Source organism: Pseudomonas sp. Au-Pse12, assembly GCF_021341665.1.
In the GTDB taxonomy this organism is placed as follows: domain Bacteria; phylum Pseudomonadota; class Gammaproteobacteria; order Pseudomonadales; family Pseudomonadaceae; genus Aquipseudomonas.
The window spans coordinates 562,610-654,634 of record NZ_JAJTTH010000004.1 but is presented as its reverse complement, the minus strand read 5'-3'; the positions used below and the strand labels follow the sequence as shown (position 1 = coordinate 654,634).

Below are 92,025 nucleotides of genomic sequence, written 5' to 3'. Positions count from 1 at the left end.
AGCCGCTGCCGCAGGCTGCGAACGACGGGGAACCCGGCGCAAGGGCCTGCCAGGCTCACCGGGTTGCATGACGGGCAATAAAAAACGCCCCCGATTTGTGGTCGGGGGCGTTTCTTTGCCTTGGCGCAGGTTGCGATCAGTCCAGTAAGGGCTGTGCGGGTGAGATCGCGAAGGCCCTGCGGGCCTTGTCGCAGCCTACGGCAGCGGCTACAGGCGAAGCATTACTTCGCTTTCACACCTTCGAAGCTGATGTACAGGTCGACGTTGTTGGACGCCGGACCCAGGTCCATCATCTTGCCGAAATCCTGGCGATTGATGCTGGTGGTGCCTTCGAAGCCGGCACGGTAGCCGCCCCATGGATCCTTGCCTTCACCCAGGAAAGTGGCCTTGACCACCACCGGCTTGGTCACGCCGTGCAGGGTCAGATCACCCGCCACGTCGGCGGTCAGCTTGCCATCGGCATTCTTGCCGGTCGGCTTGACGCTGGTGGAGACGAACTTGGCATCGGCAAACTTGCTGGACTCCAGGAAGTCCTTGCTGGTGATGTGCTTGTCACGTTCGGCGTGGTTGGTGAACACGCTGGCGGTGCGCACGTTGACTTCGATCTTGGCGTCTTCAGGCTTGGCCGCGTCGAAGCTGAACTTGCCGTCCAGGTCCTTGAAGGTACCGGTGATGAAGCTGTAGCCCAGGTGGCTGATCTTGAAGTCGACGAAGGCGTGCTGGCCTTCCTTGTCGATCACGTAGTCCGCTGCCATCACTTGACCGGCCGCCAATACAGCAGAACCGATGGCCAATGCGGCGAGAGTCTTTTTCAACATGCTTTCTATTCCTTTGAGTCAAGGTTGAACATCAGGCTTTGCGGCCCAGCATACGGGTAAGGGTCGCATCACGATCGATAAAGTGGTGCTTCAGCGCAGCCAGGCCATGGACACCGGCAAAGATCACCAGCCCCCAGGCCAGGTACAGATGCACCACGCCTGCTACATCTGCCTGGTCCGGTAGCCCGGAGATCAGGGCAGGCACTTCAAACAAGCCGAACACCGGGATACCCACGCCATCTGCGGTGGAAATCAGGTAGCCGGCAATCATTACCGCAAACAAGCCCAGGTAAAGGAGCGCGTGCCCCAACTTGGCCCCCAGACGGGTCAGGGGTCCATGGTTGGCCGGCGCCGCTGGTGGCGGGCTGACAAGCCGCCACAGCACCCGCAGCAGCATGATCGCAAGCAGTGTCAGGCCGATGCTCTTGTGCAAGTCCGGCGCGTCTTTGCGCCAGGTGCTGTAGTAGTCGAGGCCGACCATCCACAAACCCAGGGCGAACAGACCGAACACCACAAGGGCCACACCCCAGTGCAGAACAATGCTTAACCAGCCATAGCGAGAAGAAGAATTACGTAACTGCATCAGTTGCATCCTGTAAGAAACGCAGATCAAGACTAGCGATTTACCTATCGAATTAAAGCGGAATTTTTTGCTTTGAAATATCGAGAAATACGATCGATAGTCTGGACTCAAGGCGTTAAGAAAAGATTAAGGGCTTTTTCAGACGCATCAGATATACCCCTGGCCGGTGCCCTGATAGCGCTCGGACACGTCTTTGCACCCAGGGCGACTGAGTCTGCGCCAACCGCCCTCACATTAGGTTGTCCCGCGGCCATGCATTGCATAGGCTTGCTCGATTGTCCGCCCGCGCTGTCAGCGAAGCGCCTCCAGGAGACTGTACATGGGCCTGAATAACCAGTGGATGCAACGCGATCTTGCGGTGTTGTGGCATCCCTGCACCCAGATGAAAGACCACGAACAACTGCCGTTGATCCCGATCAAGCGCGGTGAAGGCGTCTGGCTGGAAGACTTCGAAGGCAAACGCTACCTGGATGCGGTGAGCTCCTGGTGGGTCAACGTCTTCGGTCACGCCAACCCACGCATCAACCAACGCATCAAAGACCAGGTGGACCAGCTGGAACACGTGATCCTCGCCGGTTTCAGCCACCAGCCGGTGATCGAGCTGTCCGAGCGCCTGGTGCAGATCACCCCTGAAGGCCTGACCCGCTGCTTCTACGCCGACAACGGTTCGTCGTGCATCGAAGTGGCGATGAAGATGAGCTTTCACTACTGGATCAACCGCGGCCAACCGAACAAGAAGCGCTTCGTCACCCTGAGCAACAGCTACCACGGTGAAACCATCGCCGCGATGTCGGTGGGCGACGTGCCGCTGTTCACCGAGACCTACAAGGCCTTGCTGCTGGACACCCTCAAGGTGCCGAGCCCGGACTGCTACCTGCGCCCCGAGGGCATGAGCTGGGAAGAACACTCGCGGAACATGTTCGCCGCCATGGAACAGACCCTGGCCGAGCACCACGACAGCGTCGCCGCGGTCATCGTCGAGCCGCTGATCCAGGGCGCCGGCGGCATGCGCATGTACCACCCGGTGTACCTCAAGCTGCTGCGCGAAGCCTGCGACCGCTACGGCGTGCACCTGATCCACGACGAGATCGCCGTCGGCTTCGGCCGCACCGGCACGATGTTCGCCTGCGAACAGGCCGGCATCCGCCCGGATTTCCTGTGCCTGTCCAAGGCCCTGACCGGCGGCTACCTGCCCCTGGCCGCGTGCATGACCACCGATGACGTCTACAGCGCCTTCTACGACGACTACCCGACCCTGCGCGCCTTCCTCCACTCCCACAGCTACACCGGCAACCCGCTGGCCTGTGCGGCGGCCCTGGCGACCCTGGACATCTTCGAGCAGGACAACGTCATCGCCAGCAACCGCGCCCTGTCCCAACGCATGGCCAGCGCCACCGCGCACCTGGTGGACCACCCCCACGTCGCCGAAGTGCGCCAGACCGGCATGGTCCTGGCCATCGAGATGGTCCAGGACAAGGCCAGCAAGACCGCCTACCCCTGGCAGGAACGACGCGGCCTGAAGGTGTTCCAGCACGCCCTGGAGCGCGGCGCGCTGCTGCGCCCCCTGGGCAGCGTGGTGTACTTCCTGCCGCCCTACGTAATCACCCCGGAGCAGATCGACTTCCTCGCCGAAGTCGCCAGCGAAGGCATCGACATCGCCACCCGCGACAGCGTCAGCGTGGCCGTGCCCAAGGACTTCCACCCGGGCTTTCGCGATCCGGGCTAGAGCAGGCCATCCATTGTGGCGAGGGAGCGTGCTCCCGCTGGACCGCGCAGCGCTCCCAAAACCAGGCTGAGCACCCCGGCGGATTCAACGACGGCTTCACCGCCGAGCGGGAACCGGCTCCCTCGCCACAGCATGCTTTCCACCGATGCACATTCAACAGAGAACCCAGATGAGATTGTCCCGTTTCTTTATCGACGCCCCCCTGAGCCTCGGCGAGCATGAACTGCCGGAAGCCCAGGCCCACTACATCGGGCGCGTGCTGCGCATGGCCGAAGGCGATGCGCTGCAAGTGTTCGACGGCTCGGGAACGGAGTTTCGCGGCACCCTGGTGGAAGTGGGCAAGAAGCGGGTTCGCGTGCAGCTGGATGAAAGCTTCGCCGGCCAGCCAGAGTCGCCCCTGCGGATTCACCTCGGCCAGGGCCTGTCCCGCGGCGAACGCATGGACTGGGCGATTCAGAAAGCCACGGAGCTGGGGGTCAGCGAGATCACCCCGATCTTCAGCGAACGCTGCGAAGTGCGGCTCAAGGACGAACGCGCCGACAAGCGCCTGCTGCACTGGCGCCAGGTGGCCATCAGCGCCTGCGAGCAATGCGGGCGCTCGCGAGTCCCGGTGATTCATCCGCCCGTGCTGCTGGCGGACTGGATCAAGCAGACCGAGGCCGACCTGAAGCTGGTACTGCACCCGGTGGCCCAGCCCCTGGAAAGCCACGCCAAACCGCAGACCCTGGCCTTCCTGATAGGCCCGGAGGGCGGCCTGTCCGATGCCGAAGTGGAGCAGGCCCACGGCGCCGGCTTCCTGCCCGCCCGCCTCGGCCCTCGCGTGCTGCGCACCGAAACCGCCCCGGTGGTCGCCCTGGCCGTGGCCCAACAACTGTGGGGCGATTTCTAACGCAAAACGATGCAGGGGCTGGCATGCCAGCCCCTACAACAACCGGTTACTCCACCGGATCGCTGGTGGGCCGGGCGATGATGGCTTTCAGCTCAGCGGTCATGGGGAATTCCAGATTCAGGCCCTTGGGCGGAATCGGCTGCTGGAACCAGCGCTGGTAGATGCCGTTGATTTCCCCGGAGCGGTACAGATCCGCCAGCGTGCCGTTGACCAGCGCCAGGAACTGCGGGTCGTCCTTGCGCACCATGCAGCTGTAGATCTCCCGCGACTGCTCCTCCCCCACCACCACCCAATTGTGCGGATCGCGGGCCTTGGCCCGTTCGCCGTAGAGCAGCGCGTCATCCATGTAGAACGCCGCTGCGCGCCCGGTCTGGAGCATCTGGAAAGCTTCGCCGTGATCCTTGGCGCTGATCACGAACATGTCGATCTTGTGCTCGACGTTGTAGTTCTTGAGAAAACGCTCATTGGTGGTGCCCGCCGTGGTCACCACGTTCTTGCCCCGCAAGTCGGCGAAGCGCTTGATCCCACTGTCCTTGGCGGTCAGCAGCTGACCTTTGACGTAGATGAAGCCGTAGGAAAACGCCACCTGCTTCTGCCGCTCGGCGGTCACCCCGGTGGAGCCGCATTCCAGGTCCACGGTGCCGTTCTGCACCAGGGGAATGCGCGTCTGCGAGGTCACCAGGTTGTACTTCACATTCAGCTTGGGCAGGTGCAACTGCTGCTGGATGCGCTCCACCACCTTGCTCGCCAGCTCCACCGAATAGCCCATGGGCTTGCCGCTGTTGTCGCCCACGTAGGAAAAGGGCACCGAAGCATCGCGATAACCCAAGGTAATACTGGCGCTGTTGGCGATCTTGGCCAGGGTGCCGTCCAGAGGCGCGTCATTGGCCTGGGAAATGGCGCTGAACAACAGCCCCAGGGTGCAGCCGAGCAACGTGATCTTATGCATTGTTATTCTCCGTTGTGGGTTAAGGCGGCTCAGCGGCGAACCGCGATGACGCTGATTTCGACGAGGATCTGCGGGCGCGCCAGGGCCGCCTGCAAGGTGGTGCGCGCCGGCGCCTGGCCGGGAGACAGCCAGGCCGACCAGACTTCGTTCATCACCGCGAAGTCGGCCTGGATGTCCTTGAGGTAGATCGTCGCGCTCAAGAGATGGTCCTTGTCGCTGCCGGCCTCGGCCAGAAAGGCGTCGATCTTCTCCAGCACCTCGCGGGTCTGGCCGCCGATGTCGCTGCTGGCCCCCGGCACCTGGCCGGAGAGAAACACCAGTTCGGCAAAGGTCACCGCGCCACTCAGGCGCTCATTGCTGTGGATACGCTGGATACTCATCTGAAGACTCCTTTGAACGTTCAGGCGACGCGGGGCGTCAGGCCCTGCATGTCGATGCTGGTAGAACGCTGGCCGATCAGTTCGCCCAGCAACTGGCCGCTGCCACAGGCCAGGGTGAAACCCAGCGCGCCGTGGCCGAGGTTGAGCCACAGGTTGCGGTAGGCGGTGGCGCCGATCAGCGGCACGCCGCTGGGGGTGGCCGGACGCATGCCGGCCCATTCCACCGCGGCATCGTAGTCACCGGCAGCGGCGAAGGTCTGGGCCGCCTGACGGCGCATCAGGGCCAAGCGGCCTGGGTCCGGCGCGGGGTCGAAACCGACGATGTCGACCATTGCCGCCACCCGCAGCTGCTGGCCGATGCGCGCGTAGACGATCTTGCGGTTGTAGTCGGTGATGCTGATCTCCGGCGCCCGGTGCTGCGGGCCGATGGGCACGCTGAGGCTGTAGCCCTTGAGGGGATACAGCGGCAGCTTGAGCCCCGGCAGGCGCAACTCGGGGCTGCGGTGACCGGCCGCCAGCACCAGATGCTGCACCGGCAACTGGCGCTCGCCCAGGTCGATGGCCTGGACCCGGTCGCCCGCGTGGTGGATGGCCCGGACCCGCTGGCCAAGAAGGATTTCGCAGCGCCCGGAGGCCCGCAGCCACGTCGCCAGCTGCTGGCAGAACGCGTGGCAGTCGGCCACTTCTTCATCCGGGGTATAGATGCCACCGACGAAGGGCGTGTCCCCCAGGGTCGGCTCCAGGGCGGTGCATTCGGCAGCCGACAACACCTGCTGCTGGCGGCTGTCCGCCAGGTTGTGCCGGGCATGCTCGAAGCTGCCGGGCTCGCGAAAGGTCACCAGCTTGCCATTGCGCCGCCAGTCGAAGCCCTGCAGGCCATCCTCTTCGCGCCAGCGTTGCAGGGTGCTCTGGCTGAGCAGCGCCAGGCGCAACAGGTGCGCGCCATTGCGCTGGTTCACCGAGTGCCGGCAAGCCCCCAGGAAACCCGCCAGCCAGCGCCACTGCGCCGGGTCCAGGCGCGGGCGCAGCTTGAGCGGCGAGTCGCCCTTGAGCATCCAGCCCAGGGCCTGCCAGGGCACACCGGCATCGGCCAAAGGCGCCACATAGCGATAGGACAACTGCCCGCCGTTGGCGAAGCTGGTCTGGCTGCCCAGGGACTCCTGGGCCTCCACCAGGGTCACCTCGAAGCCCTGGCGGACCAGGGCGTAGGCACTGGCCAAGCCGATGACGCCCCCACCGATGATGCAAACCTGCTGACTCATGACTGCCCCTAGCCCGTTGTTCGATGACCCGTTGTTCGACGGCACGTTGTTCGACGGCACGTTGTTCGATGGCACGTTGTTCGATGGCCCAAGGTTAGGGGCAGGTGACAGGCGCCGGACAATGAATAAAGATGCACCTCCCATAAACAAAGGTTATGGACTGCCCCATGCGCCTGCGTCATATCGAAATTTTCCAGGCCATCCGCCAGGCCGGTTCCATCAGCGGCGCCGCGCAGTTGCTGCACGTCTCGCAACCGGCGGTGACCAAGGTCCTGCAGCACGCCGAACTGCAGCTGGGTTTCCCGCTGTTCCTGCGGGTGCGGGGCAAGTTGCAGCCGACTCCGGAAGCCCTGGAGCTGGAGCGCGAAGTGGACAAGGTCAGCGAAAGCCTGCAAGGCGTGCGGCGCCTGGCCCAGAACCTGCGCCGGGCGCCGGGCCACAGCCTGCGCATCGGCGCCACCCCGGCCCTGGCCCTGGCGTTGCTGCCGCCGGCCATCCGTGAATGGACCCGCCTCTACCCCGACAGCCTGTGCGAACTGTCCAGCGCCCACAGTCGCGAGCTGGTGCAGAACCTGCTGATGCGGGAAATCGACGTGGCCCTGACCCTGCAACGCCCCGATCACCCCGGGCTCTGCGCACAGCCCCTGGCCGAGGGCGTGCTGGTGGCCCTGGCGCCGCTGGACTACTGGCCGCCCACCGTGCGCGGCCAACCGCTGGCCCTGATGGAACTGGCGGATGCACCGCTGATTGGCCTGAGCAGCAGCGACCCGCTGTCGGCGCGCCTGGACAGCTACCTCAAGGCCGTGGAGCCGCCGCCGCGGATCAGTATTGCCGTACAGACCTACTCCCTGGCCCGGGCCATGGTCGAGTCCGGCGCCGGGTTGGCGCTGATCGACCCGTTCACCGCCCTGGGCGCATCAACCGCCAGCACCGTCATCCGGCCCCTGAGCCCGCCGCTGCCGATCACCCTGTACGCGGTGATCCGCGCCGCCGAACCGCCGCCCCACACCCTGGCCAGCCTGCTGGAGATCTTCGCCCGCCAGGCCCAGGCCCAACTCGACCATCCTCTGTAGACGCTGGCTGGCCAGCGAAAACGTTCGCCAGCACGGGGCAAATCCAGAGGGCCTCTTCGCCGACAAGCCGGCGTCTACAGGACGTAGAAGAGGATGGCGACGAAATGCAGCAGGCTGCCGGCGATCACGAACAGGTGCCAGATGCCGTGGGCATGGCGCAGGCGGCTGTCCAGGGCGAAGAAGATGATGCCCACGGTGTACAGCACCCCGCCCGCCGCCAGCCAGGTAAACCCGGCGGTTCCCAGGGCCGCCAGCAGCGGCTTGACCGCCACCAGGACGATCCAGCCCATCACCGCGTAGATCACGATGGAGAGGATCCGCGCTTCGGAACGCGGCTTGATCTCCTGGAGAATGCCGATCAGCGCCAGCCCCCAGACAATCCCGAACAGGGTCCAGCCCCAGGGCCCGCGCAGGGTCACCAGGCAGAACGGCGTGTAGCTGCCGGCAATCAGCAGGTAGATCGAAAAGTGATCGACCTTCTGCATGATGTTCTTCGCCCGGCCGCGCACGCTGTGATAGACCGTGGACACGCTGTAGAGCACCAGCAAGGTGAAGGCGTAGATCGCCACGCTGACGATCTTCCACGGGCTGCCATCGAGGCTGGCCAACACCACCAGCCAGATGCCGCCGACAAACGCCGCGATCGCCCCCAGCAAGTGGGTCCAGGCGTTGAATCTTTCTCCGTGATACATCGGTCACTCACCCTTGAAACATGAAAAAACACGCAAGGCTCAGGCCTGCAGTTTGAAAGCGCAATAGCTCAATGGGGGCTCGGCGGATAAAAAACCAGCGGCCACTTTCGGACTCATCGGGCATCATCAGCCCCTCATCAGCCGAGGCCAGACCATGCTCATCGACGAAGAGTTGACCCTGAAAAAGCTCGAAGTGTTTCTGGCCTTCATGCGCACCGGCAACCTGGCCCGCGCCGCCGCCGAGTTGCAGACCAGCAATGTCAGCGTGCACCGGGCCATCCATTCCCTGGAAAACGCCCTGCGCTGCCCGCTGTTCAAGCACGAAGGGCGCAACCTGACGCCGCTGGAAAGCGCCTTCGTGCTGGAAGAACGCGCGCAGAAGCTGGTGCAAGACGTGGTCGAGAGCGTGCGCCTGACCCGTGAAGCGGCGGGCTTCTCTGCAGAACGCTTCAAGCTCGGCGCGCTTTACTCGCTGACGGTGAAAACCGTGCCGCAACTGATCATGGGCCTGAAGCTGCGCCGCAGCGAGCTGAATATCGACCTGATCCTGGGCTCCAACATCGACCTGCTGTACAAGCTCAAGAACATGGAAGTGGACGCCATCCTGATTTCCCTGGACGACAGCGTCAACGACCCGGACTGCGAGCAATTGCCGCTGTTTTCCGACGATATCTTCCTCGCCACCCCGGCCGATTCACCCTTCGCCCAGCAGCGCGAAGTCGACCTGGCCGACGTGCGCGACGCCACCTTCATCACCCTGACCCAGGGGTTCGCCACCCATCAGGACGGGGTGCGGGTGTTCAAGCAGGCGGGGTTCGAACCGAAGGTGGCGATGCAGGTCAACGACATCTTCACCCTGCTGAGCATGGTCAGTTCCGGGGTCGGTTATGCGTTGCTGCCAGGAAGGATCGCAGCGGTGTATGAAAACCGCGTGAAACTGATACCGCTGCAGGCGCGCTACCGCCTGCAGCAACATATCGGCGTGGTGTTTCTCAAGGCCAAGGAGCGCGACCCGAACCTCCTGGCGCTGCTGGCCGAGTGCCGGATGTACGCCAACCGCCAGGGCGCGTCCTGAGCCCCCGCGTAGGAGCTGGCTTGCCAGCGTAGGCATCCGAGAAGGGGCTCTTCGCCGGCAAGCCGCCTCCTGCCGGGGGTTAGCCCACCAGGCCGCGGACGATGAAAAACAGCAGCGACGGCCCCAGCAGGCAGCCCAGGCCGGTGTGGAAGGTGGCGGTCAGGGCGCCGTAAGGCACCAGCCGCCGGTCGGTGGCTGCCAGGCCCGCCGTCACGCCGCTCACCGTTCCGGCCAGACCACCGAAAACCATCGCCGAGCGCGGGTTGTCCAGGCCCATCCAGCGCGCCGCCATGGGCGTGCCCACCATCACCAGGATCGCCTTGATCAGCCCCGTGGCAATTGACAGGGCCACCACGTCGGAACTGGCACCAATGGCCGCCCCGGTCACCGGGCCGACGATGTAGGTCACCGCACCGGCGCCAATGGTGGTCATGCTCACCGCATCGCGATAGCCAAAGGCCCAGGCAATGCTCGCGCCGACAATGAACGGCAGTACCGTGCCCAGCAGCAGCGCCACCGCGCCGATCATCCCGGCCTTGCGGGCCTCGGTGGCCTGCACTTCAAAGGCCGTGGCGACGATGGCGAAGTCCCGCAGCATGGCCCCTCCCATCAGGCCGATGCCGGAAAACAGCGCCAGGTCCGCCAGGCCCTTCTGCCCACCGGTCAAGGTGCCGCCGACCCAGGCCAGCACCAGGCCGATGACAATGGCGATCGCCGAACCGTGAATGCGGCCAAACGTCAGGCGCTTGGACAGCAGCACTGAAATCCACATGATCACCCCGACGAAAGCGAAGGCAGTCACCAGACCGTTGTGTTCCAGGCCTTTCTCGATCAAATCCCACATCTCAGCGCCCTCCTGCCGGTGCGGCGTTCACACCCGGCTCCAGCGGCTCGGCGGGCAAGGGCTCGCCCTTGTGAGTCCGGCTGATCAGGGCAATGGTGCACCCGCAAAGCACCACCGAACCTATGGCCGCCAGCACCGCCACCGGGCCGCCATGCAACGCGGTCACCACGTTCTGCTGGGCAGCCATGGCCACCACCACCGGAATGTACATGGCGCCCCAGAAGCCGACGCCCATCTCGCAATCCTTGGTCATGCCGCCGTGCCTGTGCATCCACAAACGGGCGCAGATCAGCAGGATCATGGCGATGCCGACCCCGCCGACATTGGACTTCACACCCAGCAACGCGCCAAGCATGTCGCCGACAATCACCCCTGCCAGGGTACAGATCGCCAGCAGTGCCACACCGTAGATAATCATTGTTGTTGTCCTCAAAGTGCATCGTCGAAGTTGTTGTTCTTGTGCTTCGTCAGCCTGAGTCGGTGCTCTATCGGTCGCGGCTTCCCTCCTCACTCAACAGGGCTTGCAGGGTGTCCAGGCGCGCGCCGTCGAAAGCGATCACCGTCCCTTGGGCAAACACCCGGCGGGCCAGCCCGGTCAGTACCGCGCCGGGAGGCAATTCGATCTGCAGGCGTACCCCGCGCTCGTAGGCGCTTTGCACGGTGCCGCGCCAGTCCACCACCCGGCACATGTTGAACGCCAGGTCGTCGCGCAGCTGCTCCAGCGTGCGCAGCGGCCGCGCCCGGCTGCCACTGAGGTAACCCAGCACGGGCATCTGCAAGGGCACCTCGGCAAAGGCCGCGGCCAGGGTCTGGGCCGGTTGCTCCAGCAGTGGGCAATGGGACGGCACGCTGACCGCCAGACGCTTGGCCACGCCGACTCCGCAACCCCGAGCCAGCTCGGCCACCGCCTGCATCGCCGCATCGCTGCCGGCGATCACCACCTGGCTGTCGGCGTTGATATTGGCCAGGTACACCGGCGTCTGCGGGCTGTGAACCTGAGCCAGCAGCCCTTCCACCGTCGCCAGGTCCAGGCCGATCAGGGCGGTCATGCCATAGCCCTGTGGATACGCCTGCTGCATCAGCTCGCCGCGCAGGCTCACCAGGCGCAAGGCATCGGCAAAGCCCAGGGCCCCGGCCACCACCGCCGCCGGATAGGCACCGATGGACAGGCCCGCCACATAGTCCGCCCGGAGCGGCGCTTGCAGCAGGGTCCGGGCACTGGCCACGCCGGCGATCAGCAGGCACAGCTGCACCGCCCGGGTGCTGGCCAGGGCCTGGGGCGAATCCAGCCTCAGTACGTCTTCCCCCAGGACCTCGCTGGCTTCCTGCAGGCAGGCCCGGGTTTCCGGGCTTGGCGACAGACGCTGGAGCATCCCCGGCTGCTGCGCGCCCTGGCCCGGAAACACCAACAGGCTGCTCATGCCACCTGCTCCAGAGGGCACCAAGGGTCGCTGACCAAGCGCGCGCCCTCGGCACTCTTGAGCAGCACCCGAGGCGCCGCTCCCGCCCATTCACGCAGCGCCACGGCCCCGGCCGGAACCTGCAGTTGCAGGTCCACCGGGCACTCGGCGTGCTCCAGCAGGGCCAGCAGTTCCCGGGCCTGAGCCCGGGAAAAGGGTTCCGGCGTGCGCAGGATCAGGTCCAGGTCACTGTGCTGATGCAGCGCAGCCACCCCAGAGGCCAGCTCGAAACCGGCACTGCCGCTGACGCCCCAGACCAGGCCCAGGGCATCCAGCTCGCCGCGCAGTTGCTGCAACGCCTGAAGCGCCGGCAATGAGCGCGAGCCGCGCACATGACACAACGCTTCGGGACGCACCCCACGCTGCACCGACTCCAGCGCCAGCAACGCCGGATAGCGTTGCTCGCGCCTGCTACCGCGCAGGCCGACCGCGATCTGCCCCGGCGCCGTCAGCGCCCGCCGCACCACCACCGGTTGCCCCGCCTCCAGCACGGCAAAGGCCCAATCCGGCGCGTCGGCGGCCAACTGCGCCGGGGTCATGCCCCACAGCAGGTCGTGGGGCAGCCAGGGGCCGAGGCCGTTCACCATTGTTCCCGCAGCAATTGGCGGACCCGGCTCGACGCCGCCCGGTTCGCCGCCCCCAGCCGGCCGATCAGGTCGACGCTCGTGGCCCGTACATCGGCGATGGCCGCCAGCAGGCATTCCTCGACCGCGACCCGATCCTCGGCCGTGGGCTGTTCGACCTGCCGCACCGACAGGGTTTCCCAGAGCAGGCCCAGGCCGGCGTAGCTGTCGATGTCATAGGCCATGGGCGGCACGCTGGCGGCCAAGGCTTCCAGCTCCTCGACGCTGCGCAGGGTGACCCGCGCCGCCGAGGCCTTGCCCATGGCGTGCACCATCACCCCCGGGTCGCGCAGGGCGATCAGGCGGTTGGCCTGATACCCGTGGGCCAGAAAGGCCCCGGACATGGCCTTGCCCACCAGCAGGGCAATCACCGGGTGCCCGGCCAGGCGCGCCCGGGCATAGCTGTCGGCGGCGGCGGCCAGGGCCTGATGAATGCCCAGGGCCTCTTCACGCCGGCCATAGGCCTGGCTCGGCACATCGACAATGGCGACCAGCGCCCGCTTGTGGGGCTGGTCGCGGTCAGTGTCGATCAACTCATCCACGGCCTTGGCCAGGCCCCAGCCTTCCAGCAGGCCGACTTCACCCTGGCGGGCACGGGGAAAACGATTCTCCGGGTCAGCCACCACGGCGATAAAACGCACTGGCTGCCCCGCCAGTTCGCCATCGGCCACCCGCAGCGACGGCGGCAGGCCGGCCACCGGCGTGGCACCTTCACTCAGGGCGTTGAACCAGTTCAGGCCCCGCAACGAACAAGCACTCATGAGCGGTCTCCTTGATACAGATCGCGAACCGTCGCGGCATCGATTTGTGGCGTGGTGTCCAGACGGGCCAGACGTTGCAGGTAGTGTTCGGCCTCGCGGCTGCGTTGCCGTTGCGGCAAGCCGAGGGCCAGCAGCTCGCGGACCTGGGCCTGGATCTGCGCCACGTTGTCGGCCACATAACGGTCCACCAGGCCGCTGGCGAAACGCTGCTCGCCGCCGGTCAGGCTCCAGATGAACGGTCGGTCCCGCGAGTCGTATTCCTCAAGCCCGGCTTCCTGTTCGATCACCTGCGGGCCGTTGAGCCCCAGGCGCGCTTCCTGGGTGACCAGCAGATAACTGCACAACCCGGCGGCAATCGACATGCCGCCAAAGCAGCCGACGCTGCCGGCCACCACGCCGATCACCGGCTGGTACTGGCGCAGGTCGACAATCGCCGCATGAATGTCGGCAATCGCCGCCAGCCCGAGGTTGGCTTCCTGCAAGCGCACGCCACCGGTTTCCAGCAGCAGCACGGCCCGGGTCGGGATGCCGTTGCGGTTGTCCTCGGCGGCCAGTTCCAGGGCACCGGCGATCTTCGCCCCGCCCACTTCACCCAGGCTGCCGCCCTGGAAGGCGCCTTCGATGACGGCCACCACCACCGGCCGGCCGTCGATGCTGCCCTTGGCGATCACCACCCCATCATCGGCCTGGGGCACCACGCCCTGGCGCGCCAGCCAGGGCGACATGACCCGTTGGAACGGGTCCAGCAGCTCGCGAAAACTGCCGGCGTCCAGCAAGGCCCGAGCGCGCTGCCGGGCGCCCAGTTCAACGAAGCTGTGCTTGTTCAACAGATGTGCGCTGTCAGTCATGGCCGATCTCCTCGAAGCCCTGTTCCAGGCGCAAGCGCACCACCCCGGGGGTGGCACCGAAATCATGGATGTCGATCAGCAGCGCCGGCGGTGTCTGGCCGTCGAACATGCGCTCGAACAGGTGCTGCCAGCGCGAGGCGCTGCCATTCACCGAGGTCTGCACCTGGATCGTCAGCTTGCCGGGCTGCCCCGGCTCCAGCAGCACTTCCAGGTCGCCGGAGCCGACACAGCCCACCAGGGCGCGGCCACGGCCGGGCTGGCCGGCGGGGAATTCAAAGGACAAGGTTTCCATCAGTTCGCTCCCTGGTGAAAGGCATCGGCGGATTCGATCCGGTCCAGCAGCAGGCTGGCCGCCAGCAAGTCGGCGGCGCCGCCGGGCGAGGCATTCAAGGTCAGTAGTTGCAGGTCCAGTTCGTGCAGCCGGCGGCGCCCGGCGAGGCTGGCGCTGCCACCGGCATCGAGCACCGCCCGGGCGCCCTGCTGCATGGCGTGCAGGCCCTGTTCACCGGCGCGGTAGAGCACGCAGGTGTCGGCCAGTTGGCTCATGATCGCCAGCAAGGCATCGAGCCGGGCGTTCTGTTCGCCATGGCCCTGGGCGCGGCTGCGCTTGAGCTGCGGCAGCCCCCGTTGCAACACGGCGGGAAAGCCTTGCTGGGCTTCTTCGCGGGCGCCGTGCACGCCGTAGCGCAGGGCTACCTGGGCGCCATGGCTCAGGGGCCGTGGGGCATAACGATCCTCCAGCAGGGCCAGGCGCGCGGCCCGCAGCGCGACACTGCCGGCCGCTGTGGCTTGAGGCTCCAGCGCGGCCGCGGCCACCAGCAGGCCCAGGGCCCAGATCGCCCCGCGATGGGTATTCACCCCGCCGGTGGTGGCGAGCATGGCCTGCTCGCCTTCGCGGCCGATGCGCCCCAGGGCTTCGCGCAGGGGCAGGCCGACGGCGCCGAACGCCAGCGCCGCCTCGGCCATTTCCTTGAACGCCGGCCACAGGGCCAGGGCCGAAGCGTGCATCAGGCCCAGGTGCAGGTCGCTGTGGGCGCCATTGCCTCGGCGGTCCACCAGGGCCGGCTTGGGCGACAGGTCGGCCTCGTCGATCAGCGCGTCCACCGCCAGGTCCGCCAGGCGCTCGGCCAGGCTCAGGGGGTGTGATTGCAGGTTGAGTGCGTGCATTACCAGCTCCTGAACTTGGCGGGTGGGTTGTACAAGCCACCGGACCACTCCACCAGATCGGCGACGCTTTTCGCCGCCAGCAGCTCGCGGCTGGCGTCGGTGCGGCGGATGCCCAGGTCTTCGGGCAAGGCGATCAGGCCTTCACGGCGCATGCGCGCGGTGTCCTTGGGGTTGTGCCGCAGGCCGATGACGGTGACTCCGGCCACGGCGGCGATCATCGCCTGGCGTTCTTCCAGGGAACGGGCCTTGTACAGGTAGGCGATGCCCTCCTCGGTCAGCAGGTGGGTGACGTCGTCGCCGTAGATCATGATCGGCGCCAGGGGCATGCCGCTCTTGCGCGCCACGTCCACCGCGTCCAGGGTCTCGACGAAGGTCGGTTTGCCGCCTTCCTGGAAGGTTTCCACCATCTGCACCACCAGCTTCTTGCCGCGCTCCAACATGGCCTGAGGGGCATCGCTCGGGTCTACGCGCATGTCCAGCCAGGCCGGGGTGCCGTGGCGCCGCCCGCGCGGGTCGTGGCCCATGTTCGGCGCACCGCCGAAACCGGCCAGGCGGCCGCGAGTCACGGTGGAGGAATGCCCATCGCCATCCACCTGCAAGGTGGCGCCGATAAACAGGTCCACCGCGTACTGCCCGGCCAGCTGGCAGAACATCCGGTTGGAACGCAGCGAGCCGTCGCGGCCGGTGAAGAACACGTCCGGGCGCGCGGCGATGTAGTTCTCCATGCCCAGTTCGGTGCCGAAGCAATGCACGCTGTCCACCCAGCCGCTTTCGATGGCTGGGATCAGGGTCGGGTGGGGATTGAGGGTCCAGTTGCGGCAGATCTTGCCCTTGAGCCCCAGGGATTCGCCGTAGGTGGGCAGGATCAGCTCGATGGCCGCGGTGTTGAAACCGATGCCGTGGTTCAGCGACTGCACGTTGTGTTTTTCGTAGATGCCGCGAATCGCCATCATCGCCATCAGCACGTGCACCGGCTTGATGTGGCGCGGGTCACGGGTGAACAGCGGCTCGATGTAGAACGGCTTGTCGGCCACCACCACGAAATCCACCCAGGACGCGGGAATGTCGACCCGGGGCAGCTCGCTGACGTCGTCCACCAACTGGTTGACCTGGACGATCACGATGCCGTCGCTGAAAGCCGCCGGCTCGATCAGCGCCGGGGTGTCCTCGGTACTGGGGCCGGTGTAGATGTTGCCGGCGCGGTCGGCCATGAAGCCGGCGGACAGCACCACATTGGGGATCAGGTCCACCACCAGCCGCGCATAGAGCTCGATGTAGGTGTGGATGGCGCCGATTTCCAGCAGCCCGTCTTCCAGCAACTGGCTGATGCGCAGGCTCTGGGTACCGGCGAAGGAGAAGTCCAGCTTGCGGGCGATGCCGCGCTCGAACAGGTCCAGGTGCTCGGAGCGGCCGACGCTGGGCATGATCATGTGCAGGTCATGCAGCTTGGCCGGGTCGGCCTTGGCCAGGGAGCGGGAGAGAAAGTCCGCCTGCTTCTGGTTGTTGCCCTCCAGCACCACCCGGTCGCCGGACAGGATCAGCGCCTCCAGCGCCGCGACAATCTTGTCGGTCGGCAACACCACGCCATCGGCGAGGGCCCGCACCTGCTCGAGGCGGCGCTGCTTTTCGCTGCGCCGCCGCGACCAGCGCGCGTCGGGGGAAATTATTGTTGTCATGCTCACTCCACGGGTTCGCTGTCGTGGCAACAACCTTAGGAGTGAAAACGGGGGGCATCAATCAAGCGCGGCGTTGGATCGTTACGCTGAGGGTAATGATCGAGTCGAAGGCCGGCTGTAGGTAATGGCAACACATTGGCGGTTGTTGCAGCGCAGGGGGAACCGCATAGTTGCCCGGTCGCCGATGCATCGGCGGCCGATCTTAGCCGGTCGAGCCTGTTCACGGACGCACAAGCGCTTGCCTATAATGCCGGCGCTTTTTGCTGCCTGGCATTTTGCTATGGCGGCTGTGCGCGGGACACCTTCGGGTGTGCCGGAGGTTCCGTGAATTCCTCTGGTCGGCTAACCCGCGTGCAGCTGCCACCCTCTTTGTTTAGCCGCAAAAGGTAGTAGCTCCTCAAAAAACACGGAGGTGCGCTATGTCTGATTTCATCCCGCTACACAGCAATCTCACCCCTACCCCAGTGTTCCACCTCGACCGCGACGCCCCGGCAGCGGACTTGCACGGCGGCGCGGTGCAACGCATCAAGGCCTCGCGCGACCTGCTGCACAGCCTCAACTGCCTGAGCCTCAAAGGCGTCGACGAACGCGACCTGAACCACTTCGTCAACGCCGCCCACCTGCTGCAAGACGGCTGCGATGCCCTGGACGCCTTGCAGTGGCGGCTGGAGGCGTAAAGGCCTCGGTCAAACCTGCCCGGTTGGCCTCCTTGGGGGTCAACCGGCGGTCTTGTCTTGCTCCTGCGCGGGCTCCGACGAAGGGCCCATCCAGGTGCCATACAGCTTCTTGGTATTGATATAGGCAAACAGCCCTACACCGAGGGCGAGCACCAGGAATCCCCAATAAGCCTTGTCACTCCATTGAAAAGCCACCCACGCCTTGTACAGAAAAAACCCGACAGCACCGGCTCCCGCAAGACCGAGCACCGAGATGAAAAACCAATAAATCAAACGTTCTGCCATGTTGAAACGTCCTTGCCTCATTAATTAAAAGTACCCAGTTATTGCTGCCTGCCAGGGTGAATCAACTACTCGCTTCGCCTCCCTCCAGAGCACTGGTTTCAGTCACGGTATTCCACATGCCGGGCCATCAGATTGGGCCGGCTGAAGGTGTCGATAGCATCAATCTTCCCCAGCATCTCCTTGACCTTGGCCTTGAAAGTTTCATCGTCCATATCGATCCAGTAACGCGGTGGGCGTTGGTGTTGACGGTCGTATTCGGCGGTGACCGGGTCCAAATGGCGAAAGGGCTCGTACTTGGGAATATCGGGCAGGGGACGGCTGACATCCATGAAGTTCTGGAAGAAGTCCCATAAGGCGCAGGGTCTTTGCAGAGAGTTGTCGGGAGCGATCAGATTGTTGAAGTTGATACGAATATCGCGGTAACGATGAATCAGGAACAGACCATTCATGGGCGAGCCCTGACGATCCGGGCTGGTGACGATATAGGCATCGAACTCGTAGAACGGAGCAGTGACCTCATCAATAACGCCTTCTTTTTTAAAGCGTTTGTAGTCGAAGAATGTGACTAGACCCGTACGACGATTGAGTTCCCAGAGAGGGCCCTTAGGGGGGCGAAACCAGATATACGGAAAATAATTAACTACAATGTGCCCTACAAGCCAACACAGAAGAGGAATACCCAGTATCCAAGAGAAAAACCCTTTTAATGCCTCTATAGCTAATTCAATCGAATCTCCTTCAATCGAGAGCATCCCAGAAAAAAAAGACAGAAGAGAAATAGGCAGCAAAACTATAAAAGCCAACATACCAGCACTATTCATCAGCAACCAAAACTGAGAGCGAAATGGTAACTGAGCATACCTAAACTTTTCTTGATCATACCTCTGATGAAGTTCAACGCCTTCTAAAGGCGGCGACACATAAGTACCATTAGATTTTTTTATGATTTTTTCTTTTTCAGCCTTTTCCCAAAAGCGCATGCTTTCAGGTTTTGGATCTTGCATGATACGGCTCGGCGCTACTTCCTGAGTATTTCCCCAAGGTAAACGTTGGCCTGAAAACTTAAGTAGCCAGCTTCGCTCTGTGGATTCGGATTGATCTGGGACATGTCCTGGACTGTACGCCATCCGCCCGTAATAAGTTTGTGATGCAACTAACTCACTCATTGTATTGCACATGGTTTGCCATCAAGTTTGGGCGATTAAACGTATCGATAGCATCAATTTTCCCGAGCATTTCCTTGACCTTGGCCTTGAAGGTTTCATCGTCCATATCGATCCAGTAACGCGGTGGGCGTTGGTGTTGACGGTCGTATTCGGCGGTGACCGGGTCCAAATGGCGAAAGGGCTCGTACTTGGGAATATCGGGCAGGGGACGGCTGACATCCATGAAGTTCTGGAAGAAGTCCCATAAGGCGCAGGGTCTTTGCAGAGTGTTGTCAGGTGCAATCAAGTTGTTGAAGTTAATGCGAATATCGCGATAGCGATGGATCAGGAACAGGCCATTCATAGGCAGGCCCTGACGATCCGGGCTACTGACGATATAGGCGTCGAACTCGTAGAACGGCGCTACTACCTCATCGATAACGCCTTCTTTTTTGAAGCGTTTGTAATCGAAGACGGTGACAAGGCCGGTGCGACGATTGAGCTCCCAGAGAGGGCCTTTAGGGGGGCGAAACCAAATATTCGGAAAATAATTTACGACAAGACTACCTATCCCCCAACACACAAGGGGAACACCTAATACCCATGAGTAGAGATCAACAAACATATCAACCGTAAACTGCCACGGAGTTTTTTGTGATGCAGGCATAATAGTAAAGTGGGCTAAAGCCATGAACACTAATAGAATTACAAAAACCCATTTACACCCCCCCCACATAAACAACCAAAACTGCGAGCGAAATGGAAGCTGAGCATACCTAAACCTTTCTTGATCATACCTCTGATGAAGCTCAACACCCTCTAAAGGTGGAGAAACATAAGTGCCATTATTTATTTTTATTATTTTTTCTTTTTCAGCCTTTTCCCAAAATCGCATGCTTTCAGGTTTTGGATCTTGCATGATACGGATTGGCACTACCTCCTGAGTACTCCCCCAAGGTAAACGCACTCCTGTAAACTTAATTAGCCAGCTTCGCTCTGCCGATTCAGATTGACCTGAAATATTGTCAGGACTGTATGCTTCTTGTCCGTAGTATTGCACCGGCTCTAATAAATCATTCATTACTTGACACCTTATGGGCTTTTTCATCGGCCCAAAATGGGAGTTCAGTCTTATTAAAGTTGGCCTTAGCATGAGCTGGCCCATAAAGTGTTGGATCCTTAACTCCCGGAGCAGGAAAATGGCGGCTTTCTCCACTGCCCTTCAATATAAGTTGTGCGCGAACCGCCCAGTACCAGTTACGGGTTTTGAAGGGAGATGGATCTGTATTGGCAGGAGGGGTAGAAAAATAGAGTTCAAGACTGTCGTTGAACAGCCGCTGAGCCTTGGGTATCGAACACATGATGGGTGTTTGAATATCAGTACGGTAGGGCGAGCCTTTGATGCTGTAGTAAGTAACTGTTTCGCAAAGTCGACAATCAGCCTCAATATCAACGCTCCCCAAGCTGCCAAGTAAACCTGGAAGGCGGCTTTCTATACGAATCAAGGTATCGGCACTACGTACTGAGTGGGGCACTTCCTCCCGAGCGTCCAATTTGGCATTGGGCTCGAAGAGCGGGTTGCGCCCAACGGTAATGCTGATGCCCGCGAGCACACCAAGCAGGCGGTAAAAGGCCTCTTGCGGATCTTGCAGGTGTTGGTTTGAGGAACCGTCTCGGCTTCCAAAAGGCCCGACATTTAACCAATCTTCCAGTGGGGTGCTGCTCAACCAGAGCACAAGACCAGAGCCGATGCCGATTAATAGCAAAGCCACCCAATTCAATGGGTGCATGCCAAGTACCGGGGCCATGCCGCTGAGCCAGCCGGCGGCGACACTTGAAAGTGCACCGCCGGCCATTAGCAGATAGCCATACATGGCCTGATCGTTCCATTGCCAGGCATACCAGGCGTCATAGATACTTACCCCGGCAAAGATCAGACCTCCGATCGATTGAATAATCAACCGGGCAGACAAATCTTTTGTTATAACTTCTCCTAATGTACTACCTAGTCGCTTATTTAGTGCTTCACCGGAAACTGTATAAAACGCTCTTCTTGTAAAAATTTCTGTTGATTGACTGCCTGTAAACTTTATAGTCAAAGCTTCCATCGCAACAACTAAGTCAATGTAAGCTCCAGCTGTACTTCCTACGGCCCTTAGCTCGCCTTTTTCCCTAATATTTTTTTCTTTGCTTTGCACCTCCGCCCTTACATTCCACATCTCCAACATCAACACCGCCGCCGCAAAAGGCCGGCTGTTCAACACTCGCCAAGTATGAATTTTCTCCCGCTGCTGACTTATATGCTCACGAGCATCGTTCAAGGCGCTTCTGGCGCGGGTGCTGTTTGCCGCGTCAGCCGCGGCGACGGCGTCTGCCTGTTGGGCGGCGTTGATCTGTTGGTTCATCTCTCTGATCAACTGAGTGACGGGCGCACTGACCGGGATAGCCAGCACCAGATGGTTGGCGCTGGTCACGCCCGTTGCCGGCATGCGCGTGCGGTTGGTGCTGCCCAGCACCTCGCCCGTTGGGCTGAGAAACTCACCGTGGACGGTGATCGCTCTTGCCTGACGAGTGGGCAGGTCCTGCAGGCCGAACAGGTAGAGATCCTGGGTTACCGCTGCGCGCCGTACAAAGTGAGCAAGCGCAAAGGTGTCGGGCAACATGCTGCGTAGTTGCTGCACGCCACGACTATGCAAGGCAATGTTGACCGGCCTCGCCTCCGCTCCCAGGCGCTGGCGCATTTGATTCAACCGTTCATTGGCCAAATGGCTGGCGGCTCTGCTGCCGGCAGCGGCTTTCTCGGCCTGTTTGGCAGCATTGCCGAGAGTAGTGGTCGCGGCCAGTGCGGTGTCCACGGCGCCTTGCAGGTTTTCGAAAAAAACGATCAGTGCGGCGCTGGTATTTTTGCCGTTGGCCGTGAGAAAGGTGTCCAGGCGACCTTCGACCAGCAGTTTGGCTAGCAGGCCGCTATCCAGCAGTGTCTGTTGCGCGGGGGAAGGTGGCGTCTGGTTTTCATGCTTGGCCAACTCGGTCGGACGAAAGCAGCCATCGCCTAGGTTTCGGTCATTCTGGGTCGGGACCTTGTAGGGCACGCAGACCGTTTCCACGTCGCTGGCCGGCCACAGCATCTGGTGCCAGGGCGAGGCCGTGTCTTCGGCAATACTGCTGAGCAATTTCTGCGCACGGCTGGCCTTGGGGCTGTACAGGCTGACGCCGGTCACGGCATCCACCACGTCGCCAGTGGGCGACAACGGGTCGAGGCGCCCCGGCGGCAGGGCGATGCTAGCCATGGCCTGGCTCAGGGTGAACAGCGCGGCCAGGTAGTCGAAGCCCTCCAGGCTCAGGTGGTCGGCGAAGGTTTGTTGGGTAACGCCCTGCTCCAGGCATTCGCTCAGCAGGTCCTGGGCGCTGTTCATGTGCTGCCAGACCATGGCCCGCTCGACGGTGGCGGTGCAGCGGTTGATGGCCTGCTTGCCTGTGTCGTTGAGTTTTTCCATGCCGGCATGCAACGCATTGGCCTGCCCCGCGAGCTGGCGTGGCACCACCAGTTGCTGCACCAGCAGCGCGCTGCCGTGGTTAGGCTCCTGGGCGGCTCGGCGGGCGCAGAGCATCAGCAGCTGGTGATGAGTGTTGAGGCGCCTGTGCAGGTGGCGCACGCGGTAGCGTGGGTCTTCCAGCAAGACGCCGCAGAGTTGGCGTTGCCGGGCCGATTCGAGGACGTCGGCCACGCTGTCCTGTGCCTGCCATAAATCGGCTTTTTCGCCCTCCGCTTCCGGCTTGCTGCCGGGCTTGGGTTCAGGCGCCGGCAAGGAGGCTTGCAGGGCATCGGCGATGGCGGTCAGCTCCAGTGAAACCGCATGGGGCTGTTCAGCGCTGCCTGCAATGCAGGCGTCGAGGAAGGCCTTGGCCTGGGTGCTGGCCTCGATGGGGAATTGTCCGGACAGGTCGCACAGGTAGCTCCCCGGGTGTTCGAGCATCCATTCGTAGCCCGGCTCCCGGGGGCGTTGCGGCGCGGTCACGCTGACCGGGAAGGCGCTCGACTGAAGGTTGAGCCAGGTGGTCCTGGCCTGGGCCACGGCGCTCTGGTTGGCGGCGTTGTGCACATCAAAACTGGCAAAGGCCTGCAACATCGCCGCGCCGTCCGGCAGGTTCTTGTACAACCGCTTGAAGCGCTGATCGGCGCTGCGCAGGTCGGGGCTCCGGCAGCGAAGGCCACGCAGCTTGGCGTCCTGTTCCAGGCGCCGCAGGCGGGGCGCGCTGAGCTGAACTTCCGAGAAGCACAGCTGCAAGCCATCCACTGGCCGGTTGTTCCAACTGGCCGGCAGCCAGATGTCGTCCAGGGCCTGGCCGCTGGCCTTGCGTTCACCCGGCTTGAAGCCTTCACCCTGACGATATTGAGTGACATAGATGTCGTGGTAAGTGGTCTTGCCGCCCTCGATACGCACTTCGAGCTCACGCCACAGCTGTTTTTCATGAAACACATAGACGTAGCCGTCACGCGCCAGTACCGGCGTGCCGAGGTCGTAGGCGCTTTTGCTGCCGGGCAAGGCAACAAAGGGCAGCACCGGCACCACCTGGTTCCACTGGGCATCGCTCTGGCGGGGCGTGGGGCGCAGGTTGTCGAGCAATGGCAGGCGAATGGGCGCGCCCTGGGTGGTGGCGATTTCCAGGCACAGTTGGCCCTTGGCCAGGCCGGCACTGTCCCAGACATGCAACACACTGCTGCAGCATTCCTTTTCCAGGGTTTCCTGCTCGCCCTTGAGCGGGCTCCGGGCTTGATCCAGCAACACCAGCCTCTGGCTCTCGGGATGGTTCTTGCCGATGACCTGGACAATCAGCTTGCCAGCCTCACAGGCCGGGCCCGAACTCAGGCTGTTAATGGGGGCGCTCATGTCAGGGACTCCTTGTCGTGCAGATAGCGTTGCAGCAGCTCCAGGCGTTCCTCGTTGCTGACGCTTGGCGTAAGAGGAGGCAGCTCATGGTGGGGATAGCCTGACCGCAAGGCCAGGAATGTGTGCAACTCCCCGGCCTGGACAAAGCCGTTGTCGAGGCCTTGGTCCAGGTACTGGCACGCCTGGGCAAAGGCCATATCGCCCTGGTTTTTCCACCACTGGTAAACGAAGTGCTCTTTGCGTTGGCGCTGCAACGCTTGTTCCTCGCGCGGGCCGAGGCGTGCCGGAACCTGTCCGCGAATGGCTTTCCAGTGTTCGGCATCAGGGTTGTCCACGCTGAACCAGCGCTGCTCGCCCCGAGCCTGATCCGCCCAGGTGCCGCCATACCAGCGCACGTGCGAAATAGGCCCCAGCCACGTGGCGCGGCTTTGGGCATCGTCGAGAGTGAAGAGGTAACTGGCCGTGGTCGGGTTGGAGTAGCGCAACACCCCCTTGCGATCCTCGCCAAAACGCACCAACAGGATGTGTCGCAGGTGGCTCAGCAGGGTCTGCGTGGACGCAGCGCTGTCGATGATCAGCCCCGGCCACAACCCTGGCTCCTGGCTCACGCATTCAAGGAGCCGGGGGTTGTGCGCAGTGTCCAGCCAGAGAGGACTCTGTTCGCGGCACTCCGCCAGTTCGGTGGAGTCGAACAGCAGCGTGGGCGAAGGATCATCTGCCCCCTGGTAGATCTTTTCCAACACCTGCTCGGTGCGCTCCAGCAGCAATGAAAACGTCATGCCGAGGCCCCGGCCAGCAGGGCTTTCCTGCAGGGGCAATCCTGCAACGGGCATTGCATGGGCGTACCGCCCTTGGGCTTCTGGCACAGCTCCACCAGTGGCAGCTCTTCCTTGAGGCGCTGTTGCAGCAAGGCCCCCGGCTTATCCCCATCCGCCTGCCGCAACGGCCCCGGCAACAACGGCGCCGCACCACTGCCGCTACCCGGGCTGCCACCGCCGTTGAACTTGACCTGGGCGCCGCCGAAGACCACGCCGCCGGCGTCGATCTTGATCCAGCTGCCGCCGCCCTTGAGGGTCAGTTCGCTGCCGGCTTCGAGCACCACTTTCAGGCCGCTGGCCAGGTGGATTTCCTGGCCGGCCTCGACGAACAGGCCACTGCCGATCTTCAGGTGCTGGCTGCCGGTGATGCTCAGGTGATCGCTGGTGCGCGCTTCGACTTTGCGATCGGCGTGCACGGTGTGGTGTTCTTCAGCCTTGAACTCGCTGTAGCTGTTGGCTTCCACCGTGTCGTGGCGTTGGTGGCCGACGCGGATTTTCTGGTCGTGCTCGATGTGTTGATCCCAGTCGCGCTGGGCGTGGATGAATATCTGCTCCGCGCCTTTTTTGTCTTCGATGCGCAGTTCGTTGAAACCGCCACCCCCTGGAGAACTCAAGGTCTTGAAGGTGCTGCGGGTCTTGTGTTGCGGCAGCGGGTAGGGAACCACGTTTTCCTTGTGGTACAGGCAACCGGTGATCAGCGGCTGGTCGGGGTCGCCTTCGAGGAAGGTCACCAGCACTTCCATGCCCACCCGGGGGATGGCGATACCGCCGTACCAGGCGCCGGCCCAGGCCGAGGACACCCGCAGCCAGCAGCTGCTCTTGTCGTTGCCCTGGCCGTCGCGGTCCCAATGGAACTGCACCTTGACCCGGCCGTAGGCGTCGGTGTGGATGTCCTCGTCTGGGGGGCCGGTGACCTTGGCGGTCTGACTGCCGAGAATCCTCGGCTTGGGGTGTTCCAAGGGCGGGCGATAAGGCACGTCCCAGGGCATGACGGTGAAGCGGTTGCGGTAGCCCTGGTGAAAGCCGTCCCGCGGCGGCGTGTCGCTGGTGATGGACTCTTCCAGCACCTGTGGCTGACAGCCTTCATGGGTGATTTCAGTCAACAGCCAGAGGTCGTTCCAGGCCGGATGGGGGTGCCCGGTCAGGGCCAGGAAATGGCCGCTGAGCAGGTTGGACTGGTCGCTGCGGCCGCAGGCCAGGCGGTAGTCGCTGCGGTGGCGCTCCAGGGCCCGCCGGGCCAGGTGCTTGCCGCGCTCGCGGTCGGTGAAGCGACCCGGGTAGTCGTAGTCTTCGAGGTCAGGCTCGCGGCTCTTGCCTTCGGGTTTGCAGGCCGCTTGCATGTGCAGGCGCGGTTTTTCGAAGTCGTAATCGCGGCGGGTAACGCGATGGGGGCGGGTTTCGAAACGCAGTTCGAAAGCCTTGATCACCGGGTCGCTGGCCACCAGCCCGGAGTCTTGCCGGTACGCCACCGGCGCCCGTTTCGGGAACACCGTCTGGTCGTCGCCGAACACCAGCAGGTGCCCGTCGCGGCTGTGCTGGAAGTGGTAATGGATGCCTTCTTCCTCGCACAGGCGCTGGATGAAATGCAGGTCCGACTCGTCGTACTGCACGCAGTACAGGCGTTCGGGGTACGCGGTGCCCAGGTGGAACTGCTGGCTGTCGCCGAGAATGCCGTGCTCTTGCAGCACCTGGGCGATGATCTGCGGCACGCTCAAGTGCTGGAAGATCCGTTGGTTGATGCGCTGCTCCAGGTAGGCCAGGCGCGGGCGCAGGCTGACCTGATAGTGAGTCAGGCGCCGGCCGCTGTCTCCTTGGGCGATGCGCTGGATCTGCCCGTGGATGCCGCCGCCGTCACTGGCCAGCTGCAGGAAGGCCGGGGTGTGGAGCAAGGCGTCGAGGTCCAGGTTGGCCCGCTCGCAGACCAGTTCCAGCTCAAAGACGAAGGGTTGGCTGATGCGTTCCCGGCCCTGCAGGGCCAGCACCTGGAACCCCGGGTCCGGGCCTTCCAGGGTCAGGCTGAAATGCGTCTGGTCGGCGGCTGCGAACATTCCCTGTTCCTCGAGGCGGGAGGCTGAAAAAGGCCCCGGCCAGCAGAGCTGGCCAGGGCGGTGTAGCGGTCGAGCGGCCTTCCTTAGCCGGCGACCGGAGTACGCCAGTCGTCGGAGCCGGAAGTGCCGGAGACTTCGTGGGTCCAGGTGATCTTGCGGTAGGTGAAGTGCACGTCTTCCAGGTGGGTGAAGTGGGAATTGCCCGGGTCCTGGCAGTTGTGCATGTAGTCCTTGATGTCGACGATGATCGCGTCCTCAAGGGTGGTGGTGTAGTAGTGCTCCTGGGTGCCGGCGGCGGAGGTGCGATACCACTGGATGACGATTTCGGTCAGGCGCTCGCCGGAGGTCAGGGCCGCCAGCAGCAGCGGCGAAGCCTTGTCGAAGACCTTGGTGATGATCACCGGTTTGTGCACGCGCTGGCCGGTGGGCTGGCCGGACTGCGGGTCGCGAGGAATGATCACTTCGTGCTGGAAGCCCTGGACCATGACCTGGTCTTCGTGACCTTCCTGATAGGTGTTGCCGACGGAGTCGGCGGTAAAGGCCCCGGCGGTGATCAGCCCCTGTTTGGTGCCGGTGACGGACATATACGCTGGCGTTGCCATGAATGCTCTCCTTGCGAGTCACTGAAAAATGCCCCCGGCGAAATCGCCAGTGGGTACAGGAGTGAGTACAAGGTCTGTGCCAGCCATGGATTAGTGCTTGTGAATCAATTGGTTAGGTGTTTTTCTGGGTATTTCCAGAGGATTTTCCGCGCGAATACCCTGGAAAGTGGGCAACATGTTGCGCAGTGCCGCGCAAGATCTTGCGCAGCCGATTGCAGGCCTTGCCAGGCTAGCCTCAGAGAGGCTTATGCACAGGGTTATCCACAGATGTGAGCGCAACATGTTGCGCACTTCGCCTGCTCTTCGGCGTCCGGCTCCTGGCCCCTGCCCGGTCTTTCACAACAGCACGTCACGCGGATTGGCGTCCTGCCGGGCGGCGGTACACAATGCGCGCCGGACCGGCCAAAGAATGGCCTGGACAGACAATGATGAGAGTCAGCATGGACACACCGATTCGCTCGAACCAGGCACTGCTGGAGCAGATCAAGCAGGGCCTCAAACCCGACTACCTGATGTTCTGGGGGCACCAGCCGACCCGCGACGGGCGCATCTCCCCGAGTTGCTTCAGCCAGTGGTTCGCCACCGGTTTCGAGCTCGAGGGCATTCACTACCCCAGCGCCGAGCACTTCATGATGGCCGGCAAGGCCCTGCTGTTCGACGACCAGGAAACCCACGGGCGCATCCTCAAGGCGACCACCCCGGCGGACGTCAAACAGTTGGGTCGCGAAGTGCGCCGCTTCGATGACACGCAATGGCAGGCCGCGCGCTTCGACATCGTGGTGCGCGGCAACCTGGCCAAGTTCAGCCAGCATCAAGCCCTGGGTGAATACCTGCTGTCCACGCGGGACCAAGTGCTGGTGGAAGCCAGCCCGGTGGATCGGATCTGGGGCATTGGCCTCGCAGCGGACGATGCCAAGGCCAGCCGGCCAGAGCAGTGGCGCGGCCTGAACCTGCTGGGGTATGCGTTGATGGAAGTGCGGGACAGGTTGCGTGCTGCCTGAGGCGAAGACGCCTTAAAGGCTCCCCACCAGCAACTCCTCCAGGGCCAGCAGGTCCGGCACCTTGACCACCTGCTCGGCTACTTGCACCGCGGCCTTCTCCAGCGCTGCCAGGGGCACATCGACATAGCTCAACTGGCTGTCGAGCTTGCAGGAACGGGGAATGCCCTGCACCAGCAAGGCCATGAACTTCAGCTCCGGGCGCCCGCCCAGGGCATTGAGCACGACGATCCGCGCGCGCTCGCCAATCACCGTCTTGGCGCCGCAGGCCGACTCGAAACTGATCAACGCAATCCACCGCTCGCGCCACAGCACCCGGCCCAGGTACCAGGGCGGCGAATCCAGGTCGAAGGCCCCCTGCTGATAGTCGATCAACTCGGCCACGGCCACGTTGGGCAGGATCAGGGTACGGTCGGCCAGGGGCAGCAGCAGCCCGGTCAGGGTGCTCGCGCGGTGATCAAGCATGGGTCTTGCTCCACAGGGCGATGCTTTCCAGCAGCACCGACTCTTGATAGGGCTTGCCGAGGTAGTCGTTGACGCCGATGGCCATGGCCCGGTCGCGGTGTTTCTGCCCGGTGCGGGAGGTGATCATGATGATCGGCAGGTGCTGCAGGCGCGGGTCGTTGCGTACCTGGATCGCCACCTCGAAGCCGTCCATGCGCGGCATCTCGATATCCAGCAGCATCAGGTCCGGGGTGTGCTCGGCCAGCAGCGCCATGGCGTCGACCCCGTCCTTGGCGGTGAGCACGTTCATGCCGTGGCGCTCCAGCAGACGGCTGGTGACCTTGCGCACCGTGACCGAGTCGTCCACCACCAGCACCAGCATCGGTCGGGCCGGCGCCACTTCGCCGGCCGGCTCGTCGCCCGCCAGGCGCGGCTGCGGCGCCTGGGCCTGCAAGGCGCGGATAGGCGCCAGCAAATCGAGAATCAGCACCACCCGGCCGTCACCGAGGATGGTCGCCCCGGACAGCCCCTGAACCGCGGCAAACTGTGGCCCCAGGCTCTTGACCACGATCTCCCGGGTGCCGGCCGTGGCATCCACCTGCACGGCAATGCGCTGCTCGTTGCAGTGCACCAGCAGCACCGGCAACGGCAGCACCTGGCCCAGCAGTTTCGGCCGCGGCACGGTGTGCAGCAGCTCCCCCAGGTAGCACAGGTCATACACTTGGCCGGCGTATTGATAGCGCGGCGGGTCGAGCTGGTAATAGCCGTCCAGCTCGCCGGGCAGGACCCGGACGATGCCTTCCACGGTGTTCAGCGGAATCGCGTACTGCTCATCGGCGCACTGCACCATCAGCGCCCGGTTGACCGAGACGGTGAACGGCAAGCGAATGCGAAAGTGCACGCCCTGGCCGGCAATCGAGTCGATGCTCATGCTGCCGCCCAACTGCCGCACCTCTTCATGGACCACGTCCATGCCCACCCCGCGCCCGGAGATCTGGGTGATTTTCTCGGCGGTGGAAAAACCCGGCTGCATGATGAATTGCAGCACCTCGCGGTCGCTGAGCTGCGCCTGGGGGTCCAGCAGGCCGCGCTTGATGGCCTTGTTGCGCACCGCTTCCAGGGGCACCCCGGCGCCATCGTCGCGCATGTCGAAAATGATATCGCCGCCCTCGCGGGACAGGTCGAGGCTGATCCGCCCCTGCTCCGGCTTGCCCGCCGCGCGCCGCGCCTCGGCCGCCTCCAGGCCATGGTCGACGGCGTTGCGCAGCATGTGTTCCAGGGGGGCGACCATGCGTTCGAGCACGTTGCGGTCCATTTCCCCTTCGGCGTTGCCGACCACGAATTCCACGTCCTTGCCCAACTCTTCGGCCACCTGACGGACGATGCGCTTGAGCCTCGGCACCATGCGCTCGAACGGCACCATGCGCGTGCGCATCAGGCCTTCCTGCAACTCGGTGTTGATCCGCCCCTGCTGCTGCAGCAGGTTCTCGGCGTCGTGGTTGCGCCGGTCGAGGGTTTCCTTGAGGTCCAGCAGGTCCGAGGCCGACTCGAACAGGGCCCGGGACAGTTGCTGCAGTTGCGAGTGGCGGTCCATTTCCAACGGGTCGAACTCTTCATAACCCAGGCGCTCAGCCTCCACCTGCTGGCGGCTGAGAATCCGCCCCTGGGTCTCGGTGTCCAGGCGGCGCAACTGGTCGCGCATGCGTTCGATGGTGGTTTCCATCTCGCCCAGGGTCGTGCGCGCATCGTTGACCTGCTGCTCGATACGGCCGCGAAAGATCGAGGTTTCGCCAGCCAGGTTGACCAGGTCGTCGAGCAATTCCGCCGAGACCTTGACCATGTCCCCCGCCACTGCGGCTTCCGCCGTGGGCGCAGCCAGCTCGGGCTTGGCACTGGGCAACGGCGTTTCCGCAGCGGCGTTGGCCGCCACTCGCGGGTGGCTCAGGTCGTGGATCGCCTCGATGAGCTTCTGCGCCGGTTCGATGGGCTGGCCGGCGCGGGCGGCATCGAGCATCTGCGCCAGGCGGTCGTGGCTCTTCTGCAGCAGGGTGAACAGCGCCGGGCTGGGTTGCAGCAAACCGGCGGACAGGCCTTCGAACAAAAATTCCAGCTCATGGGCCAGATCGCCGATGGGGGCGATCTCCACCATCCGCGCACCGCCCTTGAGGGTGTGCAGGTCGCGCAACAGGGTTTCCACCTCCTGGCGGGCCTGGGGGTCGGCCTGCCAGCGGGCCAGGGCCGCGGCGGAACTGTCGATGATGTCGAAACCTTCTTCGAGGAAGATCTCCAGCAGCTCCGGGTCCTGGGCCGCGCTGTCTTCCTCGACGGCGCTTGGCGCCACCTCGGTGGCGCTGGCGGCCTGCTGGCGGTAAGCCCGCACGGCCTCGATCTGCGCCCGGGATTCGTCCAGCGGATGCTGCCCCTGCAACTGCTCCAGCAGCAGCGCCAACTGCTGGTGGCTGCTGCGCAACAGCAGGCCCAGGTGCTGGCTGTGGCTGTAGCGGCGGTCCACCAGCCCCTCGTACAACGACTCCAGCTCCTGGGCCAGCTCCGCCACCGGGGCCACTTCGGCCATGCGCGCGCCGCCCTTGAGGGTGTGCATGTCCCGTTGCAGGGACGACAGCGGCGCACCGTTGTCTGCATCGGCCAACCAGCGCTGCAAGGCGTGGTCGGCGCTGTCGAGGATGTCCACGGCCTCTTCAAGGAAGATTTCGACAATCTCGTCGTCCGCCTGCGCAGGAACCGTGGCCTGCTCCAGGCGGGCGGTGGCCGCGCCCAGCTCACTGATGCTCAGCGCACGGCTGCCATCGCTCTTGATCAAGCCGGTCGCGGACGGGTCCAGGCCTTCATCCAGCAGTTCGCGCAGGGCCTGCAGGCGTTCCGGACGCGGGCTGACTTCCTGGCCCGCCGCCAGTTCGTCGAGCATGTTGATCAAGGCTTCATGGGCGCTTTCGGCCTCATGGAAAAAGCGCTCGCTGACCGCCAGGCTGCTCTCCTCCACCGCCCCATAGAGATCGAGCAAGGCTTCGCACAGCTCGTCCACCGGGTGCAGGTCGGCCAGGTGCGCGCCCTCGCCCAGGGTGGTCAGTTCATCCAGCAGGGCACTGAGTTCCTGGCGCTCGCCGGGATGCTGCTGCCAGCCGCGCAACAGGCTTTCGGCGTCCAGCAGGATGTCCATGCCCTGGGCCAGGAAGTCATTGATCAATTGCGGGTCGCGCTTGGCCCGGAGCGCGGTGTCCGGGGCATTGAGCAGGGTTTCCAGGCGTTCTCCGAGCAGCGCCAGGACGCGCCCCACCAGCGACCGGGCCCCGTCGATGGGCGCCAGCGGATCGCTGTCCAGCTGCCGCAACCCACGGCGCAGCAGGCCTTCGGCCTCCAGCAGCAGCTCCACTTCGTCCAGGTCCAGGGGGATCAGGTGCGCCCGGTACTCCCGGGCCAACTGGTCGAAGGGGCCGGCCAGCTCGGCCATTGGCAACACCCCGGCCATCGAGGCGCTGCCCTTGAGGGTGTGCAGGGCCCGTTGCAGTTCGTCGCTGACCTGCAGCGGTACCTGCTCGGCGGCCTGATCGAGAAAGCGGTTGATGCTGTCCAGGTGGGTCTGGGCCTCGGTGCGGAAGATTTCCAGCAACTGCGGGTCCAGGGCCTCGTCCTGAACCGCCGTCGGCAACGGGCCTTGCGCGCCGTTGGCCAGGGCATGGGCGCGGGCGGCCAGGCGGTCGACATCGTCGCGCTGGCGCTGAGCCTGCCCGGCGAATTCGGCGATCAACTCCGGCAGCAGTTGCAGGGTGTCGGCCACCAGTTGCTGGACCTCGACACCGGGTGCCACGCTGCGCTCCAGTACCCGGTTGAGCAGGTTTTCCACGGCCCAGGCCAGTTCGGCCAGCACCAGCGCACGCACCATGCGCCCGCTGCCCTTGAGGGTGTGAAAGGCCCGGCGCAGCTCGCTCAGGGCGGATTTCCCCTGCGGGTCCGCAGTCCAGCGCGGCAGGTATTCGCGGAGCATCTCCAGCACTTCCTCGGTTTCTTCGAGGAAGACTTCTCGCAGTTCGTCATCCACCGGCTCTTCATCCCGAGGCGGCGGCAGCAGGCTGCCCGGGGTGATCAGCGCCGGCGGGTTGAGGGCCGAGACCGGCACCGCCAGGACATCCGCCAGCGACTGCGCCACCTTGGGCTCGCCCAGCTCTTGCGGGGCCTCCAGCCCCGGGGCTTCGTCGGGGCTCAGGGGCTGGTCCGGCAACGGCAGTTGCTCCACCGGCACATAGCCGAGGGCGAGCAGGCCCTGCTGGGCCACATCGAGGATCTTCTCCCCCGGCGCCTCGTGGTCCTCGCTCAGGCGTTCCAGGTAGTACTCCAGGCTGGTCAGCACATCCGCCAGATGGTCCAGTTGCTGCCAATCGGGCCGGGCACGAGTCGCCAGCAGTTGCTCGACGATGAACTGGTGGCAAGCCTGCATCAGGCTCGCCGCGCGCGGCAGCGGAATCATCGCCAGTGCACCGCGCACCTGGGTCAGCAACTCGGGCAGCGCCAGCAGGTGCTCCAGGTCCCAGTCAGCCTCGATGCACTCGGCGATCAGGTCCTTGGCCTGTTGCAGGCAGACCCGCGCCTCCTGGATCACCAACTGGTGGATCTGGGTCAGGTCGGTGGTGGGCAGGCGGCTTTCCTCGCGGCTCTCCGGCTCCACGGTGCCGGCCATCCCGGCCAGGGTCGCCTCTACATACAGCAGGGCCCCGGCCACATCCATCAGCACCGCATCGTCCGGCGCACGCTGGCCCTGGGCCAGGCTCTGCACCACGGCCAGCTGGTCGATGATCACCTTGCGCGGCTGGCCGAAGCCCAGCACCGCCAGGGTGTCGGCGATCTGCCGCAGGGGCGAGAGCAGGCCTTCCAAGTCGGCAGCGTGCTGGCGATCGCTGCGCACGAACAGGTCGAGGCGCTCCTTGACCCGCACCAGGCCATCGCACACGGCGGTCAACACCGAGCGCATGGCATCGCGGTCGGGCCCGGCCAGGCGCGCCCGTTCCTCATTCACCACCGCGCTGTCGGGCAAGGCGTCATCCAGTCCGTAACGTTCTTTCATGGTCAGCATCAATGGCGTGGGATGGCGCGCCTTGGCGATATAGAACAACAGGCTCTTGAGCAATTCGTCGGGGGCCGCTTGGTTGATCCCGGGCATCCCCTGTTCCAGCAGGCGCTTGAGCTCCCGGTCGGCATCCTTGAGCAGGCTGCGCACTGCCGGGCTGTTGGCGATTTCGCCGTGGCGCATGCCTTCCACCAAGGCCGAGGCGATATGCCACAAGGGCGCCAGCGGCGCGTCCTGGCACAAGGCTTCCAGGCGCTCGAAGACCTTGGCCATGTAGCCCAGGCTCTGTTCGTCGTCCTGCTCGCGCAGCAGGTCCACCAGGGCGGTCTGCAACATGTGCCGCAGCTTGCGCAACTGGTTGGCCAGCTCCAGCGGCTCCAGGGCGGCCAGGGCCTTGTCGCTCAAGGGCGGCAGGCTGGGCAGTTGCGGGCTGAACAGGCTGGTTTCCGAGAGCAGGCTTTCGCCGCGTGCGCTGCGCAGGTCGTTGAGCAACGGCAGCACCACCAGTGGCAGGTCGCGCCGCGCGCTCTGCACCCGGTCCAGGTACTGCGGCAACTGGCCGATGGCCTGGCGCAGCAGGCGCAGGGCTTCGTCACGCTGGGGCACACGTTCGTCTCGCAGGGCCAGGGCGAGTTTTTCCATTTCCTCGGCCAGCAGCGCGGCGCCGTAGAACTCCACCATCTGCAGGCTGCCATGGACCAGGTGGATGCCTTCCAGGCACTGGTCCATGGCTTCCAGGGCCTGGGGATCGTCCGCCAGATGTTCCAACGCCTGATGTGCCTGCTTGAGGGTCTCGGCAATTTCGCCCTTGACCCACTCCAGGGCTACATAGTCATGCCGATCAACCATCACCATTCCAGTCAAAGCCTTGTGTCAGCGGTTGTCATTCGGGGCCGGGCCCCGGGTGGCCGGCAAGGTGAAGCCGGACACCGAGCGGCGCAACTGGCTGGCCATTTTCGCCAGGTTGCCGATGCTCTCGGCGGTGGCGGTGGAGCCGGACGAAGTCTGCGAGGTGATCTGCTGGATCACGTTCATGGTCAGGGAAATCTGCCCGGCCGACGAGGTCTGCTGCTGGGCCGCGTTGGAAATGCTCTGGATCAGCGCCGCCAGGGTCTTGGACACGCCTTCGATCTCTTCCAGGGCCACGCCCGCGTCCTGGGCCAGGCGCGCGCCACGCACCACTTCGGTGGTGGTCTGCTCCATGGAAATCACCGCCTCGTTGGTGTCGGTCTGGATCGCCCGCACCAGGGTCTCGATCTGCCGCGTGGCCGCCGAGGAACGTTCCGCCAGCCGCTGCACTTCGTCGGCCACCACGGCAAAGCCGCGCCCGGCGTCACCGGCCATGGAGGCCTGGATCGCCGCGTTGAGGGCAAGGATGTTGGTCTGGTCGGCAATGTCGTCGATCAGGCTGACGATGTCGCCGATTTCCTGGGACGACTCGCCCAGGCGCTTGATGCGCTTGGCGGTGTCCTGGATCTGCTCGCGGATGTTATCCATGCCGTGGATGGTGTTGTGCACCACCTCGTTGCCCTTGTTGGCGATTTCCACCGAGCGCTCGGCCACCGCCGAGGACTCGGCGGCGTTGGCCGACACCTGATCGATGGACTGGGCCATTTCGTTGATCGCCGTGGAGGCTTCGGAAATCTGCTGGGCCTGGTGCTCCGAGGCTTCAGCCAGCTGCATGGCGGTGGCCTGGGTTTCCTGCACCGCGCCGGCCACCTGACCCGCCGTGAGGTTGATGGTGGCCACCAGGTCGCGTAGCTGGTCGACGGAATAGTTGATGGAGTCGGCGATGGTCCCGGTGAAATCCTCGGTGACCGAGGCGGTCACTGTCAGGTCACCGTCGGCCAGGTCCTCGATCTCGTCGAGCAGGCGCATGATCGCGTTCTGGTTGCGCTCGTTCTTCTCGGCGGTTTCCTGCAGCTGGCGGTTGGTCTCGCGGACCATCACCAGGCCGATGAGGATGATCGACGCCAGCGCCAGCAGGCCCAGGACATAGCCGCCGATGGTGTCCAGCTTGCGGCTGCCGGCCAGGTTCTCGAAGCCGGTGGCCAGCAGCGAGGCTTCGTCCAGCAGGGTCTGCGACAGGCTGAAGATGTTGCTCGCCGATTCGCGGACCTGGAACAGCTCGGGGGAGGTTTCGAGGATCTCGTCCACGGAGCCGGAGACGAACTCGAACAATTCGGAAATTTCCGCCAGCCGGGCCCGGGCATCCGGGTCCTCGACCTGGCTGATCTTCAACCCCGGGTTGCCTTGCAGCATGCCGTTGAGCACCTGGCCGAAACGCGCCGCATCACGGCCAAAGGCGTCGGCGGCCTGCACCGCGTTTTCGTCGCCGGCCAGCACCGTGTTGACGGCGCCGAGAATCCGCTCGGCCAGCAGCGACTGGCGCTGGGCCATGGCCACCTGGGCCGCCGGAGCGCCGCGCTGGAGCAGGATCTCGACGACCTTTTCATATTCCACCTGCAACTGCGGCACGGTTTCCGCCAGGGTCGCGGCCACCTGATGCAGCGACAGCACGGTCTGCTCGCTGGCGAGGATCGCATCGGTGTTCTTCAGCAGCTTTTCCCAATCCAGCTGCACCGCGCGCATTTCCTGGCGCAATGCCACTGGCGCCCCGGGCAGGCCGGTGTCCGGGTCGCCTTTCTTCAGGTAGCCCCAGCGCCGGGCAAAATCGTTGCGCGCATCCCCCAGCAGCTTGAACGCCGCGGCCTTGCCCGCCGCCGCCTCGGTGGCGTTCTTGGCAATGCGCTGGGACAGCACCCGCAGCTCGCCGGCATGGCCGATGTACTGCTTGTCGTAGGTGGCCTGGGTATTGAGGTAAGCGAAGTTGGCGAACAGCAGCATGATGAACACGATCAGTGCGATGAACAGCACGATGATCTGCGAGCGACTGCGGGAGCCTTCCAGGGGCTTGCCGGTTTTGGCTTTGGTCATCGATCAGGCCTGTGGCGAGCGGGCGGTCCCGCATTCAGGTGCCCAGGGCGTGCGCAGCGCCGGGGCAGCATGGGTTGATCCAGGGAAACACGCGTTTCCCGTGGCACTGCAAACGGCGGATGCAGACGCCGGCGCACCGATCACGCCGCCACCTCCAGGAAGCCCGGCGAGCGGGCCAGGGCGAACGGGCTGAACACCTGCCAGACCTGATCGCGACGGAACTGCCCCTGCAAGTAGGGATTGACCGCGGCGTCGGCGAAGTCGGTGATGCCGGGCTCCAGGCTGTCCTGGGCGAAATGCTGCAACCCGGCCACTTCGTCCACCAGCAGGCCGGCAAACAGCTCCTTGTACTCCACCACCAGCACCCGCCGCTGCTTGCGCAGGGGCGACAGCTCACGGCCAAAGAAGCCGCACAGGTCCATGATCGGCAGCAGCCGTCCGCGCAGGTTGGCCACGCCCTTGACCCAGGGTTTGACCCCCGGCAGCAAGGTGTAGCGCGGTTCGTGCAGCACCTCGCTGATCTCGCCCATGGCGGCCACGTACCAATGCTCGCCCAGGCGAAAACCGATGCCGCTCCAACGGTGCTGGCGGGTTTCCTGGGACGGCAGGTCGGCGGCCAGCAGGCGGCAGCGCTGGTCGATCTCCAGCAGCAGCTCGAAGGCGGTCTGGGATTCGCTCATGGCCCGGCAGTCAGCCGGCCAGGACGTTGTTCAGGGTCTTGATCAGGGTTTCTTCATCCACCGGCTTGGTCAGGTAGTCCTTGGCGCCCTGGCGGGTGCCCCAGACCTTGTCGGTTTCCTGATCCTTGGTGGTGATGATGATCACCGGGATATGGCTGGTCTCGGCGTCCTTGGTCAACTGGCGGGTAGCCTGGAAGCCGTTGAGGCCGGGCATGACGATGTCCATCAGCACCGCGTCGGGCTTTTCCTCACGGGCCAGGGCCACGCCATCGGCGCCGTTCTCGGCCTTGAGCACTTCATGGCCGTGCTTTTCCAGCATGCCGGTGAGTTTGTACATTTCAGTCGGCGAGTCATCGACGATCAGAATACGAGCCATGGTCTTCCCCATACGGTATAGGCGCGCGGCCTGCTGGCCGGGCGTCGCTGTGCGTGTCTACTGTGGCGCAAGCGCAACAAAGTCCGGGACATGGGCCTTGATCGCGCTCAGCAGTTCTTCCTTGCTGAAGGGTTTGGTCAAAAACTGATCGGAGCCGACGATGCGCCCCTTGGCCTTGTCGAACAGGCCATCCTTGGAGGACAGCATGATCACCGGGATGGACTTGAACGCGCTGTTGTTCTTCACCAACGCGCAGGTCTGATAACCGTCGAGCCGCGGCATCATGATGTCGACGAAAATGATGCCGGGGTGGTGGTCGACGATCTTCGACAGGGCCTCGAAGCCGTCCACTGCAGTGATGACTTCACAACCGACGTTCTTCAGCAGCATTTCGGCCGTGCGGCGAATCGTCTTCGAATCGTCGATCACCATCACCTTCAAGGCGTTGGAATGCTGTTCCATATCTGCTCTGCCATCGCCCCAGCGAATGATTTGATCCGGTACCACGGGCCAATGCCCCAAACCCTTGAACTTCAAGGCCTCGGCCGGGCATGCGAGCCTTTTTAGCACACTCTCCCCTCTGCAATCTATGGACCACGCCAGGCAGTGGTTTTTCCTTGACCCAGGCCCCTGTCAGCGCCACTCTGACGCCACTTTTTTTGCCTCGCTTCCACTCATTTTCTTAAAGGAATCCACCCATGAGCGTTCGCGTCGGGATTGTCATGGACCCTATCGCCAGCATCTCCTACAAGAAGGACAGCTCGCTGGCCATGCTGCTGGCCGCCCAGGAGCGCGGCTGGACCCTCTTCTATATGGAACAGCGCGACCTGTACCAGGGCGCCGGCGTGGCGCGGGCGCGCATGCGTCCGTTGCAGGTCTTCGCCAACCCGGAAAAATGGTTCGAGCTGGACGCCGAGATCGACTGCCCGCTGAGCGATCTGGACGTGATCCTGATGCGCAAGGACCCGCCGTTCGACATGGAGTTCGTCTACTCCACCTACCTGCTGGAACAGGCCGAAAGCGCCGGCGTGCTGGTGGTCAACAAGCCCCAGAGCCTGCGCGACTGCAATGAAAAGCTGTTCGCCACGCTGTTCCCGCAGTGCACCCCGCCTACCGTGGTCAGCCGTCGCGCCGATGTATTGCGTGAATTCGCCGCCGAGCATGGCGACGTGATCCTCAAGCCTCTGGACGGCATGGGCGGTACCTCGATCTTCCGTCACCGCGCCGGCGACCCGAACCTCTCGGTGATCCTCGAAACCCTGACCGTGCTCGGCAGCCAGCAGATCATGGCCCAGGCCTACCTGCCGGCGATCAAGGACGGCGACAAGCGCATCCTGATGATCGACGGCGAACCGGTGGATTACTGCCTGGCGCGCATCCCGGCGGCCGGCGAAACCCGTGGCAACCTGGCCGCCGGCGGTCGTGGCGAAGCCCGCCCACTGAGCGACAAGGACCGTTGGATCGCCGCCCAGGTCGGCCCGACCCTGCGGGCCAAGGGCTTGCTGTTCGTCGGCCTCGACGTGATTGGCGAGCACCTGACGGAAATCAACGTCACCAGCCCGACCTGCATCCGTGAAATCGACAATGCCTTCGGCACCCAGATCGGCGCGCTGCTGATGGATGCCATCGAACGCAAGCTGCAAGCCGCCAGCAACAAGCCGCAAGCTTGATCTGCGTCACCTGCAGCTTGTCGCTTGAAGCTTGGCACTCGAGGCTTGAAACCAACATTGCGTTATCATGCGCCGCCTGTGAAACCGTGATGTTGGTTGTGTGATGCCTCCTGTGATGTCGAACCGCCGATGAGCCTCCCGTACGATCTGCCCCCCGAGCTGGCCCATGGCGGCGTGCGCGCGGCCGATCGCCTGGGATTTACCCTGTTCCTGGCGGCGCTCCTGCACCTGGCCCTGATCCTCGGCCTGGGCTTTTCCTTCGCCGAACCCAAGGCCATCAGCAAGACCCTGGAAATCACCCTGGCCACCTTCAAGAGCGAGACCAAGCCGAAGAAGGCCGACTTTCTCGCCCAGGACCACCAGGAAGGCAGTGGCACCCTGGACAAGAAGGCCATTCCGAAAACCACCGAAATCGCGCCGTTCCAGGACAACGCGGTAAAGAAGGTGGTGCCACCACCTTCGGTCAAGCCTGAAGTCAAGGAAGCCGCGCCCAAGGCGGCCGTGGCCACCACCGCGCCGAAACCGAAAAAGACCGTGACCCAGCGTGAAGAGGTCAGGAAAGACCCCACGCCCAAAGCCGCCACCCCGACGTTCGACAGCTCGCAGCTGTCCAGCGAGATTTCCAGCCTGGAAGCCGAGCTGGCCAACGAACAGCAGCTGTATGCCAAGCGACCGCGCATCCACCGCCTGAGCGCCGCCTCCACCATGCGCGACAAGGGCGCCTGGTATAAGGACGAATGGCGCAAGAAGGTCGAGCGCATCGGCAACCTCAACTACCCCGAAGAAGCGCGACGCAAGCAGATCTACGGCAATTTGCGGCTGATGGTCTCGATCAACCGCGATGGCTCGCTGTACGAGGTGCTGGTGCTGGAATCCTCCGGCCAGCCGCTGCTGGACCAGGCCGCCCAGCGCATCGTGCGCCTGGCCGCGCCGTTCGCGCCCTTTACCGGTGATCTGTCGGACATCGACCGCCTGGAAATCATCCGCACCTGGCGCTTCGCCCGGGGCGACAAGCTGTCCAGCAACTGATCCCGCCCCTTCCCGCAGAAGCCCGCAAGACCGATGCAACCTTCACGCTGGCAAGCCAGCGCCTGCAAAAGGCTGGCGCTTGTCAGCCGGCCCCGCCACCGCCACACTAGCGCTCATGAAAAATGTCAGCCCAAGCTATCTCAAGCATCACTTCCTGATCGCCATGCCCCATATGGCCGACCCGAACTTTGCGCAGACCTTGACCTACATCGTCGAGCACAACGCCAGTGGCGCCATGGGCCTGGTGATCAACCGGCCCCAGGACCTGAACCTGGCCGATATCCTCGAACAACTGCGCCCCGATGAAGAGCCGTCGCTGCTGTGCCAGCACGTGCCGATCTTCAGCGGCGGCCCGGTGCAGACCGATCGCGGCTTCGTCCTGCACCCCAGCGGCCCGGTCTACCAGGCCACGGTGGAGCTCGAAGGGCTGTCCCTGTCCACCTCTCAGGATGTGCTGTTCGCCATCGCCGACGGCGTCGGCCCGGCCAAGAGCCTGATCGCCCTGGGCTACGCCGGCTGGGAAGCCGGGCAACTGGAAGCCGAGCTGGCGGACAACGCCTGGCTGACCTGCCCCTTCGACGCCGACATCCTGTTCAACACCAGCAGCGAATTACGCCTGGAAGCCGCCGCCCGGCACCTGGGGGTCAACCTCAGCCTGCTCACCAGCCAGGCGGGCCACGCCTGATGGCCTTGCGACTGATCCTCGGCTTCGACTACGGCACCAAGCAGATCGGCGTCGCCGTGGGCCAGGCCATCACCGGTCAGGCCCGCGAACTGTGCACCCTCAAGGCGCAGAACGGCGTGCCGGACTGGAATCAGGTGGAAGCCCTGATCAAGGAATGGAAACCCGATGCCGTGGTGGTAGGCCTGCCGCTGAACATGGACGGCAGCCCCAGCGACATGTGTGCGCGCGCCGAAAAATTCGCCCGACGCCTGAACGGCCGCTTCAATGTGCCCTTCTATACCCACGATGAACGCCTGACCACCTTCGAGGCCAAGGGCGAACGCCTGGCCCGGGGCGGGCAGAAAGGCAGCTACCGCGACAACCCGGTGGACGCCATCGCCGCGGCCCTGCTGCTGCAGGGCTGGCTCGATGAAAACGCCGGCCTGCTGAACACCTGAGACCCGAACCCTGAAGATGCACGGCTCCCGGGCTGCGCGTCTCCTGGCCCGACACCAGCCGTAAGTCCCACGCGCCTCGCTGCCCGGCAACCCGGCGCGAGCCCACGAAGGAGCCACCATGAGCCTGCCCAATCCCGCCGCCCTGATCAGCCAGATGGCCACTGATCTCAACGCCCACCTGGCCCAGCGCGCCATCAGCGAGCCACGCTTCATCGGTATCCGTACCGGCGGCGTCTGGGTGGCCCAGGCCCTGCTGGAAGCCCTGGGCAGCGACGCGCCCCTGGGCACTCTGGACGTGTCCTTCTACCGTGACGACTTCAGCCAGAACGGCCTGCACCCGCAAGTGCGTCCTTCGGAGCTGCCGTTCGAGATCGAAGGCCAGCACCTGGTGCTGATCGACGACGTGCTGATGAGCGGCCGGACCATTCGCGCCGCCCTCAATGAACTGTTCGACTACGGCCGCCCGGCCAGCGTGACCCTGGTCTGCCTGCTGGACCTGAACGCCGCCGAGCTGCCAATTCGTCCGAATGTGGTGGGCGCGACCCTGTCGCTGGCCGCCCACGAGCGGGTAAAATTGTCCGGTCCTGCGCCGCTTCAACTCGAGCTCCAAGACCTCGCCCTCTAACTCGCCCTTTTAAGAGTCCATTGCGATGACGCCTCTAGACGCCAAGCGCCCGCTGCAGCTCAACGATCAGGGCCAGCTGCGCCATTTCCTGTCCCTCGACGGCCTGAACCGCGAGCTGCTGACAGAAATCCTCGACACCGCCGACTCGTTCCTCGAAGTCGGCGCCCGGGCGGTGAAGAAAGTCCCGCTGCTGCGCGGCAAGACCGTGTGCAACGTGTTCTTCGAAAACTCCACCCGAACCCGCACCACCTTCGAACTGGCGGCCCAGCGCCTGTCGGCGGACGTGATCACCCTGAATGTCTCGACCTCCTCGGCGAGCAAGGGTGAAACCCTGCTGGACACCCTGCGCAACCTGGAAGCCATGGCCGCCGACATGTTCGTGGTGCGCCACGGCGACTCCGGCGCCGCGCACTTCATTGCCGAACACGTGTGCCCGCAGGTGGCGATCATCAACGGCGGTGACGGCCGTCACGCCCACCCGACCCAGGGCATGCTCGACATGCTGACCATCCGCCGGCACAAAGGTGGCTTCGAGAACCTTTCGGTGGCCATCGTCGGCGACATCCTGCACTCGCGGGTGGCACGCTCCAACATGCTGGCGCTGAAAACCCTCGGCTGCCCGGACATCCGCGTGATCGCGCCGAAGACCCTGCTGCCCATCGGCATCGAGCAGTACGGGGTCAAGGTCTACACCGACATGACCGAAGGCCTGAAGGACGTGGACGTGGTGATCATGCTGCGCCTGCAACGTGAGCGCATGCAGGGCGGCCTGCTGCCCAGCGAAGGCGAGTTCTACCGCCTGTTCGGCCTGACCACCGCGCGCCTGGCCGGGGCCAAGCCCGACGCCATCGTCATGCACCCGGGCCCGATCAACCGCGGCGTGGAGATCGAATCGGCGGTGGCCGACGGCCCGCACTCGGTGATCCTCAACCAGGTGACCTACGGCATTGCAGTGCGCATGGCGGTACTGTCCATGGCCATGAGCGGGCAGACCGCCCAGCGACAATTCGAGCAGGAGAACGCCCAGTGAAGCTCAGCATTCTCGGCGCCCGCGTCATCGATCCAAGCAGCGGCCTGGATCAAACCACTGATCTGCACCTGGAAGCCGGCAAGGTCGTCTCCATCGGCGCCGCCCCCAATGGTTTCAACGCTGTCACCACCCTCGATGCCAAGGGCCTGGTGGCCGCGCCCGGCCTGGTGGACCTGAGCGTCGCCCTGCGCGAGCCGGGCTACAGCCGCAAGGGCAGCATCGCCAGCGAAACCCGCGCCGCCGCGGCCGGTGGCGTCACCAGCCTGTGCTGCCCACCGCGTACCAAGCCGGTCCTGGACACCTCGGCGGTGGCCGAACTGATCCTCGACCGTGCCCGCGAAGCCGGCAACAGCAAGGTGTTCCCCATCGGCGCCTTGAGCAAGGGCCTAGAAGGCGAACAGCTGGCCGAACTGATAGCCCTGCGTGACGCCGGTTGCGTGGCCTTCGGCAATGGCCTGGACGGTTTCCGCAGCACCCGCACCCTGTGCCGCGCCCTGGAATACGCCGCCACCTTCGACCTGACGGTGATCTTCCACTCCCAGGACCGCGACCTGGCCGAAGGCGGCCTGGCTCACGAAGGCGCCACCGCCAGCTTCCTCGGTTTGCCGGGTATCCCGGAAAGCGCGGAAACCGTGGCCCTGGCCCGGGACCTGCTGCTGGTGGAGCAGAGCGGCGTGCGCGCCCACTTCAGCCAGCTGACCAGCGCCCGCGGCGTGGAACTGATTGCCCAGGCCCAGGCCCGCGGCCTGCCAGTGACCGCTGATGTGGCGCTGTATCAGCTGATCCTCACCGACGAGGCGCTGATCGACTTCTCCAGCCTGTATCACGTGCAGCCGCCGCTACGCTCGCGGGCCGACCGTGACGCCCTGCGTGCAGCGGTGAAGTCCGGGGTGGTGCAAGCCATCTCCAGCCATCACCAGCCCCATGAGCGCGACGCCAAGCTGGCACCGTTCGGCGCCACCGAGCCGGGCATCAGCAGCGTCGAACTGTTGCTGCCCCTGGCCCTGACCCTGGTGCAGGACGGTCTGCTGGACCTGCCGACCCTGCTGGCGCGCCTAAGTGCGGGCCCGGCCGAGGCGCTGCGCCTGCCGGCAGGCAAGCTGGCAGCCGGCAGCGCGGCGGACCTGGTGCTGTTCGACCCGGCCAGCTCCACCGTGGCTGGCGAGCGCTGGCTGTCCAAGGGCGAGAACTGCCCGTTCCTCGGCCATAGCCTGCCGGGCGCGGTGCGCTACACCCTGGTGGACGGGCACATCAGCTATCAAGGCTGATTCCCTGTAGCCGCTGCCGCAGGCTGCGAACGGCTCCGAAAGGGCCGTCGCGCCTGATGGCAGCAGCGACAAAAGCCGTCCTCAGCGACGCTTGGCGTTTTCCAGCGAGACCTGATCGTTCAGGGTCCAGAAGTCGTACAGCACCCCCAGGAAGAACAGGCCGCCGGTGAACAGGTAGATCACCCCGCTCAGCCATTTGCCCTGGTACATGCGGTGCACGCCGAAGACCCCGAGGAAGGTCAGCAGAATCCAGGCCACGCTGTACTCCAGCGGACCTGCGGTAAAGCGAAGGTCCGCTTCCCGGTCCATGGACGGGATCAGGAACAAGTCGATCAGCCAACCAATGCCCAGCAGACCGAAGGTGAAAAACCAGAGAGTCCCGGTCACCGGCTTGCCGTAATAGAAGCGGTGGGCCCCGGTAAAACCGAAAATCCACAACAGGTAACCGATCACCTTGCTGTGGGTGTCATGGGTGGATGCATCCTGACGATAGGTGTTCATTAAGTGCCTCTTTGCAGGTGATAGATAAATATTCTTAAAAACTTTGTGACTTTTTTACAGGCATTCGACGTGCGGCCAATGTTACCTTCTGTTCCGTCAAAGCCTTGTACTGCCTGACTTCTGACGGTTTTCTGCGTCAAGTTGCCACCTCTTTGCCGAAGTTGACCCCAAGGTTGAATCGACAAACGGCCTCGGAAGTGACCTGAAAGCTGTTATAAAGTTGCGCGCTAACCAATAAGAGCCTTGCCTAATGCGTCCATTTTTCAAGACATGGCTAACCATTTGCCTATTAATGCCACTGGCCGCCCACGCCACCAACCGTGAGCAACGACTTCCCAACGTTAATGGCTACACCCCGAAACCTCACGTTTCGACGGTCACCGCCAAGAACAAGACCTCGATCAAGCACCCTACCCGCCTGAGCAAGGCCGACAACAAGCTGGTGGCCAACACTGCCGGCCGGCCGAGCACCACGGTCCTCAGCCGCGCGGTCAACGTTCTCGGTACGCCGTATCGTTGGGGCGGCAGCAGCCCAAGTAAAGGCTTCGATTGCAGCGGCCTGGTGCGTTACGCCTTCAACGACGTTGCCGCCGTGGACCTGCCGCGCACTTCCAACGCCATGGCCAGCGGCCACGGGCAGAAAGTCGAGCGCAAGGACCTGAAGCCGGGCGACCTGCTGTTCTTCAACATCAAGAGCCGCAAGGTCAACCACGTCGCCATCTACCTGGGCGAAGACCGCTTCATCCACGCCCCGCGGCGCGGCAAGGCGGTGACCATCGACACCCTGAAGAAACCCTACTGGCAGAGCCACTATGTGGTTGCCAAGCGGGTCCTGCCCAAGGAGCACGCGCCCCTGCGGGTCGTGCAGCGCTAACACCCCCATTCGCCGGCTTGCCGGCGAATGCATTTCCAGCCCCGTCAAAAACTCTCCGGCATCCGCGCCTTCTCCCGCGCCTGCTCACGGCTGATCAGGCCCTGCCCAAGCAACGCCTTCAGGCTCATGTCCAGGGTACGCATGCCCTGAGCGCCGCCCGTCTGGATCGCCGAATACATCTGCGCCACCTTGTCCTCGCGGATCAGGTTGCGGATCGCCGGGCTGGCCAGCATGATCTCGTGCGCCGCCACCCGGCCACCACCGACCTTCTTCAGCAGCACCTGGGCGACCACCGCCTGCAGCGACTCGGCCAGCATCGAGCGCACCAGGGCCTTCTCCTCCCCCGGGAACACATCCACCAGCCGATCGATGGTCTTGGCCGCCGATGAGGTATGCAGGGTGGCCAGCACCAGGTGCCCGGTCTCTGCGGCGGTCAGCGCCAGGCGGATGGTTTCCAGGTCCCGCAGCTCTCCCAACAGGATCACGTCCGGGTCTTCACGCAGCGCGGCGCGCAAGGCCGTGGCGAAGCTCTGGGTGTCGCGCTGCACCTCGCGCTGGTGCACCAGGCAGCTTTTCTGCGGATGCACGAACTCGATGGGGTCCTCAATCGTGAGGATGTGCTGCTGCCGGTGCTGGTTCAGGTGATCGATCATCGCCGCCAGCGTGGTGGACTTGCCGCTGCCGGTGGGCCCGGTCACCAGCACCAGCCCCCGGGGCGCCTCGGCAATCTGCCGAAACACTTCCCCCAGCCCCAACGCTTCCAGGCTCTGCACCCGCGAAGGAATCAGGCGCAACACCGCGCCGGCACCACGGGCATGCTGGAAGGCATTGACCCGGAACCGCGCCACGCCCGGCAGTTCGTAGGCGAAGTCCAGGTCCTGGGTGGCGGCGAAGGCTTGGCGCTGTGCTTCGCTCATCAGGCTGTGGATCAGGTCCAGCGCCCGAGGTGCATCCAGGGCCGGCCCGTCGAGCGGGCGGATATCGCCATCGATGCGCAGCAACGGTGCCAGCCCGGCGGACAGATGCAGGTCCGAAGCGCCCCGGGAAGCGCTCAAGCGCAAGAGTTCGGTGATGTCCATAGAGCCCCCCAATTCCAGTAGAATGCCGCGAGCTTCAGACCCGCTCGCGCCCGGCAGATTCGCTGGCCCGGCTGCGAACAGTGTCCGGCACGGCCCTTGAGCATGGCTCGGGCCGGTCGACAATCGAGGTCTGGTGGATTCACGCGGCAGCCGGTGGTCAAGGCCGCCGGTACTTTTGAGACGAAATCGAATGTCCACGATAGCAGACAACATTGCCCAGGTAGCCGAGCGCATCCGCAGCGCCTGCCAGGCTGTACAACGCGACCCGCACAGCGTCCAGCTGCTGGCCGTGAGCAAGACCAAGCCCGCCGCCGCCCTGCGCGAAGCCTACGCCGCCGGCCTGCGGGATTTCGGCGAGAACTACCTGCAAGAAGCCCTGGGCAAGCAACAGGAACTGGCCGACCTGCCCTTGAGTTGGCACTTCATCGGCCCCATTCAGTCGAACAAGACCCGTGCCATCGCCGAGCATTTTGCCTGGGTGCACTCCGTGGATCGCTTGAAAATCGCCCAACGACTGTCCGAGCAACGCCCGGCCGAGCTGCCGCCGCTGAACATCTGCATCCAGGTGAACGTCAGCGGCGAAGCCAGCAAGTCCGGCTGCAGCCCGGCCGAACTGCCAGCCCTGGCCAGCGCCATCAGCGCCTTGCCACGCCTGCAACTGCGCGGGCTGATGGCGATTCCCGAGCCCACCGAGGATCGCGCCGCCCAGGAAGCCGCCTTCGCTGCGGTGCAGCACTTGAACAACCAACTGCGAGACAGCCTCAAGCTGCCCCTGGACAGCCTTTCCATGGGCATGAGCCACGACCTCGAAGCGGCCATTGCCCAAGGCGCCAGCTGGGTGCGGATCGGCACCGCGCTGTTTGGTGCACGCGACTACAGTCAGTCCTGATGCGACTGACCCTGACCTCTCATAAGGACCTGTCATGAACACGACTCGTATCGCTTTTATCGGTGCCGGCAACATGGCCGCCAGCCTCATCGGCGGCCTGCGGGCCAAAGGCCTGGAGGCGGCGCAGATCCGCGCCAGCGACCCCGGCGCCGAAACCCGCGCCAAGGTGGCGGCCGAGCACGGCATCCAGGTGTTTGCCGATAACGCCGAAGCCATCGACGGCGTCGACGTGATCGTCCTGGCGGTCAAGCCCCAGGCTATGAAAGCCGTGTGCCAGGCCCTGCGCCCGAGCCTTCAGCCGCAGCAACTGGTGGTGTCCATCGCCGCCGGCATCACCTGTTCGAGCATGAACAACTGGCTCGGTGCCCAGCCCATCGTGCGCTGCATGCCCAATACCCCGGCGCTGCTGCGCCAGGGCGTCAGCGGCCTGTACGCCACCGCCCAGGTCAGCGCCCAGCAGCGCCAGCAGGCCGAGGAACTGCTGTCCGCCGTGGGCATTGCCCTGTGGCTGGACCAGGAGCAGCAACTGGACGCGGTGACCGCCGTCTCCGGCAGCGGCCCGGCGTATTTCTTCCTGCTGATCGAAGCCATGACCGCCGCTGGCGAGAAACTCGGCCTGCCCCGGGAAACCGCCGCCCAACTGACCCTGCAGACCGCCCTGGGCGCCGCCCACATGGCTGTTTCCAGTGACGTCGACGCCGCCGAACTGCGCCGCCGCGTGACCTCGCCGGCCGGGACCACGGAAGCGGCCATCAAGTCGTTCCAGGCCGGTGGCTTTGAAGCCCTGGTGGAAAAAGCATTGGGTGCCGCCGCGCACCGCTCGGCCGAAATGGCCGAACAACTGGGCCAATAAGGAGCCAATGATGATTGGATTGAACACCGCCGCGGTGTATGTGCTGCAAACCCTGGGCAGCCTGTACCTGCTGATCGTGCTGATGCGTTTCGTCCTGCAACTGGTCCGCGCCAACTTCTACAACCCGCTGTGCCAGTTCATCGTGAGGGCCACCCAGCCGCTGCTCAAACCGATGCGCCGGATCATTCCCAGCCTTGGCGGCCTGGACATGTCCTCGCTGTTGCTGGCGATCCTGGTGCAACTGGCGCTGATGGCCCTGACCCTGCTGCTGACCTACGGCACCACCGGCAACCCGCTGCAACTGCTGATCTGGTCGATCATCGGCGTGACCGCGCTGTTCCTGAAGATCTTCTTCTTCGCCCTGATCATCAGCGTGATCCTGTCCTGGGTCGCGCCGGGCAGCCACAACCCCGGCGCCGAGCTGGTGAACCAGATCTGCGAACCGGCCCTGGCGCCGTTCCGCCGCATCCTGCCGAGCATGGGCGGCCTGGACATCTCGCCGATCCTGGCCTTCATGGTGCTCAAGCTGCTAGACATGCTGGTGATCAACAACCTGGCGGCCATGACCATGATGCCGGACATCCTGCGTCTGCTGATCTGACCCAGGCGGCCCGCATGAGTTATTTCCGCTGGGACGGTGACGATCTGATCCTCGATTGCCACCTGCAACCCAAGGCCAGCAGCGACGAGTTCGCTGGCCTGCACGGCGAGCGGTTGAAGATCCGCCTCACCGCGCCCCCCGTGGAAGGCAAGGCCAACGCGCACCTGATGGCCTTCCTGGCCAAGGCCTTCGGCATCCCCAAGAGCCACGTCAGCCTGGTCAGCGGCGAGTTGAACCGGCAGAAGCGGGTACGCCTGCAAGCGCCGAAGAAACTCCCGGACCTGCCAGGGCTGGCGCGCCCCGCCTGACTCACCGACACGCCGGCTCCTCGCCCTCGCATCCGCCGTGGGAGCCGGCTTGCCGGCGAACCTCCCACCGCCATTTCCCCCGACGCAACACAGCCCCGGGCTTTGCTTGCCGCTGGGGGCAGCGGTCTTTAGACTTACGCCTCATTTAAATGAGAGCAGGGTCGATGCCAACTGCCTTCCCCCCCGATTCTGTTGGTCTGGTCACACCGCAAATAGCGCACTTCAGCGACCCCCTGGCCCTGGCCTGCGGGCGCGCGCTGCCGGCCTACGACCTGATCTATGAAACCTACGGTCAGCTCAACGCCAGCGCCAGCAACGCGGTACTGATCTGCCACGCCCTGTCCGGCCATCATCACGCCGCTGGCTACCACAGCCCCGACGACCGCAAGCCCGGTTGGTGGGACAGCTGCATTGGCCCGGGCAAGCCGATCGATACCAACAAGTTCTTCGTGGTCAGCCTCAACAACCTGGGCGGTTGCAACGGCTCCACCGGCCCCAGCAGCCTCAACCCGGAAACCGGCAAGCCGTTCGGCGCCGACTTCCCGGTGCTCACCGTGGAAGACTGGGTGCACAGCCAGGCACGCCTGGCGGACCGCCTGGGCATCAGCCAGTGGGCGGCGGTGATCGGTGGCAGCCTGGGCGGCATGCAGGCCCTGCAATGGACCATCACCTACCCGGACCGGGTACGGCATTGCCTGGCCATCGCCTCGGCGCCCAAGCTTTCGGCGCAGAACATCGCCTTCAACGAAGTGGCGCGCCAGGCGATCCTCACCGACCCGGAATTCCACGGTGGCTCGTTCCAGGAACAGGGTGTGATCCCCAAGCGCGGGCTGATGCTGGCACGCATGGTGGGGCACATCACCTACCTGTCCGACGACTCCATGGGCGAGAAATTCGGCCGTGGCCTCAAGAGCGAGAAGCTCAACTACGACTTCCACAGCGTCGAGTTCCAGGTGGAAAGCTACCTGCGCTATCAGGGCGAGGAGTTCTCCGGGCGGTTCGACGCCAACACCTACCTGCTGATGACCAAGGCCCTGGACTATTTCGACCCGGCGGCGAACTGCGACGACGACCTGGCCAAGACCTTCGCCCACGCCACCGCCAAGTTCTGCGTGATGTCCTTCACCACCGACTGGCGCTTCTCCCCGGCCCGTTCCCGGGAGCTGGTAGACGCGCTGATGGCCGCGCGCAAGGACGTCTGCTACCTGGAGATCGACGCCCCCCAGGGCCACGACGCCTTCCTGATCCCGATCCCGCGCTACCTGCAGGCGTTTAGTCACTACATGAACCGCATTACCTTGTGAGGACACGATGAGAGCCGATCTGGAAATCATCCAGGAATGGATCCCCGCCGGCAGCCGCGTCCTCGACCTGGGCTGCGGTAATGGCGAGCTGCTGAGCTGGTTGCAGGAGCACAAGCAAGTCACCGGCTACGGCCTGGAAAACGACCCGGACAACATTGCCGAGTGCGTGGCCAAGGGCATCAACGTGATCGAGCAGGACCTGGACAAGGGCCTGGGCAACTTCGCCAGCAACAGCTTCGACATCGTGGTCATGACCCAGGCCCTGCAAGCCGTGCACTACCCGGACAAGATCCTCGACGAAATGCTCCGGGTCGGCCGCCAGTGCATCATCACCTTCCCCAACTTCGGCCACTGGCGCTGCCGTTGGTACCTGGCCAGCAAGGGCCGGATGCCAGTATCGGAATTCCTCCCGTACACCTGGTACAACACGCCGAACATCCACTTCTGCACCTTCGAGGACTTCGAAGAACTGTGCCGCGAGCGACAAGCCCGGGTGATCAACCGCCTTGCCGTCGATCAACAACACCGCCACGGGTGGGCCAGTAAGCTATGGCCTAATCTCTTAGGGGAGATCGGCATCTACCGCGTCAGCAGTCCCGGCCTGCAAGATCACAAGGTCGCGGTATAAACCACGTTGCATCGAGGAGAACCATCATGGGACGTCTGGTTACATTTCTATTGGCTGCCTGCCTGAGCCTCAGCGCCCTGGCGGCGGACCCGATCAAGGGCGATCGCAAGGAAGTGTTCGGTGACATCACCGTGCACTACAACACCTTCAACTCCACCTACCTGCAGCCTGATATCGCCAGGGCGGCGGAGCTGGTTCGCAGCAAGAACCAGGGCGTGATCAACGTTTCGCTGATCAAGGACGGCAAACCGCTGGTCGGCCAGGTCAGCGGTACGGTCAAGGACCTGACCAGCAAGAGCATCCCGCTGAAATTCCGCCAGATCAATGAACAGGGGGCGATCTACTACATCGCCCAGTTCCCGGTAGAGCAGCAGGAAAACCGTACGTTCACCATCACCGTGCAAACGGGTAGTGACACCAACAGCTTCAGCTTCAACCAAGAGCTATTCCCGGGCGAATAATGAACCTTACGCAACTCGTACTGGCCAGCCACAACGCCGGCAAACTCAAAGAACTCCAGGCCATGCTCGGCGCCTCGGTGCAATTGCGCTCGATCGGCGAATTCAGCAGCGTGGAGCCGGAGGAAACCGGCCTGTCGTTCGTCGAGAACGCCATCCTCAAGGCGCGCAATGCCGCACGCATTTCCGGCTTGCCGGCGCTGGCGGATGACTCCGGCCTGGCGGTTGACTTTCTCGGCGGCGCGCCGGGCATCTACTCGGCGCGCTATGCCGACGGCCAGGGCGACGCGGCGAACAACGCCAAGTTGCTGGACGCCCTGAAGGACGTACCCGAAGCGCAGCGTGGCGCGCAGTTCGTCTGCGTCCTGGCCCTGGTGCGGCACGCCGATGACCCGTTGCCAATCCTCTGCGAAGGGCTGTGGCACGGGCGCATCCTCACGGCCGCCAGCGGCGAGCACGGCTTTGGCTACGACCCGCTGTTCTGGGTGCCGGAACGTGACTGCTCCAGCGCCGAGCTGGGCCCGGTGGAGAAAAACCAGCTCAGCCACCGCGCCCGCGCCATGGCCATTCTGCGGCAACGCCTGGGCCTGCAATGACTCATGAGCCCTCCGCGTCGCCGCTGATTCTCGGCGGCGCGCCAACGCCTCGGGCGGCGCTGCCCCAGTTGCCGCCCCTGGCGCTATACATCCACATCCCGTGGTGTGTACGCAAATGCCCCTATTGCGATTTCAACTCCCACGCCGCCAGCCCGACGCTGCCGGAAGAAGAGTACGTCGATGCCCTGCTCGCCGACCTCGATCTGGAGCTGCACGCGGTCTATGGCCGCGCGCTGAGCTCGATCTTCTTCGGCGGCGGCACCCCGAGCCTGTTCAGCGCCCAGGCCCTGGGCCGGCTGCTCAAGGGCGTGGAACAGCGCATCCCCTTCGCCGGCGACATCGAGATCACCCTGGAAGCTAACCCCGGGACCTTCGAGCAGGAGAAGTTCACCGCCTACCGCGCCCTGGGGATCAACCGCCTGTCCATCGGCATCCAGAGCTTCCAGGAACAGAAGCTCAAGGCCCTGGGCCGCATCCACAACGGTGACGAAGCGGTACGCGCCGCCGGCATGGCGCGCCAGGCCGGGTTCGACAACTTCAACCTGGACCTGATGCACGGCTTGCCGGACCAGTCCCTGGACGATGCCCTGGACGACCTGCGCCAGGCCATCGCCATGAAGCCGACCCACCTGTCCTGGTATCAGCTGACCCTGGAACCCAACACGGTGTTCTGGAACCAGCCGCCGGTGCTGCCGGAAGACGACACCCTTTGGGATATCCAGGAAGCCGGCCAGGCCCTGCTGGCCGAGCATGGCTACGCCCAGTACGAGGTCTCGGCCTACGCCCAGCCCGGCCGCGCGGCGCGGCACAACCTGAACTACTGGAGTTTTGGCGACTTCATCGGCATCGGTGCCGGTGCCCACGGCAAGCTCAGCCACCCGGACGGGCGCATCCAGCGCACCTGGAAGACCCGCCTGCCCAAGGACTACCTGAACCCGGCCAAGCCGTTCAAGGCCGGCGAGAAAACCCTGGGCAACGACGAGCTGCCGTTCGAGTTCCTGATGAACGCCCTGCGCCTCACCGACGGCGTCGACGCCGCGCTGTTCGCCGAACGCACCGGCCTGGACCTGGCCAGCCTTGCCGAAGGCCGGCGCCAGGCCGAACAAAGCGGCTTGTTGCAGGTCGAACCGTCACGCCTGGCGGCTACGGCCCGCGGGCAACTCTTCCTCAATGACCTGCTGCAATACTTTCTGATCTAAGGAAATCACATGGATCTGGTACTCGACCTGCTTGCCACCGTGTCCCGCTGGAGTCGCAGCAACCTCTCGGAAATCGCCCTGGCACTGGTGGGCTGCCTGCTGGTGCTGTTCGGCGCGGACATCAAGGGCTGGGTCGAGCAACGCCTGGGCGGCATCGCCGGCGCCCTGCGCGTGCCGCTGATGGCCCTGCTGTGCATGGTCGGCAGCGGCCTGGCGCTGATCTACGCCACGCCGTGGATCGTCCGCGGCCTGAGCCAGTTCAATAACTACAGCCTGGCGCCGGTGCTGCTGGTGGTGCTGGTGCTGATTGGCGTGGTCGCCGACCGTCGCTGATTCGCCGGCGAACGCAATCCAACGGCCACCCTCGCCATCAAGGATGAACATGAGCAAGAAACTCATCGAGGACACCAGCAAGTTCCTCAGCTACGTGCTGCGCCACGAACCCCAGGCCATCGGTCTTGTGCTGGACAGCGAAGGCTGGGGCGATATCGACGCGCTGATCAGCGGCGCGGCCAAGGGCGGCCGACAACTGAGCCGGGAACTGATCGAGCGGGTCGTCGAAGGCAACGACAAGAAACGCTTTGCCCTGTCTGCCGATGGCCAGCGCATCCGCGCCGTCCAGGGGCACTCCAACAAGGCCGTGCACTTACAGCTGGAGGCGCAGCAGCCGCCCGCCATCCTCTACCACGGCACCGCCACGCGCTTCATGGACTCGATCAATGAAAAGGGGCTGATCCCCGGTTCACGGCACCACGTGCACCTGTCCCGGGAAATCGACACCGCCCGGGCCGTGGGCCAGCGTTACGGCCAGGTGGTGATCCTGCAGATCGACGCCCAGGCCATGCAGGCCCAGGGCTTCAGGTTCTATCAGGCAGAGAATGGGGTGTGGCTGACCGACCGGGTGCCGGTCGATTTCATCCAAGCCCTGTAGGAGCCGGCAAGCCGGCCCCTACAACAGGCTCAGTCGAGCTTTTCGAACTTCAGATCCCACACACCGTGGCCCAGGCGCTCGCCACGACGCTCGAACTTGGTGATCGGGCGTTCGGCCGGGCGCGGCACACACTGGCCGTCTTCGGCCAGGTTGCGATAACCCGGGGCAACGTTCATCACTTCCAGCATGTATTCGGCATAGGGCTCCCAGTCGGTGGCCATGTGCAGAATGCCGCCGACCTTGAGCTTGCTGCGCACCAGTTCGGCGAAGGAGGCCTGGACGATACGGCGCTTGTGGTGCCGGCTCTTGTGCCAGGGATCGGGGAAGAACAGCATCAGGCGGTCCAGGCTGTTGTCGGCGATGCAGCGGTTGAGCACTTCAATCGCGTCGCAATCGTAGACCCGCAGGTTGGTCAGGCCCTGGGTCAGCACGCCATTGAGCAGCGCGCCGACACCCGGACGGTGGACTTCCACGCCGATGAAATCCTGCTCCGGGGCCGCCGCGGCCATTTCCAGCAGCGAGTGGCCCATGCCGAAGCCGATTTCCAAAGAGCGCGGCGCCGAGCGGCCGAACACCTGGTCGTAATCCACCGGGGCGTCAGCCAGGGGCAGCACGTACAGCGGCGCGCCCTGGTCCAGGCCGCGCTGCTGGCCTTCGGTCATGCGCCCGGCGCGCATCACGAAACTCTTGATGCGGCGGTGTTGGCGCTCGTCGCCGGCTTCCGGCTGGATTGGCGTGTCGTTTGATTCAGTCATCAATGGCTCTTACTTGATCAGACCATCCAGCGGCGAAGAGGCGCTGGCATAGAGTTTCTTCGGCATGCGACCGGCGAGGTACGCCAGGCGGCCCGCGACAATCGCGTGTTTCATGGCTTCGGCCATCATGACCGGCTGCTGCGCATGGGCGATGGCCGAGTTCATCAGCACCGCTTCACACCCCAGCTCCATGGCGATGGTGGCATCGGAAGCGGTGCCGACACCGGCATCCACCAGCACCGGAACCTTGGCTTCCTCGAGGATGATCTGCAGGTTGTACGGGTTGCAGATCCCCAGCCCGGTGCCGATCAGGCCGGCCAGTGGCATGACCGCGATGCAGCCCATTTCCGCCAGCTGGCGGGCGATGATCGGGTCGTCGCTGGTGTAGACCATCACGTCGAACCCTTCCTTGACCAGCACTTCGGCGGCCTTGAGGGTTTCCAGCACGTTGGGGAACAGGGTCTTCTGGTCGGCCAGGACTTCCAGCTTCACCAGGTTGTGGCCATCGAGCAGCTCACGGGCCAGGCGGCAGGTGCGCACGGCTTCCACCGCGTCATAGCAACCGGCGGTGTTGGGCAGGATGGTGTAGCGATCCGGCGGCAGGATATCCAGCAGGTTCGGTTCGCCCGGGTTCTGGCCGATATTGGTCCGGCGCACGGCGACGGTGACGATCTCGGCACCCGAGGCCTCGATGGCCAGGCGGGTTTCTTCCATGTCGCGGTACTTGCCGGTGCCTACCAGCAAACGCGACTGGTACGTCCGACCGGCCAGGACGAAAGGCTTGTCACTACGAACGTTGCTCATCGGAAATCCTCTGTTGGGGTGAGGTTCTTGCAGAATTCTTTATCAGGCCCGGGGCGCTGGTGACCCACGATCCGGGGCCGGTGAACGCATTCGTCCATGAGAGGGCCCGGAGTCGGGCCAGGGCGCTGCGCAGATCAGCGGCAGCGCTGTTGAAGCCCGTGACTAGCCGCCGCCGATGGCGTGGACCACTTCCACCTGATCGCCCTCGTTGAGGGCGGTTTCGGCGTGCTGGCTGCGCGGAACGATATCCAGGTTGAGTTCCACCGCGATCCGCCGGCCGCTCAGTTCCAGCTGGCTCAGCAGGGCCGCAACGGTCGAGCCGTCGGGCAGTTCAAAGGATTCACCGTTCAACTGAATGCGCATGCTCGAAGCCGCCATCATTTTTAGGGGCCAGCATTCTAGCCCGATCGTGACCCAAAGGTCAGCTACAAGCGTCAGCCGGCGACTTGCAGGCGCCAGGCGGCAAGGCCCAGCAAGAACCAGCCAACGAGGAAGGCCACGCCACCGAAGGGGGTGATGATGCCCAGCTTGCTGATGCCGCTCAGGGTCAACAGATACAGGCTGCCGGAGAACAGCAGGATGCCCAGGGTGAACGCTGCGCCGGCCCAGGTCACCAGCCGCCCGGGAATATGGGCCGCCAGCAAGGCGACGCCGAACAGCGCCAGGGCGTGCACCAGTTGGTAGGTCACGCCTGTGTGAAAAATAGCCAGGTATTCCGTGCTCAGGCGGTTTTTCAGGCCGTGGGCCGCGAAGGCGCCGAGGGCCACCCCGGTGAAACCGAAGAAGGCGGCCAGCATCAGGAAGCCACGCAACATGAGGAACTCCAGTCAGATTCAGCGCAAAGGGTCTGTATAATGGCGCGCTCAACGGGTTCGGCCAAGCCATCTCTATGCTGCGTTATCTGTTTCGTCGCCTTGTAAAAGCCTTGATGTGGTTCGTGGTCGGCAGCGTGCTGCTGGTGCTGCTGTTTCGCTTCGTGCCGCCACCGGGCACCGCCCTGATGGTGGAGCGCAAGATCGAATCCTGGGTCGACAACGACCCCATCGACCTGCAACGCACCTGGAAGCCGTGGAACGAGATATCCGACAACCTCAAGGTCGCGGTGATCGCCGGCGAGGATCAGAAATTCCCCGAACACTGGGGTTTCGATATCGACGCGATCCAGGCGGCACTGGCCCACAACGAACGCGGCGGTTCGATCCGTGGCGCCAGCACCCTGAGCCAGCAAGTGTCGAAGAACCTGTTCCTGTGGTCCGGCCGCAGCTACCTGCGCAAGGGCCTGGAAGCCTGGTTCACCGCCTTGATCGAAGTGTTCTGGCCCAAGCAGCGGATTCTTGAGGTCTACCTCAACAGCGTCGAATGGGATGAAGGGGTGTTCGGTGCCGAGGCGGCTGCGCGCCACCACTTTGGCGTCAGCGCGGCCGACCTGTCGCGCCAGCAGGCCAGTCTGTTGGCCGCCGTGCTGCCCAATCCGCGGGTGTGGAGCGCCGCTCGGCCCAGCACTTACGTCATGCAGCGAGCGGGCTGGGTTCGGCGGCAGATGAGCCTGCTGGGCGGGGCCGATTATCTGAATCGGCTGGACGAAGCCCGCAAGGCGCCGTGGGCGGGCTAGGTCACCCAGGGCCTTCTTCGCCGGCCAGCCGGCGCCTGCAGCAGATGCGCAAACAAAAACGCCCCGAGATGATCGGGGCGTTTTGCATGACGCTTCAGGCTTAGGCGGCGATGGACAGTTTCAGCTTGTTCATCGCGCTTTTTTCCAGCTGGCGGATACGCTCGGCCGAAACGTTGTACTTCTGCGCCAGGTCGTGCAGCGTGGCTTTCTCTTCGGCCAGCCAGCGCTGGTAGAGAATGTCGCGGCTGCGTTCGTCCAGCACTTCCAGCGCTTCGTGCAGGTTGCTGGTGGAGTTGTCGCTCCAGTCAGCGTCTTCCAGTTGCAGCGCCGGGTCGTAGCGGTGGTCTTCCAGGTAGTTGGCCGGCGATTGGAAGGCGCTGTCGTCATCCGCTTCAGCAGCAGGGTCGAAGGCCATGTCCTGGCCGGTCAGGCGGCTTTCCATCTCGCGCACTTCACGGGGCTCGACGCCCAGGCTTTCCGCCACGCGGTGCACTTCTTCGTTGTTCAGCCAGGCCAGACGCTTCTTCTGGCTGCGCAGGTTGAAGAACAGTTTGCGCTGAGCCTTGGTGGTCGCGACTTTGACAATCCGCCAGTTACGCAGGATGAACTCGTGAATCTCTGCCTTGATCCAGTGCACGGCAAAGGACACCAGGCGCACACCCATTTCCGGGTTGAAGCGCTTCACGGCTTTCATCAGGCCAACATTGCCTTCCTGGATCAGGTCGGCCTGGGCCAGCCCGTAGCCGGAATAGCTGCGGGCGATATGTACGACAAAACGCAGGTGGGCGAGCACCATCTGCCGAGCCGCCTCAAGATCCTGCTCATAGTAGAGACTCTCGGCCAGTTCACGCTCCTGCTCGGGCGTCAGCAATGGAATGCTGTTCACCGTGTGCACATAAGCCTCCAGGTTTGCGCCTGGAACCAATGCGTAAGCAGGTTGCAAAGAAGTGGTCATACGAAAAAACCTCCGACTCACATAACTCGTGCAGTTCAGCACTGCGAAAATTGACCGGAAACCGCGAAACAAGTTCCCAAATATTCTGAAAGGTCAATACAAGCAAAAAGACATTACTTCGGTGCCAGCTCCCTCAGGTGGCGGGCCACCGCAATCCACGCACCGATATAACCCAACAGCACCGCCCCAAGCAAGAGCGACAGACCATCGGCAACCGGTACTCCCGCAAGGGCAAAATCACTGCCATACAGGCCGGCCAGACCGATCACCGCGTCGTTCAGCCAGTTCAGGCCGAACGCCAATACACCCCAGGACAGAATCCCCGCACCGAAGCCATACAGCGCGCCCATATAAAGGAAGGGACGTCGTACATAGCTGTCCGTACCGCCGACGAGTTTAATCACTTCTATCTCGGTGCGGCGGTTTTCAATATGAAGACGAATGGTATTGCCTATCACCAAAAGTAATGCAGAAACCAGCAGCACCGTCAGGCCGAAGACAAAGCGGTCCCCCAGCTTGAGGATGGCCGCCAGTCGCTCGACCCATACCAGGTCCAGCTGCGCCAGTTGCACCTTGGGCATGTCCGCCAAACGCTGGCGCAAGGCCTCAAGCGTAGCCTTATCCACCTCGTTCGGCGTCACCAGCACCACACCCGGCAACGGGTTATGGGGCAACTCGCGCAAGGCCTCGCCCAGCCCGGACTGCTGCTGGAACTCTTCCAGGGCCTTTTCCTTGCTGATGAACTCGGCATCCGCCACACCGGGAAGGCCCTTGATCTCTTCGCTGAGTTTCTCGCCCTCGCTGGCAGAGGCCCCCAGATCCAGGTACAGCGAAATCTGCGCGGCGCGCTGCCAGGAACCGCCCAGCCGCTCGACATTGTTGAGCAACAGCGACAGGCCCATGGGCAGGCTCAGGGCTACCGCCATCACCAGGCAGGTAAAGAAGCTGCCAATGGGCTGCTTGCCCAGGCGCCGCAGGCTGTCCAGCAGGCTGGCGCGATGGCTTTCGATCCAGGCGTGCAGCAGGGTGGCGAAATCCGGGCCGTCGTCTTCGTCGCGTTTTTTCTTAGGCGGCGGCGCTTCGGAAGCCTTGGGCGCTACGCGCTCCGCCACTTTAGGGGTACGTGTAGCACTCATACGCCGGCCTCCCCATCGCCGATCAATCGGCCGCGTTGCAGGGTCAACATGCGGTGACGCATGCGAGCGATCAGCGCCAGGTCGTGACTGGCGATCAGCACGCTGGTGCCCAGGCGGTTGATATCTTCGAACACGCCCATGATTTCCGCCGCAAGACGCGGGTCGAGGTTACCGGTGGGTTCGTCCGCCAGCAGCAGGGCCGGACGGTGGACGATGGCCCGGGCAATCCCCACACGCTGTTGCTGGCCGGTGGACAGGTCACCGGGGTACAGATCGGTCTTGTCCGACAGGGCCACGCGCTCCAGGGCCGAGTCCACCCGCTTGGCGATTTCCGCCTTGGACAGGCCAAGAATCTGCAGCGGCAGCGCGACGTTGTTGAACACGGTGCGATCGAACAACAGCTGGTGGTTCTGGAACACCACGCCGATCTGGCGCCGCAGGAACGGGATCTGCGCGTTGCTGATCTGCCCCAGGTCCTGCCCGGCCAGCAGCAACTTGCCGGTGGTCGGACGCTCCATGGCCAGCAGCAGGCGCAGCAAGGTGCTCTTACCGGCGCCGGAATGGCCGGTGACAAACAGGAATTCGCCGCGACGCACGCGAAAGCTCAGCTCATGCAGGCCAACGTGACCGTTGGGGTAGCGTTTACCGACCTGTTCGAAACGAATCATGAACGCTCCCGCTCGGCAAACAGTGCCTGGACAAAGGGTTCGGCTTCAAAGGTACGCAAGTCATCAATGCCTTCACCGACCCCGATATAACGGATCGGCAGACCGAACTGCTTGGCCAGGGCGAAGATCACCCCGCCCTTGGCGGTGCCATCGAGCTTGGTCAGGGCCAGGCCGGTCAATTCCACGGTCTGGTTGAATTGCTTGGCCTGGTTGATGGCGTTCTGGCCTGTACCGGCGTCCAGCACCAGCAGCACCTCATGGGGCGCATCGGCATCGAGCTTGCCGATCACCCGGCGGACTTTCTTCAGCTCTTCCATCAGGTTGTCTTTGGTGTGCAGGCGCCCCGCCGTGTCAGCGATCAGCACGTCAATGCCACGGGCCTTGGCCGCCTGCACCGCATCGAAGATCACCGAAGCCGAATCGGCACCGGTGTGCTGGGCGATCACCGGGATCTTGTTGCGCTCGCCCCAGACTTGCAGCTGCTCCACCGCCGCGGCGCGGAAGGTGTCGCCGGCGGCCAGCATGACTTTCTTGCCTTCCAGCTGCAGCTTCTTCGCCAGCTTGCCGATGGTGGTGGTCTTGCCGGCGCCGTTGACGCCCACCACCAGGATCACGAAAGGCTTGTTCTGGGCAGCGACTTTCAGCGGCTGCTCCACCGGCTTGAGCATGCTGGTGAGTTCGGCCTGCAACGAGGCGTACAGCGCATCGGAGTCGGTGAGCTGCTTGCGCGCCACCTTCTGGGTCAGGTTCTGGATGATCACCGAAGTGGCCTCGACCCCGACGTCGGCGGTCAACAGGCGGGTTTCCAGGTCTTCCAGCAATTCGTCATCGATGGCCTTCTTGCCCAGGAACAGGCTGGCCATGCCCTCGCCGATACTGGCGCTGGTCTTGGACAAGCCCTGCTTGAGGCGAGCGAAGAAGCCGATCTTGCTCTCTTCGGCAGGACGGACGGGCTCAGGCTCGGTCACAGGCTCGGGCTCTGCCGCCACCACAACCAGCTCGGCTACAGGAGCAGGAGCAGGAGCAGGAGCAGGAGCAGGAGCAGGAGCAGGAGCAGGAGCAGGAGCAGGAGCAGGAGCAGGAGCAGGAGCAACAGGCTCGGGGGCGACGAAGGCTGGCGCGACCGCTGCTGGCACCTCGACCACCGGGGCCGGTGCGATGACTGGGGCGGCAATCACCGGCTCAGGGGTCACCGCGGCTGGAATCGGCGGCGTCACATGCTCGGCCAGGGCGTCTTCCACCAGGGCCACCGGCTCTTCCGCCACCGGCAAGGTCAGCCAGGGCTTGTGCTCGGGGTTCGGGGTCAACGGCAGCTCGGGCGCGGTGGGCGCTTCAGGTGCCGGTTCGAGGTGCGATTGCAGCACCGGCTCGACCATCGGCAGCACCACTGGCTCGGTCGGGGCTACGCTGGGAGCGGCTTCAATGACCGGAGCCGGCACTGGCTCGACAGGCACTTGCGGCTGTTCGACGACGGGTTCCTGCGGCTTTTTGCGCAGCCATCCGAACAGGCCTTTCTTCTCGCCAGCCGCGGCTGGGGTCTTTTTGTCGTCGTTGGAACCAAACATGGAGACGGCTATCTCAAGGTAGCGATGCGCCACTGGGCGCCTCGGTAAATAAATATTCGATGCAGAACAGACTGTGTTTATTCCAGCTTGTTCACGCGCAACATGTTGTCGAAATGCCCAAAAGCACTTCAAGGAGCGATTTTACTAAAGGACTGGAACGGCAAAATCGGCGAAAAGTCGCAGTTTAGCTGACAAATCAAGGCTTATTGCCGGTAACTCATACAACCTGATCAAGTACCTGCTGATCCGCGAAGACCTGATAGGCGTGGCCGCCAGTAAAACGGATCAGTATCCTAGCACCTCCTCGCCCGCTGACGCTAAGAACACGCGGGCAGCCCAACAGGTTTAAAAACGAATGAATGCTCTAGCCCGCCGCGCCGCAGGCCTGCTGCTCAGCACAGTTTGTCTGCCCCTTGCAGCCCTGGCTGCCGACCCGCAACCCACCCACGAATTCACCCTCGACAACGGCCTCAAGGTCGTGGTCCGCGAAGATCATCGCGCGCCGGTGGTGGTGTCCCAGGTCTGGTACAAGGTCGGCTCCAGCTACGAAACCCCGGGCCAGACCGGTTTGTCCCACGCCCTGGAACACATGATGTTCAAAGGCAGCGAGAAGGTCGGCCCCGGCGAAGCCTCGTTGATCCTGCGGGACCTGGGCGCCGAAGAGAACGCCTTCACCAGCGACGACTTCACCGCTTATTACCAGGTCCTGGCCCGCGACCGCCTGGGCGTGGCCCTGGAACTGGAAGCCGATCGCATGGCCAACCTGCGCCTGCCGGCCGACGAGTTCAGCCGCGAGATCGAAGTGATCAAGGAAGAACGCCGCCTGCGTACCGACGACAAGCCGCTGTCCAAGGCCTACGAGCGCTTCAAGGCCATGGCCTACCCGGCCAGCGGCTACCACACGCCGACCATCGGCTGGATGGCCGACCTGAACCGGATGAAGGTCGAGGAACTGCGCCACTGGTACCAGGCCTGGTACGTGCCGAACAACGCCACCCTGGTGGTGGTCGGCGACGTCACCCCGGACGAAGTGAAAACCCTGGCCCAGCGTTACTTCGGCGCCATCCCCAAGCGTGACGTGCCACCGGCGAAGATCCCCATGGAACTGGCCGAACCCGGCGAGCGCCTGATCACCCTGCACGTGAAGACCCAACTGCCGAGCCTGATGCTGGCCTTCAACGTGCCCAGCATCGCCACCGCCGAGGACCAGCGCTCGGTGCACGCCCTGCGCCTGGCCGCGGCCCTGCTGGACGGCGGTTACAGCGCCCGCATTCCGACCCAGCTGGAGCGGGGCGAAGAGCTGCTGTCCAACGGTTCCACCAGCTACGACGCCTACACCCGGGGCGACAGCCTGTTCATGCTCTCGGCGACCCCCAACAGCCAGAAGAAGAAAACCATCGCCCAGGCCGAAGCCGGGCTGTGGCGCATGCTGGACCAACTGAAGAGCACCCCGCCGTCCGCCGAGGAACTGGAGCGGGTGCGGGCTCAGGTGATTGCCGGGCTGGTCTACGAGCGTGACTCGATCACCAGCCAGGCCAGCGCCATCGGCCAGCTGGAAACCGTCGGCCTGTCGTGGAAACTGATGGACACCGAGCTGGCGGAACTGCAAAGCGTGACCCCGGAAGACATCCAGAAGGCCGCCCGCACCTATTTCACCCGGGAGCGTATGAGCGTGGCCCACGTACTGCCTGAGGAGTCCGCTCATGAGTAAGCGCAAGAATGCTTCACCGGTCCTGCTGGGCCTGGCCCTGGTCGCCCTGCTCACCGCCGGTGGCCTGTACCTGTCGCGCTCCGGCGAGAGCAATGCCAGCCAGGCCCTGGACAAGGCCAAGAGCAGCCAGAAACTGCAATCCCTGGCCGAGCTGGATGGCAAGGCACCCAGCCATCGCAACCTCAATGTGCAGACCTGGAATACCGCTGAAGGCGCCAAGGTGCTGTTCGTCGAAGCCCGCGAGCTGCCGATGTTCGACATGCGCCTGATCTTCGCCGCCGGCAGCAGCCAGGACGGCAACACGTCCGGCCTGGCCCTGCTGACCAACGCCATGCTCAACGAAGGCGTGCCCGGCAAGGATGTGGGCGCCATCGCCCGGGGCTTCGAGAGCCTGGGCGCGGATATCGGCAACGGCGCCTACAAGGACATGGCCGTGGTCTCGCTGCGCAGCCTCAGCGCGGTGGATAAACGCCAGCCAGCGCTGAAGCTGTTCGCCGAAGTGGTGGGCAAGCCGACCTTCCCTGCCGACTCCCTGGCACGGATCAAGAACCAGTTGCTCGCCGGTTTCGAATACCAGAAGCAGAACCCCGGCAAGCTGGCCAGCCTGGAACTGATGCAGCGCCTGTACGGCACTCATCCCTATGCGCATGCCAGCGAAGGCAATGCCAAGAGCGTTCCGGGCATCAGCCTGGCGCAACTGCAGGCGTTCCACGCCAAGGCCTATACCGCCGGCAACGTGGTGATCGCCCTGGTCGGCGACCTCTCGCGCAGCGACGCCGAAGCGATCGCCGCGCAGGTTTCCGCCGCCCTGCCCAAAGGCCCGGCCCTGGCCAAGGTCGAGCAGCCCACCGAACCCAAGGCCAGCATCGGCCATATCGAATTCCCGTCGAGCCAGACCAACCTGATGCTGGCGCAACTGGGCATCGACCGTGACGATCCGGACTACGCCGCCGTGTCCCTGGGCAACCAGATCCTTGGCGGTGGCGGTTTCGGCACCCGGCTGATGAGCGAAGTGCGCGAGAAACGCGGCCTGACCTACGGCGTCTACTCCGGCTTCACCCCGATGCAGGCCCGCGGCCCGTTCATGATCAACCTGCAGACCCGCGCAGAAATGAGCGAAGGCACCCTGAAACTGGTGCAGGACGTGTTTGCCGATTACCTGAAGAACGGCCCGACCCAGAAGGAACTGGACGACGCCAAGCGCGAACTGGCCGGCAGCTTCCCGCTGTCCACTGCCAGCAACGCCGATATCGTCGGCCAGCTGGGCGCCATGGGCTTCTACAATCTGCCGTTGAGCTACCTGGAAGACTTCATGCGTCAATCCCAGGAACTGACGGTGGAACAGGTCAAGGCCGCCATGAACAAGCACCTGAGTGTCGACAAGATGGTCATCGTCAGCGCCGGCCCCACCGTCGCGCAAAAGCCATTGCCGCCCCCCACTGACAAACCCGCCGAGCAGCCGCTCGGGGTTCCGGAGCATTAATGGCCCGTCCAGCCCGTCCCAGTAAGAAACCCGTCCACAACCAGCACAACGGCGTGGGCCAGCTGCGCATCATTGGCGGCGAATGGCGCAGCCGCAAGCTGAGCTTCCCCGACCTGCCGGGGCTGCGACCGACCCCTGACCGGGTGCGCGAAACCCTGTTCAACTGGCTGGCGCCCTATGTCGCCGGGGCCAAGGTCATCGACCTGTTCGCCGGCAGCGGCGCGGTGTTCCTCGAAGCCCTGTCCCGTGGCGCTGCCACGGGCCTGGCCCTGGACAGCAGCAGCGTGGCCATCTCCAGCCTGCGCGAGCACCTGGGAACGCTGCGTTGCACCGTGGGCCAGGCGCAGACCGCCGACGCCCTGCGCTACCTGGAAACCCAGCCGGCGACGCCGTTCGACCTGGCTTTCCTCGACCCGCCGTTCAACCAGAACCTGCTGCCCGCCGCCTGCGCCCTGCTGGAAGCACGCGGCTGGCTGGCGGACGACGCGTGGATTTACACCGAAAGCGAAACCGCGCCGTCGACCCTGGGGCTGCCCGGAAGCTGGCGTCTGCACCGTGAACAAAAATCCGGGCAGGTGTATTACTCGTTGTGGCAACGTATGGCAGACAACGCTGCTTAAGGCAGCCGGAACAAGGCGCGCAGCCCGCCCGGGCCGCGCGCCGCTGCATCGAGACCCTCCCCGTGCCTGACTCGCCTGATCGCTTCATCCCCGCCTTCGGCCTTGGCAACCCGCACCTGCAAACCCTGTGGGGCCCGCTGTGGCGCCCGACCACTCACCTGGAGCGCCAGCGCGAGCGCTTGTGGCTGGATGACGGCGACTTTCTCGATCTGGACTGGCACGGCCCCCATAGCGCCGAAGCCCCTCTGGTGCTGGTGCTGCACGGTTTGACCGGCTCGTCCAACTCGCCTTATGTGGCCGGCCTGCAGCAGGCCCTCGCCTCTCGGGGCTGGGCCAGCGCAGCGCTGAACTGGCGCGGCTGCTCCGGCGAACCCAACCTGCTGCCGCGCAGCTACCACTCCGGCGCCAGCGAAGACCTGGCCTCGGCCATCGCCCACCTGCGGGCCAAGCGTCCTCAGGCGCCGCTGTATGCGGTGGGCTATTCGCTGGGGGGCAATGTATTGCTCAAGTACCTGGGGGAAAGCGGCAGCGCCAGCCCGCTGCAGGGCGCCACGGCGGTGTCGGTGCCGTTTCGCCTGGACCAGTGCGCCGACCGCATCGGCCAGGGCTTTTCCAAGATTTACCAGGCGCACTTCATGCGCGAGATGCTGGCCTACATCAAGGACAAGCAACGCCAGTTCCAGCACGACGGCCGCCATGAAGGCCTGGCCACCCTGGCGCAACTGGGCCCGCTGACCAAGATGCGCACCTTCTGGGACTTCGACGGCCGGGTCACCGCGCCGCTGCATGGTTTTGCCGATGCCCAGGATTACTACCGCCGCGCCTCCAGCCGCTATTTCCTTGGCGAAATCCGTACCCCGACCCTGATCATCCAGGCCGCGGACGACCCCTTCGTGTTCCGCCACAGCCTGCCCGAAGCCCGTGAACTGTCCGCCAGTACCCGCTTCGAACTGCAGGCCAAGGGCGGCCACGTGGGTTTTGTCGGCGGTAGCCTGAAACACCCGAATTACTACCTGGAACAGCGCATTCCGCAATGGCTGACGGACCTGGGCCGCCATGGCTAAGCCCACCCGGGAGTCGATCCGTTTCTGGCAGACCGAGCCCCTGGCCGGGGTCGAGTTACTGGCCGCGCGCTATATCGAACAGCGCTTCGTGCCTCATGTGCACGAGGGTTATGTGATCGGCATGATCATGGCCGGCGCCCAGCGCTACCGCTATCGCGGGGCCGAGCACCTGGCGGGCAGCGGCACCCTGGTGCTGATCAACCCGGACGAGTTGCACACCGGTGCCAAGGGCGTCGAGGACGGCTGGCTGTACCGGGCCTTCTACCCGGACAACCGACAGGTATTCGGCCTGCTGGACGAACTGGAACTGCCCAGCGGCAGCCTGCCGGCCTTCAGCGCGACCCTGTACCGCGACCCGGACCTGGTGCAGGGTTTTGCCCGCCTGCACCACCTGCTGGAAAGCCCGGCCACGGCCCTGCAGCAACAGACCCAGTGGCGGGAAATGCTGCTGTTGCTGTTGCAGCGACACGCTGGGGTTCGGGCGCTGGGCGAACCCGGGCAGGAGCACCGAGCGATTGTCCAGGCCAAGGAACTGCTGCGCTCGCAACTGGCCGCGCCGCCGTCACTGGAAGAGTTGGCGGCGGCGGTGAACCTGTCGCCGTTCCATTTCGCCCGGGTGTTTCGCCGGGCCACCGGGATTCCACCCCACACCTGGCTGATGCAGCAGCGCATCGCCAAGGCCCGGGCCCTGTTGCGCGATGGCTGCCTGCCGCTGGAAGTGGCCACGCAACTGGGGTTTGCCGACCAGAGCCACCTCAGTCGGCAGTTCAAGCAGGTGTATGGGGTGGCGCCAGCGGCTTATCGCAGCGCTGTTCTGCAGTAGGGCGGCGCGGCTTTCGCGAGCCAGCTCGCGCCTACAGGCCCGCGTGGCCCCGCCAGCCTTAGGCGCCGGCTTGCCAGCGAAGAGTCAATCGCCCGTGGCGACAGGCCGCTGGGCATCGGTGATCCACTCGCTCCACGAACCGGCATACAGCCGCGCCAGCGGGTAGCCGGCCAGGCACAGCGCGAACAGGTTGTGGCAGGCGGTGACGCCAGAGCCGCAGTAAGCCACCAGGTGCTCCGGGGAACGCCCGGCGAGCTTTTGCGCGAAACGCTGCTTGAGCCGATCAGCCGCCAGGAAGCACCCGTCCTCGCCCAGGTTGTCGGTGAATGCCGCGCACTGGGCCCCGGGAATGTGCCCGGCCACGGGATCGATGGGCTCCACATCGCCACGAAAACGCGGCAGGCCGCGGGCGTCCAGCAGGGTCAGGTCCGCCTGGCCCAGGCGCTGGCGCAGGTGTTCGGCATCCAGCAGCAGGCTGTGGTCGGGCTGGCCAGTGAACTGCCCGACCACGGTTTCCGGGGCATCCAGGCTCAGCGGCAGGCCGGCGGCGTGCCAGGCTTTCAGGCCGCCATCGAGAATGAACACGCCATCACGCTTGCCCAGCCAGGCCAGCAGCCACCAGGCACGGGCGGCAAAGGCGCCGGGGCCGTCGTCATAGAGCACGATCTGGCTGTCGTTATCGATGCCCCAGGCCTGCAGGCGCGCCAACAGTTGCGCCGGCTCCGGCAACGGATGCCGGCCGGTCACGCCCTTGATCACCGGCCCGCTCAGGTCCCGGTTCAAGTCGGCGAAATGCGCCCCGGCGATATGCCCTTCGGCATAGCTGCGCTGCCCGTAGTCCGGGTCTTCAAGGGCAAAGCGACAATCCAGAATCACCAGACCGGGCTGCTGTTTCTTCTGGTCCAGGGCAAGTGGGCTGATCAACTGCGCGAGGGGCATGGCAGGCTCCTGTGAATAAGTCGGAGGTTGATCCTACTGCACTTCTTCCAGGGCTTGGGCCAGTGGCACGTAAAACTCTTCGAACAGGTCGTTGACCGCTTCCCGAGCCTGATCGGTGACGAAACCGGCTTCCAGCACCAGCACCTGATACACCCCGCGCTTAATGGCTTCTTCGCTCAGGTGGGTGGAGTTTTCCCGGGTGGTGCACAGAAAACGTACCCAGGAGGTGAGGATGATCCAGGCATTGAGGGTCAGGGATTCGATCTGCACCTTGTCCATGGCGACGATCCCGGCGTCGACGAAACGCCCGTAGATGGCCATGCCCTGGATCAGGCAACGCTGGGAGAAACGCCGGTAGCGCGCGGCCAGCTCGGGGTCGCTGTCCAGCAGGTGTTCCAGGTCGCGGTGCAGGAAACGGTAGCGCCACATGGCCGCCAGCAGCGCCTGCAGGTAATAGCGCTTGTCTTGCACGGTGACCGCGCGCCCGGGCGGCGGGCGCAGGAAGCTGTCCACCAGGCTTTCGTACTCGGCAAACAGCACGGCGATGATCGCCTGCTTGTTGGGGAAGTGGTAGTACAGGTTGCCCGGGGAGATCTCCATGTGCGCCGCAATATGGTTGGTGCTGACGTTGCGCTCGCCCTGCTGGTTGAAGAGCTCGAGGCTGAACTGGACGATGCGTTCACGGGTTTTTATGCGTGGGGCCATGGGCGTGGGCTTTAATCAGAAGGCTGGGGTGCATCTTACGTTCTATCCCCCTGGGGATAAATCGCGACCGGCACCGGATGGTATTTGACAATTTAGAGCATAAGCTCTAAAAAACTAGCCACCCCTTAAACACCGGAGCCCGTCCATGTCTGCCGAAATTGCCTACCTGCAGGATTCCCTTCAGCAACAGGACGCGCTGCATGAGCTGTTCGAGGCCCAGCGCCGGGCCTTTGCCGCCAACCCGATGCCGCCCGCCGCACAGCGCCAGCAATGGCTGAAGGCGCTGCACGAGCTGCTCAACAACGAGCGTCAGGCACTGATCGACGCCATCAGCCAGGACTTCAGCAACCGCAGCGCCGATGAAACCCTGCTGGCCGAGCTGATGCCCAGCCTGCACGGCATCCACTACGCCCGCAAACACCTGAAAAAATGGATGAAGCCGTCCCGCCGCGCCGTGGGCCTGGCCTTCCAGCCGGCCTCGGCCAAGGTGGTCTACCAGCCCCTGGGGGTGGTCGGGGTGATCGTGCCGTGGAACTACCCGCTGTACCTGTGCATGGGCCCGCTGGTCGGGGCGCTGGCCGCCGGCAACCGGGTGATGCTCAAGCTCAGTGAATCCACCCCCGCCACCGGCCAGTTGCTCAAGCAACTGCTGGCGCGGGTGTTCCCCGAGGACCTGGTGTGCGTGGTACTGGGCGAAGCCGAAGTGGGCATGGCGTTTTCCAAGCTGCGTTTCGATCACCTGCTGTTCACCGGCGCCACCAGCATCGGCAAGCACGTGATGCGCGCCGCCGCGGAAAACCTGACACCGGTGACCCTGGAGCTGGGCGGCAAATCCCCGGCCATCGTCTCCAGCAGCGTGCCGCTCAAGGACGCCGCCGAACGCATCGCCTTCGGCAAGACCCTGAACGCCGGGCAGACCTGTGTCGCCCCGGACTACGTGCTGGTGCCGGAAGCACGGGTCGGCGCCTTTGTCGAAGCCTATCGCCAGGTGGTGCGCGGCTTTTTCCCGACCCTGGCGGACAACCCCGATTACACGGCGATCATCAACCAGCGCCAGCTGGCACGGCTCAACGGCTACCTGAGCGACGCCACCAGCAAGGGTGCGCTGCTGGTGCCCCTGTTCGAACAGAGCCAGGAGCGCCGCCTGAGCCACAGTCTGCTGCTCAATGTCACGGACGACATGACGGTGATGCAGGACGAGATCTTCGGCCCGATCCTGCCCATCGTGCCCTACAAGACCCTGGACCAGGCCTTGGCCTACATCACCCAGCGCCCGCGCCCGCTGGCGCTGTACTACTTCGGCTACGACAAGGCCGAGCAGCAGCGGGTGCTCAACGAAACTCACTCCGGCGGCGTGTGCCTCAACGACACCCTGCTGCACGTGGCCCAGGACGACCTGCCGTTCGGCGGCATTGGCCCGTCCGGCATGGGCCACTACCACGGGCATGAAGGGTTCCTGACCTTCAGCAAGGCCAAGGGGGTGTTCATCAAGCAGCGCTTCAATGCCGCGCGCCTGATCTACCCGCCGTATGGCAAATCGATCCAGAAACTCATCCAGAAGCTGTTCATTCGTTAACCAGTACAACGCCGGGTAATAACAACAATGACCCCTAGCCTGTCTGAAACACCCGCGCTGTCACGGCGCGGCCTGCTGAAAGTCGGCCTCTGCGCCAGCGCGTTCCTGGCCACCGCCGGGCTCGGCGCCAGCCTCAGCGGTTGCTCCGCCAGTACCCCTGCCAGTGGTTTCAGCATGCTGCGCAGCAATGACCTGCCGTTCCTGCGGGCGCTGATTCCGGTGATGCTCGAAGGCGCGGTGGCAGCGGACAAGATGCCCGCCGCCGTCGAGGGCACCCTGGCCAGCCTGGACAATGCCCTGAACCACCTGTCGACCGAGATGTTCAAGCTCACCCAGCAACTGTTCGATGTGCTGGGCATGGCGGTGACCCGCGGCCCGCTGACGGGGATCTGGGGCAGTTGGGAGAACGCCAGCGCGGACGACATCCGGCACTTCCTCGGCCGCTGGGAAAACAGCCTCCTGGCGCTGCTGCGCATGGGCCATGCCTCGTTGCTGCAACTGGTGATGATGGCCTGGTACACCCGCCCGGAATCCTGGGCCCATTGCGGGTATCCCGGGCCACCGAAGGTCTGACTGGCCTTTGTAGCCGCTGCCACAGGCTGCGCACGAGCGCCGGGTTCGCGGGGCGATGGGGCAGCGACTGGGGATCGTCAAGCAAGGCCCTGCGGGCCTTTTCGCAGCTTCGCAGGCTCAGCAGCGGCTACAGTGGATCCGCGCCGAGCCTTCAATAATAAGAGAGCACTCGATATGCCTGTACCTGATCTGTTCCGCGAAGGCCTGAACCGTGGCTGGAAAACCTACAACGGCTCGCAGCTGGAGCAGGACCTGACCCTGGAAGCCGATGTCGCCATCATCGGCAGCGGCGCCGGTGGCGGCACCACCGCCGAAATCCTCAGCGCCGCCGGCTACAAGGTGCTGCTGATCGAGGAAGGCCCGCTCAAGACCAGCGACGACTTCAAGATGCTCGAGGACCAGGCCTACACCAGCCTCTATCAGGAAGGCATCGGGCGCATGAGCAAGGACGGCGCCATCACCATCCTCCAGGGCCGCGCCGTGGGCGGCACCACCCTGATCAACTGGACTTCGAGCTTTCGCACCCCCGACCCGACCCTGGAGCACTGGGCCCGGGAACACGGGGTGGTGGGCCACAGCTCGGCCGAAATGGCGCCCTGGTTCGAAAAGATGGAACAGCGCCTGGGTGTCGCGCCCTGGGTCATGCCGCCCAACGCCAACAACGACGTGATCCGCAAGGGCTGCGAAGCCCTGGGCTACAGCTGGCACGTGATTCCGCGCAACGTGCGCGGCTGCTGGAACCTGGGCTATTGCGGCCTGGGCTGCCCGACCAACGCCAAGCAGTCGATGCTGGTGACCACCATTCCGGCGACCCTGGAGAAAGGCGGCGAGCTGCTGTACCTGGCCCGGGCCGAGCGCCTGCTGATCAAGGATGACAAGGTCAGCGGCCTGCAGTGCCAGGCCATGGACGCCCGCTGCGTCGCCCCCACCGGGCGCACCATCACGGTCAAGGCCAGGCACTACGTGCTGGCCGGCGGCGGCATCAACAGCCCGGCCCTGCTGCTGCGCTCCGATGCCCCGGACCCGCATTCGCGGCTGGGCAAGCGCACCTTCCTGCACCTGGTGAACTTCTCCGCCGGGCAGTTCGACGAGGTGATCAACCCGTTCTACGGCGCGCCGCAATCGATCTATTCCGACCATTTTCAGTGGCAGGACGGCACCACCGGCAAGATGTCCTACAAACTCGAAGTGCCACCCCTGCAACCGGCCCTGGCCAGCACCCTGCTGGGCGGCTTCGGGCCGCAGAGCGGGCTGTCCATGGAGCAGCTGCCGCACACCCACGCGATGCTGGCCCTGCTGCGGGACGGCTTCCACCCCGACAGCACGGGCGGCAACGTCGAGCTGCGCGGCGATGGCACCCCGGTCCTCGACTATCAGGTCTCGCCCTACGCCTGGGACGGCCTGCGCCGGGCCTTCCACAGCATGGCGGAGATCCAGTTCGCCGGTGGCGCCAAGGCGGTCAAGCCGCTGCACAGCGATGCCCGCTTCGCCAAGACCCTGGGCGAAGTGCGCGCGCAGATCGATGGCCTGGACCTGGCCCTGTACCGCACCCGCCTGGGCAGCGCCCACGTGATGGGCGGCTGCGCCATGGGCGAAGACCCGAAAACCGCCGTGGCCGACAGCCTCGGGCGCCACCATCAACTGCACAACCTGTCGATCCATGACGGCTCGCTGTTCCCCACCAGCATCGGCGCCAACCCGCAGCTGTCGGTGTACGGCCTGACGGCGCAACTGGCCACGGCCCTGGCGCAGCGTTTGAAAACGGCGTGAAACAGCTGGGAAATTTCGTCGTCCATCGGGCTTTCTTCTCTAAAAGGCGACTTGGCCGACCGGGAAGGCTGCGATACCATCCGACTCCCCAACGGATTCCCGCCAGGACGACGCGATGAACCGAGTGTTGTACCCAGGTACCTTCGACCCTATTACCAAGGGCCACGGCGATCTGGTCGAGCGCGCCTCGCGGCTGTTCGACCACGTGATCATCGCCGTTGCCGCCAGCCCCAAGAAAAACCCGCTGTTCCCCCTGGAGCAGCGCGTGGAACTGGCGCGTGAGGTGACCAAGCACCTGCCCAACGTTGAAGTCGTTGGCTTCTCCACGCTGCTGGCGCATTTTGCCAAGGAGCAGAACGCCAATGTCTTCCTGCGCGGCCTGCGGGCGGTTTCGGACTTCGAATACGAATTCCAGCTGGCCAACATGAACCGCCAACTGGCGCCGGACGTGGAAAGCCTGTTCCTCACCCCGTCGGAGCGCTACTCGTTCATTTCCTCGACGCTGGTCCGTGAAATTGCTGCCCTGGGCGGTGATATCACCAAGTTCGTGCACCCGGCGGTCGCCGACGCGCTGACCCTGCGCTTCAAGAAATAAGCCGCGCGGCCCCGCACAGGGGCCATTGCCGGGCGTCAGCCATCGCGCCCGCGTGCACTGCGGGCGTCAATACGGCACAATTGCGCGCATTCGTTTTTACATGCCCGGGCCTGCCGCCCAGGCCGGAGTACCCCATGTCCCTGATCATCACCGACGATTGCATCAACTGCGACGTCTGCGAACCCGAGTGCCCTAACGCGGCGATTTCCCAAGGCGAAGAGATCTACGTCATCGATCCGAACCTGTGCACCCAGTGCGTCGGCCACTACGACGAACCGCAGTGCCAGCAAGTGTGCCCGGTGGATTGCATTCCGCTGGACGAAGCGCACCCGGAAACCGAAGAAGAATTGATGGCCAAGTACCGGAAGATCACCGGCAAGGCGTGAGTGATAGAACGCCCTTTCGGCTCCCACACCCCTTTGTAGGGGCCGGCTGGCCGGCCAAGCGCCTCAGCTCTGGCAACGCGGGCAATAGACGCTGGCCCGCTGGCCGAGCTTGATTTCCCGCAGCCCCGTGCCGCAGACCTTGCAGTGCTCCCCGCCACGCCCGTAGACGAACAGCTCCTGCTGGAAGTAGCCCGGCTGGCCGTCACCGCCAATAAAGTCACGCAGGGTGGTACCGCCCCGCTCGATGGCCGCCGCCAGAATGCGCTTGATCTCGATCGCCAGCTTCACATAGCGGGCGCGGGAAATGCCCTTGGCTTCACGACGCGGATCGATGCCCGCGGCGAACAGCGCCTCGGTCGCGTAGATGTTGCCCACCCCCACCACCACCGCGTTGTCCATGATGAACGGCTTGACCGCCATGGAGCGGCCCCGGGACAACTGAAACAGGCGCTCGCCGTCGAACAGGTCGGTCAGCGGCTCCGGCCCCAGGCGCACCAGCAATTCATGGTTCAGCGGGTCCAGGCTCCAGAGCATGGCGCCAAAGCGCCGCGGGTCGGTGTAACGCAGGGCCAGGCCCGACTCCAGCTCGATGTCCACATGTTCATGCTTGGCCGCCGGCAGGCCGACTTCCACCAGCCGCAGGTTGCCGGACATGCCCAGGTGGCTGATCAGGGTGCCGACTTCAGCGTTGATCAACAGGTATTTGGCGCGCCGGTCCACTTGCACGATGCGCTGCCCGGACAGGCGGATGTCCAGGTCTTCGGGAATCGGCCAGCGCAAACGCCGGTCACGGACAATCACCCGACTGACCTTCTGGCCTTCCAGGTGCGGCGCGATCCCGCGCCGGGTAGTTTCGACTTCCGGTAATTCAGGCATATCAGCCCCTGGCACTCATCGCGATATGAACGGTCAGTGCGCGCCCAGCTCGCGCACGGTTTCCTTGAGGTTCTCGAAGTCGTAATCCGACAGGCCGACGTAGTCGAGAATCAGGTGGCCGATGCTGTTCCACTCGTGATCTTCCACCTGGTTGCCCAGCACCCGGTAGGACGCGCAGATGTGCTCGGCCATCTTCAGGATCGCCAGCAGGTTCTTCAGTTGGCTGTTGCGTGAAGATTCGTCGCTGAAGATCGCCAGGGCATTGTGGTGGTTGGCAATGGCGTTGGTCACGTGCTCCGGCAGGCGCCAGGACTTGGCCGTGTAGTAACCGACCACCGCGTGGTTGGTGTTGAAGGCACGGTTTTCCGTGTCCACCACCCGCTGCTCAGGTCCGGCGCTGCCGTAGGCCTCTTCCAGCACGGTCATGTAGTCGGGGAAGCGCTTGAGCATCAGTGGCACGCCACAGTCATGGAACAGCCCCAGGGCATAGGCTTCGTCCACGGCCTGGGAGCCGGTGCGCTTGGCCAGGGTCAGGCAGGTCATGGCCACGTCCTGGGCGGTGTCCCAGAAGCGGTTGAGGGTGACGATGGTTTCGTCGCTCATCTCGCCCTTGATCGACTGCGCGTTGATCAGGTTGATGATCGAACGGCTGCCCAAGAGATTCACCGCGCGCTGGATCGACGCAATCTTGTTGCTCAGCCCGTAATACGGCGAATTGACGATCTTCAGCAACGCGCCAGACAGGCCCGGGTCCTGGGAGATCAGCTTGGCGATCACCTCCAGGTCGGGATCGGGCATGTACTGCTCCATCTGCAAATCCACCATGATTTGCGGTTGGGGCGGCACGCTGATGCCTTGCAGGGCCTGTTGAATCTGTTCGGCTGATAGCTCTTGGGACATAAGTACACACTCTGGGTGAGCCGGGGATTCTAACCCCTAACACGGGAATGTTGGGCGAACGGACAGGAACTTTACCCAATGGTTGCAGGAAAGGTCCCTGGCCGCAGGTCCATTGGCCATCGCTTGCGCCGCGCGACGGGGTATAATCGCGCCCTTTTTTCCGGAGCGACGTCATGTCCCTGCCAAGCCTGCGCCTCAAAGCCAACGCCGATCGCCGCCTGCGCGCCGGCCACCTGTGGGTCTACAGCAACGAAATCGATGTAGCCGCCACCCCTCTGCACGGCTTCAAGGCAGGCGACCAGGCAGTGCTGGAAGCCGCCGGCGGCAAGCCCCTGGGCGTGGTCGCCATGAGCCCGAACAACCTGATCTGCGCCCGCCTGCTGTCGCGCGACGCCAAGCTGGCCCTGGACAAGTCGCTGCTGGTGCACCGCTTGAACGTGGCCCTGTCGCTGCGCGAGCGCCTGTTCGACAAGCCGTTCTACCGCCTGGTCTACGGCGACTCCGACCTGCTGCCGGGCCTGGTGGTCGACCGTTTTGGCGACATCCTGGTGGTGCAGATCGCCTCGGCGACCATGGAAACCCACAAGGACGACGTGATTGCCGCCCTGACCCAGGTGCTCAAGCCCAGCGGCATCCTGTTCAAGAACGATTCCGCCGCCCGTGACGCCGAAGGCCTGGGCCGCTACGTCGAAACCGTGTTCGGCCTGGTACCGGAGTGGGTTGCCCTGGAAGAGAACGGCGTGAAGTTCGAAGCCCCGGTGATCCAGGGCCAGAAGACCGGCTGGTTCTACGACCACCGCATGAACCGCGCTCGCCTGGCGCCTTATGCCAAAGGCAAGCGCGTGCTCGACCTGTACAGCTACATCGGCGGCTGGGGCGTGCAAGCCGCCGCGTTCGGCGCCAGTGAAGTGTTCTGCGTCGATGCCTCGGCCTTCGCCCTTGATGGCGTGGAACGCAACGCCGCGCTGAACGGTTTCGCCGAGAAGATGACCTGCATCGAAGGCGACGTCTTCGAGGCCCTGAAAGAGCTGAAAGCCAGCGAAGAGCGCTTCGACGTGATCGTTGCCGACCCGCCTGCCTTCATCAAGCGCAAGAAAGACCTGAAGAACGGCGAAGGCGCCTACCGCCGCCTGAACGAGCAAGCCATGCGCCTGCTCAACAAGGACGGCATCCTGGTCAGCGCTTCGTGCTCGATGCACCTGCCCGAGGACGACCTGCAGAACATCCTCTTGACCAGCGCCCGCCACCTGGACCGCAACATCCAGCTGCTGGAGCGCGGCGGCCAGGGCCCGGATCACCCGGTGCACCCGGCCATCCCGGAAACCCGCTACATCAAGAGCATCACCTGCCGCCTGCTGCCCAACAGCTGAGCCCGGGCCGACGGCCATTCCCGCCCAGCGCGGGAATGGCCACTGCCATCGATTGACTTTGCAACGCCACGGCTCGATTCTCGGCACCTTCTCAAGGACCGAGAGCGCCGCACCATGGGCCACTCCCCCGCCGCCACGAAAAAGACCTCGGTCGTCATTCTGCTGCTGACCATGACCCTGCTCGGGGTCTTCCCGCTGGACGTGATCCTCCCCTCCTTTCCCGCCCTGGCCGAACGCTTCAATACCTCCAGCGCCGATATCGCGCTGTCCGTCAGCCTGTTCGCCATTGGCTTGTCGTTTTCCCTGATGGTGGTCGGGCCGCTATCAGACTCCCTGGGGCGAAAGAAGCTGTTACTGGCTGGCATGGCCGTGGCCGTCGCCGGCGCCCTGGGCTGCATGGCCGCCACCGAGTACGCGTGGTTCCTGCTGTTTCGCGTGGTCCAGGCCGTGGGGTGTGGCTGCTTCGTCCTGTCCCAGGCGCTGGTGCAGGACCTGTTCGTCGGTAAGCAGCAGGAGCGCCTGCGCATCGCCCTGGTCACCGCCAGCGGCCTCTTCATTTCCCTGTCACCGCTGCTGGGCACCTGGCTGCAGGCCCGCCTGGGCTGGCAGGGCAGCTTCGGGGTGTTCGCCGGCCTCGGCCTGCTGGTCATCCTCAAGGCCTGGGTCCTGCTGGAGAACACGCCGGGCACGGCGGCACGCCAGCAGAATATCTTCGCGGCCTACCGGCGGGTGTTTGCCGACCTGTCGTTCGTTGGCTACTGGCTGATCTCGGCGCTGGCCTTCGCCTGCCATTTTTCGTTCATCGTCATATCACCGATCATTTTCATGGAGCAGTTGCAGCTCTCGCCCTACCAGTACGCCCTGGCGCTGTTGCTGTATGGGGCCGCCTATGTAGTGGGCGGCATCGGCGCCGGGGTGATGAACCGCTACCTGCAGGCCAGCACCCAAATCGTCACCGGCCTGGGGCTGATCGCCCTGTCCGGCCTGCTGATGCTGCTGTTGCAGCCGTTCGAGCTGTCCGTCGCCACGGTTCTGGTGCCGATGATCGTCTGCACCGCCGGCACCACCATCACCCGCCCGGTGGCGACCTCGCGAGCCATGGGCATCTTTGCGCACAACGCCGGGACCTCGGCGTCGGCGGGCAATATGCTCATCTTCATCTGCGGCGGCCTGATCAGCGGCTTCATCAACCTGAGCGCCAGCAACCTGGTGACGGCGCTGGGGCTGTGCTTCCTGGTGCTGAGTGCAATCGCCCTGGGCCTGAACGGCCTGGTCAATCGTCGCTATCAGAGCGCTTGCGCCTGAAGATCGCGCACGCGGCACAAATCCCTGAGGTACAGGACAAAGGAGAAGGCCAGGGGCGGCCCGGTGAAGTAACGCAGGGACAGGAACCCGCTCTTGAAGGGGTCCAGATGGTGCTTGTGGACCCAGAAGTCGAACAGCGCCTGTACCAGCCATGACGCAGACAGGGCCACCAGCATCCAGCTGCCGTCACCCAGCAGCCGTCGTTCGAAGCCATCGCGTCCCGGCAGCCAAGTGGCGCCAAGCAGCGTCATCAGCAGCAGGAGCGCCACCACGCTGTAGATCACTGCCCGGGTGAAGGGCAACTCACTGCAGGCCTGCACCACTACCGCCGCCGCGAAGGCCAGCAGCAGCGCGGCGCGCCAGGTACGCCACTGGCGCCGCCGTCCGGCCAGCAGTTGCACGAAGCCGCCGCCCGTCAGCACGGCCGCGCCCACCACGGCCATGGCACTGCCGGGCCAGTCGCTATAGAGCACCAGCCACATCAGCAGCAGCCCCTGCAGCAGGCCCATGCCCAGGTAGAACCTCAGGGATCGCATGTTCGGGGACATTCCAGCTCCATTGGAAGGTGATCAAGGGGCGGCGAGTCTAAACCAGGAACCGTCGGGCTGGCAGTCTCCCTCGCGGATCCAGGCAATCGCACGCCACGGAACGGTCGCGGCATTCCTTCCTGACGCCAGCGGTGTAGAATCGGCGAATTCATCGCCAGTCATCCCCCGGCGGGTTTATGAGCTCAGGCTGAGGCGCGCGGCGATCCCGCGGCGTCATCGGCAGCTTTCGGACACACGGCCATTTCTGAGTGTTCCCAAGGTCAATAGAAGCTCACTCCCCATTTGTTCCCTGATTAGCCGCCCGGAGTGCTCCATGCCTGATTACCGTTCGAAAACATCCACCCACGGCCGCAACATGGCCGGCGCCCGCGCCCTGTGGCGCGCCACGGGGATGAAAGATGCCGACTTCAAGAAGCCGATCATCGCCATTGCCAACTCGTTCACCCAGTTCGTCCCGGGGCACGTGCACCTGAAGGACCTGGGCCAGCTGGTGGCTCGCGAGATCGAACGCGCCGGTGGCGTGGCCAAGGAATTCAACACCATCGCCGTGGACGACGGCATCGCCATGGGCCACGACGGCATGCTGTATTCGCTGCCGAGCCGCGAGATCATCGCCGACTCCGTGGAGTACATGGTCAACGCCCACTGCGCCGACGCCATCGTCTGCATCTCCAACTGCGACAAGATCACCCCCGGCATGCTGATGGCCGCCCTGCGCCTGAACATCCCGGTGATCTTCGTTTCCGGCGGCCCGATGGAAGCCGGCAAGACCAAGCTCGCCGCCCACGGCCTGGACCTGGTGGACGCCATGGTCATCGCCGCCGACTCCAGCGCTTCTGACGAGAAGGTTGCCGAGTACGAGCGCAGCGCCTGCCCGACCTGCGGTTCGTGCTCCGGCATGTTCACCGCCAACTCCATGAACTGCCTGACCGAAGCCCTGGGCCTGGCCCTGCCGGGCAACGGTTCGACCCTGGCCACCCACAGCGACCGCGAAGAGCTGTTCCTGCGGGCCGGGCGCACCATCGTCGAGCTGTGCCAGCGCTATTACGGCGACAACGACGAGTCGGTCCTGCCGCGCAACATCGCCAACTTCAAGGCGTTCGAGAACGCCATGACCCTGGACATCGCCATGGGCGGTTCCACCAACACCATCCTGCACCTGTTGGCCGCGGCCCAGGAAGCCGAGATCGACTTCGACCTGCGGGACATCGATCGCCTGTCGCGCCATGTGCCGCAGCTGTGCAAAGTGGCGCCGAACATCCAGAAGTACCACATGGAAGACGTGCACCGCGCCGGCGGCATCTTCAGCATCCTCGGCGAGCTGGCCCGCGGCGGCCTGCTGCACACCGACCTGCCCACCGTGCACAGCAAGACCCTGGCCGAGGGCATCGCCCACTGGGACATCACCCAGACCACGGACGAAGCCGTGCACCACTTCTTCAAGGCCGGCCCGGCGGGCATCCCGACCCAGACCGCGTTCAGCCAGTCGACCCGTTGGGACAGCCTCGACGACGACCGTGAAAACGGCTGCATCCGCAGCGTCGAGCACGCCTACTCCAAGGAAGGCGGCCTGGCCGTGCTCTACGGCAACATCGCCCTGGACGGCTGCGTGGTGAAGACCGCCGGCGTCGACGAGTCGATCCACGTCTTCGAAGGCAACGCCAAGATCTTCGAAAGCCAGGACAGCGCCGTGCGCGGCATCCTCGCCGACGAAGTGAAGGAAGGCGACATCGTGATCATCCGTTACGAAGGTCCGAAAGGCGGCCCGGGCATGCAGGAAATGCTCTACCCGACCTCCTACCTGAAGTCCAAGGGCCTGGGCAAAGCCTGCGCCCTGCTCACCGATGGCCGCTTCTCCGGCGGCACCTCGGGCCTGTCCATCGGCCACGCCTCGCCTGAAGCGGCGGCCGGCGGCGCCATCGGCCTGGTGCAGGACGGCGACAAGGTGCTGATCGACATCCCCAACCGCTCGATCAACCTGTTGGTCAGCGATGAGGAACTGGCGGCGCGCCGTGTCGAACAGGACAAGAAAGGCTGGAAGCCAGTGGAAGCGCGTCCACGCAAAGTGACCACCGCGCTGAAGGCCTACGCCCTGCTGGCCACCAGCGCCGACAAGGGCGCGGTGCGCAACAAGGCCATGCTCGACGGCCTGTGATCCTCGCGACATAACCGTCAGCCCAAAAAAACGCCGCTTGGCTGCATAGGCCAAGCGGCGCTTTTTTATGCCGGGAGCGTTTGTTCAAGCTGCGGGCGCAACCTTGAAGCCTGTTAGTGCGCGGTGCCGGGCCTGGGCTTTTGGTGGCGAGGGAGCTTGCTCCCGTTCGACCGCGCAGCGGGCGCAGGTGCGCCTAAACCTTGAGGCCCACCCTGCAGCTCAAGGCATGCGCTCGCCCAACTGCCCGCGCAGGAAGCGGTACAGGCCGTCGGCGCTTTTGCGATAACCGTCGGCGGTCAGGTGCACCAGGTCGTTACGCGCCAGGTCGCTGCCCTGCCATTTGCTGATGGAGCAGTCGCCGCCCATGAACGCCTGCCAGTCCCAGAACAGGGTGCGACTGGTCTTCGCCACGTCCTTCTGGATCTGGATGACCTGCCGCAGCGGTTGCGGCTGGGAGGCCGCGCAGCTGCCGGCATTGCGCCGCTTGATGGAATCCGGCGGCCCCACCAGCAGGATCACGGTCTTGGGCAGGTTCTTGCGCAGCAGCGCGACCTTCCCCTGCAGCTGGCTGCGGTACAGCTGCAGATCCAGATCGTCATCGAAAGCCTCGTTGGTGCCATAGGCCAGCACCACCATGTCCGGACGCAGGGCCTTGAGGGCTTCCAGCCAACCGGGCTGCCACTTGTCCAGCACGTCCAGGCGCGCACCGTTGATGCCCAGGGCGGAATAGATCACTCCGGCACTCTTCTGCCCGAGGATGTTCCAGCCGCCCAGGGCCAGGCCCTGGTTGTTGGCCACGTTCAGGTCCAGGGGCAGGGTCAGGTTGTTGAACGGCGGGCTGAAACGCCATTGCCCACCGGTGGCGGCCAGCATGCGGCTGCTTTTGTTGAGGTTGTCCCGAGCGGTCAGGGTGCTGTTGCTGGACGCCTGGTACAGCGCGGAAATGCGGTACTGCTGATTGCTCGCCTGGCGCTCGGCGATGTGCACCCGCGCGCCCGGGGTCTGCGGCAGCGACAGGTAGCCACCCAGGGGAAACTGGTTGCTCTGCTGGTTGCGGGCCGACACCAGGGACCACTGGCGCTTGGCGGCGCCAAGGATCACCCGCTCGTAGCGGGTGCCGGGCACCGGCGTGGCCGCGACGAAACCGATGCCGCCATCGCCGTATTGGGCTTGCAGCAGGCGGCGCATTTCGCCGCTGAACAGGTCGGCAGCGGTGTGCGAGTCGCCCAGTTGCACAATGGTGATGGGGGTACGGTCGGAGGTGCTGAACTTGCGTGCCAGCAGCGCCAGGTTCGGGTCGGTCCCGGTGGTCAGGACCTTCTTCGCCGCGGCCCCGGACCTGGCCAGCGCCGAAGCGGGAGTGGCCTGGACCTCGGTGGTCGGGCTGCAACTGCTCAGCAAGGTGATGCCCAGCAACAGCGCAATGCCTTGCAGTCGCCCCATGTCAGTGCTCCGTCAATTGTTGGCTGGGAAAATTGATCAGCGAGATCACACGCTCAGCGATCAGCTTCTGCCCAGTGGTGGTGAAGTGGATACCGTCGTCGACCCGGGTCTTGACCTTCTTGCCGTCGCCGGTGGTGCGGTAATAGGAAAATTCGTCGCTCTGGTAACCGAGAATCTCGTTGGCCGAGACGTAATGCTGTTGGTACTGCTCGATCTGGCCCTTGTACAGCTGGCTCAGGTAAGCCATGGCCGTAGACAGCTTGGGCTTCTCCATGTTCGGCGGCCCAACCCAGATAACCTGCACATTATGTGCCTGGGCGGTGTCGAGGATCGAATCGATGCGCTGACGGTAGGCTTCTTCCCAGTCCGGGGTCTTGAAGCGCAGGAACGGCTTGCCCTTGACCACCGGCATGTCCCAGGGGTCGTTGGGGCCGAGGAAGATCACCATCAGGCGGATATTGGGGTTGCTGGCCAGGGTGCTGGCAACGGTCTTGGGCCAGTTGAAGAAGCTCGGGTAGGCAAGGCCAGTGCTTTGCTTGCTGAGGTTCAGGCTCTTGACGTTGTAGCGCTTGCGCAAGGTGTTGGCCATGTGCGGCGCCACGCCCTGCATCAGCGAGTCGCCAACGAAGAACACCTCGTCACCGGTGGCCAGGCTGGCCATCAACGGTGTCGTGGCCCCCGGGTCGATCTTGGGCGGGTGACTGACCACCGGGGCCACAGCCACCGGCTGCGGGTGCACCGCGGCCGGTGTCTCCGGGGCTGGATGCACAGGCGCAGGATGAGCGGCCGCAACCGGCGGGTGGGCGGGCTCCGGCTCATCGGCCAGGGTGGGCAGCGGGGCCAGCTCTTCATCCCCGGCGGCCTCAGCCTCGGCCACCAGGCTCACCTGGCCGGTAAAGCTGCCGACAAAGGCCACCCGGGCATTTTCCAGGGCCTGGTTGAGTTGCGCGCCAAAGCGCCACTGCGCGTTCTGCGACAACCCCGGGATCTCGCAGTTGTCGTGGTACTTCTGCTGGCAGTAGAGACGGATCGACTGCTGGTTGAACCACACCAGCAACAGGCTGGTCACCACCAGGGCGTAGAAGACCTTGGCCGCGCTACCGAGGCTGACCGACAAGGGCGAACGGTTAGAAACTGGCATAGATGAACCCCGGCACGCCCGACGGTGAGGCGAAGATGACCACGCAGATAAACAGCCCCAGCGGCACTGGATAGAACAGCCACGGCAAACCGGTGGCGGCATCGAACAGGCGACGCAGCAGCGCCACGATCCGTGGGTAGAAAGCCACGAACAACAGGCAGCCCAGAAGGCTGGCGGCGCCGCTGGCGAGCCCGGCAAAGGACAGCTCGCTCAGGCCCTTGAGCATGTCCATGGCATCGGACAGGGTCGCGCAGCGGAAGAAGATCCAGGCGAACGCCACGTAGTGGAAGGTCAGCAGGCGCGCCGCGAGGTCGGCGCCGATCCAGCTCGGGCCTCGGGCCAGCAACGGGCTGCACAGTTTGTACAGGGCCAGGCCGATACCGTGCAGCGCGCCCCAGATGATGAAATTGGCGCTGGCGCCGTGCCACAGGCCGGAGATCAGCATGGCCAGCAGCATGTTCAGGTTGCCGCGCCACACCGGGCCACGGTTGCCCCCCAGGGGGATGTACACGTAGTCACGGATGAAGGTCGACAGGCTGATGTGCCAACGGCCCCAGAATTCCTTGAGGTTGCGCGCCGCGTAGGGGTAGTTGAAGTTCTGCGGCAGGCGGAACCCCAGCAGCAGGGCGATGCCGGTCACCAGGTCGGTGTAGCCGCTGAAGTTGAAGTAGATCAGGAACGAATAGCCGTAGACCGCCCGCAGGATCTGCTCGGCCGAGAAGGCCACCGGGCTGTCGAACACCGGGTCAACCCATTCATTGGCCAGCCAGGAACTGAGGAAGAACAGCTTGACCACCGCCACGGCGATCAGGCCCAGGGCGCGTTGCGGCTCCAGCACCTGCCGCAGCTGCGGCGGGTTGATCTGTTCCAGCATCGGGATCGCCCGGTTCACCGGGCCGGCGATCAGGCTGGGGAAGAAGGCCAGGTACAGCGCCAGGTCGAAGGGCGAGCCCGGGGTCAGTTCACGGCGGTTGATCGACACCAGGTAGCTGACCGAGTGGAAGGCATAGAACGACAGCCCCACCGGCAGCAGCACCTCCAGCAGCGGCAGCGACACCTCCACGCCAAACTGGGCGAAGGCGTTCTGCACCGTGCTGGTGAAGAAATCCTGGTACTTGAACAGGTAGAAGGCCCCCAGCACCAGCAACAGCATCAGGCCATTGACCCAGCCCCTGCCGGGGTAACGCTGGCTCAACAGGCCAAGCAGGTACACCAGGGCCGTGTAGCCCAGCAGGATATAGAGGAAGTTCAGGCTGAAGCTGGCGAGGATCGCGTAGCTGGCGACCAGCAACAGGGCATTCTGCAAACGCAGGCTGAAGCCCAGGCCCCAATACAGAACGAAGAACAGGATGAAGCAGAGGCCGAATTCGATCGAGAGATAGCTCACAACGTAGTCCATTACGTGCAATCGGGGACAAACCCGGCACAAGGGAGAGCAGGCGGGGGGACAGGAAACGGGCGCGATTATGGCAGAGGGGGTTTGACAGTCACAAGTTGAAACATTCGCCGCCTTTGGCGCTAACGGCCTGTCATAGGAGCGGGCTTGCCAGCGCAGGCGCCCGCAAGGGCGCTACCCGGCAAGCCGGCTCCGACAACGGTGGGGAGGCTGGGGTTACTGGATGTCTTCGGGTTTGACGATCACCCAGTTCTTGTCGGCCGTCACCGGCAGGCCTTCCTTGGCCTGGGCCGCGGCGTGCTTGGCCATCATGCCGTTGAGCTGGGTCATGTATTTGTCCTTGCGGTTGACCCACAGGTGGATACCGCCCTTGGCCACGTCCACGCCATGAAACAGCATGTAGCCGTCGCTGGTCGGGGTGTCGCCGCCCACCAGCACCGGTTTCTTCCACTCATCGATGTAGGTCAGGATCGCCGCGTGCTTGCCCGCCATCCAGGTGGCCGGGGTCCACAGGTACGGCGTCAGTTCCAGGCCGAGGTTGGCCTGCTCGTCATACTTGCCGTCGGTGATCTGTTTGCGCGCGGTGGTCAGGGCGCCGGTCTTGCGGTCCTTGAGCAGGGTGGTCACGCCGATGACGTTCTGCGGTTTGACGTTGTAGCCGTACTTGGGGTCGGCGGCGACCATGCGCACCAGTTCTTCGGAGGCGGCGGTCATCACGTAGACCTCGATGCCGTTCTCCATCAGCTTGTTGTACAGCTCGGCCTGGCCGGTGAAGACCTTGGGCGGGTTGACCTCGATGGTCTTGACCACGTCGCCGTCGTAATAAGTGCTGGGCACCGGCTTGCCGGAGGCCATCAGCTCATCGACGTAGCCCTTGAGTTCCTTGAGGGTAAAGCCGGAGAACACCTGCGCCACCCAGGGGTAGCAGACCATGTCGTCGATTTCACACAGGCGGTAGTAGTAGCTGAACAGGCTTTCCTTGTGCTCGGCGGTGTCCTTGAAGGGCATCAGCTTGAGCGACGGGTCGAGCGTGTCGCGGGTGATCAGCCCCTTGTTTTCCATGAAGGGCAACAGGGACTCTTCCAGGTCGTAGCGGTAGCTGGTGTTGTCCATGTCGAACACCGCGAAGTTGCCCTTGTGGGCGTTGGCCGCGATCATCGCGTCCAGCTGCTTGGCCTGTTCGGCGGGCCAATGCTTCAACTCGGTGGCCAGGGCCTGGCCGGCGAGGCCCAGGCAGAGTGCGACTGCGAGCAATTTCGGAGCAAGTTTCATCGACGGTTTTCTCCCTGAGTGAAAGCCTTCGACGCTAACAAATCCCTGTGACAGTTCTCGTCTCCACACGACCGCTTGCGTCCCGAGAGCGCCAGCCACATGCGCCTGAGCGTCAGCGGCTTATTCCAAAAACGACAGTTGCCATGCGATATCGTTATTAATTCATTAGATTTCAAGCTGTTAGGCTTGCCGGTTCGCAATCGCCCTGAGCCGCGATTGGCACACGTCTTATCGGAGCCCCAATGAATCTGCCGCTGATCCTCAACCTGCTGGTGTTCCTGGCCCTGCTGCTGGGCCTGGCACAAACCCGCCACACCACCTGGAGCCTGGCCAAGAAGGTCCTGCTGGCCCTGGTGCTGGGCGTGGTCTTCGGCATTGCCCTGCACAGCCTCTACGGCGCCGGCCACCCGGTGCTCAAGGCCTCCATCGGCTGGTTCGACCTGGTGGGCAATGGCTACGTGCAGTTGCTGCAGATGATCGTGATTCCCCTGGTATTCGCCTCGATCCTCAGCGCCGTGGCCCGCCTGCACAACGCCTCGTCCCTGGGCAAGATCAGCTTCCTGACCATCGGCACCTTGCTGTTCACCACCGCCATCGCCGCGCTGGTGGGCATCGGCCTGACCAACCTGTTCGGCCTGAGCGCCGAAGGGCTGGTGGCCGGCACCCAGGAAATGGCTCGCCTGCAAGTGATCCAGAGCGATTACGCGGGCAAGGTCGCCGACCTCAACGTGCCGCAACTGCTGCTGTCGTTCATCCCGCAGAACCCTTTCGCCGACCTGGCCCGGGCCAAGCCGACCTCGATCATCAGCGTGGTGATCTTCGCCGCCTTCCTCGGTGTGGCCGCGCTGCAACTGTTCAAGGATGACGCCGACAAAGGGCAGAAAGTGCTCAACGCCATCGACACCCTGCAAGCCTGGGTGATGCGCCTGGTGCGCCTGGTGATGAAGCTGACCCCGTATGGCGTGCTGGCGCTGATGACCAAGGTGGTGGCCGGCTCGAACCTGCAGGACATCATCAAGCTCGGCAGTTTCGTGGTGGTGTCCTACATCGGCCTGGGCCTGATGTTCGTGCTCCACGGCCTGCTGGTCGCCCTGGCCGGGATCAACCCGCTGCGCTTCTTCCGCAAGGTCTGGCCGGTACTGACCTTCGCCTTCACCAGCCGCTCCAGCGCCGCCAGCATTCCCCTGAGCATCGAAGCCCAGACCCGGCGCCTGGGCATTCCCCAGTCCATCGCCAGCTTTGCCGCCTCGTTCGGCGCCACCATCGGCCAGAACGGCTGCGCCGGCCTGTACCCGGCGATGCTCGCGGTGATGGTTGCCCCGACCGTGGGCATCAACCCGCTGGACCCACTGTGGATCGCCACCCTGGTGGCCATCGTCACCTTGAGTTCCGCCGGCGTGGCGGGCGTGGGCGGCGGCGCGACCTTCGCCGCGTTGATCGTGCTGCCGGCCATGGGCTTGCCGGTGTCACTGGTAGCGCTGCTGATTTCCGTGGAGCCACTGATCGACATGGGCCGCACGGCGCTGAACGTCAGCGGCTCGATGACCGCCGGCGCCATCACCAGCCAGGTGATGCAGCAGACCGACAAGGCGCTGCTGGACGCCGATGAGCATTCGGAACTGCAGCACGTGTAAAAGCAGCTGCAAGCCGCCAGCTACAAGCTGCAAGTAGAAGCCGACGGGCTCTTGCTTGCAGCTTGTAGCTTGAAACTTGCAACTGCCTGCTGTCATCTTCTCTCCCACACCTCGAAGCTGTACGCCGGCTTGTCCCCTTCCGGCGGGTTCGGCATCTCTGATACCCGCTTCCACTGCTGCTCATCGAATTCCGGAAACCAGGCGTCGCCTTCCGGGCTCAGGGCCACCCGCGTCAAATACAGGCGATCCGCCTGCTCCAGGCCCTGGCTGTAAAGCTGTGCGCCGCCAATCAGCATCAGCTCGCTGGCGCCCTGCTCCAGGGCCCATTCCTCGGCCCGTGCCACTGCCGCCTCCAAAGACGGGTAGACCTCGGCACCTTCGAGCACCAGGCTGGTCTGACGACTGACCACGATGTTCAAGCGCCCCGGCAAGGGCCGGCCAAGGGAATCCCAGGTCTTGCGCCCCATGATGATCGGCTTGCCCAGGGTGGTGGCCTTGAAGAATTTGAAATCCCCCGGCAAATGCCAGGGCATGCTGTTGTCGACGCCGATCACGCGGTTTTGTGCGAGGGCCGCGATCAGGCTGAGAGGGAGAGATTTTTTCATGCCGGCGAGGATACCAGAGGCCCCAAGCCTGGCAACTTCACCCGACCACCGCTGCAGCAGTTATGCTCAGCGCACTTTGTAAGCGATGGAATGACGCGTGACTGCACTGACTCCCCTGCAACGACTGTGGCTGACCGAAACCGTGCGCCTGCGCGAGGAGCACGCCGGCCCGCTGGAGGATCAGGAAGCCAATCGCCTGGCCCGCAACCAGGGCGGCGACCTGGCGACCCGCATCCAGAACCGCGCGCTGTGGCTGGCCCAGCGCGACGGCCTGCACAGTGCCCTGCTGCACTGGCAGCAGGGCGCGCGCCTGGCGCTGCTGGCGCTCTCGGTCCTGGCGGTCATCAGCGGCGCCGGCCTGGCCTTCAGCGCCCTGGGCAACACCCAGCAACCGGTCAACGTGTTCTGGGCCCTGGGCAGCCTGCTGGGCCTGAACCTGGTCCTGCTGCTGAGCTGGCTGGCCGGCCTGCTGTTTGCCGGTGAACACGGGGCCGGCCTGGGCCGCCTGTGGCTGTGGCTCAGCGAAAAATTTTCCCGCGATGCCAAGGCCGCGCAGTTGCCGCCGGCACTGCTGCTGTTGCTGCAACGGCGCAAGCTCAACCGCTGGGCCCTGGGCAGCCTGATCAACGGCCTGTGGTGCCTGGCCCTGTTCAGCGCCGTGGTCATGCTGCTGGTGCTGCTGACCACCCACCGCTACAGCTTCGTCTGGGAGAGCACCCTGCTGGGCGCCGATGCCTTCGTGGCCATTACCAACGCCCTCAGCGCCCTGCCCCGGGGCCTGGGCTTCGGCGCACCGAGCGTGGCGACCATCCAGGCCAGCACCCGGGACGTCTACAACACCGAACTAATCCGCCAGTCCTGGGCCATCTGGCTGGTGGTGCTGGTGGTGATCTACGGCGTGCTACCGCGCCTGCTGCTGATGCTGTTCTGCCGCTGGCGCTGGAAACACGGGCAGGCGCGCCTGCAACTGGACCTCAACCTGCCAGGCTACGCCTCACTGCGCGAACGCCTGATGCCCAGCAGCGAACGCCTGGGAGTCAATGACGCGGCCCCCGAGCAGTTGCACCGGGTCGAAGGCGGCGTCAGCGCCGAGGACAGCAGCGGTGCCTTGCTGGTGGCCATCGAGCTGGACGACCAGCGCCCCTGGCCGCCGCAGTTGCCGGACACGGTCAAGGACGCCGGCATCCTCGACAGCCGCGAATCGCGCAACCGCCTGCTGGAACAGATGAGCCGTTTCCCCCCGGCGCGCCTGGTGATCGCCTGCGACCCGCGGCGCTCGCCGGACCGCGGCAGCCTCGGGCTGATCGCCGAACTGGCGCGCAACGCCAGCGCGACCCGGGTCTGGTTGCTGCAAGCCCCGCCCGGCCAGGCCCTGGATGCCGACCGCCTGGGCGACTGGCACAGCGCCCTGCAACAGCTGAAGCTGCCCTTCGCCGATTGCGCGCCCCTCGACTGGCTGGAGAACGGTCATGACTGATGCTCGGCACACGCCGCTGAAACTCGCCGTGGTCGGCCACACCAACGTCGGCAAGACCTCGCTGCTGCGCACCCTGACCCGAGACGTGGGGTTTGGCGAAGTTTCCCATCGCCCCAGCACCACCCGGCACGTGGAAGGCGCCCGCCTCTCGGTGGAGGGCCAGCCCCTGCTGGAGCTCTACGACACCCCCGGCCTGGAAGACGCCATCGCCCTGCTGGATTACCTGGAGCGCCTTGAGCGCCCCGGCGAACGCCTGGACGGCCCGGCGCGGGTGGCACGCTTTCTTGAAGGCAGCGAGGCCCGCCAGCGTTTCGAGCAGGAGGCCAAGGTTCTGCGCCAGCTGCTGGCCTCGGACGCCGGCCTGTATGTGATCGACGCCCGGGAACCGGTGCTGGCCAAGTACCGCGATGAACTGCAAGTGCTCACCGGCTGCGGCAAGCCGCTGCTGCCGGTGCTGAATTTCGTCAGCAGCGCCGAGCAGCGCGAAGGCGACTGGCGCGAAGCCCTGGCCCGCCTGGGGTTGCACGCCCTGGTGCGCTTCGACAGCGTGGCGCCGCCGGAAGATGGCGAACGGCGCCTGTATGAAAGCCTGGCCCTGCTGCTGGAACATGCGCGCCCGGCCCTGCAACGGCTGATCGACGACCAGCAAGCCCAGCGCCTGGCGCGCCAGCACAGCGCCGCGCGGCTGATTGCCGAGTTGCTGGTGGACTGCGCCGCCTGCCGCCGCAGCGTGGCCAGCGATGCTGAGCTGGAGCAACAGGCCATCGGCGAACTGCGCCAGGCCATCCGCCAGCGCGAGCAGCGCTGCGTCGAAGCCCTGCTCAAGCTCTATGCCTTCCGCCCCGAGGACGCTGCGGCCAGCGACCTGCCATTGCTGGACGGACGCTGGGGCGACGACCTGTTCAACCCGGAAACCCTCAAGCAACTGGGGGTGCGCGTCGGCGGTGGCATCGCCGCGGGCGCCGCGGCCGGTGCCGGGGTGGACCTGCTGGTGGGCGGCCTGACCCTGGGCGCCGCGGCCCTGGCCGGGGCGATTGCCGGTGGCGCGCTGCAAACCGCCCGCAGCTACGGCAGCCGTTTGCTAGGCAAGCTCAAGGGCCAGCGCGAGCTGAGCGTGGACGACAGCGTGCTGCGCCTGTTGGCCCTGCGCCAACGGCAGTTGGTCCAGGCGCTGAACCGGCGCGGGCATGCGGCGCTGGACAGCATCCGCCTGGCGATACCGGAAGACAAAAGCTGGCGCGAGGGCAAACTGCCCGACGCCTTGAACAAGGCCCGGGCGCATCCACAGTGGTCGTCGCTCAACCCGCACAAACGCCTGAGCCAGGCCGAGCGCCAGGAGCAGATCGAGGCCCTGGCCCAACATATCCTGTAGCCGCTGCCGAGCCCGCGA

Annotated in this window: 90 protein-coding genes; 42 read left to right on the top strand and 48 right to left on the bottom strand. The window is 64.4% G+C overall.

What is annotated here, in order from left to right; translation table 11 throughout:
• Positions 1-221 precede the first annotated feature (221 nt).
• Together LXM55_RS14855 and LXM55_RS14850 are read right to left on the bottom strand one after the other, a co-directional pair.
• Complete coding sequence (locus LXM55_RS14855; RefSeq protein WP_060841506.1) at positions 222-818, bottom strand: YceI family protein; 597 nt, start codon at positions 816-818, stop codon at positions 222-224.
• A gap of 31 nt (positions 819-849) precedes the next feature.
• On the bottom strand, positions 850-1,401 hold the full coding sequence (locus LXM55_RS14850; RefSeq protein ID WP_233321026.1) for a cytochrome b: 552 nt from the start codon (positions 1,399-1,401) through the stop codon (positions 850-852).
• 319 nt (positions 1,402-1,720) lie between these two features.
• Between LXM55_RS14850 and LXM55_RS14845 the strand changes: the two genes are divergently transcribed.
• Together LXM55_RS14845 and LXM55_RS14840 are read left to right on the top strand one after the other, a co-directional pair.
• A complete protein-coding gene (locus LXM55_RS14845; RefSeq protein ID WP_233321025.1) occupies positions 1,721-3,127 on the top strand; it encodes an adenosylmethionine--8-amino-7-oxononanoate transaminase in 1,407 nt (468 codons plus the stop codon).
• A 169-nt stretch (positions 3,128-3,296) separates the two neighbouring features.
• A complete protein-coding gene (locus LXM55_RS14840) occupies positions 3,297-4,016 on the top strand; it encodes a 16S rRNA (uracil(1498)-N(3))-methyltransferase (protein WP_233321024.1) in 720 nt (239 codons plus the stop codon).
• Between the two features lie 46 nt (positions 4,017-4,062).
• Here the strand turns inward: LXM55_RS14840 and LXM55_RS14835 are convergent, their stop codons facing one another.
• Genes LXM55_RS14835 through LXM55_RS14825 form a run of 3 tightly spaced genes read right to left on the bottom strand, consistent with a single transcriptional unit; the run spans position 4,063 to position 6,607 of the window.
• On the bottom strand, positions 4,063-4,965 hold the full coding sequence (locus LXM55_RS14835) for a transporter substrate-binding domain-containing protein (protein WP_233321023.1): 903 nt from the start codon (positions 4,963-4,965) through the stop codon (positions 4,063-4,065).
• A 29-nt stretch (positions 4,966-4,994) separates the two neighbouring features.
• The gene (locus LXM55_RS14830; protein WP_233321022.1) at positions 4,995-5,345 is read right to left on the bottom strand and encodes a RidA family protein; all 351 of its coding nucleotides are present in this window, start codon (positions 5,343-5,345) and stop codon (positions 4,995-4,997) included.
• Positions 5,346-5,365: 20 nt separating this feature from the next.
• Positions 5,366-6,607: a D-amino acid dehydrogenase gene (locus LXM55_RS14825; protein WP_233321021.1), complete on the bottom strand. Its 1,242-nt coding sequence runs from the start codon at positions 6,605-6,607 to the stop codon at positions 5,366-5,368.
• 167 nt (positions 6,608-6,774) lie between these two features.
• Between LXM55_RS14825 and LXM55_RS14820 the strand changes: the two genes are divergently transcribed.
• Entirely contained in the window at positions 6,775-7,680 is a 906-nt protein-coding gene (locus tag LXM55_RS14820; protein WP_233321020.1) for a LysR family transcriptional regulator, read from the top strand.
• Positions 7,681-7,754: 74 nt separating this feature from the next.
• On the opposite strand, the gene trhA is transcribed toward LXM55_RS14820, so the two are convergent.
• Positions 7,755-8,372 carry a PAQR family membrane homeostasis protein TrhA gene (gene trhA / locus LXM55_RS14815; protein WP_233321018.1) on the bottom strand — a complete coding sequence of 206 codons (618 nt, stop codon included), beginning with the start codon at positions 8,370-8,372 and terminating at the stop codon, positions 7,755-7,757.
• A gap of 154 nt (positions 8,373-8,526) precedes the next feature.
• Here trhA and LXM55_RS14810 point away from each other — a divergent pair, with 154 nt between their 5' ends.
• Positions 8,527-9,447, top strand: coding sequence for a LysR family transcriptional regulator (locus tag LXM55_RS14810; RefSeq protein ID WP_233321017.1), 921 nt, complete (start codon positions 8,527-8,529; stop codon positions 9,445-9,447).
• A gap of 79 nt (positions 9,448-9,526) precedes the next feature.
• Here LXM55_RS14810 and madM read toward each other — a convergent pair whose 3' ends face one another.
• The 9 genes from madM to mdcA all read right to left on the bottom strand — a co-directional run bounded on the left by madM (position 9,527) and on the right by mdcA (position 16,826).
• The gene (gene madM / locus LXM55_RS14805; protein ID WP_232643757.1) at positions 9,527-10,291 is read right to left on the bottom strand and encodes a malonate transporter subunit MadM; all 765 of its coding nucleotides are present in this window, start codon (positions 10,289-10,291) and stop codon (positions 9,527-9,529) included.
• A gap of 1 nt (position 10,292) precedes the next feature.
• Positions 10,293-10,709, bottom strand: a complete 417-nt coding sequence (madL, locus tag LXM55_RS14800; protein ID WP_232643756.1) for a malonate transporter subunit MadL — start codon at positions 10,707-10,709, stop codon at positions 10,293-10,295.
• Between the two features lie 67 nt (positions 10,710-10,776).
• Positions 10,777-11,712 carry a malonate decarboxylase subunit epsilon gene (mdcH, locus tag LXM55_RS14795; protein ID WP_233321015.1) on the bottom strand — a complete coding sequence of 312 codons (936 nt, stop codon included), beginning with the start codon at positions 11,710-11,712 and terminating at the stop codon, positions 10,777-10,779.
• Positions 11,709-12,335 (bottom strand): malonate decarboxylase holo-ACP synthase, encoded by a 627-nt coding sequence (locus tag LXM55_RS14790; RefSeq protein ID WP_233321013.1) that lies wholly within the window; start codon positions 12,333-12,335, stop codon positions 11,709-11,711. Before LXM55_RS14790 ends, mdcH begins: the two co-directional genes overlap by 4 nt.
• Positions 12,332-13,135, bottom strand: a complete 804-nt coding sequence (mdcE, locus tag LXM55_RS14785; protein WP_233321012.1) for a biotin-independent malonate decarboxylase subunit gamma — start codon at positions 13,133-13,135, stop codon at positions 12,332-12,334. Before mdcE ends, LXM55_RS14790 begins: the two co-directional genes overlap by 4 nt.
• Positions 13,132-13,983 (bottom strand): biotin-independent malonate decarboxylase subunit beta, encoded by an 852-nt coding sequence (locus tag LXM55_RS14780; RefSeq protein WP_233321011.1) that lies wholly within the window; start codon positions 13,981-13,983, stop codon positions 13,132-13,134. The genes mdcE and LXM55_RS14780 overlap by 4 nt, the downstream gene beginning before the upstream one ends.
• Positions 13,976-14,275, bottom strand: coding sequence for a malonate decarboxylase subunit delta (locus LXM55_RS14775; protein WP_047289704.1), 300 nt, complete (start codon positions 14,273-14,275; stop codon positions 13,976-13,978). The genes LXM55_RS14780 and LXM55_RS14775 overlap by 8 nt, the downstream gene beginning before the upstream one ends.
• Positions 14,275-15,150 (bottom strand): triphosphoribosyl-dephospho-CoA synthase, encoded by an 876-nt coding sequence (locus tag LXM55_RS14770; protein WP_233321010.1) that lies wholly within the window; start codon positions 15,148-15,150, stop codon positions 14,275-14,277. The genes LXM55_RS14775 and LXM55_RS14770 overlap by 1 nt, the downstream gene beginning before the upstream one ends.
• Positions 15,150-16,826, bottom strand: coding sequence for a malonate decarboxylase subunit alpha (gene mdcA, locus LXM55_RS14765; RefSeq protein WP_233321009.1), 1,677 nt, complete (start codon positions 16,824-16,826; stop codon positions 15,150-15,152). The genes LXM55_RS14770 and mdcA overlap by 1 nt, the downstream gene beginning before the upstream one ends.
• Positions 16,827-17,245: 419 nt before the next feature.
• Between mdcA and LXM55_RS14760 the strand changes: the two genes are divergently transcribed.
• Entirely contained in the window at positions 17,246-17,503 is a 258-nt protein-coding gene (locus LXM55_RS14760) for a hypothetical protein (RefSeq protein WP_233321008.1), read from the top strand.
• Between the two features lie 39 nt (positions 17,504-17,542).
• On the opposite strand, the gene LXM55_RS14755 is transcribed toward LXM55_RS14760, so the two are convergent.
• The 7 genes from LXM55_RS14755 to LXM55_RS14725 form a co-directional block, all read right to left on the bottom strand.
• Positions 17,543-17,788, bottom strand: coding sequence for a hypothetical protein (locus LXM55_RS14755; protein ID WP_233321007.1), 246 nt, complete (start codon positions 17,786-17,788; stop codon positions 17,543-17,545).
• A 98-nt stretch (positions 17,789-17,886) separates the two neighbouring features.
• Entirely contained in the window at positions 17,887-18,792 is a 906-nt protein-coding gene (locus tag LXM55_RS14750) for a hypothetical protein (protein ID WP_233321049.1), read from the bottom strand.
• Between the two features lie 154 nt (positions 18,793-18,946).
• Entirely contained in the window at positions 18,947-19,852 is a 906-nt protein-coding gene (locus tag LXM55_RS14745; RefSeq protein WP_233321048.1) for a hypothetical protein, read from the bottom strand.
• Positions 19,853-20,006: 154 nt separating this feature from the next.
• Positions 20,007-23,825 carry a hypothetical protein gene (locus LXM55_RS14740; protein WP_233321006.1) on the bottom strand — a complete coding sequence of 1,273 codons (3,819 nt, stop codon included), beginning with the start codon at positions 23,823-23,825 and terminating at the stop codon, positions 20,007-20,009.
• Complete coding sequence (locus tag LXM55_RS14735; protein ID WP_233321005.1) at positions 23,822-24,604, bottom strand: DUF4123 domain-containing protein; 783 nt, start codon at positions 24,602-24,604, stop codon at positions 23,822-23,824. Before LXM55_RS14735 ends, LXM55_RS14740 begins: the two co-directional genes overlap by 4 nt.
• Complete coding sequence (tssI, locus tag LXM55_RS14730) at positions 24,601-26,691, bottom strand: type VI secretion system Vgr family protein (protein WP_233321004.1); 2,091 nt, start codon at positions 26,689-26,691, stop codon at positions 24,601-24,603. Before tssI ends, LXM55_RS14735 begins: the two co-directional genes overlap by 4 nt.
• Positions 26,692-26,774: 83 nt before the next feature.
• Positions 26,775-27,293 carry an Hcp family type VI secretion system effector gene (locus LXM55_RS14725; RefSeq protein ID WP_072452493.1) on the bottom strand — a complete coding sequence of 173 codons (519 nt, stop codon included), beginning with the start codon at positions 27,291-27,293 and terminating at the stop codon, positions 26,775-26,777.
• A gap of 440 nt (positions 27,294-27,733) precedes the next feature.
• Between LXM55_RS14725 and LXM55_RS14720 the strand changes: the two genes are divergently transcribed.
• Positions 27,734-28,294: an NADAR family protein gene (locus LXM55_RS14720; protein ID WP_233321003.1), complete on the top strand. Its 561-nt coding sequence runs from the start codon at positions 27,734-27,736 to the stop codon at positions 28,292-28,294.
• 12 nt (positions 28,295-28,306) lie between these two features.
• On the opposite strand, the gene LXM55_RS14715 is transcribed toward LXM55_RS14720, so the two are convergent.
• The 6 genes from LXM55_RS14715 to pilG all read right to left on the bottom strand — a co-directional run bounded on the left by LXM55_RS14715 (position 28,307) and on the right by pilG (position 38,270).
• A complete protein-coding gene (locus tag LXM55_RS14715; RefSeq protein ID WP_233321002.1) occupies positions 28,307-28,756 on the bottom strand; it encodes a chemotaxis protein CheW in 450 nt (149 codons plus the stop codon).
• A complete protein-coding gene (locus tag LXM55_RS14710; RefSeq protein WP_233321001.1) occupies positions 28,749-34,664 on the bottom strand; it encodes an Hpt domain-containing protein in 5,916 nt (1,971 codons plus the stop codon). Before LXM55_RS14710 ends, LXM55_RS14715 begins: the two co-directional genes overlap by 8 nt.
• A 24-nt stretch (positions 34,665-34,688) precedes the next feature.
• Positions 34,689-36,752: a methyl-accepting chemotaxis protein gene (locus LXM55_RS14705; protein WP_233321000.1), complete on the bottom strand. Its 2,064-nt coding sequence runs from the start codon at positions 36,750-36,752 to the stop codon at positions 34,689-34,691.
• 140 nt (positions 36,753-36,892) lie between these two features.
• Entirely contained in the window at positions 36,893-37,432 is a 540-nt protein-coding gene (locus LXM55_RS14700; protein WP_233320998.1) for a chemotaxis protein CheW, read from the bottom strand.
• A gap of 10 nt (positions 37,433-37,442) precedes the next feature.
• Positions 37,443-37,808, bottom strand: a complete 366-nt coding sequence (gene pilH, locus LXM55_RS14695; protein WP_011064000.1) for a twitching motility response regulator PilH — start codon at positions 37,806-37,808, stop codon at positions 37,443-37,445.
• Positions 37,809-37,865: 57 nt separating this feature from the next.
• Entirely contained in the window at positions 37,866-38,270 is a 405-nt protein-coding gene (gene pilG / locus LXM55_RS14690) for a twitching motility response regulator PilG (protein WP_011064001.1), read from the bottom strand.
• 236 nt (positions 38,271-38,506) lie between these two features.
• On the opposite strand from pilG, the gene gshB reads away from it, so the two are divergent.
• From gshB to LXM55_RS14655, 7 genes are all read left to right on the top strand, one after another.
• Entirely contained in the window at positions 38,507-39,478 is a 972-nt protein-coding gene (gene gshB, locus LXM55_RS14685) for a glutathione synthase (RefSeq protein WP_233320997.1), read from the top strand.
• A gap of 129 nt (positions 39,479-39,607) precedes the next feature.
• Positions 39,608-40,507: an energy transducer TonB gene (locus tag LXM55_RS14680; protein ID WP_233320996.1), complete on the top strand. Its 900-nt coding sequence runs from the start codon at positions 39,608-39,610 to the stop codon at positions 40,505-40,507.
• Between the two features lie 115 nt (positions 40,508-40,622).
• Positions 40,623-41,192, top strand: coding sequence for a YqgE/AlgH family protein (locus LXM55_RS14675; RefSeq protein WP_233320995.1), 570 nt, complete (start codon positions 40,623-40,625; stop codon positions 41,190-41,192).
• The gene (gene ruvX, locus LXM55_RS14670; protein WP_072451798.1) at positions 41,192-41,629 is read left to right on the top strand and encodes a Holliday junction resolvase RuvX; all 438 of its coding nucleotides are present in this window, start codon (positions 41,192-41,194) and stop codon (positions 41,627-41,629) included. Before LXM55_RS14675 ends, ruvX begins: the two co-directional genes overlap by 1 nt.
• A 118-nt stretch (positions 41,630-41,747) precedes the next feature.
• Positions 41,748-42,254 carry a bifunctional pyr operon transcriptional regulator/uracil phosphoribosyltransferase PyrR gene (gene pyrR / locus LXM55_RS14665; protein WP_060841533.1) on the top strand — a complete coding sequence of 169 codons (507 nt, stop codon included), beginning with the start codon at positions 41,748-41,750 and terminating at the stop codon, positions 42,252-42,254.
• Positions 42,255-42,279: 25 nt separating this feature from the next.
• Entirely contained in the window at positions 42,280-43,284 is a 1,005-nt protein-coding gene (locus LXM55_RS14660) for an aspartate carbamoyltransferase catalytic subunit (protein WP_011064007.1), read from the top strand.
• Complete coding sequence (locus tag LXM55_RS14655) at positions 43,281-44,552, top strand: dihydroorotase (protein ID WP_233320994.1); 1,272 nt, start codon at positions 43,281-43,283, stop codon at positions 44,550-44,552. Before LXM55_RS14660 ends, LXM55_RS14655 begins: the two co-directional genes overlap by 4 nt.
• Positions 44,553-44,633: 81 nt before the next feature.
• Here LXM55_RS14655 and LXM55_RS14650 read toward each other — a convergent pair whose 3' ends face one another.
• Complete coding sequence (locus LXM55_RS14650) at positions 44,634-45,053, bottom strand: NINE protein (protein WP_233320993.1); 420 nt, start codon at positions 45,051-45,053, stop codon at positions 44,634-44,636.
• Positions 45,054-45,303: 250 nt separating this feature from the next.
• Between LXM55_RS14650 and LXM55_RS14645 the strand changes: the two genes are divergently transcribed.
• A complete protein-coding gene (locus LXM55_RS14645) occupies positions 45,304-45,927 on the top strand; it encodes a C40 family peptidase (protein ID WP_233320992.1) in 624 nt (207 codons plus the stop codon).
• A 44-nt stretch (positions 45,928-45,971) separates the two neighbouring features.
• Here the strand turns inward: LXM55_RS14645 and LXM55_RS14640 are convergent, their stop codons facing one another.
• Complete coding sequence (locus LXM55_RS14640; protein ID WP_233320991.1) at positions 45,972-47,006, bottom strand: type IV pilus twitching motility protein PilT; 1,035 nt, start codon at positions 47,004-47,006, stop codon at positions 45,972-45,974.
• A gap of 190 nt (positions 47,007-47,196) precedes the next feature.
• On the opposite strand from LXM55_RS14640, the gene LXM55_RS14635 reads away from it, so the two are divergent.
• The 11 genes from LXM55_RS14635 to LXM55_RS14585 all read left to right on the top strand — a co-directional run bounded on the left by LXM55_RS14635 (position 47,197) and on the right by LXM55_RS14585 (position 54,773).
• The gene (locus LXM55_RS14635; RefSeq protein ID WP_233320990.1) at positions 47,197-47,895 is read left to right on the top strand and encodes a YggS family pyridoxal phosphate-dependent enzyme; all 699 of its coding nucleotides are present in this window, start codon (positions 47,197-47,199) and stop codon (positions 47,893-47,895) included.
• A gap of 34 nt (positions 47,896-47,929) precedes the next feature.
• Positions 47,930-48,748 carry a pyrroline-5-carboxylate reductase gene (gene proC / locus LXM55_RS14630; RefSeq protein WP_233320989.1) on the top strand — a complete coding sequence of 273 codons (819 nt, stop codon included), beginning with the start codon at positions 47,930-47,932 and terminating at the stop codon, positions 48,746-48,748.
• 10 nt (positions 48,749-48,758) lie between these two features.
• The gene (locus tag LXM55_RS14625; protein WP_060841540.1) at positions 48,759-49,349 is read left to right on the top strand and encodes a YggT family protein; all 591 of its coding nucleotides are present in this window, start codon (positions 48,759-48,761) and stop codon (positions 49,347-49,349) included.
• A 14-nt stretch (positions 49,350-49,363) separates the two neighbouring features.
• On the top strand, positions 49,364-49,657 hold the full coding sequence (locus tag LXM55_RS14620; RefSeq protein ID WP_102881168.1) for a DUF167 domain-containing protein: 294 nt from the start codon (positions 49,364-49,366) through the stop codon (positions 49,655-49,657).
• Positions 49,658-49,821: 164 nt separating this feature from the next.
• A complete protein-coding gene (metX, locus tag LXM55_RS14615) occupies positions 49,822-50,961 on the top strand; it encodes a homoserine O-succinyltransferase MetX (RefSeq protein WP_233320987.1) in 1,140 nt (379 codons plus the stop codon).
• Between the two features lie 7 nt (positions 50,962-50,968).
• Positions 50,969-51,589: a methionine biosynthesis protein MetW gene (gene metW / locus LXM55_RS14610; RefSeq protein WP_011064017.1), complete on the top strand. Its 621-nt coding sequence runs from the start codon at positions 50,969-50,971 to the stop codon at positions 51,587-51,589.
• A gap of 26 nt (positions 51,590-51,615) precedes the next feature.
• On the top strand, positions 51,616-52,050 hold the full coding sequence (locus LXM55_RS14605; protein ID WP_233320985.1) for a DUF4426 domain-containing protein: 435 nt from the start codon (positions 51,616-51,618) through the stop codon (positions 52,048-52,050).
• Complete coding sequence (rdgB, locus tag LXM55_RS14600) at positions 52,047-52,643, top strand: RdgB/HAM1 family non-canonical purine NTP pyrophosphatase (RefSeq protein ID WP_060841545.1); 597 nt, start codon at positions 52,047-52,049, stop codon at positions 52,641-52,643. Before LXM55_RS14605 ends, rdgB begins: the two co-directional genes overlap by 4 nt.
• Complete coding sequence (gene hemW / locus LXM55_RS14595; RefSeq protein WP_233320984.1) at positions 52,640-53,842, top strand: radical SAM family heme chaperone HemW; 1,203 nt, start codon at positions 52,640-52,642, stop codon at positions 53,840-53,842. The genes rdgB and hemW overlap by 4 nt, the downstream gene beginning before the upstream one ends.
• A gap of 9 nt (positions 53,843-53,851) precedes the next feature.
• Positions 53,852-54,175, top strand: a complete 324-nt coding sequence (locus LXM55_RS14590) for a DUF3392 domain-containing protein (protein ID WP_011064021.1) — start codon at positions 53,852-53,854, stop codon at positions 54,173-54,175.
• 49 nt (positions 54,176-54,224) lie between these two features.
• Positions 54,225-54,773 (top strand): RNA 2'-phosphotransferase, encoded by a 549-nt coding sequence (locus LXM55_RS14585; protein ID WP_233320983.1) that lies wholly within the window; start codon positions 54,225-54,227, stop codon positions 54,771-54,773.
• A gap of 29 nt (positions 54,774-54,802) precedes the next feature.
• Here the strand turns inward: LXM55_RS14585 and trmB are convergent, their stop codons facing one another.
• From trmB to LXM55_RS14565, 4 genes are all read right to left on the bottom strand, one after another.
• A complete protein-coding gene (gene trmB, locus LXM55_RS14580) occupies positions 54,803-55,528 on the bottom strand; it encodes a tRNA (guanosine(46)-N7)-methyltransferase TrmB (protein ID WP_233320982.1) in 726 nt (241 codons plus the stop codon).
• Positions 55,529-55,537: 9 nt separating this feature from the next.
• Entirely contained in the window at positions 55,538-56,332 is a 795-nt protein-coding gene (locus LXM55_RS14575) for a thiazole synthase (protein ID WP_011064024.1), read from the bottom strand.
• 162 nt (positions 56,333-56,494) lie between these two features.
• On the bottom strand, positions 56,495-56,695 hold the full coding sequence (gene thiS / locus LXM55_RS14570) for a sulfur carrier protein ThiS (protein WP_047306540.1): 201 nt from the start codon (positions 56,693-56,695) through the stop codon (positions 56,495-56,497).
• Positions 56,696-56,766: 71 nt separating this feature from the next.
• Positions 56,767-57,147 (bottom strand): DUF423 domain-containing protein, encoded by a 381-nt coding sequence (locus LXM55_RS14565; RefSeq protein WP_233320981.1) that lies wholly within the window; start codon positions 57,145-57,147, stop codon positions 56,767-56,769.
• Between the two features lie 74 nt (positions 57,148-57,221).
• On the opposite strand from LXM55_RS14565, the gene mtgA reads away from it, so the two are divergent.
• The gene (gene mtgA / locus LXM55_RS14560) at positions 57,222-57,944 is read left to right on the top strand and encodes a monofunctional biosynthetic peptidoglycan transglycosylase (RefSeq protein WP_233320980.1); all 723 of its coding nucleotides are present in this window, start codon (positions 57,222-57,224) and stop codon (positions 57,942-57,944) included.
• A 100-nt stretch (positions 57,945-58,044) separates the two neighbouring features.
• Here the strand turns inward: mtgA and rpoH are convergent, their stop codons facing one another.
• The 4 genes from rpoH to ftsY form a co-directional block, all read right to left on the bottom strand.
• Positions 58,045-58,899, bottom strand: coding sequence for an RNA polymerase sigma factor RpoH (rpoH, locus tag LXM55_RS14555; protein WP_011064028.1), 855 nt, complete (start codon positions 58,897-58,899; stop codon positions 58,045-58,047).
• Positions 58,900-59,012: 113 nt separating this feature from the next.
• Entirely contained in the window at positions 59,013-60,035 is a 1,023-nt protein-coding gene (gene ftsX, locus LXM55_RS14550; protein WP_233320979.1) for a permease-like cell division protein FtsX, read from the bottom strand.
• Positions 60,032-60,703, bottom strand: coding sequence for a cell division ATP-binding protein FtsE (ftsE, locus tag LXM55_RS14545; RefSeq protein ID WP_011064030.1), 672 nt, complete (start codon positions 60,701-60,703; stop codon positions 60,032-60,034). Before ftsE ends, ftsX begins: the two co-directional genes overlap by 4 nt.
• Positions 60,700-62,268: a signal recognition particle-docking protein FtsY gene (ftsY, locus tag LXM55_RS14540; protein WP_233320978.1), complete on the bottom strand. Its 1,569-nt coding sequence runs from the start codon at positions 62,266-62,268 to the stop codon at positions 60,700-60,702. Before ftsY ends, ftsE begins: the two co-directional genes overlap by 4 nt.
• Positions 62,269-62,623: 355 nt before the next feature.
• Here ftsY and LXM55_RS14535 point away from each other — a divergent pair, with 355 nt between their 5' ends.
• The 5 genes from LXM55_RS14535 to LXM55_RS14515 all read left to right on the top strand — a co-directional run bounded on the left by LXM55_RS14535 (position 62,624) and on the right by LXM55_RS14515 (position 67,969).
• On the top strand, positions 62,624-63,979 hold the full coding sequence (locus tag LXM55_RS14535; protein WP_233320977.1) for a M16 family metallopeptidase: 1,356 nt from the start codon (positions 62,624-62,626) through the stop codon (positions 63,977-63,979).
• On the top strand, positions 63,972-65,462 hold the full coding sequence (locus LXM55_RS14530) for a M16 family metallopeptidase (protein WP_233320976.1): 1,491 nt from the start codon (positions 63,972-63,974) through the stop codon (positions 65,460-65,462). The genes LXM55_RS14535 and LXM55_RS14530 overlap by 8 nt, the downstream gene beginning before the upstream one ends.
• Positions 65,462-66,082 carry a 16S rRNA (guanine(966)-N(2))-methyltransferase RsmD gene (rsmD, locus tag LXM55_RS14525; protein ID WP_233320975.1) on the top strand — a complete coding sequence of 207 codons (621 nt, stop codon included), beginning with the start codon at positions 65,462-65,464 and terminating at the stop codon, positions 66,080-66,082. Before LXM55_RS14530 ends, rsmD begins: the two co-directional genes overlap by 1 nt.
• Positions 66,083-66,144: 62 nt before the next feature.
• Positions 66,145-67,146 carry a hydrolase gene (locus LXM55_RS14520; protein WP_233320974.1) on the top strand — a complete coding sequence of 334 codons (1,002 nt, stop codon included), beginning with the start codon at positions 66,145-66,147 and terminating at the stop codon, positions 67,144-67,146.
• Positions 67,139-67,969: an AraC family transcriptional regulator gene (locus LXM55_RS14515; RefSeq protein WP_233320973.1), complete on the top strand. Its 831-nt coding sequence runs from the start codon at positions 67,139-67,141 to the stop codon at positions 67,967-67,969. Before LXM55_RS14520 ends, LXM55_RS14515 begins: the two co-directional genes overlap by 8 nt.
• 84 nt (positions 67,970-68,053) lie before the next feature.
• On the opposite strand, the gene LXM55_RS14510 is transcribed toward LXM55_RS14515, so the two are convergent.
• Together LXM55_RS14510 and LXM55_RS14505 are read right to left on the bottom strand one after the other, a co-directional pair.
• Positions 68,054-68,908 carry a sulfurtransferase gene (locus LXM55_RS14510; RefSeq protein WP_233320972.1) on the bottom strand — a complete coding sequence of 285 codons (855 nt, stop codon included), beginning with the start codon at positions 68,906-68,908 and terminating at the stop codon, positions 68,054-68,056.
• Positions 68,909-68,941: 33 nt separating this feature from the next.
• Positions 68,942-69,613, bottom strand: coding sequence for a TetR/AcrR family transcriptional regulator (locus LXM55_RS14505; protein WP_047338058.1), 672 nt, complete (start codon positions 69,611-69,613; stop codon positions 68,942-68,944).
• A 145-nt stretch (positions 69,614-69,758) separates the two neighbouring features.
• Between LXM55_RS14505 and LXM55_RS14500 the strand changes: the two genes are divergently transcribed.
• The 5 genes from LXM55_RS14500 (at position 69,759) to LXM55_RS14480 (ending at position 74,513) form a co-directional block, all read left to right on the top strand.
• Entirely contained in the window at positions 69,759-71,189 is a 1,431-nt protein-coding gene (locus LXM55_RS14500; protein WP_233320971.1) for a coniferyl aldehyde dehydrogenase, read from the top strand.
• Positions 71,190-71,216: 27 nt separating this feature from the next.
• Positions 71,217-71,762 carry a twin-arginine translocation pathway signal protein gene (locus tag LXM55_RS14495; RefSeq protein ID WP_233320970.1) on the top strand — a complete coding sequence of 182 codons (546 nt, stop codon included), beginning with the start codon at positions 71,217-71,219 and terminating at the stop codon, positions 71,760-71,762.
• Positions 71,763-71,936: 174 nt separating this feature from the next.
• Positions 71,937-73,532, top strand: a complete 1,596-nt coding sequence (locus LXM55_RS14490; RefSeq protein WP_233320969.1) for a GMC family oxidoreductase — start codon at positions 71,937-71,939, stop codon at positions 73,530-73,532.
• Positions 73,533-73,647: 115 nt separating this feature from the next.
• Positions 73,648-74,127: a pantetheine-phosphate adenylyltransferase gene (gene coaD / locus LXM55_RS14485; RefSeq protein ID WP_003176711.1), complete on the top strand. Its 480-nt coding sequence runs from the start codon at positions 73,648-73,650 to the stop codon at positions 74,125-74,127.
• Between the two features lie 134 nt (positions 74,128-74,261).
• A complete protein-coding gene (locus LXM55_RS14480; protein WP_007921257.1) occupies positions 74,262-74,513 on the top strand; it encodes a YfhL family 4Fe-4S dicluster ferredoxin in 252 nt (83 codons plus the stop codon).
• A gap of 63 nt (positions 74,514-74,576) precedes the next feature.
• On the opposite strand, the gene mutM is transcribed toward LXM55_RS14480, so the two are convergent.
• The gene (gene mutM / locus LXM55_RS14475) at positions 74,577-75,389 is read right to left on the bottom strand and encodes a bifunctional DNA-formamidopyrimidine glycosylase/DNA-(apurinic or apyrimidinic site) lyase (RefSeq protein WP_233320968.1); all 813 of its coding nucleotides are present in this window, start codon (positions 75,387-75,389) and stop codon (positions 74,577-74,579) included.
• A gap of 33 nt (positions 75,390-75,422) precedes the next feature.
• Positions 75,423-76,235 (bottom strand): HDOD domain-containing protein, encoded by an 813-nt coding sequence (locus LXM55_RS14470; protein WP_162865006.1) that lies wholly within the window; start codon positions 76,233-76,235, stop codon positions 75,423-75,425.
• Between the two features lie 227 nt (positions 76,236-76,462).
• Between LXM55_RS14470 and LXM55_RS14465 the strand changes: the two genes are divergently transcribed.
• Both LXM55_RS14465 and LXM55_RS14460 read left to right on the top strand, forming a co-directional pair.
• Positions 76,463-77,659 carry a class I SAM-dependent rRNA methyltransferase gene (locus LXM55_RS14465; RefSeq protein ID WP_233320967.1) on the top strand — a complete coding sequence of 399 codons (1,197 nt, stop codon included), beginning with the start codon at positions 76,463-76,465 and terminating at the stop codon, positions 77,657-77,659.
• Positions 77,660-77,773: 114 nt separating this feature from the next.
• Entirely contained in the window at positions 77,774-78,964 is a 1,191-nt protein-coding gene (locus LXM55_RS14460; protein ID WP_233320966.1) for an MFS transporter, read from the top strand.
• On the opposite strand, the gene LXM55_RS14455 is transcribed toward LXM55_RS14460, so the two are convergent.
• Positions 78,946-79,512: a hypothetical protein gene (locus tag LXM55_RS14455; RefSeq protein WP_233320965.1), complete on the bottom strand. Its 567-nt coding sequence runs from the start codon at positions 79,510-79,512 to the stop codon at positions 78,946-78,948. The two genes, LXM55_RS14460 and LXM55_RS14455, sit on opposite strands and share 19 nt — an antisense overlap.
• A gap of 313 nt (positions 79,513-79,825) precedes the next feature.
• On the opposite strand from LXM55_RS14455, the gene ilvD reads away from it, so the two are divergent.
• A complete protein-coding gene (ilvD, locus tag LXM55_RS14450) occupies positions 79,826-81,667 on the top strand; it encodes a dihydroxy-acid dehydratase (protein WP_233320964.1) in 1,842 nt (613 codons plus the stop codon).
• Between the two features lie 219 nt (positions 81,668-81,886).
• On the opposite strand, the gene LXM55_RS14445 is transcribed toward ilvD, so the two are convergent.
• From LXM55_RS14445 to LXM55_RS14430, 4 genes are all read right to left on the bottom strand, one after another.
• Positions 81,887-83,110, bottom strand: a complete 1,224-nt coding sequence (locus LXM55_RS14445; protein ID WP_233320963.1) for an SGNH/GDSL hydrolase family protein — start codon at positions 83,108-83,110, stop codon at positions 81,887-81,889.
• A 1-nt stretch (position 83,111) separates the two neighbouring features.
• Positions 83,112-84,251, bottom strand: coding sequence for an SGNH/GDSL hydrolase family protein (locus LXM55_RS14440; RefSeq protein WP_233320962.1), 1,140 nt, complete (start codon positions 84,249-84,251; stop codon positions 83,112-83,114).
• The gene (locus tag LXM55_RS14435; RefSeq protein ID WP_233320961.1) at positions 84,238-85,638 is read right to left on the bottom strand and encodes an MBOAT family O-acyltransferase; all 1,401 of its coding nucleotides are present in this window, start codon (positions 85,636-85,638) and stop codon (positions 84,238-84,240) included. The genes LXM55_RS14440 and LXM55_RS14435 overlap by 14 nt, the downstream gene beginning before the upstream one ends.
• 225 nt (positions 85,639-85,863) lie before the next feature.
• Positions 85,864-86,919 (bottom strand): haloacid dehalogenase-like hydrolase, encoded by a 1,056-nt coding sequence (locus tag LXM55_RS14430; RefSeq protein ID WP_233320960.1) that lies wholly within the window; start codon positions 86,917-86,919, stop codon positions 85,864-85,866.
• A 242-nt stretch (positions 86,920-87,161) separates the two neighbouring features.
• On the opposite strand from LXM55_RS14430, the gene LXM55_RS14425 reads away from it, so the two are divergent.
• Positions 87,162-88,553 carry an L-cystine transporter gene (locus tag LXM55_RS14425; RefSeq protein ID WP_233320959.1) on the top strand — a complete coding sequence of 464 codons (1,392 nt, stop codon included), beginning with the start codon at positions 87,162-87,164 and terminating at the stop codon, positions 88,551-88,553.
• A gap of 92 nt (positions 88,554-88,645) precedes the next feature.
• Here the strand turns inward: LXM55_RS14425 and LXM55_RS14420 are convergent, their stop codons facing one another.
• The gene (locus LXM55_RS14420; RefSeq protein WP_233320958.1) at positions 88,646-89,158 is read right to left on the bottom strand and encodes a dihydrofolate reductase; all 513 of its coding nucleotides are present in this window, start codon (positions 89,156-89,158) and stop codon (positions 88,646-88,648) included.
• Positions 89,159-89,255: 97 nt separating this feature from the next.
• Here LXM55_RS14420 and LXM55_RS14415 point away from each other — a divergent pair, with 97 nt between their 5' ends.
• Positions 89,256-90,635 carry a DUF2868 domain-containing protein gene (locus LXM55_RS14415; RefSeq protein ID WP_233320957.1) on the top strand — a complete coding sequence of 460 codons (1,380 nt, stop codon included), beginning with the start codon at positions 89,256-89,258 and terminating at the stop codon, positions 90,633-90,635.
• The gene (locus tag LXM55_RS14410) at positions 90,628-92,007 is read left to right on the top strand and encodes a GTPase/DUF3482 domain-containing protein (RefSeq protein WP_233320956.1); all 1,380 of its coding nucleotides are present in this window, start codon (positions 90,628-90,630) and stop codon (positions 92,005-92,007) included. Before LXM55_RS14415 ends, LXM55_RS14410 begins: the two co-directional genes overlap by 8 nt.
• Positions 92,008-92,025: the final 18 nt, after the last annotated feature.

Coding starts and splice junctions, on each gene's coding strand:
- LXM55_RS14855 (WP_060841506.1), bottom strand. CDS start 818: ATGTTGAAAAAGACTCTCGCCGCATTGGCCATCGGTTCTGCTGTATTG.
- LXM55_RS14850 (WP_233321026.1), bottom strand. CDS start 1,401: ATGCAGTTACGTAATTCTTCTTCTCGCTATGGCTGGTTAAGCATTGTT.
- LXM55_RS14845 (WP_233321025.1), top strand. CDS start 1,721: ATGGGCCTGAATAACCAGTGGATGCAACGCGATCTTGCGGTGTTGTGG.
- LXM55_RS14840 (WP_233321024.1), top strand. CDS start 3,297: ATGAGATTGTCCCGTTTCTTTATCGACGCCCCCCTGAGCCTCGGCGAG.
- LXM55_RS14835 (WP_233321023.1), bottom strand. CDS start 4,965: ATGCATAAGATCACGTTGCTCGGCTGCACCCTGGGGCTGTTGTTCAGC.
- LXM55_RS14830 (WP_233321022.1), bottom strand. CDS start 5,345: ATGAGTATCCAGCGTATCCACAGCAATGAGCGCCTGAGTGGCGCGGTG.
- LXM55_RS14825 (WP_233321021.1), bottom strand. CDS start 6,607: ATGAGTCAGCAGGTTTGCATCATCGGTGGGGGCGTCATCGGCTTGGCC.
- LXM55_RS14820 (WP_233321020.1), top strand. CDS start 6,775: ATGCGCCTGCGTCATATCGAAATTTTCCAGGCCATCCGCCAGGCCGGT.
- trhA (WP_233321018.1), bottom strand. CDS start 8,372: ATGTATCACGGAGAAAGATTCAACGCCTGGACCCACTTGCTGGGGGCG.
- LXM55_RS14810 (WP_233321017.1), top strand. CDS start 8,527: ATGCTCATCGACGAAGAGTTGACCCTGAAAAAGCTCGAAGTGTTTCTG.
- madM (WP_232643757.1), bottom strand. CDS start 10,291: ATGTGGGATTTGATCGAGAAAGGCCTGGAACACAACGGTCTGGTGACT.
- madL (WP_232643756.1), bottom strand. CDS start 10,709: ATGATTATCTACGGTGTGGCACTGCTGGCGATCTGTACCCTGGCAGGG.
- mdcH (WP_233321015.1), bottom strand. CDS start 11,712: ATGAGCAGCCTGTTGGTGTTTCCGGGCCAGGGCGCGCAGCAGCCGGGG.
- mdcE (WP_233321012.1), bottom strand. CDS start 13,135: ATGAGTGCTTGTTCGTTGCGGGGCCTGAACTGGTTCAACGCCCTGAGT.
- LXM55_RS14780 (WP_233321011.1), bottom strand. CDS start 13,983: ATGACTGACAGCGCACATCTGTTGAACAAGCACAGCTTCGTTGAACTG.
- LXM55_RS14775 (WP_047289704.1), bottom strand. CDS start 14,275: ATGGAAACCTTGTCCTTTGAATTCCCCGCCGGCCAGCCCGGCCGTGGC.
- LXM55_RS14770 (WP_233321010.1), bottom strand. CDS start 15,150: ATGCACGCACTCAACCTGCAATCACACCCCCTGAGCCTGGCCGAGCGC.
- mdcA (WP_233321009.1), bottom strand. CDS start 16,826: ATGACAACAATAATTTCCCCCGACGCGCGCTGGTCGCGGCGGCGCAGC.
- LXM55_RS14760 (WP_233321008.1), top strand. CDS start 17,246: ATGTCTGATTTCATCCCGCTACACAGCAATCTCACCCCTACCCCAGTG.
- LXM55_RS14755 (WP_233321007.1), bottom strand. CDS start 17,788: ATGGCAGAACGTTTGATTTATTGGTTTTTCATCTCGGTGCTCGGTCTT.
- LXM55_RS14750 (WP_233321049.1), bottom strand. CDS start 18,792: ATGCAAGATCCAAAACCTGAAAGCATGCGCTTTTGGGAAAAGGCTGAA.
- LXM55_RS14745 (WP_233321048.1), bottom strand. CDS start 19,852: ATGCAAGATCCAAAACCTGAAAGCATGCGATTTTGGGAAAAGGCTGAA.
- LXM55_RS14740 (WP_233321006.1), bottom strand. CDS start 23,825: ATGAGCGCCCCCATTAACAGCCTGAGTTCGGGCCCGGCCTGTGAGGCT.
- LXM55_RS14735 (WP_233321005.1), bottom strand. CDS start 24,604: ATGACGTTTTCATTGCTGCTGGAGCGCACCGAGCAGGTGTTGGAAAAG.
- tssI (WP_233321004.1), bottom strand. CDS start 26,691: ATGTTCGCAGCCGCCGACCAGACGCATTTCAGCCTGACCCTGGAAGGC.
- LXM55_RS14725 (WP_072452493.1), bottom strand. CDS start 27,293: ATGGCAACGCCAGCGTATATGTCCGTCACCGGCACCAAACAGGGGCTG.
- LXM55_RS14720 (WP_233321003.1), top strand. CDS start 27,734: ATGGACACACCGATTCGCTCGAACCAGGCACTGCTGGAGCAGATCAAG.
- LXM55_RS14715 (WP_233321002.1), bottom strand. CDS start 28,756: ATGCTTGATCACCGCGCGAGCACCCTGACCGGGCTGCTGCTGCCCCTG.
- LXM55_RS14710 (WP_233321001.1), bottom strand. CDS start 34,664: ATGGTTGATCGGCATGACTATGTAGCCCTGGAGTGGGTCAAGGGCGAA.
- LXM55_RS14705 (WP_233321000.1), bottom strand. CDS start 36,752: ATGACCAAAGCCAAAACCGGCAAGCCCCTGGAAGGCTCCCGCAGTCGC.
- LXM55_RS14700 (WP_233320998.1), bottom strand. CDS start 37,432: ATGAGCGAATCCCAGACCGCCTTCGAGCTGCTGCTGGAGATCGACCAG.
- pilH (WP_011064000.1), bottom strand. CDS start 37,808: ATGGCTCGTATTCTGATCGTCGATGACTCGCCGACTGAAATGTACAAA.
- pilG (WP_011064001.1), bottom strand. CDS start 38,270: ATGGAACAGCATTCCAACGCCTTGAAGGTGATGGTGATCGACGATTCG.
- gshB (WP_233320997.1), top strand. CDS start 38,507: ATGAGCGTTCGCGTCGGGATTGTCATGGACCCTATCGCCAGCATCTCC.
- LXM55_RS14680 (WP_233320996.1), top strand. CDS start 39,608: ATGAGCCTCCCGTACGATCTGCCCCCCGAGCTGGCCCATGGCGGCGTG.
- LXM55_RS14675 (WP_233320995.1), top strand. CDS start 40,623: ATGAAAAATGTCAGCCCAAGCTATCTCAAGCATCACTTCCTGATCGCC.
- ruvX (WP_072451798.1), top strand. CDS start 41,192: ATGGCCTTGCGACTGATCCTCGGCTTCGACTACGGCACCAAGCAGATC.
- pyrR (WP_060841533.1), top strand. CDS start 41,748: ATGAGCCTGCCCAATCCCGCCGCCCTGATCAGCCAGATGGCCACTGAT.
- LXM55_RS14660 (WP_011064007.1), top strand. CDS start 42,280: ATGACGCCTCTAGACGCCAAGCGCCCGCTGCAGCTCAACGATCAGGGC.
- LXM55_RS14650 (WP_233320993.1), bottom strand. CDS start 45,053: ATGAACACCTATCGTCAGGATGCATCCACCCATGACACCCACAGCAAG.
- LXM55_RS14645 (WP_233320992.1), top strand. CDS start 45,304: ATGCGTCCATTTTTCAAGACATGGCTAACCATTTGCCTATTAATGCCA.
- LXM55_RS14640 (WP_233320991.1), bottom strand. CDS start 47,006: ATGGACATCACCGAACTCTTGCGCTTGAGCGCTTCCCGGGGCGCTTCG.
- LXM55_RS14635 (WP_233320990.1), top strand. CDS start 47,197: ATGTCCACGATAGCAGACAACATTGCCCAGGTAGCCGAGCGCATCCGC.
- proC (WP_233320989.1), top strand. CDS start 47,930: ATGAACACGACTCGTATCGCTTTTATCGGTGCCGGCAACATGGCCGCC.
- LXM55_RS14625 (WP_060841540.1), top strand. CDS start 48,759: ATGATTGGATTGAACACCGCCGCGGTGTATGTGCTGCAAACCCTGGGC.
- LXM55_RS14620 (WP_102881168.1), top strand. CDS start 49,364: ATGAGTTATTTCCGCTGGGACGGTGACGATCTGATCCTCGATTGCCAC.
- metX (WP_233320987.1), top strand. CDS start 49,822: ATGCCAACTGCCTTCCCCCCCGATTCTGTTGGTCTGGTCACACCGCAA.
- metW (WP_011064017.1), top strand. CDS start 50,969: ATGAGAGCCGATCTGGAAATCATCCAGGAATGGATCCCCGCCGGCAGC.
- LXM55_RS14605 (WP_233320985.1), top strand. CDS start 51,616: ATGGGACGTCTGGTTACATTTCTATTGGCTGCCTGCCTGAGCCTCAGC.
- hemW (WP_233320984.1), top strand. CDS start 52,640: ATGACTCATGAGCCCTCCGCGTCGCCGCTGATTCTCGGCGGCGCGCCA.
- LXM55_RS14590 (WP_011064021.1), top strand. CDS start 53,852: ATGGATCTGGTACTCGACCTGCTTGCCACCGTGTCCCGCTGGAGTCGC.
- LXM55_RS14585 (WP_233320983.1), top strand. CDS start 54,225: ATGAGCAAGAAACTCATCGAGGACACCAGCAAGTTCCTCAGCTACGTG.
- trmB (WP_233320982.1), bottom strand. CDS start 55,528: ATGACTGAATCAAACGACACGCCAATCCAGCCGGAAGCCGGCGACGAG.
- LXM55_RS14575 (WP_011064024.1), bottom strand. CDS start 56,332: ATGAGCAACGTTCGTAGTGACAAGCCTTTCGTCCTGGCCGGTCGGACG.
- thiS (WP_047306540.1), bottom strand. CDS start 56,695: ATGCGCATTCAGTTGAACGGTGAATCCTTTGAACTGCCCGACGGCTCG.
- LXM55_RS14565 (WP_233320981.1), bottom strand. CDS start 57,147: ATGTTGCGTGGCTTCCTGATGCTGGCCGCCTTCTTCGGTTTCACCGGG.
- mtgA (WP_233320980.1), top strand. CDS start 57,222: ATGCTGCGTTATCTGTTTCGTCGCCTTGTAAAAGCCTTGATGTGGTTC.
- rpoH (WP_011064028.1), bottom strand. CDS start 58,899: ATGACCACTTCTTTGCAACCTGCTTACGCATTGGTTCCAGGCGCAAAC.
- ftsX (WP_233320979.1), bottom strand. CDS start 60,035: ATGAGTGCTACACGTACCCCTAAAGTGGCGGAGCGCGTAGCGCCCAAG.
- ftsE (WP_011064030.1), bottom strand. CDS start 60,703: ATGATTCGTTTCGAACAGGTCGGTAAACGCTACCCCAACGGTCACGTT.
- ftsY (WP_233320978.1), bottom strand. CDS start 62,268: ATGTTTGGTTCCAACGACGACAAAAAGACCCCAGCCGCGGCTGGCGAG.
- LXM55_RS14535 (WP_233320977.1), top strand. CDS start 62,624: ATGAATGCTCTAGCCCGCCGCGCCGCAGGCCTGCTGCTCAGCACAGTT.
- LXM55_RS14530 (WP_233320976.1), top strand. CDS start 63,972: ATGAGTAAGCGCAAGAATGCTTCACCGGTCCTGCTGGGCCTGGCCCTG.
- rsmD (WP_233320975.1), top strand. CDS start 65,462: ATGGCCCGTCCAGCCCGTCCCAGTAAGAAACCCGTCCACAACCAGCAC.
- LXM55_RS14515 (WP_233320973.1), top strand. CDS start 67,139: ATGGCTAAGCCCACCCGGGAGTCGATCCGTTTCTGGCAGACCGAGCCC.
- LXM55_RS14510 (WP_233320972.1), bottom strand. CDS start 68,908: ATGCCCCTCGCGCAGTTGATCAGCCCACTTGCCCTGGACCAGAAGAAA.
- LXM55_RS14505 (WP_047338058.1), bottom strand. CDS start 69,613: ATGGCCCCACGCATAAAAACCCGTGAACGCATCGTCCAGTTCAGCCTC.
- LXM55_RS14500 (WP_233320971.1), top strand. CDS start 69,759: ATGTCTGCCGAAATTGCCTACCTGCAGGATTCCCTTCAGCAACAGGAC.
- LXM55_RS14495 (WP_233320970.1), top strand. CDS start 71,217: ATGACCCCTAGCCTGTCTGAAACACCCGCGCTGTCACGGCGCGGCCTG.
- LXM55_RS14490 (WP_233320969.1), top strand. CDS start 71,937: ATGCCTGTACCTGATCTGTTCCGCGAAGGCCTGAACCGTGGCTGGAAA.
- coaD (WP_003176711.1), top strand. CDS start 73,648: ATGAACCGAGTGTTGTACCCAGGTACCTTCGACCCTATTACCAAGGGC.
- LXM55_RS14480 (WP_007921257.1), top strand. CDS start 74,262: ATGTCCCTGATCATCACCGACGATTGCATCAACTGCGACGTCTGCGAA.
- mutM (WP_233320968.1), bottom strand. CDS start 75,389: ATGCCTGAATTACCGGAAGTCGAAACTACCCGGCGCGGGATCGCGCCG.
- LXM55_RS14465 (WP_233320967.1), top strand. CDS start 76,463: ATGTCCCTGCCAAGCCTGCGCCTCAAAGCCAACGCCGATCGCCGCCTG.
- LXM55_RS14460 (WP_233320966.1), top strand. CDS start 77,774: ATGGGCCACTCCCCCGCCGCCACGAAAAAGACCTCGGTCGTCATTCTG.
- LXM55_RS14455 (WP_233320965.1), bottom strand. CDS start 79,512: ATGTCCCCGAACATGCGATCCCTGAGGTTCTACCTGGGCATGGGCCTG.
- ilvD (WP_233320964.1), top strand. CDS start 79,826: ATGCCTGATTACCGTTCGAAAACATCCACCCACGGCCGCAACATGGCC.
- LXM55_RS14445 (WP_233320963.1), bottom strand. CDS start 83,110: ATGGGGCGACTGCAAGGCATTGCGCTGTTGCTGGGCATCACCTTGCTG.
- LXM55_RS14440 (WP_233320962.1), bottom strand. CDS start 84,251: ATGCCAGTTTCTAACCGTTCGCCCTTGTCGGTCAGCCTCGGTAGCGCG.
- LXM55_RS14430 (WP_233320960.1), bottom strand. CDS start 86,919: ATGAAACTTGCTCCGAAATTGCTCGCAGTCGCACTCTGCCTGGGCCTC.
- LXM55_RS14425 (WP_233320959.1), top strand. CDS start 87,162: ATGAATCTGCCGCTGATCCTCAACCTGCTGGTGTTCCTGGCCCTGCTG.
- LXM55_RS14420 (WP_233320958.1), bottom strand. CDS start 89,158: ATGAAAAAATCTCTCCCTCTCAGCCTGATCGCGGCCCTCGCACAAAAC.
- LXM55_RS14410 (WP_233320956.1), top strand. CDS start 90,628: ATGACTGATGCTCGGCACACGCCGCTGAAACTCGCCGTGGTCGGCCAC.